General features: G+C 39.6%; 121 protein-coding genes and 1 riboswitch (2 of these 122 cut by a window edge). Of the genes, 18 read left to right on the top strand and 103 right to left on the bottom strand.

Annotation, left to right across the window (positions count from 1 at the left end):
• The 16 genes from argB to AC1DFT_RS08635 form a co-directional block, all read right to left on the bottom strand.
• A protein-coding gene (argB, locus tag AC1DFT_RS08710) for an acetylglutamate kinase (protein WP_477918795.1) crosses the window boundary here: on the bottom strand, nt 1-48 show its start. Its footprint begins 729 nt before the window's first position; only the first 48 of its 777 coding nucleotides appear in the window; its start codon is at nt 46-48; its stop codon lies off the left edge, out of view.
• Complete coding sequence (argJ, locus tag AC1DFT_RS08705) at nt 11-1,216, bottom strand: bifunctional glutamate N-acetyltransferase/amino-acid acetyltransferase ArgJ (RefSeq protein ID WP_477918900.1); 1,206 nt, start codon at nt 1,214-1,216, stop codon at nt 11-13. Before argJ ends, argB begins: the two co-directional genes overlap by 38 nt.
• A 161-nt stretch (nt 1,217-1,377) precedes the next feature.
• On the bottom strand, nt 1,378-2,412 hold the full coding sequence (gene argC, locus AC1DFT_RS08700) for an N-acetyl-gamma-glutamyl-phosphate reductase (RefSeq protein WP_477918794.1): 1,035 nt from the start codon (nt 2,410-2,412) through the stop codon (nt 1,378-1,380).
• Nucleotides 2,413-2,607: 195 nt separating this feature from the next.
• On the bottom strand, nt 2,608-3,582 hold the full coding sequence (locus tag AC1DFT_RS08695; RefSeq protein ID WP_477918793.1) for an anti-sigma factor domain-containing protein: 975 nt from the start codon (nt 3,580-3,582) through the stop codon (nt 2,608-2,610).
• Nucleotides 3,582-4,343 (bottom strand): RNA polymerase sigma-I factor, encoded by a 762-nt coding sequence (gene sigI, locus AC1DFT_RS08690; protein ID WP_477918792.1) that lies wholly within the window; start codon nt 4,341-4,343, stop codon nt 3,582-3,584. Before sigI ends, AC1DFT_RS08695 begins: the two co-directional genes overlap by 1 nt.
• A gap of 85 nt (nt 4,344-4,428) precedes the next feature.
• Complete coding sequence (locus AC1DFT_RS08685; RefSeq protein ID WP_477918791.1) at nt 4,429-5,097, bottom strand: hypothetical protein; 669 nt, start codon at nt 5,095-5,097, stop codon at nt 4,429-4,431.
• Between the two features lie 140 nt (nt 5,098-5,237).
• On the bottom strand, nt 5,238-5,432 hold the full coding sequence (locus AC1DFT_RS08680; protein ID WP_477918790.1) for a hypothetical protein: 195 nt from the start codon (nt 5,430-5,432) through the stop codon (nt 5,238-5,240).
• Between the two features lie 31 nt (nt 5,433-5,463).
• Complete coding sequence (locus AC1DFT_RS08675; protein ID WP_477918789.1) at nt 5,464-6,381, bottom strand: DMT family transporter; 918 nt, start codon at nt 6,379-6,381, stop codon at nt 5,464-5,466.
• 15 nt (nt 6,382-6,396) lie between these two features.
• Nucleotides 6,397-7,842, bottom strand: a complete 1,446-nt coding sequence (panF, locus tag AC1DFT_RS08670; RefSeq protein WP_477918788.1) for a sodium/pantothenate symporter — start codon at nt 7,840-7,842, stop codon at nt 6,397-6,399.
• Nucleotides 7,839-8,099, bottom strand: a complete 261-nt coding sequence (locus tag AC1DFT_RS08665; RefSeq protein ID WP_142537898.1) for a YhdT family protein — start codon at nt 8,097-8,099, stop codon at nt 7,839-7,841. The genes panF and AC1DFT_RS08665 overlap by 4 nt, the downstream gene beginning before the upstream one ends.
• Before the next feature lie 239 nt (nt 8,100-8,338).
• Entirely contained in the window at nt 8,339-9,586 is a 1,248-nt protein-coding gene (locus AC1DFT_RS08660; protein ID WP_477918787.1) for an efflux RND transporter periplasmic adaptor subunit, read from the bottom strand.
• Nucleotides 9,583-10,260 (bottom strand): hypothetical protein, encoded by a 678-nt coding sequence (locus AC1DFT_RS08655; protein WP_477918786.1) that lies wholly within the window; start codon nt 10,258-10,260, stop codon nt 9,583-9,585. The genes AC1DFT_RS08660 and AC1DFT_RS08655 overlap by 4 nt, the downstream gene beginning before the upstream one ends.
• 16 nt (nt 10,261-10,276) lie before the next feature.
• Nucleotides 10,277-11,662 carry a S41 family peptidase gene (locus AC1DFT_RS08650; protein ID WP_477918785.1) on the bottom strand — a complete coding sequence of 462 codons (1,386 nt, stop codon included), beginning with the start codon at nt 11,660-11,662 and terminating at the stop codon, nt 10,277-10,279.
• 240 nt (nt 11,663-11,902) lie between these two features.
• Nucleotides 11,903-12,715: a flagellin N-terminal helical domain-containing protein gene (locus tag AC1DFT_RS08645; RefSeq protein WP_477918784.1), complete on the bottom strand. Its 813-nt coding sequence runs from the start codon at nt 12,713-12,715 to the stop codon at nt 11,903-11,905.
• 440 nt (nt 12,716-13,155) lie between these two features.
• Nucleotides 13,156-13,617, bottom strand: coding sequence for a transcriptional regulator (locus tag AC1DFT_RS08640; RefSeq protein WP_477918783.1), 462 nt, complete (start codon nt 13,615-13,617; stop codon nt 13,156-13,158).
• 143 nt (nt 13,618-13,760) lie between these two features.
• Entirely contained in the window at nt 13,761-14,138 is a 378-nt protein-coding gene (locus AC1DFT_RS08635) for a hypothetical protein (protein WP_477918782.1), read from the bottom strand.
• A 167-nt stretch (nt 14,139-14,305) separates the two neighbouring features.
• Between AC1DFT_RS08635 and AC1DFT_RS08630 the strand changes: the two genes are divergently transcribed.
• From AC1DFT_RS08630 to AC1DFT_RS08620, 3 genes are all read left to right on the top strand, one after another.
• Entirely contained in the window at nt 14,306-14,704 is a 399-nt protein-coding gene (locus tag AC1DFT_RS08630; protein WP_477918781.1) for a helix-turn-helix domain-containing protein, read from the top strand.
• Nucleotides 14,705-14,802: 98 nt separating this feature from the next.
• Nucleotides 14,803-16,383, top strand: a complete 1,581-nt coding sequence (locus AC1DFT_RS08625) for a hypothetical protein (protein WP_477918780.1) — start codon at nt 14,803-14,805, stop codon at nt 16,381-16,383.
• Nucleotides 16,380-19,091 carry a DEAD/DEAH box helicase gene (locus tag AC1DFT_RS08620; protein WP_477918779.1) on the top strand — a complete coding sequence of 904 codons (2,712 nt, stop codon included), beginning with the start codon at nt 16,380-16,382 and terminating at the stop codon, nt 19,089-19,091. The genes AC1DFT_RS08625 and AC1DFT_RS08620 overlap by 4 nt, the downstream gene beginning before the upstream one ends.
• A gap of 83 nt (nt 19,092-19,174) precedes the next feature.
• Here AC1DFT_RS08620 and AC1DFT_RS08615 read toward each other — a convergent pair whose 3' ends face one another.
• Nucleotides 19,175-19,594 carry a single-stranded DNA-binding protein gene (locus AC1DFT_RS08615; protein WP_477918778.1) on the bottom strand — a complete coding sequence of 140 codons (420 nt, stop codon included), beginning with the start codon at nt 19,592-19,594 and terminating at the stop codon, nt 19,175-19,177.
• A 250-nt stretch (nt 19,595-19,844) separates the two neighbouring features.
• Between AC1DFT_RS08615 and AC1DFT_RS08610 the strand changes: the two genes are divergently transcribed.
• Entirely contained in the window at nt 19,845-20,426 is a 582-nt protein-coding gene (locus AC1DFT_RS08610; protein WP_477918777.1) for a YwpF family protein, read from the top strand.
• A 329-nt stretch (nt 20,427-20,755) separates the two neighbouring features.
• Here the strand turns inward: AC1DFT_RS08610 and fabZ are convergent, their stop codons facing one another.
• The 8 genes from fabZ to spoIID all read right to left on the bottom strand — a co-directional run bounded on the left by fabZ (nt 20,756) and on the right by spoIID (nt 27,394).
• The gene (gene fabZ / locus AC1DFT_RS08605; RefSeq protein ID WP_477918776.1) at nt 20,756-21,196 is read right to left on the bottom strand and encodes a 3-hydroxyacyl-ACP dehydratase FabZ; all 441 of its coding nucleotides are present in this window, start codon (nt 21,194-21,196) and stop codon (nt 20,756-20,758) included.
• Nucleotides 21,197-21,208: 12 nt separating this feature from the next.
• Entirely contained in the window at nt 21,209-21,475 is a 267-nt protein-coding gene (locus AC1DFT_RS08600) for a DNA-directed RNA polymerase subunit beta (RefSeq protein WP_477918775.1), read from the bottom strand.
• Between the two features lie 24 nt (nt 21,476-21,499).
• Nucleotides 21,500-22,339, bottom strand: coding sequence for a flagellar hook-basal body protein (locus tag AC1DFT_RS08595; protein WP_477918774.1), 840 nt, complete (start codon nt 22,337-22,339; stop codon nt 21,500-21,502).
• A gap of 142 nt (nt 22,340-22,481) precedes the next feature.
• Complete coding sequence (locus tag AC1DFT_RS08590) at nt 22,482-23,321, bottom strand: flagellar hook-basal body protein (protein WP_477918773.1); 840 nt, start codon at nt 23,319-23,321, stop codon at nt 22,482-22,484.
• Between the two features lie 30 nt (nt 23,322-23,351).
• Nucleotides 23,352-24,344, bottom strand: a complete 993-nt coding sequence (mreB, locus tag AC1DFT_RS08585) for a rod shape-determining protein MreB (RefSeq protein WP_477918772.1) — start codon at nt 24,342-24,344, stop codon at nt 23,352-23,354.
• 1,071 nt (nt 24,345-25,415) lie between these two features.
• Complete coding sequence (locus tag AC1DFT_RS08580; protein WP_477918771.1) at nt 25,416-25,691, bottom strand: sporulation transcriptional regulator SpoIIID; 276 nt, start codon at nt 25,689-25,691, stop codon at nt 25,416-25,418.
• Nucleotides 25,692-25,759: 68 nt separating this feature from the next.
• The gene (locus AC1DFT_RS08575; RefSeq protein ID WP_477918770.1) at nt 25,760-26,422 is read right to left on the bottom strand and encodes a peptidoglycan DD-metalloendopeptidase family protein; all 663 of its coding nucleotides are present in this window, start codon (nt 26,420-26,422) and stop codon (nt 25,760-25,762) included.
• Nucleotides 26,423-26,452: 30 nt separating this feature from the next.
• Complete coding sequence (gene spoIID, locus AC1DFT_RS08570) at nt 26,453-27,394, bottom strand: stage II sporulation protein D (RefSeq protein ID WP_477918769.1); 942 nt, start codon at nt 27,392-27,394, stop codon at nt 26,453-26,455.
• A 525-nt stretch (nt 27,395-27,919) separates the two neighbouring features.
• Between spoIID and AC1DFT_RS08565 the strand changes: the two genes are divergently transcribed.
• A complete protein-coding gene (locus AC1DFT_RS08565) occupies nt 27,920-28,867 on the top strand; it encodes a nuclease-related domain-containing protein (protein WP_477918768.1) in 948 nt (315 codons plus the stop codon).
• 599 nt (nt 28,868-29,466) lie between these two features.
• On the opposite strand, the gene murA is transcribed toward AC1DFT_RS08565, so the two are convergent.
• The 31 genes from murA to AC1DFT_RS08410 all read right to left on the bottom strand — a co-directional run bounded on the left by murA (nt 29,467) and on the right by AC1DFT_RS08410 (nt 56,247).
• Nucleotides 29,467-30,762, bottom strand: coding sequence for a UDP-N-acetylglucosamine 1-carboxyvinyltransferase (gene murA, locus AC1DFT_RS08560; protein WP_477918767.1), 1,296 nt, complete (start codon nt 30,760-30,762; stop codon nt 29,467-29,469).
• 325 nt (nt 30,763-31,087) lie between these two features.
• Nucleotides 31,088-31,324 (bottom strand): DUF1146 family protein, encoded by a 237-nt coding sequence (locus tag AC1DFT_RS08555; protein WP_477918766.1) that lies wholly within the window; start codon nt 31,322-31,324, stop codon nt 31,088-31,090.
• Nucleotides 31,325-31,404: 80 nt separating this feature from the next.
• Nucleotides 31,405-31,809 (bottom strand): F0F1 ATP synthase subunit epsilon, encoded by a 405-nt coding sequence (locus AC1DFT_RS08550; RefSeq protein WP_477918765.1) that lies wholly within the window; start codon nt 31,807-31,809, stop codon nt 31,405-31,407.
• Between the two features lie 24 nt (nt 31,810-31,833).
• Nucleotides 31,834-33,249, bottom strand: a complete 1,416-nt coding sequence (gene atpD / locus AC1DFT_RS08545) for a F0F1 ATP synthase subunit beta (RefSeq protein ID WP_477918764.1) — start codon at nt 33,247-33,249, stop codon at nt 31,834-31,836.
• A 35-nt stretch (nt 33,250-33,284) separates the two neighbouring features.
• On the bottom strand, nt 33,285-34,145 hold the full coding sequence (gene atpG / locus AC1DFT_RS08540) for an ATP synthase F1 subunit gamma (protein ID WP_402817308.1): 861 nt from the start codon (nt 34,143-34,145) through the stop codon (nt 33,285-33,287).
• Between the two features lie 45 nt (nt 34,146-34,190).
• On the bottom strand, nt 34,191-35,699 hold the full coding sequence (gene atpA / locus AC1DFT_RS08535) for a F0F1 ATP synthase subunit alpha (RefSeq protein WP_477918763.1): 1,509 nt from the start codon (nt 35,697-35,699) through the stop codon (nt 34,191-34,193).
• A 27-nt stretch (nt 35,700-35,726) separates the two neighbouring features.
• Nucleotides 35,727-36,263, bottom strand: a complete 537-nt coding sequence (locus tag AC1DFT_RS08530; RefSeq protein WP_477918762.1) for a F0F1 ATP synthase subunit delta — start codon at nt 36,261-36,263, stop codon at nt 35,727-35,729.
• Complete coding sequence (gene atpF, locus AC1DFT_RS08525) at nt 36,260-36,781, bottom strand: F0F1 ATP synthase subunit B (RefSeq protein ID WP_477918761.1); 522 nt, start codon at nt 36,779-36,781, stop codon at nt 36,260-36,262. Before atpF ends, AC1DFT_RS08530 begins: the two co-directional genes overlap by 4 nt.
• A gap of 129 nt (nt 36,782-36,910) precedes the next feature.
• A complete protein-coding gene (atpE, locus tag AC1DFT_RS08520) occupies nt 36,911-37,135 on the bottom strand; it encodes a F0F1 ATP synthase subunit C (RefSeq protein WP_053590520.1) in 225 nt (74 codons plus the stop codon).
• Between the two features lie 67 nt (nt 37,136-37,202).
• On the bottom strand, nt 37,203-37,913 hold the full coding sequence (gene atpB, locus AC1DFT_RS08515; RefSeq protein ID WP_477918760.1) for a F0F1 ATP synthase subunit A: 711 nt from the start codon (nt 37,911-37,913) through the stop codon (nt 37,203-37,205).
• 29 nt (nt 37,914-37,942) lie between these two features.
• Entirely contained in the window at nt 37,943-38,314 is a 372-nt protein-coding gene (locus AC1DFT_RS08510) for an ATP synthase subunit I (protein WP_477918759.1), read from the bottom strand.
• A gap of 6 nt (nt 38,315-38,320) precedes the next feature.
• Nucleotides 38,321-38,539: an AtpZ/AtpI family protein gene (locus tag AC1DFT_RS08505; protein WP_477918758.1), complete on the bottom strand. Its 219-nt coding sequence runs from the start codon at nt 38,537-38,539 to the stop codon at nt 38,321-38,323.
• 273 nt (nt 38,540-38,812) lie between these two features.
• Nucleotides 38,813-39,442 (bottom strand): uracil phosphoribosyltransferase, encoded by a 630-nt coding sequence (gene upp, locus AC1DFT_RS08500; RefSeq protein ID WP_477918757.1) that lies wholly within the window; start codon nt 39,440-39,442, stop codon nt 38,813-38,815.
• A 670-nt stretch (nt 39,443-40,112) separates the two neighbouring features.
• Nucleotides 40,113-41,348 (bottom strand): serine hydroxymethyltransferase, encoded by a 1,236-nt coding sequence (glyA, locus tag AC1DFT_RS08495; RefSeq protein ID WP_477918756.1) that lies wholly within the window; start codon nt 41,346-41,348, stop codon nt 40,113-40,115.
• A gap of 21 nt (nt 41,349-41,369) precedes the next feature.
• Nucleotides 41,370-41,915 (bottom strand): TIGR01440 family protein, encoded by a 546-nt coding sequence (locus AC1DFT_RS08490; protein ID WP_477918755.1) that lies wholly within the window; start codon nt 41,913-41,915, stop codon nt 41,370-41,372.
• A gap of 20 nt (nt 41,916-41,935) precedes the next feature.
• Nucleotides 41,936-42,373 (bottom strand): ribose 5-phosphate isomerase B, encoded by a 438-nt coding sequence (gene rpiB, locus AC1DFT_RS08485; protein WP_477918754.1) that lies wholly within the window; start codon nt 42,371-42,373, stop codon nt 41,936-41,938.
• A gap of 97 nt (nt 42,374-42,470) precedes the next feature.
• Nucleotides 42,471-43,778 (bottom strand): methyl-accepting chemotaxis protein, encoded by a 1,308-nt coding sequence (locus AC1DFT_RS08480; RefSeq protein WP_477918753.1) that lies wholly within the window; start codon nt 43,776-43,778, stop codon nt 42,471-42,473.
• 1 nt (nt 43,779) lies between these two features.
• Complete coding sequence (locus tag AC1DFT_RS08475; RefSeq protein ID WP_477918752.1) at nt 43,780-44,220, bottom strand: low molecular weight protein arginine phosphatase; 441 nt, start codon at nt 44,218-44,220, stop codon at nt 43,780-43,782.
• 58 nt (nt 44,221-44,278) lie between these two features.
• On the bottom strand, nt 44,279-44,782 hold the full coding sequence (locus AC1DFT_RS08470; protein ID WP_477918751.1) for a manganese efflux pump: 504 nt from the start codon (nt 44,780-44,782) through the stop codon (nt 44,279-44,281).
• A gap of 337 nt (nt 44,783-45,119) precedes the next feature.
• A complete protein-coding gene (locus tag AC1DFT_RS08465; protein WP_477918750.1) occupies nt 45,120-46,148 on the bottom strand; it encodes an L-threonylcarbamoyladenylate synthase in 1,029 nt (342 codons plus the stop codon).
• 68 nt (nt 46,149-46,216) lie between these two features.
• Nucleotides 46,217-46,750: a stage II sporulation protein R gene (locus AC1DFT_RS08460; RefSeq protein ID WP_477918749.1), complete on the bottom strand. Its 534-nt coding sequence runs from the start codon at nt 46,748-46,750 to the stop codon at nt 46,217-46,219.
• 45 nt (nt 46,751-46,795) lie between these two features.
• Complete coding sequence (gene prmC, locus AC1DFT_RS08455) at nt 46,796-47,653, bottom strand: peptide chain release factor N(5)-glutamine methyltransferase (protein WP_477918748.1); 858 nt, start codon at nt 47,651-47,653, stop codon at nt 46,796-46,798.
• On the bottom strand, nt 47,646-48,725 hold the full coding sequence (prfA, locus tag AC1DFT_RS08450) for a peptide chain release factor 1 (RefSeq protein WP_477918747.1): 1,080 nt from the start codon (nt 48,723-48,725) through the stop codon (nt 47,646-47,648). The genes prmC and prfA overlap by 8 nt, the downstream gene beginning before the upstream one ends.
• 174 nt (nt 48,726-48,899) lie before the next feature.
• Nucleotides 48,900-49,496 carry a thymidine kinase gene (locus AC1DFT_RS08445; RefSeq protein ID WP_477918746.1) on the bottom strand — a complete coding sequence of 199 codons (597 nt, stop codon included), beginning with the start codon at nt 49,494-49,496 and terminating at the stop codon, nt 48,900-48,902.
• Nucleotides 49,497-49,794: 298 nt separating this feature from the next.
• Nucleotides 49,795-50,010 carry a 50S ribosomal protein L31 gene (gene rpmE, locus AC1DFT_RS08440; protein ID WP_477918745.1) on the bottom strand — a complete coding sequence of 72 codons (216 nt, stop codon included), beginning with the start codon at nt 50,008-50,010 and terminating at the stop codon, nt 49,795-49,797.
• Nucleotides 50,011-50,262: 252 nt separating this feature from the next.
• Nucleotides 50,263-51,546 carry a transcription termination factor Rho gene (gene rho / locus AC1DFT_RS08435; protein ID WP_477918744.1) on the bottom strand — a complete coding sequence of 428 codons (1,284 nt, stop codon included), beginning with the start codon at nt 51,544-51,546 and terminating at the stop codon, nt 50,263-50,265.
• 268 nt (nt 51,547-51,814) lie between these two features.
• The gene (gene glpX / locus AC1DFT_RS08430; protein ID WP_477918743.1) at nt 51,815-52,777 is read right to left on the bottom strand and encodes a class II fructose-bisphosphatase; all 963 of its coding nucleotides are present in this window, start codon (nt 52,775-52,777) and stop codon (nt 51,815-51,817) included.
• Nucleotides 52,778-52,895: 118 nt separating this feature from the next.
• Nucleotides 52,896-54,173, bottom strand: a complete 1,278-nt coding sequence (locus tag AC1DFT_RS08425) for a UDP-N-acetylglucosamine 1-carboxyvinyltransferase (RefSeq protein ID WP_477918742.1) — start codon at nt 54,171-54,173, stop codon at nt 52,896-52,898.
• Between the two features lie 19 nt (nt 54,174-54,192).
• On the bottom strand, nt 54,193-54,840 hold the full coding sequence (gene fsa, locus AC1DFT_RS08420; RefSeq protein WP_477918741.1) for a fructose-6-phosphate aldolase: 648 nt from the start codon (nt 54,838-54,840) through the stop codon (nt 54,193-54,195).
• An 86-nt stretch (nt 54,841-54,926) separates the two neighbouring features.
• Nucleotides 54,927-55,784, bottom strand: a complete 858-nt coding sequence (locus AC1DFT_RS08415; RefSeq protein ID WP_477918740.1) for a class II fructose-bisphosphate aldolase — start codon at nt 55,782-55,784, stop codon at nt 54,927-54,929.
• A 106-nt stretch (nt 55,785-55,890) separates the two neighbouring features.
• A complete protein-coding gene (locus AC1DFT_RS08410) occupies nt 55,891-56,247 on the bottom strand; it encodes a response regulator (protein WP_477918739.1) in 357 nt (118 codons plus the stop codon).
• A 165-nt stretch (nt 56,248-56,412) separates the two neighbouring features.
• On the opposite strand from AC1DFT_RS08410, the gene AC1DFT_RS08405 reads away from it, so the two are divergent.
• Nucleotides 56,413-56,928, top strand: a complete 516-nt coding sequence (locus AC1DFT_RS08405; protein WP_477918738.1) for a DUF2529 family protein — start codon at nt 56,413-56,415, stop codon at nt 56,926-56,928.
• Nucleotides 56,929-57,098: 170 nt separating this feature from the next.
• Here AC1DFT_RS08405 and AC1DFT_RS08400 read toward each other — a convergent pair whose 3' ends face one another.
• From AC1DFT_RS08400 to speE, 28 genes are all read right to left on the bottom strand, one after another.
• Nucleotides 57,099-57,248, bottom strand: a complete 150-nt coding sequence (locus AC1DFT_RS08400; protein WP_477918737.1) for a hypothetical protein — start codon at nt 57,246-57,248, stop codon at nt 57,099-57,101.
• 266 nt (nt 57,249-57,514) lie between these two features.
• Nucleotides 57,515-59,110 carry a CTP synthase gene (locus AC1DFT_RS08395; protein ID WP_477918736.1) on the bottom strand — a complete coding sequence of 532 codons (1,596 nt, stop codon included), beginning with the start codon at nt 59,108-59,110 and terminating at the stop codon, nt 57,515-57,517.
• Between the two features lie 153 nt (nt 59,111-59,263).
• A complete protein-coding gene (rpoE, locus tag AC1DFT_RS08390) occupies nt 59,264-59,803 on the bottom strand; it encodes a DNA-directed RNA polymerase subunit delta (RefSeq protein WP_477918735.1) in 540 nt (179 codons plus the stop codon).
• A 314-nt stretch (nt 59,804-60,117) separates the two neighbouring features.
• Nucleotides 60,118-63,375 (bottom strand): fused isobutyryl-CoA mutase/GTPase IcmF, encoded by a 3,258-nt coding sequence (icmF, locus tag AC1DFT_RS08385; protein ID WP_477918734.1) that lies wholly within the window; start codon nt 63,373-63,375, stop codon nt 60,118-60,120.
• A 27-nt stretch (nt 63,376-63,402) separates the two neighbouring features.
• On the bottom strand, nt 63,403-64,023 hold the full coding sequence (locus AC1DFT_RS08380) for a TetR/AcrR family transcriptional regulator (RefSeq protein WP_477918899.1): 621 nt from the start codon (nt 64,021-64,023) through the stop codon (nt 63,403-63,405).
• A gap of 9 nt (nt 64,024-64,032) precedes the next feature.
• Nucleotides 64,033-65,172: an acyl-CoA dehydrogenase gene (locus tag AC1DFT_RS08375; RefSeq protein ID WP_477918733.1), complete on the bottom strand. Its 1,140-nt coding sequence runs from the start codon at nt 65,170-65,172 to the stop codon at nt 64,033-64,035.
• Between the two features lie 153 nt (nt 65,173-65,325).
• Entirely contained in the window at nt 65,326-66,462 is a 1,137-nt protein-coding gene (locus AC1DFT_RS08370) for an acyl-CoA dehydrogenase (protein ID WP_477918732.1), read from the bottom strand.
• A 15-nt stretch (nt 66,463-66,477) separates the two neighbouring features.
• Nucleotides 66,478-67,329, bottom strand: a complete 852-nt coding sequence (locus tag AC1DFT_RS08365) for a 3-hydroxybutyryl-CoA dehydrogenase (protein ID WP_477918731.1) — start codon at nt 67,327-67,329, stop codon at nt 66,478-66,480.
• Nucleotides 67,326-68,534, bottom strand: coding sequence for an acetyl-CoA C-acetyltransferase (locus tag AC1DFT_RS08360; RefSeq protein WP_477918730.1), 1,209 nt, complete (start codon nt 68,532-68,534; stop codon nt 67,326-67,328). The genes AC1DFT_RS08365 and AC1DFT_RS08360 overlap by 4 nt, the downstream gene beginning before the upstream one ends.
• Before the next feature lie 169 nt (nt 68,535-68,703).
• Entirely contained in the window at nt 68,704-70,872 is a 2,169-nt protein-coding gene (locus AC1DFT_RS08355; protein WP_477918729.1) for a heterodisulfide reductase-related iron-sulfur binding cluster, read from the bottom strand.
• A gap of 316 nt (nt 70,873-71,188) precedes the next feature.
• Nucleotides 71,189-71,851, bottom strand: a complete 663-nt coding sequence (locus AC1DFT_RS08350; RefSeq protein WP_477918728.1) for a hypothetical protein — start codon at nt 71,849-71,851, stop codon at nt 71,189-71,191.
• Nucleotides 71,844-72,326: an ECF transporter S component gene (locus tag AC1DFT_RS08345; protein WP_477918727.1), complete on the bottom strand. Its 483-nt coding sequence runs from the start codon at nt 72,324-72,326 to the stop codon at nt 71,844-71,846. The genes AC1DFT_RS08350 and AC1DFT_RS08345 overlap by 8 nt, the downstream gene beginning before the upstream one ends.
• 5 nt (nt 72,327-72,331) lie before the next feature.
• A complete protein-coding gene (locus AC1DFT_RS08340) occupies nt 72,332-72,922 on the bottom strand; it encodes a cob(I)yrinic acid a,c-diamide adenosyltransferase (RefSeq protein ID WP_477918726.1) in 591 nt (196 codons plus the stop codon).
• Nucleotides 72,919-73,308: a bifunctional adenosylcobinamide kinase/adenosylcobinamide-phosphate guanylyltransferase gene (locus AC1DFT_RS08335; RefSeq protein ID WP_477918725.1), complete on the bottom strand. Its 390-nt coding sequence runs from the start codon at nt 73,306-73,308 to the stop codon at nt 72,919-72,921. Before AC1DFT_RS08335 ends, AC1DFT_RS08340 begins: the two co-directional genes overlap by 4 nt.
• Complete coding sequence (locus AC1DFT_RS08330) at nt 73,260-73,859, bottom strand: histidine phosphatase family protein (protein ID WP_477918724.1); 600 nt, start codon at nt 73,857-73,859, stop codon at nt 73,260-73,262. The genes AC1DFT_RS08335 and AC1DFT_RS08330 overlap by 49 nt, the downstream gene beginning before the upstream one ends.
• Nucleotides 73,829-74,578 (bottom strand): adenosylcobinamide-GDP ribazoletransferase, encoded by a 750-nt coding sequence (gene cobS, locus AC1DFT_RS08325; protein ID WP_477918723.1) that lies wholly within the window; start codon nt 74,576-74,578, stop codon nt 73,829-73,831. Before cobS ends, AC1DFT_RS08330 begins: the two co-directional genes overlap by 31 nt.
• Nucleotides 74,575-75,399, bottom strand: coding sequence for a cobyric acid synthase (locus tag AC1DFT_RS08320; RefSeq protein ID WP_477918722.1), 825 nt, complete (start codon nt 75,397-75,399; stop codon nt 74,575-74,577). Before AC1DFT_RS08320 ends, cobS begins: the two co-directional genes overlap by 4 nt.
• 9 nt (nt 75,400-75,408) lie before the next feature.
• On the bottom strand, nt 75,409-75,939 hold the full coding sequence (locus AC1DFT_RS08315) for a bifunctional adenosylcobinamide kinase/adenosylcobinamide-phosphate guanylyltransferase (protein ID WP_477918721.1): 531 nt from the start codon (nt 75,937-75,939) through the stop codon (nt 75,409-75,411).
• Nucleotides 75,912-76,988 (bottom strand): pyridoxal phosphate-dependent aminotransferase, encoded by a 1,077-nt coding sequence (locus AC1DFT_RS08310; protein WP_477918720.1) that lies wholly within the window; start codon nt 76,986-76,988, stop codon nt 75,912-75,914. Before AC1DFT_RS08310 ends, AC1DFT_RS08315 begins: the two co-directional genes overlap by 28 nt.
• On the bottom strand, nt 76,975-77,934 hold the full coding sequence (gene cbiB, locus AC1DFT_RS08305; RefSeq protein WP_477918719.1) for an adenosylcobinamide-phosphate synthase CbiB: 960 nt from the start codon (nt 77,932-77,934) through the stop codon (nt 76,975-76,977). Before cbiB ends, AC1DFT_RS08310 begins: the two co-directional genes overlap by 14 nt.
• Before the next feature lie 2 nt (nt 77,935-77,936).
• Nucleotides 77,937-79,406, bottom strand: a complete 1,470-nt coding sequence (locus AC1DFT_RS08300) for an adenosylcobinamide amidohydrolase (protein ID WP_477918718.1) — start codon at nt 79,404-79,406, stop codon at nt 77,937-77,939.
• A gap of 1 nt (nt 79,407) precedes the next feature.
• Nucleotides 79,408-80,391 carry a FecCD family ABC transporter permease gene (locus AC1DFT_RS08295; protein ID WP_477918898.1) on the bottom strand — a complete coding sequence of 328 codons (984 nt, stop codon included), beginning with the start codon at nt 80,389-80,391 and terminating at the stop codon, nt 79,408-79,410.
• 4 nt (nt 80,392-80,395) lie between these two features.
• The gene (locus tag AC1DFT_RS08290; RefSeq protein WP_477918717.1) at nt 80,396-81,370 is read right to left on the bottom strand and encodes an ABC transporter substrate-binding protein; all 975 of its coding nucleotides are present in this window, start codon (nt 81,368-81,370) and stop codon (nt 80,396-80,398) included.
• Between the two features lie 235 nt (nt 81,371-81,605).
• Nucleotides 81,606-81,745, bottom strand: a riboswitch (cobalamin riboswitch).
• A gap of 558 nt (nt 81,746-82,303) precedes the next feature.
• On the bottom strand, nt 82,304-83,335 hold the full coding sequence (locus AC1DFT_RS08285) for an Era-like GTP-binding protein (RefSeq protein ID WP_477918716.1): 1,032 nt from the start codon (nt 83,333-83,335) through the stop codon (nt 82,304-82,306).
• Nucleotides 83,336-83,950: 615 nt separating this feature from the next.
• Nucleotides 83,951-85,618: an arginine--tRNA ligase gene (argS, locus tag AC1DFT_RS08280; protein ID WP_477918715.1), complete on the bottom strand. Its 1,668-nt coding sequence runs from the start codon at nt 85,616-85,618 to the stop codon at nt 83,951-83,953.
• Complete coding sequence (locus AC1DFT_RS08275) at nt 85,619-86,038, bottom strand: YwiB family protein (protein WP_477918714.1); 420 nt, start codon at nt 86,036-86,038, stop codon at nt 85,619-85,621.
• Nucleotides 86,039-86,165: 127 nt separating this feature from the next.
• Entirely contained in the window at nt 86,166-87,038 is an 873-nt protein-coding gene (gene speB / locus AC1DFT_RS08270) for an agmatinase (RefSeq protein WP_477918713.1), read from the bottom strand.
• A 4-nt stretch (nt 87,039-87,042) separates the two neighbouring features.
• The gene (speE, locus tag AC1DFT_RS08265; protein ID WP_477918712.1) at nt 87,043-87,876 is read right to left on the bottom strand and encodes a spermidine synthase; all 834 of its coding nucleotides are present in this window, start codon (nt 87,874-87,876) and stop codon (nt 87,043-87,045) included.
• A 170-nt stretch (nt 87,877-88,046) separates the two neighbouring features.
• Here speE and AC1DFT_RS08260 point away from each other — a divergent pair, with 170 nt between their 5' ends.
• Nucleotides 88,047-90,119, top strand: coding sequence for a transglycosylase domain-containing protein (locus AC1DFT_RS08260; RefSeq protein ID WP_477918711.1), 2,073 nt, complete (start codon nt 88,047-88,049; stop codon nt 90,117-90,119).
• A gap of 552 nt (nt 90,120-90,671) precedes the next feature.
• Here AC1DFT_RS08260 and AC1DFT_RS08255 read toward each other — a convergent pair.
• From AC1DFT_RS08255 to AC1DFT_RS08230, 6 genes are all read right to left on the bottom strand, one after another.
• A complete protein-coding gene (locus AC1DFT_RS08255) occupies nt 90,672-91,196 on the bottom strand; it encodes a YwhD family protein (protein WP_477918710.1) in 525 nt (174 codons plus the stop codon).
• Nucleotides 91,197-91,600: 404 nt separating this feature from the next.
• Nucleotides 91,601-92,104, bottom strand: a complete 504-nt coding sequence (locus AC1DFT_RS08250; protein WP_477918709.1) for a hypothetical protein — start codon at nt 92,102-92,104, stop codon at nt 91,601-91,603.
• Between the two features lie 156 nt (nt 92,105-92,260).
• On the bottom strand, nt 92,261-92,539 hold the full coding sequence (locus AC1DFT_RS08245; RefSeq protein WP_477918708.1) for a YciI family protein: 279 nt from the start codon (nt 92,537-92,539) through the stop codon (nt 92,261-92,263).
• 66 nt (nt 92,540-92,605) lie between these two features.
• The gene (locus AC1DFT_RS08240; RefSeq protein WP_477918707.1) at nt 92,606-93,166 is read right to left on the bottom strand and encodes a FumA C-terminus/TtdB family hydratase beta subunit; all 561 of its coding nucleotides are present in this window, start codon (nt 93,164-93,166) and stop codon (nt 92,606-92,608) included.
• 24 nt (nt 93,167-93,190) lie between these two features.
• Nucleotides 93,191-94,069 (bottom strand): fumarate hydratase, encoded by an 879-nt coding sequence (locus AC1DFT_RS08235; RefSeq protein WP_477918706.1) that lies wholly within the window; start codon nt 94,067-94,069, stop codon nt 93,191-93,193.
• 788 nt (nt 94,070-94,857) lie between these two features.
• Nucleotides 94,858-96,759 carry a sigma 54-interacting transcriptional regulator gene (locus AC1DFT_RS08230; protein WP_477918705.1) on the bottom strand — a complete coding sequence of 634 codons (1,902 nt, stop codon included), beginning with the start codon at nt 96,757-96,759 and terminating at the stop codon, nt 94,858-94,860.
• 373 nt (nt 96,760-97,132) lie between these two features.
• Here AC1DFT_RS08230 and AC1DFT_RS08225 point away from each other — a divergent pair, with 373 nt between their 5' ends.
• Entirely contained in the window at nt 97,133-97,318 is a 186-nt protein-coding gene (locus tag AC1DFT_RS08225) for a 2-hydroxymuconate tautomerase (RefSeq protein WP_093267743.1), read from the top strand.
• A gap of 231 nt (nt 97,319-97,549) precedes the next feature.
• Here AC1DFT_RS08225 and AC1DFT_RS08220 read toward each other — a convergent pair whose 3' ends face one another.
• The 3 genes from AC1DFT_RS08220 to AC1DFT_RS08210 all read right to left on the bottom strand — a co-directional run bounded on the left by AC1DFT_RS08220 (nt 97,550) and on the right by AC1DFT_RS08210 (nt 99,824).
• On the bottom strand, nt 97,550-98,065 hold the full coding sequence (locus tag AC1DFT_RS08220) for a YwgA family protein (RefSeq protein WP_477918704.1): 516 nt from the start codon (nt 98,063-98,065) through the stop codon (nt 97,550-97,552).
• Between the two features lie 142 nt (nt 98,066-98,207).
• Nucleotides 98,208-99,503 (bottom strand): HD domain-containing protein, encoded by a 1,296-nt coding sequence (locus AC1DFT_RS08215; protein WP_477918703.1) that lies wholly within the window; start codon nt 99,501-99,503, stop codon nt 98,208-98,210.
• Between the two features lie 93 nt (nt 99,504-99,596).
• Nucleotides 99,597-99,824, bottom strand: coding sequence for a YuzB family protein (locus tag AC1DFT_RS08210; RefSeq protein WP_093267736.1), 228 nt, complete (start codon nt 99,822-99,824; stop codon nt 99,597-99,599).
• 157 nt (nt 99,825-99,981) lie between these two features.
• On the opposite strand from AC1DFT_RS08210, the gene AC1DFT_RS08205 reads away from it, so the two are divergent.
• Nucleotides 99,982-100,605: an RsfA family transcriptional regulator gene (locus tag AC1DFT_RS08205; protein ID WP_477918702.1), complete on the top strand. Its 624-nt coding sequence runs from the start codon at nt 99,982-99,984 to the stop codon at nt 100,603-100,605.
• 14 nt (nt 100,606-100,619) lie between these two features.
• On the opposite strand, the gene lipL is transcribed toward AC1DFT_RS08205, so the two are convergent.
• A complete protein-coding gene (gene lipL, locus AC1DFT_RS08200) occupies nt 100,620-101,453 on the bottom strand; it encodes an octanoyl-[GcvH]:protein N-octanoyltransferase (protein ID WP_477918897.1) in 834 nt (277 codons plus the stop codon).
• Between the two features lie 176 nt (nt 101,454-101,629).
• Between lipL and hemQ the strand changes: the two genes are divergently transcribed.
• From hemQ to gerQ, 3 genes are all read left to right on the top strand, one after another.
• Nucleotides 101,630-102,379 (top strand): hydrogen peroxide-dependent heme synthase, encoded by a 750-nt coding sequence (gene hemQ / locus AC1DFT_RS08195; RefSeq protein WP_477918701.1) that lies wholly within the window; start codon nt 101,630-101,632, stop codon nt 102,377-102,379.
• Nucleotides 102,380-102,632: 253 nt separating this feature from the next.
• On the top strand, nt 102,633-103,001 hold the full coding sequence (locus AC1DFT_RS08190; RefSeq protein WP_477918896.1) for a cell wall hydrolase: 369 nt from the start codon (nt 102,633-102,635) through the stop codon (nt 102,999-103,001).
• A gap of 25 nt (nt 103,002-103,026) precedes the next feature.
• Complete coding sequence (gerQ, locus tag AC1DFT_RS08185) at nt 103,027-103,347, top strand: spore coat protein GerQ (protein WP_477918700.1); 321 nt, start codon at nt 103,027-103,029, stop codon at nt 103,345-103,347.
• 49 nt (nt 103,348-103,396) lie between these two features.
• Here gerQ and AC1DFT_RS08180 read toward each other — a convergent pair whose 3' ends face one another.
• The 4 genes from AC1DFT_RS08180 to AC1DFT_RS08165 all read right to left on the bottom strand — a co-directional run bounded on the left by AC1DFT_RS08180 (nt 103,397) and on the right by AC1DFT_RS08165 (nt 105,676).
• Nucleotides 103,397-103,777 (bottom strand): DUF423 domain-containing protein, encoded by a 381-nt coding sequence (locus AC1DFT_RS08180; protein ID WP_477918699.1) that lies wholly within the window; start codon nt 103,775-103,777, stop codon nt 103,397-103,399.
• Between the two features lie 27 nt (nt 103,778-103,804).
• Nucleotides 103,805-104,053 (bottom strand): YwdI family protein, encoded by a 249-nt coding sequence (locus AC1DFT_RS08175; RefSeq protein WP_477918698.1) that lies wholly within the window; start codon nt 104,051-104,053, stop codon nt 103,805-103,807.
• A gap of 213 nt (nt 104,054-104,266) precedes the next feature.
• On the bottom strand, nt 104,267-104,920 hold the full coding sequence (locus AC1DFT_RS08170; RefSeq protein WP_477918697.1) for a uracil-DNA glycosylase: 654 nt from the start codon (nt 104,918-104,920) through the stop codon (nt 104,267-104,269).
• Between the two features lie 6 nt (nt 104,921-104,926).
• Nucleotides 104,927-105,676 (bottom strand): DUF4230 domain-containing protein, encoded by a 750-nt coding sequence (locus tag AC1DFT_RS08165; RefSeq protein ID WP_477918696.1) that lies wholly within the window; start codon nt 105,674-105,676, stop codon nt 104,927-104,929.
• A gap of 104 nt (nt 105,677-105,780) precedes the next feature.
• Between AC1DFT_RS08165 and AC1DFT_RS08160 the strand changes: the two genes are divergently transcribed.
• From AC1DFT_RS08160 to AC1DFT_RS08140, 5 genes are all read left to right on the top strand, one after another.
• Complete coding sequence (locus AC1DFT_RS08160) at nt 105,781-106,038, top strand: hypothetical protein (protein WP_477918695.1); 258 nt, start codon at nt 105,781-105,783, stop codon at nt 106,036-106,038.
• Nucleotides 106,039-106,106: 68 nt separating this feature from the next.
• Nucleotides 106,107-106,940: a bifunctional hydroxymethylpyrimidine kinase/phosphomethylpyrimidine kinase gene (gene thiD / locus AC1DFT_RS08155; protein ID WP_477918694.1), complete on the top strand. Its 834-nt coding sequence runs from the start codon at nt 106,107-106,109 to the stop codon at nt 106,938-106,940.
• Between the two features lie 413 nt (nt 106,941-107,353).
• Entirely contained in the window at nt 107,354-107,704 is a 351-nt protein-coding gene (locus tag AC1DFT_RS08150; RefSeq protein ID WP_477918693.1) for a YojF family protein, read from the top strand.
• Nucleotides 107,705-107,717: 13 nt separating this feature from the next.
• Nucleotides 107,718-108,404: a bacillithiol biosynthesis deacetylase BshB2 gene (gene bshB2 / locus AC1DFT_RS08145; RefSeq protein WP_477918692.1), complete on the top strand. Its 687-nt coding sequence runs from the start codon at nt 107,718-107,720 to the stop codon at nt 108,402-108,404.
• 107 nt (nt 108,405-108,511) lie between these two features.
• Nucleotides 108,512-109,852, top strand: a complete 1,341-nt coding sequence (locus AC1DFT_RS08140; protein ID WP_477918691.1) for a YjiH family protein — start codon at nt 108,512-108,514, stop codon at nt 109,850-109,852.
• 25 nt (nt 109,853-109,877) lie between these two features.
• On the opposite strand, the gene AC1DFT_RS08135 is transcribed toward AC1DFT_RS08140, so the two are convergent.
• Entirely contained in the window at nt 109,878-110,837 is a 960-nt protein-coding gene (locus AC1DFT_RS08135) for an L-threonine 3-dehydrogenase (RefSeq protein WP_477918690.1), read from the bottom strand.
• Nucleotides 110,838-111,013: 176 nt separating this feature from the next.
• Between AC1DFT_RS08135 and AC1DFT_RS08130 the strand changes: the two genes are divergently transcribed.
• Complete coding sequence (locus AC1DFT_RS08130; protein ID WP_477918689.1) at nt 111,014-111,649, top strand: hypothetical protein; 636 nt, start codon at nt 111,014-111,016, stop codon at nt 111,647-111,649.
• Between the two features lie 60 nt (nt 111,650-111,709).
• Here AC1DFT_RS08130 and AC1DFT_RS08125 read toward each other — a convergent pair whose 3' ends face one another.
• The 4 genes from AC1DFT_RS08125 to AC1DFT_RS08110 all read right to left on the bottom strand — a co-directional run.
• A complete protein-coding gene (locus AC1DFT_RS08125; RefSeq protein WP_477918688.1) occupies nt 111,710-112,171 on the bottom strand; it encodes a DinB family protein in 462 nt (153 codons plus the stop codon).
• A gap of 185 nt (nt 112,172-112,356) precedes the next feature.
• Entirely contained in the window at nt 112,357-113,553 is a 1,197-nt protein-coding gene (locus tag AC1DFT_RS08120) for a glycine C-acetyltransferase (RefSeq protein ID WP_477918687.1), read from the bottom strand.
• Between the two features lie 86 nt (nt 113,554-113,639).
• A complete protein-coding gene (locus AC1DFT_RS08115) occupies nt 113,640-114,701 on the bottom strand; it encodes a hypothetical protein (protein WP_477918686.1) in 1,062 nt (353 codons plus the stop codon).
• Between the two features lie 79 nt (nt 114,702-114,780).
• Nucleotides 114,781-115,343: the 3' portion of a YczE/YyaS/YitT family protein gene (locus AC1DFT_RS08110; protein ID WP_477918685.1), read on the bottom strand. The gene runs 85 nt beyond the window's last position; the window shows 563 of its 648 coding nt (coding positions 86-648); its start codon lies off the right edge, out of view — the gene reads right to left on this strand; it ends in the stop codon at nt 114,781-114,783.

Raw genomic sequence — 115,343 nt, 5'->3', positions numbered from 1 at the left:
GACGATACGTTTAGGAGCGGTAGGTTGCGTTGATTTGGACATAGTCATATGTTAAATCGCACCCCCACGCTATTCCTTGGCCGTTGCCATTGTTTAATTCGACTGAGATTTTCACTTCATGTTGCTTTAAATAATTAAATAAATCGTCCTCTGAGAAAGGAACTGGTTCGCCGTTATTGACTACGTCAGCTTCTCCGATTTTGATCTTAATCGCGTTTGGGTTTATTTGAGCACCGCTACGACCTACAGCAGCGATGATTCTTCCCCAGTTTGCGTCGCTTCCAAAAATAGCCGTTTTGACAAGTGGTGAGCCAACTACAGTTTTCGCAACTTTACGCGCTTCTTCGTCTGTTGCTGCTCCTTGCACTTCCACTTCGATTAGTTTTGTCGCGCCCTCCCCGTCTTTTGCAATCATTTTCGCTAAATCTTGTGACACTGCATGAAGTGTATGGACAAAATTTTCCCACTCTGGATGTTGCGGAGTAAGCGTGTTGTTTTCCGCTAAACCATTGGCCATCACGACAACCATGTCATTTGTCGACGTGTCGCCGTCCACTGTGATGGAGTTGAATGTAACGTCGGTGATCGATTTCAGTGCGGCTTGAAGATGGTCAGATTCGATGTTGGCATCGGTTGTGATAAATCCTAGCATGGTCGCCATATTCGGCTCGATCATTCCGGAGCCTTTTGCAGTACCTGCAAAGATTACTTCTTTTCCGTTGATTGTTGTTTTATATGATGTATTTTTTGTTACAGTGTCAGTTGTCATAATTGCTTGAGCGAATCCCATCGCTCCTTCTAGTTCGTCGATTGGGTGGAGTTTTTGAATGCCTTCAAGCAGTGGCTCCATTTTCATGATTTCCCCAATTACTCCAGTGGAAGCGACGCCTACTAAGTTTGGGTTGATGCCTAGTTTTTCTGCTGTTTTTGCTTGCATTGTATAGGCGTCGATCATTCCTTGTTTGCCGGTGCATGCATTTGCATTTCCTGAGTTGACGATGATTGCTTGCATTTTGCCAGTGTTTTGCACGACTTCTTTTGTTACGAGTAGTGGTGCTGCTTGGAATACGTTGGTTGTGAATACGCCGGCAACACTTGCAGGAACTTCACTGACTAGTAGTGCCAGGTCTTTTTTCTTGTGCTTGAGCCCGCAGTGGATGCCGGTTGCTTTGAAGCCTTTTGGTGATGCTATATTTTTATATGAAATTGATTTCATTGTAGTTACTGTTGTCAAATGAATTCCTCCTAGTTTTATCAAATTCGCCTTGGCGTATTTGCGTCGAGATTTTGCATCGAGCTCGTTTGATGAACTCCTTACAAAATCTGTGACATCCGCCGGAGGCTTTCATTTAATTCAGCCAGTCTTTTCGGGCTGAATTAAATGAAAAGTGGGACTTGCTGGAGGCCTGTCGTTTGATCCAAACCGAACTGGACGTTCATGTTTTGAATCGCTTGCCCGGCTGCTCCTTTTACTAAGTTATCGATAACCGAAACGATAGTCGCTCGGTTCGTTCTGGGGTCTAGTCTCACGTGTACATCACAGAAGTTCGAGCCGTACACTTGGTTCGTACCGAATTTGTTCGTTTCTTTGATGATTCGGACAAACGGGTGGTTGGCGTATGTTTCTTCTAGTGCCTTTGTGAGCTGTTGTTCTGTTACCCCTGACGTTACCGGTGCATAACTAGTTGTAATAATCCCTCTTGTCATTGGTACTAGATGGGTCGTGAATGTGACCGGTGCTGTTTTGCCTGCAAAGTTAGTGATTGCCTGCTCTATTTCCGGTATATGTTGGTGTTCATGAATTTTGTAAATAGCTGTGTTTTCATTCGTTTCACTGTAATGCGTCATTTGGTTTGGTTTGTTGCCTGCTCCAGAAATTCCACTTTTGGCATCGATTACGAGTTGCGTTGAGTCTATTAAGTTTTCTTTGATGAGCGGCAAGATAGAAAGTAGGACTGCCGTCGGGTAACAACCAGGGTTTGCGATTAGTTGGGCTTGTTGGATTGCTTCTGCGTTCCATTCGGTTAGACCGTATACACTTTGTGCGATTGCTTCTGGTGGTGCTGGTGTTTTTTTATACCACTGTTCGTATTGGGTGGCATCTTTAAGACGGAAGTCACCTGACAGATCGATGAGTTTTGGTCCTGAACCGATTAATGGAGGTAAAAGTTCTGTAGAAACTCCTGATGGCGTGCTTGTGAAGATGACATCGTAGTTTGCCAGTTTATCATTTTCAATTTTTAGTAATTGCTGATCGTGAATATTCAATAAATGTGTATATTTATGCGAAAACTGTATTCCCTCTTCCGAAGAAGTGAACAAATCAATGTTTTCAACCTCTTGGTGGGTGTGCAGAAGTCGAATGAGCTCTAGTCCTCCATAACCTGTTGCACCAATAATACCAATCTTCATCTCGTTCACCTCTTCGTTTATGTTAAAAATAATTATAGTACTGCATAAATATAAAGTCAATTGTATTTTTATATATTTCGAGATTCGTAGTTTTGGATGTTACAGGAATGTTACTGGTGCCTGGCACCAGTAACATTCCTGTAACAAAAAAAGAGGGCGATTCATTGGGGAGTCGCTCTCTTTTTTCGAGTTTCATTACTTATTGTTGTTATTATTTCCTTCTTTGTTTTTATTTCCTTGATTGCTGTTATTCTTATTTCCTTGGTTAATATGGTTGTTTTTATTTCCTTGATTATTGTTATTTCCTTGATTATGGCTGTTTTTCTTCTCTATTTTTTGTTCTACTTTTTCGGTTTTCTTTTGTAATTTTTCTTGTTGCTTCTCTTGCTTAATCTCTTGTTTTATTTCTTGTTTTTCTACTTTAGGCTGTTGATTTTCCTTAGGTGGTGCCTGCTTCTCTTGGTTCTCTTGGTTCTTTTGCTTATTTTCATGAACAGGTGGTTTAACTGGCGCTAGATTTTGTTCTTTCTTTCTTGTTGGTTTTGGTTCTGTTTTCCTTAGTTCTTTGATTGTTTGGTTGTTTTGGATGGCTTTTGTTCGTTCTTCTTCTGTGCTTTCTGATACTTGCCAGGATCGATCCTTGTGTTCCTTTTGGACTGTGTGGACTGCTTCTTCGACGATTTTCTTCGTTTCTGCTTGTTCTTCATCTTCGTAGACCATGATGATTTCTAGTTTTTCTACTTTTGGATTCATTTGGCTTACGGCTTTATCCAGAACAATCGCTAGAGGAAGTCCTTGCCATTCATCTATATTTTCAGTCGGCCTTTCATTTAAAGACTTTAGGGAAATGACGGTGCCTTCCTGATTAACTCCTAGTTCTAGTGCCGTTTCTCCTTCCAACTGCACGTAGGCTGCTAAGGCGCTACTCGTTTGGGGAATTAATGATGCCACTAAAAATACAAGTAACACCGCCGCGACAAGTGCCGGTCCGACGAAAAAAGGTTTCATTCGCTTTTGAAGAAGGGTTGCTGTAGCTAAATGAAATTCCGCTTCCTCCCCAATTTCTGGATTCGGAATGATGGGAATGCCGCGAAGAAACTTGCCTTCTGTCGTTAGGAAAACCGAGTATTTACTTTTTTTCTCGCAAACAATGCCCTTGTATGTGCGCATCATATGATTTCTCCTTTTACATACTCTTTTATATAAACGAAGTCACTGTTTAATAGTAAAACGACGGCAATTATATATTTGCGATGCCGTTCCAATGTTTTTCGAGATACCTCGACGATTGCTTCGATTTCTTTCAATGGTAGTTGTTTGGTTTTCAATAAATGATCATAGAATTCTTCGGTTTCAGCAATAATTTGTGCCGTTTGAAAGGCAGTTTTTCTTGCATCTGCATGCTTTGGTGCTACTTTTGTAAGTTCTTCGAATGAAAGATTATATGCCGCTAGTAATTCACTGTAACGGGCAAGTTCTTCTCTTCTGGTAGCGGTTCTCTGTTCTTCTACGTATGTATTGATAGATTGTTTATCTAATAGAAAATGTTGTTCTGATGTAGCTACTTCTTCTTCTGAAGCTTGCATTAGGAGTACTTTTTCGTTTCGAATAGCTTCTTTTCGAATGAAATCGACTATGCGTCTTTTGATGATTAGATGGGCAAACGTTTGGATAGAGGCATTTTGAGTGGAATCAAATGCCATTACCGCTTCATGAAACGCATTCATCGCCACACTAAATTCTTCATCTCGTCCATCGATTGGTCTTTTGCAAATAAAAGATGCCGTTTTTTTAATGAATGGAGTAAAGGCGAAAAGGAGGTCATTGAGAACCTCCTCGTCACCAGCTTTTGCCTTTTGAGCAAGCTCATTAATTGTTTGTTTTGTTTTTGTTTTTGTTTTGAATAATCCCTGAATAATGGACAAAAGCATACATACCCTCCGTTCTCACTTTAACCGGTGCCCTTTATTGTAATAGGCTAATCGGTAAATGAAAAGCGGTTATTTTGCAAAATGATTAATCTTCGTTCTTATCTTCGTCTTTTTTATTCTTTTTGTTTTCTTGTTTTTTATCTTTGTGTTCTGCTTGTAATGCTTTGCGTTCCGCTTTATGTTCTTCCTTTAGTGCTTTTTCCTCTGCTTTTTGTTCTTCATGAAGTGCTTTACGTATTTCTTTTTCTACTTTTTTAGCTGGTTCTTCTTTAGCAGGTTTTTCCTTAATAGGCTGTTCTGCTTTTGGTTGTTCTGTTTTCGGAGCTTCCACTACTGGTTTCTCAGTTTTTGGTTGTTCTACTTTTGGCTCTTCGCTTTTAGTAGCTTCTGTTTCCACTTTTTGTGATGCTTCGAATTTTGCGATTGCACGTTCTGCATTTTGTTTAATTGCCGCTTTAGCAGTTTCGTTTCCGGCATTGTCATATGCTTTTGAGAGTGCTTCTAGGTTGCCAGCTGGGTAATCCTCGGGAATTTGAATATCAATTCCTATAGTATCTCCTGTTGTCACTTCACTGTTTACTTTATCACTTTTTGGATTTTCGGTTGTTTTCGTTGTCTGTTCACTTGTTTTTATTACCTTGCTCAAATCAACTGTATCGAACAAATTTTCATTCGCCCACGCATAACCGCTACCTGTTATTGTTAGCGTTGCAACTAATAGAGCTGCTCCAGTTTTCTTCCACTTCATCTGCATTTTACAATCACCTCGAATAGAATTTTGTCCGTGTTTCTTGTGCGGACACTCTATTATTCGTAAGCGTATTTCCGTTTAAGGGGGTCAGGCAGAAAATAAAAATATTACAAAAATGTTACGGGTGCCTGGCACCCGTAACATTATAGGTAATTATAGAAAGTTCCTTTTAATAGGAGGGTGATGTCGCCTATTACTCCTATACAGAAAAAGATAAAGTAATAGGTTGCTTTGGACACTTCTTTATTGAAAAGCTCTTTAATGGCTTGGATGAAAAGTTGTTCAAATTTAAACCAGCTTAATATCCAAGCGATTAGTAGAAAGCAAACGATTGTCATGTTTGGTTTACCTCCATCCTCTGACTTATCATTATTCCATTGCTCTTTTTTGTTTATGTTTTTTCCACATGTCTTCAGCTGCTCCGGATCCGAGCATTACTCCTATGATGATTAGGAAGAGTCCGATAAAATGGCGGCCTGTTAATATTTCGCCTAGGAAAATGGCAGATAGAATGAGTGAGAATAGTGGATTTAGGTTCATGAATATGGCTGATTTTGTTGCTCCTGCTTTACCTACTGCGTAGTTGTACATCATATGCCCTACTGCTGTGCAGATGAGTGCTGATGTTAGAAATATTGCCCAAAATGTTCCGGTTGTTTCGGTAAATGCGATAATGCCGCCTGGTTCTTGTATAAAGCTGATGATGATGAGTACGACTGCACCGATTACCATCATATAAGCCGTGAGTAATCTTGGGTCAAGTGTTGCTGCTGCTTTACTTACGATCATATAACTAAGTACTTGCGCTAAAATTGCTAGGAATACATAGAAGTCTCCGATGTTTGCTCCGTTTGATTGGCCACCTCCAACTAAAATGGAAACGCTCACTCCGGCAAGCCCAAATACTAGACCAAGCCACTGAATTTTCGTAGGAAAGTATTTTAATATTAATGCTGCAGAAATGGCCGTTAGCATTGGACCGGTTCCTAATATCAGTCCCCCGTGTGTTCCACTTGTGATGGATAAACCGATATTTAGAAAATAGTGATGTAGGACGACATTGGTGAGTGAACCTAGGAGTATATATTTCCATTCTTGTTTGGTCGGTTTACGAAGAAGTTTCATTTTCCATAAAATGATAAACACTGCTAAACTAGCACATAGTATTCGAAAAGCTGTTAAAGTGACAGGTGGCACTACTGTTACTAAGTATTTTAGTATAGGAAGGTTGGCTCCCCAACTGAACATGACGAACACGAGCATAGCGTAAATTTTCCATTCTTTCACTTGAGGGCCTCCTTGTTAGAACTCATATTTTGTTTTCTTGATGGATAGGCTAAATGCGATATAGGCAATTAGCGATAAAATGACAGGCAGCACAACTGTGTGCATACCTAATAGATTGCCGTATGCTTCGTTATAAAAGTGTAACGCAATATAGGAAATAATTCCAGTCAACATGGATGCAATTGCCCCGTATTTATTGCCATAAGACCAGTAAAGACCAAGCACGACTGGCCAAATAAATGCAGCTTCCAGTCCTCCAAATGCAAATAAATTCAAGAAAATAAGCAAGTCCGGCGGGTTGAGTGCCAATAAAAAGACGATGGACCCTAAAAGAGTCGTTACGCCAAAGCTTAGCCGTTTTACTGATTTCTCGCTCGCCTCTGGTTTTATGTAGTTAATATATACATCTTTTACAATAGAAGAACTTACTAAAATCAGCAGTGAATCGACCGTCGACATGATTGCTGCCAGTGGTGCTGCGAGCACAATCCCGGCAAGCCACGCAGGTAGCACTTTCAATGCGACGAGTGGTATGACCGTATCGGGTACTTCCACACCCGGTAAAATCGGTCTAGTGAATATACCGATTAAATGCATGTTGAGCATGATAAAACCAGTGACAATTGTTCCAATCACAAGTGCACGGTGCATGGAGCGCGTGTTTTTATAGGACATTGCGCGCACGGCCATTTGCGGAAGCCCGACGACCCCTACACCTACTAGTATCCAAAAGGAAGATACGTAGGCAGCGGATAAATTTCCTTCATTGCCGTATGGCGTCAAAAGTCTTGGGTTTTCCGCAAGTAAATCTTGCATAATATTCGGCACTCCGCCACCAGCAATAATGACGGCGATCAATAAAACCAGCGTCCCAACGACCATCACGCCACCTTGCACCGCGTCCGTCACCGCAACAGCGCGGAAACCACCGATTACGACATAGACGAGCACAGATACAGCGAAAATAAATAAAGCCGTCGTATATTGCATACCTGTTAACGATTCGATCAAGCGACCACCGCCGACCCACTGTGCGGTCATGGCGGAGAATAAAAAGATGATCATACTAATTGCCGCGAGCAACACGACCGCTGTACTGTTATAGCGCACTTTTAGAAAATCAATTAATGTGATTGCATTGTATTTACGAGCTAAAATGGCAAACTTCTTTCCTAGCACGAGTAGCACAAAATAGCCGGTCACGACTTGTGTCATAGAAAGGAGAACCCATCCGAAGCCCATTGTATAGGCTGTTCCAGGTCCCCCAAGAAAACTAGATGCACTTCCATACGTCGCAACCATGGTCATCGCGAGCACAAACCCACCTAGCTCTCGCCCACCTAAAAAGTATTCCTGCAAAAATCCGCCAGTGGAAGCTTCCATTTTTTTGCTAGACCAAAAACCTATGAAAAATATAATACCTAGAAAAATAATAAGCGGAATAATCACCCCGAAATTCATGACTCATCCCCCTCTTCCTCAAACGAAACATCTTTCAAAATATACTTGGCGAGAATAATGACGGTTATGGAGATGAGGATGAATCCCACGATACAACTATAAAAAAACCAATCTGGGAAACCAAGAATATATGTATACTCCTCAACTGGTCGTGAGCCAAGCCCATATGCAAAACCGAACCACCATATAAAATGAACAACCGCGAGTCCCACGCCAATCCATGCTTCACGGTGTGCAATTTTAAATCTAGGATCCATCTATATCCACCTCTTGCTTTTATATTATTACATTAGTATAGCGAAGTTATTTTCAGTTGTTAAGGATAGATTTTGTTTAGGGTGTGGGATTGAGCGAATGCGTGCCGGGATCGAACGATAGTTTGTTTGTTACAGGTATGTTACTGGTGCCTGGCACCAGTAACATACCTGTAACAAATCCTAACTTCAAGTCCCTAATAAAAAAACCAGCTGTTGCGGGTGGCAACAGCTGGTTTCGGTTATTTATAGGTTAAATATCGAGCGTAGTCTTTCCATCCGATTGCTTTGATGCTGTTCCAGGATGGGAGGTCACGTGGAAATGGGAGGAAAGCTGGTGCCTCGTCGTTTTTTGGGTCTGCGTTTAGTACCATACTTTCGTTGTGCAAGCCATCTGATAAAATGGCATATTGTTTTAAGTCAAATGGTACCGTTACAGGTGTCCGGATGATTTTTCCATCGTCAGATAGTGTGTATACTTCGGCTGTTTCTTCTGAGCGATTCAGAAGCCAGTCTGCTTTTACACGAATCGCATTTTCGACTTCATTTGTGATAATGACGGAGTTAATGTTGGCGGAAAACGGCAATGTTTCTAGTTGTTCCTCTAGTTGGATTTTCACTTCGTATACCGGTTCTTTTGTATTTTCGCCAAATTGTTCATATGCTTTTAGCCATTTGGATTCGTTGGCTGGCACTTGTGTTTTCACTAATACGCTTCCTTCTACTAGGCCGGCTCGGTGGGCCGAGTAGTTATTCACGCGCTGCCCTTCGTTTATCTGGTGCCACTCTGCTTCTTTTGCGTATGTGATAACTGATTTTTCATTGGCATAAATGGTTATAAAATACGTTCCAGACCGTTCCTCGATTGCGGCGATATTCCCTTCTAATGGGCTTAATAGAGCCGTTTCTCCCGATTCTTGACTTAGCTGGGTGTTGATTATTTGTAGCTTGCGATCTATTTCGGCAATTTTTTGTTCGGTTTCTGCAATTGCTTGGGCGTAGTTTCCTTCTGGTGAAACGTTCACGTCAACTTGCACATTCACGCTTGTGTCCTCGTCTCCTGCAGAATGGTTGCTAGTCGTGTTTGAATCCGCTCCGTAGCGCTCCGATTCGAGATTTTCTAGGATGTCGTATAGTCTTGATTGTTCTTCCATATACGCCTCTTGCTCAGTTTCCCAGGTCGCTTTTTGTATATCAGCAGACTGAGTATTCAATAATGCAAGTTCCGTTCCTTCTTGCACAAGGTCTCCTTCTAACACAGCCATGTCGCTAACAGCATCGACATCTATTGTGACAGTCACTTCATTTGCCGGCACGACGACTGATTCTTTTTCCAGTTCTTTGGCATATGTACTTTCTTGAACGCGGTCATATTCATGTACATAATACGATCTTGCTATTTCGCTTTTATTGGAAAATAAAAGAATCGCATTTGTTGCAATGAATGTAGACACGACGATGGCGATACCGATTGTTAACGTTTTGTTCATGCGGCTTGCCCCCCTTCGAACCAGGCTTCTAGTGGAAGTACTTGAATTCCCGCTACAAATAAAGCAAGAACGAGCTGGATCACTATTAAGCTAATTAATAGATTGCGAGCGGACATTTCGGTAAATGCACGTAAAAAATGAAATTGGATCGCAATGATTAGTGCAGTGAATAACGTTAACCCATTAAAAAAATAAGTAAAAAATTCATTGTCTAAAAATGTTGCTGCAAGTGGTCCGAATGATAAAATCGAAAAGTCTGTTGTATAGCCAACGACTGCATATAACAAAAAGACAAATGCTTTTTCCATTAATAGTAGCGCTACGACGAATAACTGTATAACCGCCACTTTCGATAGTTCCATATTCGTTATCTTATGTATTAGAAAAGCGATTCCGAAAAAATGAAAGGCCATATATACGATGGACCAAATGATGGCTCCTACTAATGAAGTCGCTCTTGCAATGACAAATGTATCTTCAAAGCCACCTACAAATAGGGAGGTAAGCTCCTCTGTGTGCATGCCCCATATATCGCGAAGGGCAAACAGGATGACTCCAAGTATTGCGACTAGCCAGACACGCTTTTCAAAACCTTGCATCTTTGTATCTTTTAGTGACCCAATTAACTCGTTTTGGTTAAAAAGGTATTTCCAAAATCGAAAATCAAAAAACATTCTATTGTTCCCCCTCTTATGGCTGAACAGTTACTTCCGCATACGCACCGGTCTTCATCATTTCTCCCGTTTTCGCTTGGAATGTTGGATGAATGAGTAGTAAGTAGGCTGCTCCTTTTTCAAGTGATGCTGTTGGTGTTAATAGGAATTGGTTATGCGATTTTTGCTTGATGTTGACTGGCACATTGTTCGCAGTTCCCAGTTTTATTAGTTCCATTTTTTGCTGTTTGTTAGGTACTACAGTATTGGAAAATGTAATAGTAAATTCTTTCGTTATCGGCACGTTTTGAAGTGTCGACATTTTTTTGTATGTTTTATTTGCTTGAACAATCGTATCTAAATGTGCTTTTTCTAATTCTTTCCCAACTGCTGTCGTAATTTCTGGCTTGACGCCAGTTTTGTGGATCAGTGTTCCATCTGGTCCTGTGAAGTTTGCGACCGTTAGTTTTAAGTAGGAACCATCAGACAAATTGTAAAACGATTGCATGGAGCCTTTGCCATATGTTGTTTGGCCATAAAGTGTGGCAGATTTTTGATCAAGTAGCGCTCCCGCAACCATTTCAGAAGCACTTGCGCTATACCCATTTACCAGTACTTTTGTGTTTGCTGGAAAGAAAGATGACTGTTGCACAGATTTCACTAGTCCATCTTGATCTCTTGTGTGGAGTGCATATGCATAAGGACTTTTTGGAAATAAACCAACTAACTCCTCTGCCGTATGTACAAAACCGCCACCATTATTCCGTAAATCTACTATAAATGAAGTTGCTCCTTGCTTTTGCAGGGCCTCTTTTGCCTGCTGTACGAGTGTTGCACCATCATCTGAAAATGTAGTAAGTGCAATATATCCGACGTTTCCATATAAAAGGTTCTTTGTCACAGCGGGAATCGTGAATATGTTTCGAGTTAGCTTATACGTTTTTGTTAGATTCGGAGTTTTAAGCACTTCTAGTTGCACCGTCGTTCCTGCTTTACCAGTGATTAGTGAAGATGCCTGTTGAATCGACATGCCTGTCGTTTTCGCGCCGTCAATCGATATAATAATATCGCCGGGCTCTAACCCAGTTAGCTCCGCAGCTGCTCCTTCAAAGGTACTCACTATTTGAATTCCTTTTTCATGCTCTTCAATTATGACTCCAATACCAGTTGTCGTATTGTTGATAGAGCCAGTGTATGCCTCAAATTCGTCTTTCGTAAAATAAGTAGAATACGGATCCAGTTGGCCTACGATGTCCTCTATCGAAGTCATACTTTGTAAATTGAAAGGAATTTCTCCTATATAATGCTCACTGACCAGCTTCTTTACTTCATCAATCGGCGCTGCCATTGCAGAAATAGGAGCCAACACTAAACTAATTGTAATCATTATTGCCATTGTCGCAATTGTGGAAATCCTCTTCATACCAATTCCCCCCTTTCGAACTCTCTAAACCTATATTACCCCAAAACCTACCATATTGACAGAAGTGTTACAGAGTGTCTGAAATGTTTTGTTCACCAGTTGTTACAGGAGTGTTACTGGTGCCAGGCACCCGTAACACTCCTGTAACAATCCTTAGTATCCCTAGGAAGAATAAGATCGGGTTAACGTAAAACAATCGCGAACAGTTGCGTTCACGATTGTTTTTGGAATTATAAGGATTTATTTTAGCAATTGCAGAATGGATTGTGCTTGTTGCATATGCATGCTTAGTACGTTTTGTCCAGCCTGCATTAGTATATTCGCTTTTGTCATTGCCATTATCTCTTTTGCAATATCTGCGTCTCTAATTCGAGATTCTGCTGCAGTTAAGTTTTCTTCCATATTCACCGCGTTATTGTATGCATGTTCTAAACGATTGGTATAGGCACCTATTCGTGATCGCTCACTGGATACTTTATTTATCGCTTTGTCTAGTTCACCGATTGCATTATTAGCCGCATCTCTTGTAGAAATGGAAAGCGTATCGACCCCGATTGCCGATGCGCCCATATTCCCTATTGTCAGTTCTATATGTTGTCCTGCATTTGCACCCGCTTGAATTTTTAAGGAGGTTTGAGATCCATCAAGTAGTGTTTTTGTATTAAATTCCGTATCGGTCGATATTCGTGAAATTTCTTTTTTTAATTCATCAAATTCAATTGCCAGTTGGCTTCGATCATTATCCGTTAAGGTGTCATTTGCAGATTGCACGCTTAGTTCTCTCATGCGCTGCAGGATGGAGTGTGTTTCGTTGAGTGCGCCTTCCGCTGTTTGAAGAAAAGAAATGCCATCTTGAATATTTCGTGCTGCTTGACCAAGCCCACGAATTTGTGCACGCATTTTTTCTGAAATGGCCAACCCTGCTGGATCATCTGCAGCTCGATTTATTCGGTAACCAGTTGAAATTCGTTCCATCGAATTATTGGCAATTGCCCACTGTGTATTCATATTCCTTATAATCGACAAACCTGTCGCATTCCATTTACCTAGCATCTCTTCAACACCTCCACTCCTGCCTTTCTTTTTATATCGACTTATTTCCCAAATACTTGAGAATAAAGAAAACCGCATAGACTGTTACAGGATTGTTACTGGTGCCAGGCACCAGTAACAATCCTGTAACATTACCACTGCAATACTACACCTGTAATGCGTTCGTATAATTTGTTGGGTTATAGGGGATAGTAGGCGTAACTTTTAAGTTGGTTTTTCGACTTATACATTAAATCGAGATATTTCCCGGGAAATTTACGTAGAAAGGAGTCGAAGGTTATGAAAATCGACAAATGGACCGGATTCAGTTGGGGGGATCTTTTGTTTGGCTTGATTGGATCAAGTGGGTTCGTTTTATTTTTTCATTTTTTTACATCGTTTTAAAAAACCAAGAAAACACCTATCGATTTATTTTCGTTAGGTGTTTTTATGTGTTCATTTTATTCAATTGGGAAACCTCCGTTTTGTTCCTTATATTGTAGTAGCTTGTTGAATAGGCTAGCATCTTTTTCCAGTAGTGCATAGTCAATCATGCGTTCATAGTTTTGTTGTTCCAGTTCTTGTATCACTTCAGCGGCGTTTTCTAAAGAGGAAGAACTCAAATTCATATGCACATTTGTTTCAATGATCACTTGTAGATGCATATGAATATCTGAAACGAGTAATAGTTGATAGAGTGGTAATCGGATAAATCGATTTCCTTTTTGGAATACAAATATTTCGGATAGATTTTCCACTTGCAATGTTTCTGCATGTACAATAATTTCTTTCCCTTCCACCGGTATGAAATGGAACAATTCGTCATCTTTCCGGATGGAGAAGTATTGGTATGCAAAAACTAACTTTATTCGATTGCCTTCTAACTTTGTGTAAAATGGCTTCATCAATTGTACGAGTAGCATGTCATTCCCTCCTTATGTTAGAATTTTCTGATTACTATTAGTTTATCATATTTTTCATTTTTCGTGTAGTGCATCCTGCTGTTTTCGGATAATTACTGCGTCAAAAAGCAAATGCACCGCACATTTGCTTTTTTGGTCATAGATTATTTTACTAGTAAATTAGTTGGTTCGTTTCTACCATTCGCATAATGGAAAAACCCAACTTTTCTAGTTCCATATCGAACGGCAAATGTTTGGAATACTTGTTGTAATATTTCTGGTTCGGTTCGTTGACCATTGCTTTCAAAGTAGAACGAAAAAGTTTCTGCTTCAAAATCTAACTCCAAATCATAGACAGTAAAATCTTCCGCTACAATTTGTTTTATACGTGTTTCTGACTGATGGGGATGACTTATCAAATACTTTAAATTGCTTGTTTTTGCACCAACTAATTTGATTTCTTCTTGTTCTGTCTTTAGTTGCTGATTTGGAGCACCTAATAAATTTGGTATTTGAAGCTGCACCTTCTTGATTTTACACACTCCCTTTCTATCATTTTACTTCCTAATTTTCACATCATCATAGTAGTATACTAATACCTATATACTACAGAAGTACATTCGATGTATTAAAATCTCCATTTTAGCGATTTTTACTGATCTTCCCTCTTATTTCGATATTCTTGTTTCATTGTATAGGAGGGAATAGTATGGCCTTTTATGAGCGCATTCGCGAATATCGGGAACAGCTTGAAATTACACAAATCGAAGCCTCTAGAAGATTAGGTATTGATCATTCTGTCTTGTCGAAATATGAGCGGGGCGATCTTTCCATTCCAATCGAGTTATTACATACATTTATCATCGAGTATGGTATTCCAGAAAAAGAGTTTTTGGAAATGCTAATAGGTATAAGATCCAAAAGGAAGAATCCTGGACTGGAAGCTCGAGAAAGTAGAGAACGTTATCTGGAGTCCTTTCAGGATGAATACGTGTCGCAGCTTATTCCGCTGAAAGAATTTCGAGAATTGGTGATGGATGTCGTAACCGTTTCAACAGATGAAAAAGAACGGAGACGTCTCCTTCAAAATAAACGAAAAAATCAATAATGCTTTTTTCTTTTCCGAAAAATAGAAGGTGCGGCTTTTATTCTGTTACGATTGAACGTATAATGGAAGGAAAGCCTTTTTTCTTAGGAGAGATTCCCTTGAGCCTTACTTCTTACCAAAAACTTGCCGCGCATTATAAAAAGTATATAAACCAATCGATGGTTACGATTGAAAAGAAACTACATCCTGCTATTTTAGAGGATGAGGAACTTGTTCGTCGTGCCGCTTTTTTTGTGCGTAACGGTACGGTTTCCATTTCTAATTATTATCCTCAAGAACACAAAATTGATTTCACGATTCGTGATGTGAGCAATATTGAAGTGTCTTATAACCTTTTACAAGATCGTTTTAACTGCCCTTGCCCTATGCAAAAACCTTGCCGGCATATCGTGGCAGCAGTTTTTTATTTGTATCAACAGAATGATTCATTGTCGACATGGATTTCGGATTGGCGCTCTAATGATGATTTGACTCAGCTAACTTTATTAAAAGATGAACGTAGTCCTAGAAACTGGGAGCTTATTGTGGAAAACTTTTTCCGAAAGTTCATTTCTCAATATCCGCCTACTAGTTTTTACTTGTTAGAGTTTGCCGTACATGATTTGAAAGCGCAAATTCGAAAGTCTCGTCCTTTTGAGCGCGAATGGCAACCGATTTATGATGTATATGTAAATCTTTCCATACTCCTTAAAATTTGGCCTTATTTAGAGCCCTTTGCAGATTCGAATATGCGCAATCGTGTTTTTCATTTTCTACATGAGTACGTGGAAGAACTGGATGATTATTTAGCACAACTTGCTTCCAAACCTAGAATGTTTGCTGCAGATCCTTTTTACGATGATATGATGACAAATGTTCGCACATTTTATTTTGAAACGGAATCCCTTTTTCGTTTTCGAAAACATGTGTATTTAGCATTTTGGGATGCCCTAGTGACGGACAAAGCGATGCGAATCGAAGAAGTGAAATATTTAGAGCAACTAGATAAAACCGATGAGGATATCCCTTTGAATATCGTGTTGCCGTATTTTTATCTCACCTTATCGATGACCGATGAATTGCTTGCAGCAGCTGAAAAGATGGAAACAGAGCAACTTCTAGAATGGTTGGAAGTATGCGAAAAAGCACTTCATCTGAACAATAAAGATATGGTGAATAATCTTGCAAGAAAGTTGTTGCCACATATTTCCCACTATTTAAATGAAGTAGTTACAAATCCATCTCGAGTCATGCTTATTCGCCGGTTAGAATTATTATTTGCTTCGATTCAGTTAGAAGCAGAAGAATTTGAAAAGCTATATCAATCATTCGGGCTGTATGGTATACAGTCTTATTCGACTTTGTTGTTAAAAGAAAAACGCTATCGTGATTGGATGGCGCTGCATCAGTCGGCCAATTCATCACTTGAATATGCGGAGGCTTGCGGGCTATCTATAGTTAAAGAAGAAGCTCCCGAAGTATTACTTCCGCTCTACCATCATTATGCCATGCGTTTTATCCAGGAAAAAAATCGCTATAGCTACAAACAAGCGGTTCGAATTTGGAAAAAAATGAAACAAGTCGCAAAGAAATCGAATGAACCAGATTACTGGAATGCATATGTAGAGAACGTACGCGAAAAATACAAACGACTTCGTGCATTACAACAAGAAATAGAGAAAGGAAACTTGCCATTATGACCCAACCTTTATCTATTACAAAAGACTTTTCACTGAGAGTTAACGCTACTGAAAACGGGTATTTCCATTTATCGTCTTTAAGTGCTCCAGTCGAACAATGGGTTCCTTACTTTTATATAGACCACCGGGAAAGTTTTTTTGGGCTAACCGCGCAATTGGAAGATAATACGCTTATTGCATCGCCTGTTGAATTGGTTGAACTTTTTTCCGGTAAACCCCATCCTTTCGTTACTTTTTCAGGTATAAATGAGGATTCTAACAATTGGATAGAAACGTTTAAAGAAGCGGCAGGCGTTTGGGCTAGTCCCGATTTATGGGACCAGCTACAACTGAAAGATAATATTTTTGAAGTAAAAACGCCAATTGATGAAAAAGCGAAAGCACTTATATCGAATGCCGTTACACAGAAGCTTTATCAAGCGGGCCTTGCCATGGAAGATATACCTGCCCTTATCCCATTTTTCCAGCAAGGTGGATGGCCGATCAAATCGCAAACTACACACCCCAATATACTCGTCGCATTACGATTATCTGAGCCGGAAGCACTCGATGATACTTGGTTGCTTGAAACTGTTGTGCGCGGGAAGAAAAGCAGCGTGTACTGGACACCTGCATTCCGTAAAAAGACACTACCGATCAAAGACGCATTACCCGATAAATGGAACGAGTACAGCGGTTTTATAGAAGAAATACAAGCGAAAATGTTTGCACTCATTTCTTCCATTGATCATTTAAATCCAGATATATTCTTCTCTTCTACATTAACCGATGAAGAAGTGCGCGTATTTCTTCGGGATGATTTAGTAAAATTACAAGCACTTGGATTTGAAATAGTCCTTCCTGCATGGCTAAAGGCAGTAAAAGAGACGAAAATGCGTGTCAAAACGATTGCGAAAACGGCCAATACCTATAAAACTACTGCTGGGCTCAATGAAATTTTACAATTTAACTGGAGCTTCTCATTAAATGGTCAAGAAGTTTCTGCGGAAGATTTTCAGCAGCTTGTCAATGAAAACCGTTCGTATATACAAGCGGGAAATGAATGGTTCCGCATAGATGCTGCCTGGATGCATGAAATTCGCGAGCTAATGAAGAAATCAGAAGATGAAAATTGGACCGTGAAAGAGCTATTATTCCGAGAGATTCCAGAAGAAATGGCATTGATGCTAGACGATGACGAAGAGTCTAATGAGGATCCATTATTCCAATTTGAAATGCAAAATTCCCTAAAAACACTGATGGAACAGCTTTCAGAGAAAAAAGGATTTCCTGCAGTCGACGTATCTGCTAATTTATTGACTACACTTCGCCCTTATCAGCAACTTGGTCTAGAATGGCTTGTATTCATGCGAAACGAACAATTTGGCGCTTGTTTAGCGGATGATATGGGACTTGGGAAAACCGTTCAATTGATTTCCTATTTATTGCATGTGCATGAAAATGAAAATCGAGCAACACCTTCGCTTATCATTTGTCCGACTTCCGTTTTAGGAAACTGGCAAAAGGAGCTAGCGAAGTTTGCACCTTCTTTGAAAGTTCAAACCCACTACGGATCTGCTCGCACGAAAGAAATAGATATGACCGCAGATGTGGTAATTACAACATTTGGTACTGCCATGCAAGATATCGAGTCACTTGAAGAAATTGTTTGGTCTAGTATTACACTAGATGAGGCGCAAAACATTAAAAATATGCATACCAAGCAATCGCGTGCTATTCGAAAACTGACTGGCGCGCATCATATTGCATTAACAGGTACACCTGTGGAAAACAGATTATCAGAGTTATGGTCCATTTTTGATTTTATCCATAAAGGTTATTTGGGTTCGTTCCGTAAATTCCAGGAAAACTATATCGTGCCGATTGAACGCGATAATTCCGATACTACCAAGCATAAGTTGCGTGTCAAGATTCAGCCGTTCTTATTAAGAAGAACGAAACAAGATCCGGAACTTCTTCTGAACTTACCAGAAAAACTAGAACAACGGGAATATTGTGCCTTGACTACGGAGCAAGCTGCGCTATATGAATCGCTTATCCAAGAAACGGTTAGCAAGCTTGATACACTTTCTGGTTTTGAGAAAAAAGGACTTATTTTGAAAATGCTTAGTAAATTAAAGCAGCTTTGCAATCATCCTGCGCTCTATTTGAAAGAACCGTTTGATGATGCGGAAGACATGCTCGAACGTTCTGAAAAGCTGGCACAAATCGTGACACTTGCAGGGGAAATTGCGGCTCGTGGCGAACAATGTCTCATTTTCACCCAATATATCGGCATGGGACATCTATTACAGCATTGCTTAACAGAATTATACGAAGTTGATGCACCATTTTTAACCGGCAGTATGCCAAAAAACCAGCGTGACCATTTAGTAGAAGCTTTCCAAGCCAAGGAATTCCCTGTTTTCCTTCTATCATTAAAAGCTGGCGGAACTGGTTTAAATTTAACTGCCGCAAGTCATGTGTTGCATGCCGACAGATGGTGGAATCCCGCTGTTGAAAATCAGGCAACAGACCGTGCATATCGTATTGGTCAGACAAATTTTGTACATGTGCATAAATTTATTACAATTGGAACGATTGAAGAAAAAATTGATAAATTGCTAGTCGAAAAACAGGCTTTATCCGAAGAGCTGATCCATTCTAGTCAGTGGATTACGGAGATGTCTGATGCAGATATAAAGGATTTGTTAACCTTGTCTATTTGATGTTGACTTAGATAAACCTGACCGTGCTTCTTTCGGTCAGGTTTTCCTCTCTTGTTTAAGCAAAGCTTTGCGGTCTTTACTTTTTATACTGGAAGTTGATTGGATGGTGTCGATGGAAATTCAAAATCGGTTTCATCATTCTTTGGTTGTTCGTGTGCAGCATTTGCCTGCGTGTGAGTTTGTTCTTCTTCTCGTTTTTTAGTCACTAAAAATCGGATGTCCTCCACAACTACTTCTGTTACAAATACTCTTGTCCCATCCCCTTTTTCATATGATCTTGTATTTAGCCTACCTGATATCCMAACAAGCGAGGCTTTCCCACAATACTTGACCGTTGTTTCTGCGAGCTTTCCCCAAATCGTGCATAGCACAAAGTCCGCATCATCGCTTTTATATCCTTTATTGACAGCAAGAACAAAACTTGTTTGCAATCTTCCTTCCGATAAATGTTTGAGCTGTGGAGCTTTTGTCATTCGCCCGATTATCGAAACTGTGTTCACCATGTCACCTCCTTTTGTCTCATTGCCATCATCATACTGGCATATGAAATTGTTAGCAAAAGTCGACAATTTCATTTTCATCTGTTTTGATTGATGTAAATGTTATTTTGTTTTTATCGATTCCATTCAAAGCAAATAAAACCTGCAATAGGAAAAATCCAAAATGCAATTTTGGCATTTTCACAATTATTTTTTACAGATAGTTTGCTATGCTATAATGGAAAGTAATTAGTCCTGTAAAGGTGGATTGCACATGAAAACATTCAAAATGATTTCCGTTGATCTCATTCGTGATAGTCAAGAAATGCCGATTACATTAGAGGATGGCATTGTCATCAACCAAGAAAATACAAGTCGAGCGTGGATTTTAGAATTATTTATTGATCAAAAGTATGAGGATTTTTTTAATGAATTAAAAACTTCTGGTGAGTTATTCCATGCAAAGGTTGTTATTTCCTATCCAGAGAATGAACCTGCACATTTTGAAGTAGTCACTTATTCGGTGAAGCAAATAGGAGATCATTTATCTGTTTTACTACGTGGTACATTGAAACGTGCGCGAAGAAAATATGCGGAGTCGCTACTTTCGGATTTGATCGAGGAAGGGTTAACCGGTGAAGCGCTGTTAACTAAATTTGAACATGATATGAAAACAAGGCCGACTTTAAAAAGAGATCAAAACAATTTGTCTTCTTCAACCGTGTTATTAGGTTGTGGAATGGTTTCATTAGCATTAGGTGTGTTGTCATTTGGTACGACGCCATTATTCACGTTGGGATTTACTTCATTTACCCCATTGTTTACACCGTCATTAATACCATTATTATTGTCGTAAAGACCTTTTTCATTCGTTGGTGATGGCGTATTCACACCTGGTTCTGGAACAACATGGTTCACATCGTCTCGAACCTCTTCCATTGGAGTTTCATTATTATTCGGAACAGTTTTGTTCATATTACAACCAACTAACAAAACAGAACACATAGCCACTACCGGCACGACCTTTTTTAGCATAAAAAAATTCCTCCTTTCTGGATTATGTTCATCACAATATTGTGACTTACGATAGGTTGTCCAGGAAAAGAAGGAACTATGCCATGGTAAAGTTGCCTGTTTTTACATGTAAATGCCCTGTATTTTTGGGTAAATAAAGGAATACTAAGATTAAGCGTTTTCTACTACTGGACCTAATGCAAAGAGGATGTCTGCTTCACAAACTAGCTCACCGTCTACTGTTGCGATGCCATGTCCTTTGCCCATTGTACCGCGTAGTTTAGTCAGTTCTACTTCTAATTTCAACTGATCTCCTGGCTTCACTTGACGTTTGAAGCGACAATTATCAATTCCTGTAAAGAAAGCGAGCCTTCCTCTGTTTTCAGGAATTTGTAACACTGCGACTGCTCCTACTTGAGCCAATGCTTCTACGATTAGTACACCTGGCATTACTGGATATCCAGGGAAATGTCCATTAAAAAAATCCTCATTGATCGTTACATTTTTCAATCCTACCGCACGTTTTCCTTCTTCTAATTCCAAAATACGGTCAATCATTAAAAATGGATAACGATGAGGTAAAAGTGCTTGTACTTGCTCTGTTGTTAACATAGAAACGTCCTCCTATTTCCCATCTTTTATATCTAAAATATGTTGGTATGTTTCCCATTTAAGCGCATCTGTTGGCGTACCGTCACCTAAAACACCGTATCCTACCATCAGTCCCGCTGCGGCAGCTCCAATGAAAAGTACGATACATAATAGTATACGCAACCAAATAGGGAACATACGAATTTGTACCCAATAGGTTGCTTTGGGCTCTGTCGTCTGTTCTTGTTCTTTTTCTAATCGTCGTTGTCGTCTGCCAGAGATTTTTACTTCTTCTGTCATAAGCTTAACTCCTTACGGAAATGATTATCTTATTCCATTGATAAGACCCATCATTTGGTCTGCAATCGTAATGGAACGCGCATTGAATTGATATGATCGTTGCGCCGTCATTAAATCAGTCATTTCCTTTGATATATCTACATTGGACATTTCAAGCATTTGGTTCGCTATTGCAATTTCGCCTCGATCTGCACCTTGTAGATCCGTCATCACGTCTTCTTCGTTAACGCCTAGTTCAGCTAAATTAGTAGGCATCCCAATATATGTCGAAGAAATTTGTTCCATTAGCTGTGGTTTTTGTAAAACAGATACCGCTAGTTCACGTTGAACAGTTGCACCATCTGGATATGTTGCAGTTAGGATACCTTTTTCATTAATGGAAAATCGTTCAACATTTTCCGGGATCGTAATTGCTTGACCATCACTATCTGCAACTGGATAGCCGTCGCCATTTACGAGCATTAACTGTCCATTTTCAAGCGGCGATACATAAAATGCTCCTTGACGAGTGTATGCTGTCTGTTGTCCATTTTCACCGTCTGGCATAAGGACATTAAAGTATTGCTTCGGCACCTGAAAAGCAAAATCTAGGTCACGGCCAGTAGATTGCAAGCTTCCTTGTTTCCAATTCATCTGTGTTTGTGCAAGCGAAGCACCTACTCCATAACGAATTCCAGCAGGAGATTGTCTTTCGGCTTTGTCTAATTTATCGTTATTATATTGTTGATAAAGTAGCTCTTGGAACTTTACATCTTTTGTTTTGTAGCCATGTGTGCCAGAGTTGGAAAGGTTGTTTCCGATAATATCTAGCTGGCTTTGTAGCTGCGACATCGTGTTTGTTGCGGTAATCATTGTACGTAACATGTATGTGGACCTCCTTCCTAATATGCTTAGCTGCGCCTTTTCGCCAATTGCCTGTCGGAGGCCTGCACGAAGCAGGTCATACAGTCGTTGCGACACGATGTCTCGAACTTAGACTGTATTCCTCTAACATAGGGATTTCCGCTTAGTTTACGCGTCCTACTTCGTTTACTGCTTTTTGCATGCTTTGGTCATATGCTTGCAGTACTTTTTGGTTTGCTTCAAATGCGCGGTATGCGGTTAACAGATCCGTCATTGTTCTTGCAGAATCAACATTGGAACGTTCAATATACCCTTGTTGCATGGAGAAGCTCACATTTGCTGCATCATATGCGGATGGTAAGTTTGTACCGTCCGCAGTTTGAAAGAGGCCATTATCTTGTTTGATTAAGGTATCTGGTTGTGCTGCAAATGAAACACCGATTTGTGCTACGGCAGCATCATTCACAAAAATCTGCCCATCTTCTGCTAATCGAAAATCGTCATTTTGCAGTTGAATCCGCTCTCCGTTATTATCAAGCACATATAAACCTTGTGCATTCGTTAAAAAACCATCTGGATCTAGCGTAAAATTACCATTTCGAGTGTAAGTTTCCCCTGCTACTGGATGTTGCAAACGATAAAAAACAGCGCCCGTTTGACCGGTTTCCGCGTCTACTGGAAGTGCCCCATCGATCAAGGCAATATCGGTATTTAACTCGGTTTGTTGCAATTGACCTTGTGTTAATAGTGCAATCGTTTCTTGCATATATACGCCTGTTCCTAGACCGCCAATTTCCGCTGTATATTTTCCATGTATAGCATTTTCCGTTGGTATTTTAGTAGGTCCTAGTCGAGACATGAGCATGTCTGGAAAAGAACGAATCGTCGATTGATCGGCTTTGTATCCTGGTGTATTAGCATTTGCCATATTATTTGTCAGCAACTCTGTTCTACGCTGTTGGGCAATCATTCCTGATGCGACTGTATGAAATCCACGAAACATGAGAAAGCCTCCACTCTAATTTGTATAATTCTAATGCCTAGTAAGTTTGTCTATATTGTCTAACATAATTCCCGTGCCAATTGCGACACAATCCATTGGAGCTTCTGCAATAAGTACTGGTACTTTCAATTCTTCCATCAGTAAATGATCCATCCCATGTAAAAGCGCTCCACCACCAGTTATAATGACACCACGGTCGATAATATCAGCGGATAATTCAGGCGGTGTTTTTTCAAGCACATTTTTGGCAGCTTGTACAATAACAGAAACGGATTCACGTAATGCTCTTTCGATTTCTTCTGAGTGAATCGTAATCGTTCTTGGAAGTCCTGTGACCATATCACGTCCACGAATATCCATTTCTTCTTTACGGCTATCCGGGAAAACTGTTCCAATCGTTATTTTAATATTTTCAGCTGTACGTTCACCGATTAATAGTTTGTATTCTTTTTTAATGTATTGAAGAATATCGTTATCAAAAATATCCCCAGCAATCTTAATCGATTCGGAAGTTACAATATCCCCCATCGATAGCACGGCAACATCTGTCGTACCGCCTCCGATATCTACAACCATATTCCCACTCGGTTGGAATATATCCATGCCCGCTCCGATTGCGGCTACTTTTGGTTCTTCTTCTAAGTATATCTTTTTACCGCCAGATTTCTCTGCAGCTTCGCGGATTGCTTTTTGTTCTACACTTGTAATGTTTGTTGGACAACAAATTAAAATGCGTGGCTTGGACAAAAATCCTTTTACGTTCAATGAATTGATAAAATACTTAAGCATGGCCTCTGTTATATCAAAATCGGCAATTACACCGTCTTTAAGGGGTCTAATCGCTACGATGTTACCTGGTGTTCTCCCAACCATTTGACGGGCTTCCTCGCCCACTGCAAGCACTCTTTTGGTGTTTCTATCTATTGCAACAACGGAAGGTTCGTTTAATACAATCCCTTTTCCTTTTACATGAATTAATACGTTCGCAGTACCTAAATCTATTCCAATATCCTTGGCAAACATTAACGGTGTTTCTCCTTCCCTGTTAGAACCTTTTATATGTATTTTTTCGATATGTCTCTAACATATAATTTTATCATAGTTTTGTCAGAATTACACTTTTTTTAGAAACGTATTATACAGAATTTATGGGGGGATGGAATCCATTTAGGGGAGAACGACTAAATTAGTGGAAGCTCTTTTACTACCCCGGAGGAACTGATTTGAGGTGTTGTTTGTTTGTAATTTATGGTTAAGGGCAATCAAATTGGATTGAGAGCAATCAATTAAGCTTTGAGAGCAACTAGATTTCCGAGGAGAGCAATCAAATCTGGCGGGTGAGCAACCAGTTTGTATCTTAAAGTAGCCAACCTAGCCGAAGCTCTTTACTACCCGAGAGAATCAATTTGAGTGGTGATTTATTTGTAATTTATGGCGTAGGGCAACCAAATCAGATTGAGAGCAATCAATTAGGCTCTGGGAGCAACTAGATTTCGGGGGAGAGCAATCAAATCTGGCGGGAGAGCAACCAGTTTGTATCTGAAAGCAACCAACCTAGCCGAAGCTCTTTACTAACCCGAGAGAATCGATTGGAGTGGGGATTTATTTGTAATTTATGGAAGAGGGCAATCAAATCGGATTGAGAGCAATCAATTAAGCTTTGGGAGCAACTAGATTTCGAGGGAGAGCAATCAAATCTGGCGGGAGAGCAACCAGTTTGTATCTGAAAGCAACCAACTTAGCCGTAGCTCTTTACTAACGTGGGAAAACTGATTGGAGTGGTGATTTATTTGAAATTTATGGCATAGGGCAATCAAATCAGATTGAGAGCAATCAATTATGCTCTGAAAGCAACTAGATTTCAGAGGAGAGCAATCAAATCTGGCGAGAGAGCAACCAGTTTGTATCTGAAAGCAACCAACTTAGCGGAACCTCTTTACTAACCCGAGAGAATCGATTTAAGTGGCGACTTATTTGAAATTTATGGCAGAGGGCAACCAGTCCGCATTCGAAAGCAACCAAATCTGGACGGCTCCCTTCTTTTTGCGGCAAGATTTAACTTGTATTTCCAATCCATTAGAAAAAGCCGTGATTTTACAAATCACGACCTTTCCTATCTTCCTTTTTGGTCTTCCATTTTCTTTTCGTAGCTTCTCCACCTCGCAAATGCCTGACCGATTTATGATACGCAAKAATTTCTTTCACTTCTTTTGCTAGCTGCGGATCTACTAAATGAAGTCTTTCCGTTAAGTCCTTATGAACGGTACTTTTGGAATGACCGGTTGTGCTCGCGATGGCACGGACAGTTTTTTTCGTTTCAATGACCATTTCACCTAAACGTATACATCTATGACGAATCGTTTCGTGCACCAACTCTTCCTTTCGTTAGTAAAGGAACACTTTTCATCACTTTATGCATACGTATAAGTTATTATGAATTAGAAAGCTAGTAATAATTCCGGGTTAATCAGTTCTCCGTTGTCGAGTACTTCAAATTGCAAATGGTTACCTGCTGTTGGATTCCATTCATTTTCCGTTGTAGTTGCAAGCGCTTGACCTTGCTCTACTTCGTCTCCAACTTTTACTAGAATACCAGTGACTGAACGATATTTCGTTTGCATTCCATTTGCATGCGATAAGACAATTTCATCGCCTTCAAATGGATCTAAATTTACTTCTTCTACTTTTCCACTCATTGCAGCTACTACCTCGAAAGGTTCGCTATTCATAGATAGGGAGACGCCTGTGCTTGTTCTGTAAGTTTGATTGAATACAAGCAAAGATTTTTCACGTGTCGTTTCATCCGCTTCCATGTCGTAATAATGTTGTACAACTTCGACTTTATCAAATAGTGCTTCTTCAAAAGGATATTTCATGTTTTCTGCTTGAGCGTTCGTTTCGATTGTTACTTTATCGGGCTCACTACCAGTTTTTGCCCATTCAGCGTCTTCTGCCGAATCATTGCTCACATAGACATTGTACCCCCAAATCATTCCTACAAATGCTACCGAAAAACCTGTGTACACTAGTGGCCAAAACCACGGCTTCTTCGGATTGTTTTTCTTCTTCTGAGAAGTCTTGTTTGATTGTTCTTCTCTCATTTTCATCACCTCAATTGCATTGTTGGCAAATCAAGGAGATTTTAAACATGCCGAAAAACTTTTTATTTCTGTTCCTTTGTAATAGTGTAATAAAATATCATGAGCGCTTGCGTGATCGTTGGCAAGCACCTCCGCCCCGTACTGGCTCATCCCTACTCCATGCCCATATCCAACGGTATTTACTACCACTTTGTCATTCTGGAAAGTTACCGTGAAATCGGTAGAAGGTAGCCCTAGTAATGCGCGGACTTCTCTGCCTGTCCAAGTTTTTCCGCTCATTTGAATAGACTCTATTCGATTTGTATCCGTCTTCGTAACTTGAAAACTAGTTGCTATGTTAGAAGACCACTTTATACCAAAAGCATCTGCCCATTGTTTATTGGTGAACTCGAATTGCTTTTTCACATTGGGAGCATATTGTTCTTCTGCCCCGCTCGGCACTGAAACTAAATAGGGAATCGCATATCCGCTGTAATTTTCCGCGCTTTCCGTTTGTCCATTGCTCGAAGAAAAGAACATCGCCGTGATTAGTTGGTCTTTGTAAACGATAATTTCTCCTTTTGTCGCGGCGACGACTTTTTCAAGCTTGTCCTCATATGACTCAAAGGAGGCCCCCCATTTTTTCTTGCGTTCTTCTTCCGTTGCGTACACTTGTTTTTGCACCGTTTTGCCGATCGACTTTTTCCCATAGTTTGTTTCTCTCAATACATACGTCCTCGCCGCAATCGATTGCGCCTTTAACGCTTCTTCATGGAAGGAAACAGGCATTTCTGCAGCTACAACGCCTAAGACGTACGTTTCAAGAGGAATTTTCTCCTTGACCCCTTCCACCTCTATTAGTATTGGGCAGTCTACATCTTGTACTTTTTCGACTTCAGGTGCAGGTTTTGCGTCATGCTTTTCTTTGATTAATAAAAAGGGTAATAACAAAAGTCCGATGCAAAGGATGAGTAATAGGATATTTTGTTTCATGGGACAACTATATGCTGGGAAAGGATTGTTCATGAATGATGTCTGAAAGCGTAGCATTGGTGTGGAATTATTATCCACTATTTAACGAAATATAGCTAAGGGAAACTAATTAATTCATGAGAGCAACAGTTTGGATCGTGAAAGCAATCAATTCCATAGCAAGAGCAACTATTTTTTGAGTGAAAGCAATCAACGTAAGAAAATTGACCACGAAACTTACACAGAAGAATAGCGGTGTGGAATTATTATCCATCATTTTACGAAATATAGCTAAGGGAAACCAATTGATTCATGAGAGCAACAGTTTGGAGGGTGAAAGCAATCAATTACGTAGCAAGAGCAACTATTTTTTGAGTGAAAGCAACCAACGTAAAAAAAATTGTAGCAAAATTGATTTTTGGTGCTTTATTTTACGCGAAAATGGAGTTTTCGCTTAATTTCCTTGTAAAAACCACTACTGAAACGCGATTTCTGCCATTTCTAATTTTCATATAGATTATGCTAAGCTATCTGCGAGGTGATATGATGATAGCCAAAAAATATTCGGCTTCGCTGTATTTGGAAGCATTGCATGCGCTGTACAAAAGAATACCTAAAAACCATTTGAATTTTTCTACAATACAAGAAGAGTATTATCAAACAGTAGCTGGCGATATCGGAGAAGAAGCTGTGATGAAAGTTATTGAGCAATTAGATTTGCCCTATAAATTCTACACTTTCCATAATGTTTCATTGTACTCCGAAACCCTTTTTCAAATGGATATACTTATCATTACCCCGTACTATGCTTTAATTTTAGAAATAAAAAACATTAAAGGTGAGATTACATTCACAGACCAGCAAATAATTAGAACCTTGGCGACAGGGGAAACACGTTCTTTTGACAATCCATTTCTTCAATTAGAAGAATATGAATCCCAATTGAAACGATTATTTCAAGTAAATCATATTTCTTTACCTATCTTTAGTGCCGTCGCTTTCGCCTTTTCTTCCAGCATTATTAAAGATCCCCCAAAAAATAAAACTATATTATTCAGAAGAGGGATCAAACCTTATATTCGAAATATCCCAGCTAACGCTCGCATTCTATCAGACGCACAGTTAGAAAGCCTAAAGTATTTTATTCTAAAAGAAAATACTGACTATCAGCCATTTCCACTGTGCAATCATTTTGGCATCGACCCCAACTCTATCCGATTAGGAGTCGAATGTGTGCAATGTGGATTAATTGGAATGAAAAAAGTGATCCGAAATTGGTATTGCCCAAGATGTAAATCCTCACATCGTAATGCACATGTTTCCACACTAAGAGATTATTTACTACTTTATAACAGCACAATTTCCAATCAGGAATGTCAACAATTTCTACAGCTGAACAATAAATATGAAGCAACCAAAATATTAAATAATCCCACGCTAATCAAAACTGGACAATCCCGTAGTCGAAAATATAGTATGAAGTTTGATCAATAATGTGTGCCTGTGGAAACCAAGTGGCATTAAGTGATGCAACCCGTCTTTACCTTCGAAATCAGGGCTCCAGTTTACCAATAAGTGGCGATGGGAAACCATTTCCCCCACGGGAGCAACTAATTCATGGGCAAGAGCAACTATTTCCTATATGAAAGCAACCAGTTTCTTGGTAAAAGCAATCAATTCCTTGCTGAGAGCAACCAACGCCAAATGACGATTACTATTCAGCTTTGCCTTCGAAATCAGGGCTCTTGTTTCCAATAAGTGGCGATGGGAAACCATTTCCCCCACGGGAGCAACCAATTCATGGGCGAGAGCAACGATTTCCTATACGGAAGCAACCAGTTTCTTAGCGAAAGCAATCAATTCCCCACCGAGAGCAACCAACTCCAAATGACGATTACAATTCAGCCTTGCCCTCGAAATCAGGCTAGCATTTACCAATAAGTGGCGATGGGAAACCAATTCCCCCACGAGAGCAACTAATTCCTATACCAAAGCAACCAGTTTCTCGCTGAAAGCAATCAATTCTCTGCCGAGAGCAACAAAACACAAAAAGCACTATACACGAATACATGCATAGTGCTTTACATATTATATTATACGAGTTGAATTGCTTTTTCTTCGCTTTCAGTTCCGATGCGCTCGATGTCTGCACCAAGGGCTGCGAGCTTTTTGTCGAAGTCCACGTAACCGCGATCTAAATGATATAGTTCGGTAACGCGTGTGATGCCTTCTGCAACTAAGCCGGCGATGATTAATGCAGCTGCTGCGCGTAAGTCTGTGGCACCGACTTCTGCACCTTGTAGGTTAGATGGTGACTCCATTATTACGGAGCGTCCTTCGATTTTCATATTGCCATTCATGCGTCGGAATTCTTCGACGTGCATGAAACGATTTTCAAAAACAGTTTCTGTAATGATGCCAGTACCATGGGCTGTCATCATTAATGCCATCATTTGTGATTGCATATCTGTAGGGAAACCAGGATGTGGCATTGTTTTAATATCGACAGATTTTAAATTGCCATTTGCTCTCACACGAAGACCTTGTTCCTCTTCTGTGATTTCGACACCCATTTCTTGCATTTTGGAAATAAGAGCTGTCATATGTTCAGGTACGGCATTTTCGATTATTACATCACCTTTTGTAATCGCTGCAGCAACCATGAATGTTCCTGCTTCAATGCGATCTGGGATGATATGATGTTCTGTGCCGTGAAGCTCTGTTACACCTTCGATACGAATTGTGTCTGTACCAGCACCTTTTACTTTTCCACCCATTTCGTTGATGAAGTTAGCTAAATCAACAATTTCCGGTTCTTTTGCTGCGTTCTCGATTACTGTAATACCTTCTGCAAGCGCAGCGGCTGTCATAATGTTTTCTGTTGCACCAACACTTGGTACATCCAGATAAATTTTCGCACCTTGTAAACGGCCATTTGTTTTTGCTTCAACAAAACCGTTGCCGAAAGAAATTTCAGCACCCATTGCTTCAAAACCTTTTAAATGTTGGTCAATTGGACGTGAGCCAATTGCACAACCACCAGGTAATGCAACACGAGCAAAACCATTGCGCGCTAAAATAGGACCCATGACAAGTATAGAAGCACGCATTTTACGCACATACTCAAATTGAGCTTCACTTGAAAGTCTTTTTTGTGAATCAATAATCACTTCATTTTTTTCAGGACTATATACTACTTCTGTATTTAAACTTTTTAAAACCTCGTTTATTGTCAAAACATCTGCAAGTGTAGGTACATCTTTAATAACGTTTTTCCCGTTTGTCGCGAGTAATGCTGCTGCAAGTACTGGTAGGACTGCATTCTTAGCACCTTCCACTCGAACTTTCCCGTTTAACGTTTGGCCACCTTTAACAACGATTTTATCCACTTCGTTCCCTCCGCGTTCTTATCCTCATTTGCTTTATATAAAAGAAATATGTATGATGTCATATTTAGGTATTCAAAACAATATTCATCATACAACGTAATTCGACTATATACAAGCATCAAAAACACTATTTTCAATGTCTATTTCAGTATATTTTCTTGTTCTATTATACGTAATACCCAGGCTTTTCGTGTAGATAATTTTTAAGTACCCTGCGACACTTTACATGAAACCTATTCGACATAATATTTCCCAGGAAATACGAGCAGATTCTACATGCTCATACAAACTTATCCATTATTTGCATGAGCATATAGGATCTGTTTTAATTAAATAAAAATTGTAGTTGATCCGACCAGGCAGTGAGGTTCAAGAAAAAATTTGCGACTGTTGACCCAATTGTAATGCTAGCTAAAATGAATAAAAGCTGTGCTTGAAACACATGATTCTTTTTAATTATTCTGTCCAGCATGAGTGCCTGTAATGCATAAAAAGAAATTCCGATAAAAAAAATATTTGCTAAAATCGCTATTACTGCTTGTTCGCCATTTAATAAATCCATTTTCATCGTCCTCCATTTTTATCTACTCAAGAAAAAAACGGGCAGAACTTGATCTGCCCGTCCTTAAAAATAAATTATAGTTAAATGTTACCCTCATAAACGTTGATACGATTCATCGCACGTTTCAAAGAGAGTTCAGCACGACTAAAGTCGATTGCATCTGCTTTTCCTTGAAGACGTTCTTCTGCACGTTTCATCGCTTCTTTAGCACGAGCTACATCGATATCAGAAGCAATTTCAGCTGATTGTGTTAGTATCGAAACCTTTTCAGGACGAACTTCTACAAAGCCACCGTTTACTGCTACGTACTCGGATTTCCCATCTTTTTTCAGTTTAACGGCACCAATAACTAGTGGTGCTACTGTTGGAATATGCCCAGGTAAAATACCGATTTCACCGGATGCTGTTTTAGCGATGATCATGTCGACTTGAGAATCGTATACCGGGCCGTCGGGAGTGACAATATTGACTGTAAGTGTCTTCATATTTTTACCTCCTGGTCCGATTTATTATACTTCTACGCCCATGCTTTTCGCTTTTTCAACTACTTCTTCAATGCGTCCAACTAGACGAAAAGCATCTTCTGGAAGGTGGTCATATTGTCCTTCAAGAATTTGTTTAAATCCTTGAACAGTTTCTTTAACTGGAACGTATGAACCTTTTTGACCAGTAAATTGTTCCGCAACGTGGAAGTTTTGAGATAGGTAGAACTGAATACGACGCGCACGGTTAACCGTTAATTTGTCATCGTCCCCTAATTCATCCATACCTAAGATTGCAATAATATCTTGAAGCTCTCTGTAGCGTTGTAAAGTATATTGCACTTGACGTGCTACTTCATAATGCTCTTGTCCTACGATTTCTGGTGAAAGCGCACGAGAAGAAGAAGCTAAAGGATCCACCGCTGGGTAAATACCCATCTCAGATAATTTACGCTCTAGGTTTGTTGTTGCATCTAAGTGAGCAAATGTTGTTGCTGGAGCTGGATCCGTATAGTCATCGGCTGGTACATAGATCGCTTGGATAGATGTAACCGAACCAGTATTAGTAGACGTGATACGCTCTTGTAATTGACCCATTTCCGTTGCAAGTGTCGGTTGGTAACCAGCAGCAGAAGGCATACGACCTAATAGTGCAGATACTTCCGAACCAGCTTGTGTAAAACGGAAAATGTTGTCGATGAATAATAGTACGTCTGCACCTTGTTCATCACGGAAATATTCAGCCATTGTAAGACCAGTTAAGGCAACACGCATTCGTGCACCAGGTGGCTCATTCATTTGACCAAATACCATTGCTGTTTTCTTAATAACGCCAGAATCGCTCATCTCATGGAATAAGTCGTTTCCTTCACGTGTACGCTCACCAACACCAGCGAATACCGAAATACCACCGTGTTCTTGTGCGATGTTGTTGATCAATTCTTGGATAAGAACTGTTTTCCCTACTCCGGCACCACCGAATAGACCGATTTTACCACCTTTAATATAAGGAGCTAGTAAGTCAACTACTTTAATACCTGTTTCAAGAATTTCAACTTCTGTTGAAAGATTTTCAAATGTTGGAGCTGAGCGGTGAATTGGATCACGACGATCATTCACTGAAATTTCTTCTCCTAAGTCGATAACTTCACCTAATACGTTGAATACACGTCCTAGTGTTACATCACCAACAGGAACAGAAATCGCTGCACCACCGTCAATTACTTCTGTACCGCGCTTAAGACCGTCAGTAGATGCCATCGCAATAGTACGAACTGCGTCATCTCCTAAGTGTAAAGCTACTTCTAACGTTAACGTAGTAGGCGCTTCGTTTGGACGTTCAATTGCTACAGTTAAAGCGTTATAAATAGCTGGTAATTGTCCGTTGTCAAACTTAACGTCAACAACTGGACCCATTACTTGTAGTACTTGTCCTTTGTTCACTACTGTTCCCTCCTGTCTTACTTTTCTTTCATTGACTATTCAAGAGCCGCTGCACCGCCGACAATTTCCGTAATTTCTTGCGTAATTGCTGCTTGGCGTGCTCGGTTATAAACTAATGTTAAGTTACCAATTAAGTCTGCTGCGTTGTCTGTTGCAGATTTCATCGCGGACATACGCATAGCATGTTCACTTGCTTTACCATCGAGTAATGCACCAAAAATTAGGCTTTCCGCATATTGTGGAAGTAACACTTCTAGAATCGCTTCAGCTGAAGGATCGAATTCATAAGAAGCTGTTGTGCCTGTTTCTACTGCAAGATCCGTAAGTGGCAGTACCTTTTTCTCTGTAACTTCACTAGAGATGGCACTGACAAAGTGGTTATAGTACATATAAAGTTCATCATATGTACCATCCGTGAACATACCAACAGCTCTGCGCGCTATTTCTTTAATATCAGAAAAAGCAGGTTGATCTGGTAAACCTATTACATCTCCGATTACATTCGAACCACGTTTCACGAAGAAGTCACGTCCCATACGACCAATTGCGAAGATTACATACTCATCTTTAGAGGAATGTCGCTCCGCTATTGCATTAGATGCTGCACGAATAATATTACTATTATACGCACCAGCTAAGCCACGATCCGCCGTAATAACAAGATATGCAGTCTTTTTCACAGGACGAGAAGTTAACATTGGATGCGCTCCGTCGCTTGTTCCTGTTGCAATTGCACCTACTACTTCTTGAATTTTCGTCATGTAAGGAACATATGCTTTCGCATTTTCCTCCGCACGATTCAATTTAGAAGCTGAAACCATTTGCATAGCTTTGGTAATCTGACTTGTTTTCTTTGTTGACGTAATTTTACCTTTAATATCGCGTAATGATGCCACTGGTATTTCACCACCTTATCGTTTTTTTTCACTTAGACTTTAGAATTACTCAGATTTAGCGAAAGTCTTTTTAAATGCATTGATTGCATTTGACATATCTTCATCTGAAGGAAGGTCTTTAGTCGTACGAATATGATCTAAAACGTTTGTGTGGTTTGAATCTAACCAGCTATTAAGTTCCGCTTCAAAACGAGTAACGTCTTTTACTGGAATATCATCTAAATGGCCACGAGTTAGAGCGTATAAAATCATAACTTGTTTTTCCACTTTAATCGGGTTATTCAAGTCTTGTTTTAATACTTCTACTGTACGCATACCACGGTTAAGTTTTGCTTGAGTTGCAGCGTCAAGATCTGATCCAAATTGAGAGAATGCTTCTAGTTCACGGTATGCAGCTAAGTCTAGACGTAGTGTACCCGCAACTTTTTTCATTGCCTTAATTTGAGCTGAACCACCTACACGAGATACGGATAAACCAGCGTTGATAGCTGGACGTACGCCCGAGAAGAATAGGTCAGATTGTAAGAAGATTTGACCATCTGTAATCGAAATAACGTTTGTTGGAATATAAGCAGAGATATCTCCCGCTTGTGTTTCAACGAACGGTAATGCAGTGATCGAACCTGCACCAAGTGTTTCATTTAACTTCGCAGCACGCTCAAGTAGACGGCTGTGTAAGTAGAATACATCCCCTGGATATGCTTCACGACCTGGAGGACGACGAAGAAGTAATGAAAGTTCACGGTAAGCAGCAGCTTGTTTAGATAAATCATCATAAACGATTAGAACGTGCTTGCCTTCGAACATAAACTCTTCTGCCATAGTTACACCAGCATAAGGTGCTAAGTATAATAATGGAGCCGGTTGTGATGCAGAAGCAGTAACTACGATTGTGTATTCTAGTGCACCTTTTTTACGAAGTGTTTCTACTACGTTACGTACAGTCGATTCTTTTTTACCAATTGCAACGTAAACACAGATCATGTTTTGGTCTGCTTGGTTAAGAATTGTATCGATTGCTACAGTTGTTTTACCCGTTTGACGGTCACCGATGATTAACTCACGTTGACCACGGCCGATTGGAACAAGCGCATCAATCGCTTTAATACCTGTTTGTAGTGGTTCATGAACAGATTTACGTGCCATAACCCCTTGTGCAGGACTTTCGATTGGACGAGTTCTTGTAGTTGCGATAGGACCTAGTCCATCTACTGGTTGGCCAAGTGGATTTACAACACGACCAATCAATTCTTTCCCAACAGGAACTTCCATAATACGGCCAGTTCGACGTACTTCATCGCCTTCTTTGATGTCAGTGTATGGTCCAAGGATAACGATACCAACGTTGTTCGCTTCCAAGTTTTGTGCCATACCTAATACACCAGTTGAGAATTCTAAAAGTTCTCCAGCCATGACGTTGTCGAGGCCATGAGCAAGGGCGATACCGTCACCAATTTTGATAACTGTACCTACATCGCTAACTTTCATCTCAGATTCATAGTTCTCAATCTGCTGTTTAATCAAGACACTGATTTCTTCAGCTTTGATGCTCATGTATGTCACCTCTCAAAATTCATAATATTAACCGATCAAATTACGTTTTAAACGATCTAGCTTCGTGCTAAGACTGCTATCGTAAATGCGGTTTCCGATTTGAACACGCATTCCACCAATGATAGATGGATCTACAATGTTTTGAATACGTAAAGAATGTTTTCCAACATTTTTCGCGAACACACTTGAAACGTTTACACGTTCTTCTTCTGTTAACTCACGAGTTGTATATACTTTCGCGTCTGCAATACCTTGTGCTGCATTCGAAAGTGCCATAAATTCAGTAATAATGTCTGATACTTCGCCTAATCTTTTCTTATCAATTAGCACTAGAAGCGTGTTGATGACGATTGGATTAGCATCTTTGAAAATGTCACGTATTAACGATTTTTTCTTATCTAGTGACAGCTTCGGGGAAGTGAATAATGTCTTCACATCTTTGTTGCCGTTCCAAACAAGTTTCAGTTCACGTAAATCATTTTCTACAGATGGAAGTTCGTTTTTTTGTTGTGCTAGTTCGAATAAAGCGATTGCGTATCTTTTCGCAGCAGTTGAATTACTCAATTAGCTTCGCCTGCCTTCGCAATCGTTGCCTCGATTAGCGCACGATTATCTTCTTCCGAAACTTCTTTTTCAAGAACTTTCGACGCTGCAAGTACAGAAAGTGAAACTACTTCTTGTCGTACTGCTGCAATCGMTCTTTCTTTTTCTGTATCGATTTCACGGATAGCAGATTCTTTCAAACGCGCAGCTTCAGAACGAGCAGTCGTAATAATTTCTTCACGAGATGCTTCTCCTTGTTTCTTCGCATTTTCGACAATCGCTAATGCTTCCGTACGTGCTTCCTTAAGTAAGTCACGTTGTTCTTCGAGTAGACGCTGTGATTCCCCGCGGCTATTTTCAGCTGCTTCGATTTCACTTGCGATCAACTCTTCACGTTGAGTCATAATCCCCATAAGTGGACCCCATGCTACTTTCTTCAAAAGAGCCATAAGTAATAAGAAGAAGAATAGTGTAGCGATGATATCCCAAATGTTTAACCCGGCACCACCAGCACCAAGGATAAGGTAATCAAAAGACACGATTGTTTCACTCCTTTCAAACGCTATTAAGAGATCTTGCTTTTATAATGTAAATATTTCATCATTGTTTTCTAATTCATAAAGAGAATGGCGGATAAGTTTCCGCCATTATATACTTGTCTATGTTTATTATTTGTTTAATACGATGAATGCGATAACTGCTGCGATAATTGGAATCGCCTCAACTAATGCTACCCCGATGAACATAACTGTTTGTAAAGCTCCACGTGCTTCTGGTTGACGAGCGATACCTTCTACTGTTTTTGAAACGATTAATCCGTTACCAATACCTGCACCAAGTGCACCTAAACCGATTGCTATAGCTGCTGCTAAAAGACCAACTGAACCTACCATTGTTTAATTTCCTCCTTGGAATGTTGTTTTGTTTTAAATAATTTCTGCTTAAATTTAAGCAGTTATATTAATGGTCTGTCGACACTTTGTGCGACATATAAACCATCGTTAACATAACGAAAATGAACGCTTGGATTCCACCGATAAATAGGGAGAAACCTTGCCATGCCATTGCTGGAATAATTGCTCCAACAAAGCCGAAAATACCAGTTGTTGCTAAACCTGCAAGTAGTCCTAATAGAACTTCTCCTGCATAGATGTTTCCGTAAAGACGAAGACCGAGTGTCAACGTATTTGCGAATTCTTCAATAATTTTTAAAGGTAATAGGAATGGAAGCGGTTTTAAGAAGTCTTTTCCGTATTCCGATAATCCCTTCATTTTAATACCATAGTAGTGCGTTAATAGAAGAATCATTACTGCAAGTGTCATTGTTACTGTTGGATCTGCTGTTGGAGATTTCCACCAAAGTACTCCGTCATACGAAATAGAAAACGGAAGTCCTAGTACGTTCGCTACAGCGATAAACATGATTAATGTAATTCCAAGAATATGGAATCGTCCACCAGTTTGCCAGTCGAAGTTACTTTTGATAATGCCTTTGACGAAGTCCATAATCCACTCCATGAAGTTTTGCATACCAGTTGGCTTCAGTTTCAAGTTTCTTGTCGCAATGTATGCGATCAAAAATACGATGAGTGTAGTAACTGCTAGCATTAAAATGTTGGACCAGTTACCGTGCATCCCTAGAAACACAAATTCTGGATTTTTATGTTCCACGATTCATTCACCTCTCTTTCACATACTCATTACTGATTTCTTGCATGAAACATAATACGTTCTACAAGAAGTAGAACATAGGGAATCATTAAACCAATCACAGTGCTAATAAGATGAATATACTCTGGAAGGGCAAGTGCAATTGCAACGGCTGCAATACCAGATGCAAAGCGGAATACAGTACCTAAACCTGCTCGTCCTTTTTCACCAGATAACACACGATCAAATTTCTCCATTCTACGTACTAGAATCCAGAAATTATACAGACCAAATAATGAACCTAGTGCTAAGCCTGCAAATATTGTCGAATATGGGGTGAGTCCCCAACCTAGCGCATATACTGCGAGCAAAAAAAATATGTATTTCTTCTGCTTCGTAAAAATACGTTGCATTTCTAGCATTGTTCTTTAGTCTCCTGAATCATATTTTCGAATGGTAGTAATAAGCGCTAATATACCAGTCATAAGACCGAGTAGTAAGCAAATTACTAAAAAAACTGGAGTGGTTCCATATGTTTTATCTATCCACATTCCTGTGAATATTCCTATTAATATAGAACCTACAAGCTGTGAGAGAATCGCAGAATATAATGCTATCCCTTGTAACGGACGTCTTGTCTGACGCATAAAAAGAATCCCCACGTTTTTCTTGATAAAGTAAAAACTGTGAATCTAGTAGAAAGTTGATACGACAGGCGTTCCGAGCATGAAACCCCTATCATTGTTACCCTTTGTAAGCATACAATAGGGGCAAATTGATGTCAATTGCTAAATGTGAGAAACTTCACAATTAGATTTACTTCGACATGGTATTGTCAAATTTAAGAAAAATGAGTCTATTATTTGCTTGCCAAATGTTTATTTTTGTGTCTATGGTTCCCCTTAAGGAAGGGAAGGTTATTACTTCGTACCAAATAAACGGTCACCCGCGTCACCTAGCCCTGGAACGATATAACCATGATCGTTTAATTTTTCATCAAGTGCAGCGATATAAATATCCACATCCGGATGAGCATTTTGCAACGCTTCTACTCCTTCTGGAGCTGCAATTAAACACATAAACTTAATGCTAGTTGCACCACGGGTTTTAAGGGAGTTAACTGCCTCTATTGCAGATCCACCAGTTGCAAGCATAGGATCTACTAAAATGAAATCGCGTTCTGCCACATCTGCTGGAAGCTTCACGTAATATTCTACGGGTTGTAGTGTTTTTGGATCTCTGTATAGTCCAACATGTCCAACTTTTGCAGCAGGAATTAATTTTAAAATACCGTCAACCATTCCAATTCCAGCACGTAGTATTGGAACGATTCCAATTTTCTTACCAGCTAACACTTTTGATTTTGTTTTTTGTACCGGTGTTTCCACTTCTGTTTCTTCTAATGGAAGATCACGTGTGATTTCAAAGGCCATTAGTGTAGCCACTTCATCCACAAGTTCACGGAATTCTTTTGTTCCCGTTTCAATGTTGCGGATATATGTGAGTTTGTGTTGAATAAGTGGATGATCAAATACGAATACTTTCGGCATATTTTTGTCTCCTTCGTGGTTTTATTTGAAATTCTATTAATTATAACAAATAATGCAGGTAACATACTACTAATAGCATGTTTTAATATTGCGTCTATTTCAGGGGCGCCATGGGTTTGTAAAAATATGATTTTTGACCGATGAACGGAGATTGCATAGCTCGATTAGGGTCCGCTGGGATTTCTGCACTCTGTTGGGAAATTCAATGGTAATTGCTTGTTTCTCCGAGCGGACCCGCCGGGAAATGGATATTTTAACCATTTTTTAATTGCGCGTACCCAGTAAATGGCTTAGGGCAACCAACCGATCATTGAAAGCAACCAATTCTAGTCCGAAAGCAATCAAAACAGCATGAAAGCAACCAAATTGCCGGTGAAAGCAACCATTTTCTCATAATAGCAAGTTGACTCGTGATGAAACGACCTTGACTGTGACCATTTTTTTATAAACATTGCGCAATTAGACCATAATGTAGCGCGCACCACTTAATATGTTGCACAAAAATAAATTGACATCCTTCCCCATCCCTATATCACATTCAATATAAAGAATGCCGCATTTTTTCACTTGAAAAAGGTTATCCTTATATTTTGAATTTTATAGTTTACCAATACACAAAAAATAAGCTACCTCTCTATTATAAAAGGTAGCTTATTTTCAAATTTTCATATTAATTATACAAAGGAAGTTTATTAGTTAATGCTGCAACGCGTTCTTTTGCTTCTTGAATGACATCCGCGTCTTCGTGATTTTTCAAAAGTTTTGCGATGATAGAAGCAATTTCTTTCATTTCTTCTTCTTTAAATCCACGAGAAGTTACCGCTGGTGTTCCTAGTCGAACGCCTGAAGTGATAAATGGACTTAGTGTTTCGTATGGAATTGTATTTTTATTCACTGTAATTCCAACTTCGTCTAACACATGTTCTGCCACTTTACCTGTTAGGTCAATTGCTGATACGTCTACAAGCATTACATGGTTGTCTGTACCACCAGATACGATACGAAGACCTTCTGCTACTAAACTATCAGCTAGGACTTTCGCATTTGCAATCACTTGCGCTTGGTAATCTTTGAATTCTGGTTGTTGTGCTTCACCAAATGCAACTGCTTTTGCAGCAATAACATGCATTAATGGACCGCCTTGGATTCCAGGGAAAATTGTTTTATCAATTTTCTTTGCAAATTCTTCTGTTGTAAGGATTAATCCACCACGTGGTCCACGTAATGTTTTATGTGTCGTTGATGTAACGAAATGTGCATGTGGTACTGGATTTGGATGAAGTCCCGCAGCAACTAAACCTGCAATATGTGCCATATCCACAAATAGGTAAGCTCCAATTTCGTCTGCGATTTCACGGAATTTAGCGAAGTCGATAACGCGTGAGTATGCACTAGCTCCAGCAACAATCATTTTCGGTTTATGTTCTAATGCAATGGCACGAACTTCTTCATAGTCGATCAGTTCTGTTTCTTTACTCACACCGTACTCAATAAAATTATATTGGATTCCACTAAAGTTTACAGGGGAACCATGCGTTAAATGCCCACCATGTGATAAGTTCATCCCTAAAATTGTGTCACCTGGTTGTAAAGCCGTCATGTAAACTGCCATATTCGCTTGTGATCCAGAGTGGGGTTGTACGTTTGCATGTTCTGCTCCGAAAATTTCTTTCAGACGGTCACGAGCAATATTTTCTACAACATCTACATGCTCACAACCACCATAGTAGCGTTTGCCTGGGTAGCCTTCTGCATATTTATTGGTAAGCACTGAACCTTGTGCTTCCATTACTGCTTCGGATACAAAGTTTTCAGATGCGATTAACTCGATATTTGCTTGTTGACGCTTTTTCTCTGCCAGCATAGCCTCGTATACTGCTGAATCTTGTGCTAAAATTTTCTCCACTTCTCATTTCCTCCTCTGATATCATCCGTAAAATGCACGTTCTCCACCAATTAGTTTCGGACGTGTTTTGGCAATCGTCACGACTGCTCCCCCAATTTGTTTTGTGGACACGCGAATTGGAACAGCTACAGGTTGTAACTGCATACCAATAAGGGTTTGTCCTATATCAATGCCGGCATGCGCCTTCACATGCTCGACTACGACTGGGTCTTGGAATTGTGTGTACGCATAGGCTGACATGGAGCCACCTGCGCGAACAACTGGAATAACCGAAACTTCCGGGTATCGATACAGCTTTTGCGTTTTTCTTTCCATCGTAAGCGCGCGGTTAATATGCTCGCATCCTTGAAAAGCTAAATGCACTTTGTTGCGCATAGCAAATGCTTTTAGTGGACCAAATAAAACCCCTGCCACTTCTAAACCGCCTGCAGTACCAATTTTTTCATTTATAATTTCTGAGGTTGAACAGCCGATGACAAAAAGATCGTCTTCGTGTAAGTCGATTTGCTGCTCCACTTCCAGGAGAAGCTGTTCGATTTGTTCTTTCCACAAATGTTGTGCTTCCATCTGAAAATCCCCTTTTACGCTCAATTTTCTAATGCAGAAATTTTTTCGATACGGCGCGTGTGGCGACCGCCTTCGAAATCTTGTGCAAGCCATGTTACAACGATTTCTCTTGCAAGACCTGGACCTATTACTCGTTCTCCCATTGCAAGGACGTTCGAGTCATTATGGCATCTAGTTGCTTTTGCCGAAAATACATCATGCACTAATGCACATCTAATCCCTTTTACTTTGTTTGCCGCAATCGACATACCAATGCCTGTACCGCAAATTAAAATACCACGATCAAACTTCCCACTTACAACACCTTCTGTTACTGGCATTGCATAGTCAGGATAGTCAACAGAATCGTCACTCGTAGGACCAAAATCTTCATAAGAAAGTCCGAGCTCTTCTAATTGTTGTATAATTTCCTTGCGAAGATTATTTCCGCCGTGATCAGAAGAAATTGCAATTTTCAATTTGTTCCCTCTTTTCTGTTTTAGTACTCCCATTCATCATACCATTTATCCGCAAAAAAAAATACAATTCACTTGAAGTGAATTGTATTTATAAGATCTATTTTGACGAATTTCTGTCAAACTGCGAAATAACTTTAAATAACTCTTCCGATTGTTGCTTTAATCCGAACGATAAGCGATCAATTTGTTCAATTGATCGTGCTTGTTCATCTGTTGCACTTCTCACTTCTTCTGCTCCTGCAGACGTTTCTTCCGCAATCGCAGCTACTTCTTGTGATTGACGTGCAGTGTTCTCGATATTGGTTAATTGATTTTCCACCAATGAAGAAATTTCTATAACAGATTCCGCCATCTCATGGATTTTATGGGACATTCCTTCTACAGCCTCATTCGTTTCGGAAACACGTTTTGCTTCTCCTACTGCGAAATTTACTTGGTTGGTCATTTGATGGACAACCGTTTGGACATCTGTTTGAATAGCGATGATTAGTTCAGAAATTCCTTGCACCGCTTTGCCACTTTCATCTGCTAGTTTACGCACTTCTTCCGCTACGACTGCAAAACCTTTTCCGTGTTCCCCAGCACGAGCAGCTTCTATGGATGCATTTAATGCGAGTAAATTCGTTTGGGCTGCGATATCGCCTACTAATTGAATAATATTTTCCACTTTCCCTGCGTTTACTTCTAGCTGTTTTACATTCACTAAAGCCGCTTCACTTCCAGAAGCAACTTGTTGTATACCATTTACAAGCGATTGAATGACTTTGGTAGTTTGCGCTAAACCACGGATCATTTCTCCAGATTGTACGTTTGATTTTTCGGCGCGCATATTTACTTGGGAAGCTAGTACTCGAACATCTTCCACAGATTCCACCGTTTCTTGAACTGCAACTGCAGAATGTTCAGCCCCTTCAGAAATTTGGGCAATCGTTTGGGCAATCGCTTCTGCCTGCTCAGAAGCATCAGAAGATTGTTGTGATAATTGTTGCACCGTATTATTTGTTTTTTCAAAGTTATCTTCAATGCTTTGAACCATTTCTCTTAAATTGACAAGCATCGATTGAAAAGCGATCGAAACAGACTGTATTTCATCTTTTGATTGAGGGACTTCCACATCTACACCGATTTTACCTTCCGAGGCAAGGGTCGCTACTTTTTCCAAATTAAATAATGGCTTAATAATGAGTCCACTGAAAAAGTATGCAAGTATCCCGGACCAGATAACGCCTAGTGCATACATGCCGATTTCGAAGCTAAGCGATTTTGTTGCATCTTCAACTATTAGCGGTTGTATAAAATTGATGAACACCGCACTTGTTGTATAAGTTACAACTGCTAAAATCGTAACAAATAAAACAATCTTTTTTTGAATTCCAAATGAGTACCGCTTCTTTTCTGTTGTCATCCTAATCCCCCTGGAGTTTTTTCACTAGTTCATCTGTAAGTGTATGTAGTTCATGGAACGTGCGCTCATATGTATGTAAATCGCCTCCATAGGGATCAGATACATCTTGTACATGTTCAGGTGTCACAAATTCTTTATACATATATACTTTGGATATAGCTTGTGGAAACGCAAAAATAATTGCTTGTTTATGTGATGCTGTCATGGTAAGCACGAGATCTGCCCAGTCGATCAATAATTCATTCATCGCAGCTGATTTATGAGTAAAGGATATATTTTCTTTATCTAAGATCATTTGCCCATTACGCGACATTTCTCCTCCATCCATCGCATAAATACCTGCGGAACGGACGTTTAGATTTTCTACATTTCGGGCCTTTAATATCGCCTCTGCCATTGGACTTCTACAAGTATTTCCCGTACAAACAAACAAAATATTCATCGTTATATTTCCTCATCTCTAGTATATATTATTTAGCTACAAACATTTTTATAAATTGTTAAATATTTCGTAAAATTATAATTCCTAATACTAAAATAGCTACTCCTGCCAACTTCATAATAAGCCCTCGATTTAAAAAAGTATGTTTAAAAATGACTTTCTGTGCAATAAATACAGCCAAATAAGAAAATATACCTGAACTTAATATGAATAGAAACTTTTCTGCTTTAAGCATACCAAATGAAATACTTACTGAAAAGGTATCGATGCTCGCCACAATAGCTAGTAGATAAGGTGATAGCAATGGCACCTGTTTAGGGGACCTTGCTAAAACCATTTGTAATCCAACAAGCATCAGCAAAAATCCAGATAAATAAGGGCTTGCATATTGCAAATAGTTTTGTACTATCGTTCCCGCATAATAACCGATTAACGGAAATAGCATATGTAAAGAAGCTACCCACGCTGCTAATGTGAAAATTTGCTTTCGGTATAGAACGAGCGAAAACAAAATGAGTACATCTACTGACATAAGTGCACCTGCCATTATTTCACGCCACAAAAAAATCTCCCCCGTCCGTTTGCATAATTAAATGTATGCAAAAGAATGGAAGAGAATACACTCTGCTAACAAAAGAGCAAGCACTCTCTAACAACAAAATCTGCTTCGTATCTTTTTCGGAGGTCTTGGACAGACTTATTGCTATACCATTACCGTTTGATTTTTTGGAGAGCGACGGACGAATGATCACCACACGATTACCGAAAAAGATGTGTAGGGATGCGACTTTGTCGCATCCCTACACATCAAGAAATCCCGGTAATGGTGTAGAACTCGTTCCTTTCAAAGCTCTCCAAAAGCACCTATACATAAAGTACCTAGTACGTTATTACAGTAGTTAACTTTCAAACCATTTCCCATTAGATGCTTTCTCAAGTCTATTCATAATAGCTGTTCCGACACCTTGCTTTGAAAATATAGGGACTAATATTATGTTTGCGTCTGTTTCATCACAGCTTCTAAGTGCTTGATAAAGTAAGTGGGCAGCGTCTTCTAGTTGGTGTTCTTGTCCTAATGAAAAATAGTAGTCCGCTTTTGTTAGCTGAAAACTATCTGTGGCGATTAGCGCTACTTTCTTCTGATCATTATGTATTTGTTCAATAGCTTGCTCGACTTTCCCGGTAGATGCTTCGATTAAATAGACAGGAGCATCAGGTGCATAATGGGCGTATTTCATACCTGGTGCGCGGGGTGCTTCTACTGCATCTGTAAGTTGAGACACGTTTACTTGTCCGATTACTTTTTCGAGCATTTCTTTCGTTACTCCACCTGGGCGTAATATCGTTGGCACTTCTGCCGTAAAATCTAAAACGGTTGACTCTAATCCAATTCCTGTTGCTCCGCCATCTAAGATTAGGGGGATTTTCCCGTTTAAGTCGTGATACACATGCATCGCTTTTGTCGGACTTGGTTTTCCGCTTTTATTGGCACTTGGAGCGGCAACCGGTTGTTTTAACCGTCTTAATAATTCAAGTGCTACGGGATGATCCGGCATACGAACGCCGACTGTATTTAAACCAGCTGTTACATTTTTAGCAAGCGAATTAGTTTTAATCGGTAATACAAGTGTAAGTGCTCCCGGCCAAAAAATGTCCATACATGTTTTAGCTAAATTCGGAACATTTTGTGTAAATGCATCTAACTCTTCTTTTGATCCAATATGCACAATGAGTGGGTTATCTTGCGGTCTGCCTTTTGCTGCGAAGATTTTAGAAACAGCAGATTCACTTGTTGCAATTGCACCTAATCCGTATACCGTTTCAGTCGGAAAAGCAACCGTTTCTCCTGATTTTAATAAATCCACAGCCTGTGTATAACTAAATTCTTTTTTCAACAAGTTATCCACACTCGCAATTTCTGTTTTCATGTCGTATTTTCTCCTTTCTTCCTAAGTTGTCCACATATTGTTGATAACTTTCTGAATTTTGTGGATAGTTATGTGGAAAATTTCTTTTTTAGCCATTCCCACACCCAGAACTTAGGCTTTTCTTCTTTTTCTACATCTTCTTTGTAACAAACCTTAGGAAATAGTGAGCACCACCAGTTATCTCCACGTCCTTGCCCAATCGAGATGACAATCGATTCGACATTTGTTTGGGAAGTTATCCCGTTATTCCATACTTTCGGCGGAAATAGTGCCATGCCTGTGGATATATGAATCTCTTCGTTTAACTTTTCTGATAACTTATCCACAACTTGTTCTAATTCGCTATATGTTTGTTGCTGGTTTTGTGTATAGTTCATTAAAATTGGTTCAATTGCACTTTTTACTTCTTCTTTTATGTGTTGATCTTGAACTGTATTACTATTGGCGATTAATCGAAAACGCATACCTTCCGCTTCTTCTCCTGGTTGGAAAAGAAAAAACAAACAAAATTGGATGAGTAACAACATCCATATAAAGAAAATAACTGCATCTATTTGCCCGCTAAGTCGCGGTGCTTTTTTTATCTCGTAATCTGGTAACATGTAACATTCCTCCCTTAGGAACATTGTTACCAGTAGATTCATAACTTATACATCGATTGTGCAAAAAACAAATCTATTTTTTTGATTAATATCTTTTATAATTTCTACTCGCGCTTCCGGAAATGCGGTTTGAAGCATTTTTTGAACCGCAGGACCTTGAGCATATCCTATCTCAAAACCTATGAAACTGGGAATATTCATTAGTTGCGGAAGCTGTTCCGTCATTTTTCGGTACAATTGCAAGCCATTTTCTTCGGCAAATAAAGCAAGATGTGGTTCATAATTTAGTACTGTATCGGACATGACTTCCGCTTCTTCATTTGCTATATAAGGTGGATTCGATAAGATGATATCCCATTTTTCATTTGCAATAGGGGCAAGTAAGTCCCCTTGTTTGAATATAATATTTGCTTCTAACCTTTGTGCATTTTGCGTGGCTACTTCCAATGCTTGGGGCGAAATATCCGTTGCAGTAACTTTTGCATCTGGCATTTCTTTTTTGATCGTGATAGCAATTGCGCCGCTACCAGTTCCAATATCCGCTACTTTCGGTGCAAATTGTGCACCAAATAGTTTTTTCATTCGTTTTATTACTTCTTCTATTAGCTCTTCTGTTTCAGGTCGAGGTATTAATACATGTTCGTTTACTAAAAAGTTTCGATCATAAAACGTTTCTTGCCCGATAATATATTGAAATGGTTGCCCTTTTGCACTTTCTTCCACGTATGCCCAAAATGTGTGAAAATCTTCTGTGGATATGTTTTCATATAAGTCTTGCATTAACTGTGAATAACTTTTTCCTAGGACATGTTGCAATAAAAAACGAGCGACTCCTTGTTCCCGGTTATTTGCTTCTAAAAAAGAAGAAGCCCGGGTGAGGGCCTCATAATTTGTGTTACACATTCGTATCATTCATTCTTTCTAATTTTTCCGCTTGGTCTTCTACGATTAACGCATTAACAATTTCGTCCATTTTACCTTCTAAAATTTGGTCTAGTTTTTGAATTGTTAATCCAATACGATGATCCGTCACACGGTTTTGCGGATAATTGTATGTGCGAATGCGTTCCGATCTGTCACCAGTACCTACCGCTGATTTTCGAACCGCATCATATTCTGCTTGCGCTTCTTGTAAAAATTTATCTGCAACGCGTGCACGAAGTATTTTCATCGCTTTTTCTCTGTTTTTGATTTGCGATTTTTCATCTTGCATTGATACCGTGATTCCAGTTGGTAAATGGGTCATACGAACAGCAGACATCGTTGTATTAACCGATTGTCCACCGGCACCAGATGATGCAAATGTATCAACACGGATATCTTTTTCATGGATATCCACGTCTACTTCCTCTACTTCCGGAAGTACAGCGACTGTTGCTGTGGACGTGTGAATACGACCGCCAGATTCTGTTTCTGGGACACGTTGAACACGATGCGCTCCATTTTCGTATTTCATCTTCGAATAGGCATTGTTTCCATTTATCATGAAAATAATTTCTTTAAAACCGCCAAGTCCCGTTGGAGAAGAATCCATGACATCGATTTTCCAGTGTTGGGATTCGGCATAACGACTGTACATACGGAATAAGTTTCCTGCGAATAACGCAGCCTCGTCTCCACCTGCAGCTCCACGAATTTCCATAATAACGTTTTTGTCATCATTTGGATCTTTCGGGATCAATAAAACACGGAGTCGCTCTTCTAGTTCTTCGATTTGTGATTCTAGCTCATTCATTTCTTCTTTTACCATTTCTTTCATATCCGCATCTAGCTTATCTTCTAGCATAAGCTTCGCATCTCGAAGCTGGCTTTTTACTTCTTTGTATTCTCGATATGCATCAACTGTATCTTGAAGATCAGACTGTTCCTTCGAATATTGTCTCAACTTACTCGTGTCATTGACAACATCCGGGTCACTGAGTAATTCATTTAATTTATCATAACGATCTTCCACCGATTGTAATCGATCAAACATCGACCTCACCTCGTTCGTTTAAGTCTATATCATTCCTATTATAAAGAAAAAACATCATTCCCGCTACTTTTTCTATCATAGATTTATTACAGTTTTGTTACTGGTGCCCCAGGCACCAGTACAAAACTGTAATAAAAAAAGAGCAGCTTTAGCGTTAGCTACTCTTTTGGAATGTTATTGCTGTAAAGTTGTGGTTCCTACAGGTACTTCATGGTGGTGACGGCATCTAGGTTCGTATGCTTCAGATGCTCCAACTAAAATGATCGGATCATCAGCACCAGCAGGTTGTCCATTAATAAGCCTTTGAGTTCTACTTGCCTCAGAACCACAAACTGCACAAACTGCGTGGAGTTTCGTTACTTGCTCGGCCATACACAGGATGGCAGGAATAGGTCCAAATGGCTTGCCACGAAAATCTTGATCAAGACCTGCTACAATTACACGATAGCCGTGATCTGCAAGTTTTGAGACAACATCCACTATTCCTTCATCGAAAAATTGCGTTTCATCTACCGCTATTACGTCGATTTCTTCTGTAATATGTTCCCATATTTCCACCGCTTGTTGAATCGGTATGGCAATTGTCGACGTTCCATCATGGCTCACGACCGCCTCTTCACTGTACCTATTATCAATCATCGGCTTAAACACAACAATTTTCTGTTTTGCAAATTGTACACGTCTAATACGACGAATTAGCTCTTCTGATTTACCAGAAAACATACTGCCACATATTACTTCTATCCAGCCCATTTGGGATGTAATAAACATTTAAATACTCCCTTTCAAACAGTCTTTACTCATCATACCGAAAAACAAATTAAAAATCTTGTCTTTTATTTATTATGAAAATGTGCTTAAGGAAAATCTATTTCCAAACACTTCGAATTCACTATAGATGGTCTATGGTTTTTTCCCTATCTATTTATAACATACGCTACCGTACATCCAGATTTAAAAAAATATTTTCATTTTTCACTTCCGCGTTATACTAGAAAATAGTCATATGAGGATATGTATCACACAAAAATACCCGCAAAACACATTGTGTTTTGCAGGTATTTGGTACTTAGTTTTGAACTTCTTCTTTGATACCGTATTTTTTGTTGAAGCGATCAACACGGCCATCCGCTGCTGCGAATTTTTGACGTCCAGTATAGAATGGGTGACATTCGTTACAGAACTCGACTTTAATGTCTGATTTTACAGAACCTGTTGTGAATGTGTTACCACATGAACATGATACTGTTGCTTCTTTGTAATCTGGATGAATTCCTGCTTTCATCTCTATCTCTCCTCTCGCCCTGAACCATCTGGAACAGAGTTGGTTATGAAACTGATACCTTACACGATCCGATTGATGTCAATCGCATATGTAGCAGAAATATGTGATGTTACGTTAAATATAGTATCATCTTTCTCATTCACTTGCAACTATTTTATTTTATCCAGTTAAACTGTGCTAATGATTTCCCTTGCAGGCGGACGCTTTCCACTACAATCAAAAATCACAAATAAAACATAATGAGAAAATATTTTAAAGCGTTACTTTGCCGCTTCGATGTGCTTTCATCTCTTCTGTGAGTTGTTCGAAAAATGCTTCGTTTGTTTTGGTTTGACGTAGCTTTTTCAAGAAACGTTCTGCAAAATCAGATGAATCGGAAAATGTTTTGCGGATTGCCCAAAGTTTGTCCAGTTGATCTTTTGGAATAAGTAGCTCCTCTTTTCTTGTTCCAGATCTACGAATATCGATAGCTGGGAAAATTCGGCGTTCTGCAAGGCTTCTATCTAAGTGAAGTTCTAAGTTACCTGTACCTTTAAATTCCTCATAGATTACTTCATCCATACGTGAACCTGTATCAACTAAAGCTGTCGCAAGAATCGTTAAGCTGCCGCCTTCTTCAATATTACGCGCTGCTCCAAAAAATCGTTTTGGACGGTGGAATGCTGCAGGGTCAATACCACCAGATAATGTGCGTCCACTTGGTGGGATGACTAAGTTATATGCACGAGCAAGTCTTGTAATCGAATCCATTAAAATGATTACATCACGCTTATGTTCGACTAAGCGCATCGCTCTTTCTAACACTAGCTCTGCCACTTTTACGTGGTTTTCTGGCACTTCATCAAATGTAGAACTCACAACATCTGCTTTTACGGAGCGCTCGATATCTGTTACTTCCTCTGGACGCTCATCTATTAATAGCACAATAAGTTCTGCATTTGGGTGATTCGTCGTGATGGCATTAGCAATTTCTTTAATTAATAATGTTTTACCTGCTTTTGGAGGAGCAACGATTAATCCACGTTGACCATATCCAACTGGCGCTACTAAATCCATTATTCTAGTTGATAATTTATCTGGTCCTGTTTCCAGCTTAATATGACGGTCTGGATATAATGCAGTAAGTCCCGGGAAATGCACACGTTCTTTTGCAATTTCTGGATCTTCTCCATTTACAAGTTCAACATGTAGAAGCCCGTAGTAACGCTCGCTTTCTTTTGGAGGTCGTACTTTTCCGGTTACTTTATCTCCGTTTCGTAAATCAAATCTTCTAATTTGAGAAGCTGAAATATAAATATCCTCAGAACTAGGAGAATAGTTAATCGGACGTAAGAATCCAAAACCTTCTTGCTGAATAATTTCTAAAACGCCTTCCATAAAGAAGAAGCCTTCTTGTTCAGCACGAGACTTTAATATAGCAAAAATCAGTTCTTTTTTTGTTAGTTTACTATAAGCAGCAATTTTGTATTTACGCGCAAGTGTATAGAGTTCCTTTAGCGTCATGTTTTCTAATTCATTTATCGTCGTTTGTGTCATCGGCAACGCACCACTCTTTATAATATTTTATTGTGAAGTCTTTTTTCGGATTTAATAGGTATGAAGTTTTTCCCGGTTTAACACGCTGTAATTCCCCCTTTTCAACTTTTGTAAGAGAAAGTCAAGGAGGAGGAGACAGCCTGTAAATCCCCGATTGGTTCAACTAACCATTAGTGGGGGGTAAAGAAAACCCCCACTAATGGAAGTTTCACTTTATTATGAGGATACCCGGTGCAAATTGACCGGGTATACTAAAGAGAAGTTTCACTTATAGAACTAAATTCGGTTTTTTGTTTAAGCTATGGCGTCCTTCTACAAAACGAATGGTACCTGATTTTGCACGCATTACGATTGAATGTGTCGAACCAAAAGCTCCTTTAAATTGTACACCACGAAGAAGTTCTCCATCTGTTACTCCTGTTGCTGCAAAAATTGCATCGTCGCCTTTTACTAAGTCTTCCATACGTAATATTTTGTTTACGTCAAGACCCATTTTAATACAACGTTCAAGTTCTGCTTCATCTTGCGGTATAAGTTTCCCTTGAATTTCCCCGCCTAAACATTTTAATCCAACAGCAGAGATTACACCCTCTGGAGCTCCACCCATGCCGAATAAAATATCAACACCTGTGTCATCAAATGCTGTATTAATAGCTCCTGCTACATCACCATCTGTGATCAACTTAATGCGTGCACCGGCAGCTCTAATTTCATCGATAATTTTTTGATGACGTGGACGACCTAAAATCGTAGCCACTACATCTTGGATATCTTTGTTTTTTGCACGTGCTACTGCTCTTAAGTTATCAATTACTGGTGCATTAATATCTACTTGGCCTACAGCTTCTGGACCTACAGCTAGTTTGTCCATATACATATCTGGAGCATGAAGTAGATTTCCGCGATCTGCAATTGCAAGTACTGCTAGTGCATTCCAGCCACCAGAAGCTACAATATTCGTGCCTTCTAAAGGATCTACTGCTACGTCTACTTGAGGACCTCCAGTTCCAAGACCAAGCTTTTCTCCGATATATAACATCGGTGCTTCGTCCATTTCCCCTTCCCCAATTACCACGACACCTTCCATTGGGATTGTGTCAAATACTGTGCGCATTGCAGTAGTTGCTGCGTCGTCTGCTTCATTTTTTAGTCCTCGTCCCATCCAGCGTGCTGATGCGATTGCGGCTGCTTCAGTTACACGGACTAGTTCCATCGATAAACTACGTTCCATCTATTATATGCCTCCCGTTTTACGGTAAATAAAATTCGACCTTAAGTTTCTTCCTGTCTCATTGTAGCATATTTTATAAGAAAAACGGAAGCACCTATGTTCTAGCTTAGAGGCAGGTTCACTCGTTGTTTATTTCCACTTCTTTAATTGTTACTCGGCGAATGTCTGCACCGAGCCCTTGCAGTTTTTCGATAATACAGCTATATCCGCGTTCAATATGGAAAATATCTTGAATTTCTGTTTCTCCCTCTGCTAAGAGTCCTGCAATAACAAGTGCCGCACCAGCTCGCAAATCACTAGCACGTACCATAGCCGCTTCAAGCTTCACAGGTCCCGTTATAATGGCCGTTCTACCATCAACACGACCAATTGCATTCATCCGGCGAAGTTCATCGATTTGTTTAAAACGTGCCGAATAAATACTGTCCGTTATAACTGATGTGCCAGTAGCTTGTGTCATTAATACGGAAAACGGTTGTTGTAAATCGGTTGGAAAACCAGGATAAACAAGTGTTTTCACATCCACAGCCTGTAAGTTGGCCGGTCTGGGAATGTAAATCTTCTCCTCGTATTCCTCTACTTTTATACCCATTTCTCGAAGTTTAGCCGTTAATGCTTCTACGTGGAATGGGATGACATTATCGATCGTAACGCCGTCACCTGCAACTGCTGCCATAATCATAAATGTCCCTGCTTCAATACGGTCTGGAATAATTGTATGCTTCGTACCATGCAATTCCTTCACTCCATCAATACGGATAACATTCGTACCGGCACCTTTAATGTTTGCTCCCATATTTGACAGTAAAGTTGCTACATCAATGATTTCAGGTTCTTTTGCCGCATTTTCAATAATCGTTCTTCCTTTTGCAAGTACTGCAGCAAGCATAATATTAATCGTTGCTCCAACACTTACAACGTCTAAATAGATTTTAGAGCCTACTAATTCTTCTGTACGTAAGTAAATAGCTCCGTGTTCATTGGAAACAGTCGCCCCTAAAGCTTCAAAACCTTTAATATGCTGATCAATTGGGCGCGGGCCAAGATGGCATCCACCTGGCAGTCCAATTGCTGCTTTTTTAAATTTCCCAAGTAGTACTCCCATTAAATAATAAGAAGCACGCAATTTTTTAATATTGCCATTTGGGAGCGGAATATCGACCACATTCCTCGGATCGATCGTCATTGTGCCGTTTTCAAACGTAACGATTGCTCCTAGTTCTTCTAATATTTCCTTCAATGTCCAAACGTCTAAAATTTCTGGTAAGCCTTCAATAGTAACTGGTGAATTCGCAAGTAAAGAAGCAGGAATTAATGCGACTGCACTATTTTTTGCTCCATTTACTTTAATCGTACCTTTTAGGCGATTTCCGCCTTTTATTTTATAAACTTCCATACGTTTCTCCTTCGACTTGTTACTCGCTTTTACGATTGTTCCAATCCGCTAGAAACCCTTCAATCCCTTTATCTGTTAAAGGATGGTTAAATAATTGCTTTAATACTTTAATTGGAGTAGTAGAAATATGTGCGCCATTTAACGCAGCATCTGTAATATGCTGAGGATGTCTAATAGAAGCAGCGATAATTTCTGTATCAATTTGATGGATTTCGAAGATTTGTGCAATTTTCGCGATTAACTCCATTCCGTCATGTCCAATATCATCTAAACGCCCTAAAAAAGGAGATACATATGTTGCACCAGCACGGGCCGCAAGCAATGCTTGGTTGGCACTAAAAATAAGTGTTACATTTGTTTTGATATTTTCTTTTGTAAATACTGCACAGGCTTTTAATCCTTCTGGTGTCATCGGTAGCTTTACTGTAATATTCGGTGCAATTGCAGCAAGTTCTCTACCTTCTTTGATCATTCCTTCTGCATCTAGTGCAATTACTTCTGCACTAACCGAACCATCTACAAGAGCGGTGATTTCACGAAGTCGATCATGAAAAGAAATGTTTTCTTTTGCAACTAGTGATGGGTTCGTTGTAACGCCGGATAAAATACCCCAAGCGTGCGCTTCTTTTATTTCGTCAAAGTTTGCTGTATCGATAAAAAATTTCATATTAATATTTCCTCCTCATGATGGACAAATAGGAGAAGGTCCTTTAGATGAACGCTTCTCCCTTATAGTTGTTTATGTTGACTTACTTACGCTTTGTTTGAACTTCCAAATTCGCGCATTTTGCCGATTACGGTTGTTTTAATCGCGTCGCGTCCTGGTGTCAAATATTTACGTGGATCATATTGGCTTTCATTTTCCGCTAAATACGCACGAATTGCTTTTGTAGCAGCAATTTGGTTTTCCGTATTCACATTAATCTTCGCAGTCCCTAGTGAGATAGCGCGTTCAATGTCATGTGTTGGAATTCCTGTTCCACCGTGCAATACTAATGGAAGTTCTGCAAGTTGTGAGATTTCTTCCATTTCTTTAAACCCTAAGTTAGGTTCACCTTTGTATGGTCCGTGAACAGAACCTAATGCTGGTGCTAAACAGTCAATTGCCGTACGTTTTACAAGCTCTGCACATTCCGCAGGGTCCGCATAAATAACGCCATCTGCTACTACGTCATCTTCTTGACCTCCAACTGTGCCAAGCTCTGCTTCTACAGAAACCTTATGTGCATGAGCGTACTCTACCACTTTAGACGTAATTTCTACGTTCTCTTCAAAAGGGTGATGAGATGCATCTATCATAACGGATGTAAATCCTGCGTCAATAGCCGCTTTACATTTTTCAAAGCTCGAACCATGGTCTAAATGAATTGCCACTGGTACGGTTGTTTGATAATCTTCCATCAATCCTTTTACCATATGCACAACTGTTGTGAAACCACCCATATATTTCGCTGCACCTTCGGAAACGCCTAAAATAACCGGAGACTTTTCTTCTTCAGCAGCTTGTAAAATAGCTTGTGTAAATTCTAAATTGTTAATATTGAATTGTCCTACTGCGTAGCCTTCTTTTTTCCCTTTTTCAAGCATTTCTTTCATCGATACTAAAGCCATTTAAATGGGCCTCCTCTATTTGCTTTTCATACTTTGTTTTTACCCTATATCTTTTTCATCATATCAAAAAAAGGCGATGTTTTCCACTGCCTATGTGACAAGCTTTTTATTTCAATAAATTCGTTACAGCATTGCGTACTTCGAATATATCAAATGGCTTTGTAAAATAGAGAGAGGCACCTAAATCCATTGCTTCTTGTATTAAATTTAACTCCCCGTAAGCAGTCATCATCATTACAGGTAAATCCGGCAATTTTTCTTTCAGTCTCTTTAAGATTTGAATACCATCCATCCCCGGAATCTTCATATCTAATAAGACAGCGTCAATATTCCTGGCATCCGCAATTTCTAGTGCTTCAAAACCGTTAGCAGCTAGACTTACATCGTAGTCTACTTGTGAAAAAACTTCTTTTAAGAGCATTCGTATACCTAGTTGATCGTCTACAATTAAAATGTGTTTCATGATGAACAAACCCCTTTTTTGAATTTCCCACTTTTATACTACTATTCGATACTTTCCTTATTATCCCTCCTTTATTCCTAATTTTTTTTTGGTCTCTTCATTTTCTGTGCATAAAGGCGACGTTTTATTGCTTTTTAGATATAATAATAGGGAGGTGAATAAAGGATGAAAATGTTAACAACACAACTAACTGGACTTCTTCAGCGTATTGCAACTGCAGAGGAAGAAAACATAGAAGAAACTGCTCGACTATTAGCGCAAGCTGCTGCAAGAGAAGGACGCATCTATTTTGCTACGTTTGGAGAAATGACAAGCATTGCCGTCAATGCGCAATTAGCTGCCGAGCCTTTTCCAAGTTTGGAAATTTGGACACCTTCCGTTCATCTGACGAGTGCGGACCGCGTTTGGATGATTGTTCGATCTGCCGAAAACGAGGAAGCGATTGCGCTTGCCGAACAATTAAGTGAAGCATTTATCCCATTTGGCGTGCTTGCTGCCGAGCCTGCAGGCGAAGATAATAAATTAGCGAATCTTGCCTATACATATGTTTCCTTGAAGTTAGCGAAGGGTTTGCTTCCTGCAGAGGATGGTTCCCGCATTGTGTTGCCGTATGCGATGGGGGCAATGTTCGTGTACGAAGCGGTGAAGATGAAGCTGGATGAGATACTTTTAGGAGAATGATTAACGCCCAAGAGATTTCTTTGGGCGTTTTTTTGTTTGGTTGCTTTGGCGTTCCAACTGGTTGCTTTGTCCGTGGATTTGGTTGCTCTTCGGTTCCAACTGGTTGCTTTCCTCGTGGATTTGGTTGCTTACCTAGCTGATTTGATTGCCCTTAGCCATTTATCGCCACTTTAGTCTTCCTTTTCGATATCCAACCAGGGCATTGTTGGTTCCACCGGGCTTGGTTGCTCTCCCTCTCCATTTGGTTGCTTTCGCTGTGGATTTGGGTGCTCTTCGGTTCCAACTGGTTGCTCTGCCCATGGATTTGGTTGCTTACCCACTTGACTTGATTGCCCTTAGCCATTTATCTCCATTTCACTCACCATTTTCGAAATCCAACCAGTGCATTGTTGGTTCTACCGGGTTTAGTTGCTCTCCCTCTCCATTTGGTTGCTTTCGATGTAGATTTAGTTGCTCTTCGGTTCCAACTGGTTGCTTTCACCACAGAATTGGTTGCTCTCCCACCTGATTTGATTGCTCTTAGCCAATTCTTTCCTTAATCCACGCAAAAAAGCAGCCCGACATGATGTCGAACTGCTCTTCCATATTATTCTCCTACAGATGCTTTGATGAATTCACGGAATAATGGTTGTGGACGTCGTGGACGAGACACAAATTCCGGATGGAACTGAGAAGCTACGAAGAATGGGTGATCCGGAAGCTCGATGATTTCGATTAGACGACCATCTGGGCTTGTACCAGAGAACACAAATCCTGCTGCTTCAAATTGTTCACGATATTCGTTGTTGAATTCGTAACGGTGACGGTGGCGTTCGTATACTAGCTCTTCACCGTAAGCTTGGTGTGCTTTTGAACCCGGTGTAAGTTTACATGGGAATAATCCAAGACGAAGTGTTCCACCCAAGTCTTCCACATCTTTTTGTTCTGGCAATAAATCGATAATTGGATGCGAAGTAGTTGGATCTAACTCAGACGAATGCGCGCCTTGCAATTCTAAAATAGAACGAGCAAATTCAACTGTTGCTAATTGCATTCCTAAACAAATACCTAGGAAAGGCACATTGTTTTCACGAGCAAATTTAGTCGCCGAGATTTTACCTTCTACACCACGGTCTCCAAATCCACCTGGCACAAGGATGCCGTCCACGTCTGATAGAACTTCCGCAACGTTTGCATCGTTTAGTTCTTCTGCATTCACCCATTTTACTTCGATATCTGCATCGAATTTGTATCCTGCATGTTTCATCGCTTCTACAACAGAAATGTATGCATCTTGAAGTTCAACATATTTACCAACTAGACCAATACGCACTTTTTTCGACAAAGATTTCACTTCATCTACTAATGCTCTCCAGTCAGTCATATCTGCTTCTTTCGTAGTAAGTTGGAAATGATCCACAACGATTTGGTCTAAATTTTGCGCTTGTAGCATCAACGGAATTTCGTATAAAGAATCTGCATCGATACATTCGATTACTTCTTCTGGTTTAATGTCACAAAACAGTCCAATTTTATCTTTCATTTCTTGAGGAACTGGCATTTCTGAACGAAGTACAATTACATTTGGTTGGATACCTAGGCTGCGCAATTCTTTTACACTATGTTGTGTTGGTTTTGTTTTTATTTCTCCTGCTGCTTTAATGTATGGTACTAACGTACAGTGAACATACATAACGTTATTGCTACCTACGTCACGTTTCATTTGACGGATTGTTTCTAGGAATGGAAGAGATTCGATGTCTCCTACTGTTCCACCGATTTCTGTAATTACGATATCCGCGTGTGTTTCTTTTGCAGCTAAAAATAGACGTTGTTTAATCTCATTTGTAATATGTGGGATTACTTGAACTGTTGCACCGTTGTAATCGCCGCGACGTTCTTTTCTTAATACAGAGGAATATACTTTCCCTGTTGTAATATTGGAATACTTATTTAAGTTAATATCCATAAAACGCTCGTAATGACCTAGGTCTAAATCTGTTTCGGCGCCATCATCTGTAACGAAAACTTCCCCATGTTGATATGGGCTCATCGTCCCTGGGTCTAAGTTAATATATGGATCGAATTTTTGAACCGTTACATTCAATCCTCTGTTTTTCAATAAACGACCAAGTGATGCTGCCGTGATTCCTTTACCTAATGAAGATACAACCCCACCAGTCACAAAGATAAATTTAGTCAAAATTTGTTCCTCCTCGAGTAATAATTAGTTCTACAATAACAAAAAAGCGCCCCGCCTGCTAATTTTGGCAGGGGAGCGCATATGCACATGAGTAATGTCTCTTTAAAAAGAGCCCAATAGAATCTTATAGCGATTAGCAGAAGAAGTCAAGAATTATTCTTCGTCTTCCTCTTCTTCATCCAATTCTTCGTCATCGATAATGTCGAATTCTTCTTCGTCTTCATCGATTAGATCCTCTTCAATTTCTTCGATGTCTTCTTCAAAGTCAACTACTACTTCTTCCTCATCTTCGTCCTCATCTTCATCTTCAATGAACTCGTCGAATTCTTCTTCGAAAATGATTTCATCTTCGTCTAGATCTTCTAAGTCGTCATCTTCTACTGTTTTTGTTTTCTTTTTACGTACTTTAACAGTAGGAGCAGTTTCTTCTTCGATTTGTTCAACCGGGTACCATTCTCTTAGACCCCATTGGTTTTCGGCAATTGCTAAAAAGCGACCGTCAATATTCATATCTGTGTAGAATTGTGGTTTACGAGCAGCCATTTCTTCATCTGTAAATCCATTTAGTTTTTGGATTTCATCAAATAGATCTGTTAATGTTAATGCATTTTTCTTATCTTCTAAAATCGCAAATCCTATATCTATTAGCGATTCTTCTTGTAGTTGTGCTGTTGTCATTTCACGAAAATTCAAATCGTGCACGTCCTTTCTATGTCCGTTTGCATACTTCCCATTATATACAAACCATTATGTTATATGCTACCGTCATTTATTCTTTTTGAAAAGGGAAAACTTTGCGCCTGCCAATAAAAATAAATAAAAAGAGAGCAGGAGCAATGGAATAGATGCCAGTCTTCTATTATACAGAAAAATGGTGAGTAGTAGGAATATAATAATCATCATTATATGAATCGGTTTTTTCACGCCTATTCTCCTCTACTCGATAATCAATCTTACTTCATTATACAAAAAAGTGTCCCGATAATACATCGAGACACTAATTCTTTTTACATATTTCTTCTGTACTGCCCACCAACTTCATATAGGGCATTAGTAATTTGTMCAAGACTTGCTTTTTGAACTGTGAACATGAGCTCCTCGAAGATGTTTCCACCTGTTACAGCAACTTGTTTCAGTTGTGCAAGAGCCAGACTTGCTTCTGTCGCATGTTTGTCTTGGAAGTTACGAAGATTTGTAATTTGTGATTCTTTTTCTTCAGTTGTTGCACGAGCAATTTCCATATTATCAATGTCCTCTGCTGTTGCAGGATTTGGATTCAAATAGGTGTTCACACCGATAATAGGTAGTTCGCCAGTATGTTTTTTCATCTCGTAGTACATGGATTCTTCTTGGATTTTACCACGTTGGTATTGTGTTTCCATTGCGCCAAGTACGCCGCCGCGATCGTTAATACGGTCAAACTCTGAAAGGACAGCTTCTTCCACTAAGTCGGTCATTTCTTCGATGATAAAAGCACCTTGCAGTGGGTTTTCGTTTTTGGATAGGCCATGTTCTTTAGTAATAATCATTTGAATGGCCATCGCACGTCGAACCGATTCCTCTGTTGGCGTTGTAATTGCTTCATCATACGCATTTGTATGAAGTGAATTACAGTTATCTTGTAGTGCCATCAACGCCTGAAGTGTTGTACGAATATCATTAAAATCGATCTCTTGTGCATGCAAGCTTCGACCGGATGTTTGGACATGGTACTTCAGTTTTTGACTTCGTTCATTTGCACCGTATTTGTCTCGCATCACCACTGCCCAAATACGACGAGCAACTCGACCAATTACGGTATATTCAGGATCCAGACCGTTCGAGAAAAAGAACGATAAGTTTGGTGCAAAATCATCTATATGCATCCCGCGACTTAAATAGTACTCCACGTACGTAAAGCCATTGGATAACGTAAACGCGAGCTGTGAAATCGGGTTAGCACCTGCTTCGGCAATATGATATCCCGAAATAGATACCGAATAATAATTACGAACCTTTTGGTCAATAAAAAATTGTTGAATATCGCCCATCATTCGAAGCGCAAATTCTGTAGAGAAGATGCAAGTGTTCTGCCCTTGGTCTTCTTTTAAAATGTCTGCTTGCACCGTTCCACGAACTACTTGCAAAGTATTGGTTTTTACTTGTGTGAATTCTTCCAACGTTAATGTGCGACCGAGTTCTTCTTCTCGAATACGCACTTGCTGGTCGATTGCCGTGTTCATGAACATCGCTAAAATGATTGGTGCAGGTCCATTAATCGTCATCGATACAGATGTCGACGGTGCGCATAGATCAAAGCCATCATATAGCTTTTTCATATCGTCTAGCGTACAAACACTTACACCTGATTCTCCTACTTTTCCGAAAATATCTGGACGATGATCTGGATCTTCCCCGTATAAAGTTACAGAGTCAAATGCTGTAGATAGACGTTTGGCATCATCATCTTTTGACAAATAATGAAAACGACGATTCGTTCGATCTGGTGTACCCTCTCCTGCAAATTGACGTTTAGGATCTTCTCCTTCTCGTTTGAACGGGAAAACACCTGCTGTATAAGGGAATGATCCTGGTACATTTTCTTTATATACCCATCTTAAAATCTCTCCGTAATCGACGAATTTTGGTAGCACTACTTTAGGTATTTTAAGACCGGATAAGCTTTCTGTCCGAAGTATTGTTCGAATTTCTTTATCGCGCACTTTGGTGATGAATTCGTCTCCAGCGTATGCTTCTTTTAACGTAGCCCAGTTTTCTAGTATACGTTTGGATTCTGCTGTTAATTCATCACGAACGCCTTTAGCTAGTGATTCTAGCGACTCTACAAGTACATCGTCCGCTGCTTTTTCTTTCACCGCAAGGGTGGCACCTTCTAATTGGAACAGTCTTCGGGCAAAAGCCACTTGCTCTTCTGACTTTTTATGGTAGCCACGCACTGTATCCGTAATTTCACGAAGATAGTAGCGACGTTCATTTGGAATGATAACGTTTTGTTTTTGCGTTTTTGCAAATTGTTCGTAGGATGTTTCCCAATCAGTACCTACTTTTTCATTTAATACACCGATTAATGCTGCAAATAAAGAATTCGTTCCTTTATCATTAAATTGGCTGGCGATTGTGCCGTAAACAGGCATTGTGTCTAAATCATCATGCCATAATTCGCGGCTTCGTTGATATTGCTTTTGCACTTGGCGAAGCGCATCTTCCGATCCTTTTCGTTCGAATTTATTGATGACGATTAAATCTGCATAGTCAATCATATCGATTTTTTCCAGTTGGGTTGGTGCACCGAACTCGCTTGTCATCACGTACATCGAAACATCCGATACATTTGTAATTTCAGCGTCCCCTTGTCCGATACCACTCGTTTCAACAATGATTAAATCGAATCCTGCCACTTTCACAACATCTAGTACATCATTAAGTGCTCCCGATAATTCTGTGCGCGATCCCCGTGTTGCTAAGCTTCGCATGAATACGCGTTTATTGAAAATGGCATTCATACGAATACGGTCACCAAGTAGTGCGCCACCTGTTTTTTGTTTGGTCGGATCGATCGAAAGCACCGCAATTTTTTTGTCAGGTAGATCGTGCAGGAATCTGCGAATTAATTCATCCGTTAGTGAACTCTTCCCAGCTCCGCCAGTCCCTGTAATACCAAGTACTGGTGTGCCCTTTGAAATACTTTTGGCATGTTCAATCATTGCTTTTGCTTCAGCATCTCCTGATTGGTGGGCTTCCTCTGCAATCGTGATTAAATGTGCCAGCAATTCTGGTTTTTCCGTTGAAACAGCTTCCACTTCTTCAATTGCACCCGTTGCTTTCGCAGGCACATCACATGATTGAAGTATTTGATTGATCATTCCTTGTAGACCAAGTTTTCGACCATCTTCCGGTGAGAAAATACCGGATATTCCGTATTCCTGCAGTTCTTTTATTTCTTTTGGAATGATTACTCCTCCGCCGCCACCAAATATCTGAATATGAGGTGCACCGCGTTCCACGAGTAAATCCTTCATATATTTAAAATATTCAACATGTCCCCCTTGGTAGGAAGAAATCGCAATCCCTTGTACATCTTCTTGAATCGCCGCATTTACGACTTCTTCTACGGAACGATTATGACCTAAGTGAATAACTTCCGCTCCGCTCCCCTGTAAAATACGGCGCATAATATTAATCGATGCGTCATGCCCGTCAAAAAGACTAGAAGCTGTGACAAAACGAACGTGATTTTTTGGACGATATACTTCCGAAGTTGACATGCTGCTCCCCCTTTGTTTAGTAACCATTTACTGTCCCATCCCCTTTAATACAAATTGTATTTGCAATTCAGTAAATTGTTCAAGCGAATATTCTTTGCCGAGTGCCCATCTTCTAAATGCCCACATTTGCCCTTGAACGACAAGTGTATGGGCATACAGATTGATTTGTTCTTCTGTTAGCTCAAGTTCCCCAGCTTGATGGCAATCAACAAGAATCTTTTTGAAAATCTCGACCATTTCTAATTCCTTTACAAGCACGTATTGCAAGGCACTTTTTGGTAAAGATTTTGTTTCTTGATACATGACAACAAATTCATCTTGCATATCGTCAATAACCCTATAATAGTGACGGATAGCAGTTTTTAAGCCTTGCGTCGTACCTTTTTGAAGTGAAGCTTGCGATAATTGGTTATGCACTTCATCGTAAATACTATCGCAGACTAAATACAGTACGTCTTCCTTTATCCGGATATATTCATATAAAGTTCCGATGCTAAAGCCAGCTTCTTTTGCAATTTCTCTCGTTGTTGTACGGTGAAAGCCTTTTTGTTTAAATAATGTAACGCCTGCACGAATCATTTGATGACGCCTTTTTTCAATTAGACTTTCATCTTTTATAGATGTCAGGACTTCATGTTTTTTTTCCATAGGCATTTATTACTTCGTTAACATACGAGAAATAACAAGGCGTTGAATTTCCTGTGTTCCCTCGTATATTTGTGTGATTTTCGCATCGCGCATATAGCGTTCCACTGGATAATCTTTCGTATAGCCGTATCCTCCGAAAACTTGCACTGCTTCTGTTGTTACTTTCATCGCTGTGTCTCCAGCCATTAGTTTTGCCATCGCGGATTCTTTCCCGTAAGGAAGCCCGTTAGACTCTAACCATGCTGCTTGATACGTAAGTAGTCGTGATGCTTCAGTCGCTGTCGCCATATCTGCTAACTTGAATGATACCCCTTGGTTTGCAACGATTGGTTTACCAAATTGTACGCGCTCTTTTGCGTATCCTACTGCTGCATCTAGTGCACCTTGTGCGATTCCTACTGCTTGTGCGGCAATGCCGTTGCGACCACCATCCAATGTTTTCATCGCGATGATGAAGCCTTCTCCTTCTTCCCCAAGAAGATTTTCTTTTGGTACGCGGCAATTATCAAAAATAATTTCTGTTGTCGGCGAAGAACGAATGCCTAGTTTCTTTTCTTTCTTCCCTACAGAGAAACCAGGAAAACCTGCTTCTACAATAAAAGCACTCGTCCCTTTATGCTTGGATTCTGGATCTGTTACAGCGAAAACTACATATGTGTCTGCAATCCCACCGTTTGTAATGAAAATTTTAGATCCATTCAATACATAGTCATCGCCATCTAATTTAGCTGTCGTTTTCATGCCACCAGCATCAGAACCAGAGCTAGCTTCTGTTAAACCGTACCCACCGATTTGAGAGCCTTCTGCCATTGGACGAAGGTATTTTTGTTTTTGTTCTTCATTGCCATATTTGAAGATCGGCCATCCAGCCAGTGAAGTATGTGCAGAAATTGCTACACCAACAGATGCATCGACACGCGATAGTTCCTCTACTGCGATACAGTAAGCAAGGTAATCGGAACCAATTCCGCCGTATTCTTCTGGCCAAGGGATTCCCGTTAATCCAAGCTCTGCCATTTTGTCGAAGATTTCGCGGTCAAAGCGTTCTTCTTCATCGCGCTCTGCTGCAGTTGGTGCTACTTCGTTTTCTGCAAAGTCACGTACCATTTTACGAATCATTTCATGCTCTTCTGAAAGTTGAAAGTTCATTGTCTATCCCGCCTTTTTTTGGTAGTTTTGCTGATTTGGTTGCTCTTCTATATGATTTAGTTGCTTTCAATGCTTAATTGGTTGCACTTAGATGTGAATTGATTGCTTTCACTGTTGGCATGGTTGCCCATAGCCATTTCTAGGAAATTCCCTTCAATTCGTTAGATGCTTACTAATAACGATTCGTTGGATTTCGCTTGTGCCCTCGTAGATTTCCGTGACTTTTGCGTCTCGGAAATAGCGTTCTACTGGATAGTCTTCTGTATAACCATATCCTCCGAACACTTGCACCGCTTCGATTGCGGTATCTACTGCCGTTTTCGTAGCAAATAGTTTTGCCATCGACGCTTCTTTTCCGCAAGGAAGTCCCAGGTCGCGAAGACTCGCCGCTCGGTAGACAAGAAGTCTAGCCGCTTCTACTGCCGTTCCCATATCGGCTAGTTTAAAGCCTACACCTTGGTTGGCAGCAATTGGTTTACCGAATTGCACACGCTCTTTTGCGTACCCTACTGCTGCTTCAAATGCAGCTTCGGCTATACCAAGTGCTTGTGTTGCAATTCCGATTCGACCTGTATTTAAGTTCGCCATGGCGATTTTAAATCCTTCCCCTTCTTCGCCAAGTCGATTTGCTAGAGGAATTTTCATATCTTCGAATGTTATCTGCACCGTTCTAGATCCATGCAAGCCCATTTTCTTTTCATCTTTTCCGACGATAAAACCTGGCGTATCTTTTTCTACGATAAATGCCGTAATTCCTTTTGATCCTTGCGAGGGATCTGTCGAAGCAAAAACGATATTCACATCTGCTTCTCCCCCATTTGTGATAAATACTTTGGAACCATTGAGTACATAGTGGTCATCTTTTTTCACCGCTTTTGTTTTCAAAGCTCCCGCATCAGATCCAGCAGATGGTTCTGTTAAACAAAATGCTCCTAAATATTGGCCACTCGCTAGCTTGGGAATGTATTTGTTTTTTTGTTCTTCATTACCGAAATAAAGAATTGGATTTGTTCCAACCGAAGTGTGAACAGAAAGAATTACTCCAACTACCGCACTTATTTTTGAAAGCTCATTAACCGCGATAACATAGCTTGTAAAATCCATTCCTGAGCCGCCGTATTCCTCTGGAACGGTAATACCCATCAATCCAAGTTCGCCCATTTTTCGTACTATTTCACGCGGAAACTCCCCTTGTTCCATGCGTTCGATAAAAGGTTCAATTTCTGTTTTAGCAAAATCCCTGACCATGTTGCGCATCATAAGTTGTTCTTCAGTAAACTTTAGCTCCATCTAAATTTCCCCTTTTTAATCGTAAATGTAGAAACCTCTGCCAGATTTCTTCCCTAACCAACCAGCTTTTACGTATTTTCTAAGTAATGGACATGGGCGATATTTACTATCTCCAAATCCTTCGTGTAAAATTTCCATAATGTATAAACATGTATCTAAGCCGATAAAGTCCGCCAATTGAAGAGGACCCATTGGATGATTCATCCCGAGTTTCATCACATCGTCGATTGCTTCTTTTGATGCAACACCTTCGTATAGTGTATAAATTGCTTCGTTGATCATTGGCATTAAAATACGGTTCGAGACGAAGCCTGGGAAATCATTTACTTCGACTGGTACTTTGCTTAGTTTTTTGGTCATTTCTTCAATAGCTGTGTATACCTCATCCGTTGTTGCAAGCCCACGAATAATTTCAACAAGCTTCATCACTGGAACTGGGTTCATAAAATGCATGCCAATTACTTGCTCTGGACGATTCGTCACAGCGGCAATTTCGGTAATTGGTAAGGACGAAGTATTTGTTGCTAAAATGGTATGCTTTGGCGTAATTTCATCTAGCTGTTTGAAAATAGATTGCTTGATCTCCATATTTTCTACTGCTGCTTCTATCACGATATCTACGTCTTTTGCGTCTTCGATGGAAAGCGACATAGTAATGTTGTTTAGTACCCCTTGCATTTCATCTTCAGTCATGCGACCTTTTTCCACATTGCGGGATAGATTTTTTGTAATTGTTTGAAGCCCACGTTGGTAGTATTGCTCTTCTCGATCATTTAGCTTTACTTCGAATCCAGCTTGCGCACAAACTTGCGCGATCCCAGCGCCCATTTGTCCTGCTCCGATTACCATTACTTTTTGAATCGTCATGCCTTACTTCCCCCTGTTTTTGGAACTTCGATCATAATTGCGTCACCTTGCCCACCACCTGAACAAATGGCTGCAACACCAATTCCACCGCCACGGCGTTTTAACTCGTAAGCAAGTGTTAAAATGATACGTGCTCCAGATGCTCCAATTGGATGACCTAGTGCAACTGCACCACCATTTACATTCACTTTTTCTTCGTCTAGTCCTGCAATTTGGCTACTAACTAGTGCTACCGCTGCGAATGCTTCATTTATTTCAAATAGATCAATATCCGCTATGTTTTTTCCTGTTTTATCTAATAATTTATTGATCACGATCCCTGGTGTTTGTGGGAATTTCTCAGGCTCAATGGCAATTTCTGCGTGGCCGATTACATATGCCAGTGGCTCTTTTCCAAGCTCTTTTGCTTTTTCTTCATTTGTTAAAACGATTGCGCATGCCCCGTCATTGACTCCTGGTGCGTTTCCAGCTGTGATTGTCCCTTCACTACCAAATGCTGGTTTCAATTTAGTAAGCGATTCGATGGACGTGTCTCGTCGTGGTGCTTCGTCTTCTTTTACGATGACTGGTTCTCCTTTTCGCTGAGCTATTTCAACTGCAACGATTTCCTTCGCTAAAATCCCATTATCGATTGCTTTTAAAGCAAGATCATGACTTCTAAATGACCATTCATCTTGCTTCTCACGGGATAATTCAAAGCTTTGACCAGTGGAGTTTCCGTATGTTCCCATATGCACTTTTTTCGGATGGAATGAACATGAAAGGCCGTCATAGATCATGCCGTCTACCATTTGGGAATCTCCCATACGTAGGCCAAATCGTCCTTTTGGTAAATAATAAGGCGCATTGGACATCGATTCCATTCCACCTGCAACGATTATTTCTTCATCTCCAAGGCGAATTAATTGATCCGCTAATGTCACGCTTCTCATACCAGAAGCACAAACTTTATTAATCGTTTCGGTTTTTACTGACCAAGGAATTCCTGCTTTTGTTGCCGCTTGTCTTGACGGTATTTGTCCTTGCCCTGCTTGTAAAACAGTCCCCATAATTACTTCATCCACATTTGCTGCATTGACACCTGCACGAGCAAGTGCCTCTTTTATCGCAATTCCCCCAAGATCTGAAGCTGTTAAACTACTTAGACCACCACCGAACTTACCAAAAGCTGTGCGTGCACCATCCAAAATAACTGTTTTCGTCAACATAGCCACCCCTTTTTGTATGCGCTTTCATCATCTTTAAAATATATAACAAGCTGACTGAACGCTCGCTCAATTTGACTTGTTAGAAAAAGGGAGTATTTACTACTCCCTTTACTGTTACTTCTAGTTTACGAAACTGTTAAACTATTTGCAATATAAATATGTCTATTTATTGAACAACTGCTTCCATTTCTTCTTCCTCTTCGCTCGTTGATGTGAATTCACCAAAAATAGATTTCTCTAGCAATTCAGCAATATCATATGTGCCAACGTTTTCTTCTACTTCTTTTGCTTTGGTACCATCGGAAAGCATTGTTAAACAGTATGGACAACCAGATGAAATAATGGTTGGATTTACTTCTAGCGCTTGTTCTGTTCGAGCAACGTTAATGCGATTTCCTACATGCTCTTCCATCCACATTAGTCCGCCACCTGCTCCACAACACATACCAGTTTCACGGTTACGATCCATTTCCACTAATTTCACCCCAGGAATTGCTTTCAATACTTCTCGTGGTGCGTCATATACATCGTTGTATCGACCTAAATAACAAGAATCATGGAATGTGATCGTTTCTTCCACTGCATACTGTGGCTTCAAGCGACCCGATTGGACTAAGTCATATAGCATTTCTGTATGATGTAGCACTTCTCCGCTCCAACCAAAATCACTATATTCATTTTTAAAGATATTATATGCATGCGGATCGATTGTGACGATTTTTGTGACGCCAGCTTTTTCAAATTCGGAAATATTGGCTGTTGCTAACTCTTGGAATAAAAACTCATTTCCTAATCGACGTGGTGTGTCTCCAGAGTTCTTTTCTTTATTGCCAAGAATGGCAAATTTCACTCCAGCCTCGTTCATCAAATGCGCAAATGCTAATGCAATTTTTTGCGAGCGATTATCGAATGAACCCATCGAACCTACCCAGAATAAGTATTCAAATTCTTCTCCAGCTTTCGAAACTTCTTTCACTGTTGGAATATGAACTTCTGGACGAGCATCTCTCCAGTTTTCTTTTTCTTTTCGGTTTAAGCCCCATGGATTTCCTTGGCGCTCAATATTGGTCATTGCGCGTTGTGCATCTGGATCCATTTTTCCTTCTGTCATTACTAAGTAACGGCGAAGGTCGATAATCTTATCAACATGCTCATTCATAACAGGACATTGATCTTCACAGTTACGGCAAGTTGTACAAGCCCAAATTTCTTCTTCTGTAATAACGTCACCAATTAATGACGGGCTATAAATGTCTTCAATGATTGCCCCTTCTGCTCCAGCAGCCATTGCAAGTTGGTTCCCTTTTGTCCCTTGGAAAGCAAGTGCCGGTACCCAAGGTTTTGCCTTTGTTTCAACAGCTCCAGTGAACGTTAGGTGATCACGAAGCTTGGTGATTAAGTCCATCGGAGACAGCATTTTACCTGTTCCGGTTGCAGGACACATATTTGTACAACGACCACATTCTACACATGCGTAGAAGTCGATCATTTGTGCTTGCGTAAATTCATGAATATTTCCTACTCCGAACGAAGGCATTGCTTCCTCGTCTGCTTCCTCGTCCGCTTCTTCGTCTTCTTCCTCTTCAAAATTGATCGGACGTAGTTTCCCTACATTGTCTAAACGATGGAAATAAACATTGGCAGGACCAGTAATTAAATGGAAATGCTTCGATTGTGGAACGTATACTAAGAATGTTAGTAAGAATAATAGATGCGCCCACCACATGATATAGAAAACCGTTGTCGCAGCAGCGGTTGGCAATATTCCAAAAATTGTTGCTACAGTAGATGCAATCGGTTCTGACCAAGTTGCCGCGTGGTCGTGCCAAATCATGCCCATACCATTACCAACTAAAACGGAAACCATCAATCCACCGATGAAAATGAGCACTAGTCCACTTTTCCATCCTCTTTTTAAACGAACTAATTTTTCAATATAGCGTCGGTAGAATGCCCACACAACTGCTATTAAAATAACAAATGTCACGATTTCTTGGAAAAACGTAAAGGCTGGATACAGTGGACCTAATGGTAAATGCGATCCTGGCGCTAAACCTTTCCAAATGAAATCAATTGCTCCAAATTGAACAAGTAAAAACCCGTAGAAGAACATAACATGGATTGCTCCACTTTTCTTATCCTTTAACAGCTTCTTTTGTCCAAACACATACACCCAAATTTTCCGAAGTCGTTCTTTCACATTATCTTCAAACTCTACTTTTTTTCCAAGTTTGATATAGGCATACCTTGTTTTTAACAAATATGCGAACAACCCGATTGCATACAAAGTAACTGCTATGAACAGCACCCAGTTAGCGATTAACAATAGATTCATCTTATTCTCCCCCTTAAAGACGTAAAATGATGTTATGCATAGAATACCATTAGACTAATAGATTAATAAAGTAGTAATTTAATATTAAAACTGAATGAGCATTCAGTCAATGATTATTTATTTTAATTATTAGAAAGTTTAGTGGAATTATTTTCTTTTATTAGTTAAAATGCGGCAAAGGGAAACCAACTTGATCATGAAAGCAACCTTTTTCTCCCTATCAGCAACTAAATGTGTGTGAAAGCAACCAATTTCACAACAAGAGCAACTAAGCTCATAAAAAGGGGCTATCTCTACGCGAGATAGCCCTCTTCGATCAATTTATTTCTTCAAAATACTTCCCGAAGTGCAATTTTGCTTCTTCTATGCGGTTATTAGCTATTCCAAGTAGCACAGAAGTTGCTGGACCCGCTGATTTCCCAGTGTCCCAATCTTTCAAGTCACAGTTTAACCCGAGTCGAATGCATTCCTCCGCTATGCCAGCCGAACCAACTGGCCAAATTCGTTGAACGAATTCGCTATTTATACCGTTCAAAATCTTCTTCATGTCTGCAATTTTTTCGGTTTCTGTCATTACTTCTTCCCCAACACATGGCATGCCGTATATAAACCATGTATAATATACGGGTTTTGCCATTTGCTGTTGGCCAATCATCGTTACAGCCATTGCAGATTGCAGCGTATCCATATTGGATTCTGTGCTGCCGGTAATGACCGGACAAGGCTGATCTATTTCTCCAAACAATTTCTCTATACCTGCTATATACTTTTCCCAGCTTTTATTGCCAGAAAAATTATGCAATACAATCGAAACGGGATATGCTCCAGCTGCCCATTGCTCCAGCAGTGCAACCCGACCTGCAAAATAAGCGACGACTTCGTCTGGCACTTGAACAAAATCCGCCTCTTTCTCACCGATTGCTGCTGAGTTATCGGTTGTTAATACGAGTCCATTGGGCAATAAAACGGCGTTACGCATGTGTTTTCACTCTTTCCATTACTCGCTCAACAACTGGAGAGACAAGGATCGCGATTCCAGCATTCAAAACAGTCGCGATTGTAATTCCAGGTAATGCAGTTGCAAAAAATGCTGGCGATATAATCCAATAAAACGGAAGCGTTGCAAGCACACTATTGGCAAAGATAAAAAACACCCATTTCAATACATTTCGTCCTGCTTGATGCAGCTTCGTAAACACGAATAAAATCAAAAACATTTCCGCAGCAATGAGAATATGCAATGGTCCAAAAGGAAATCCCGCATATAAAGAGGAAGATAAATGGCCGATTAGTGATGCTGCACCTGCATAAACAGGTGGCAAAAATGTTGCTGACACAAGTGCAGGAACTGTATCGAGTGCCGCACTCCCTATCCCGACTGGAATTTTAACAAATGCCCCTATCGCCGATAAAGCTGCAAACATTGCTGCTAGTGTAAGTAGACGTAGCTTCACCTTCCTTACTCCCCCTCTTTTTTCTCACTTCCTACGTTCTTGAATACTTTTGCGCTACGCACATACTCCACATCTGATACATTCATTCGCGCATTAACCGCACGTGCTGCTGCAAATAAATAATCGGATAGGCGGTTTAAATAGCGTTGCACAACCGCAGGAACATCCTCTTCCGTTTTTGTTAATGTCACCACTTGACGCTCTGCACGTCTTGTAATGGTACGCGCGATATGAAGCGTTGCAGCAGCTGGCGTTCCACCAGGTAAGATGAAACGTTCTAACACTGGACCTTCTTCCACTAGCACATCAATTCGTTTTTCCATTGCTTCAATTGGTTGGTCTGTCATTTTATAGACGCGGCGATTGGATACATTTGCCAGATCTCCACCACAATCGAATAGCTCATGTTGAATCGTTTCTAAGTCTTCTAAAATATCCGCAAAAATAGCAGGGTCTAGTTCTGTTACAGCTTTTCCGATGAATGAATTTAACTCGTCAATTGTACCGTATGCTTCCACCCGTACATTATCTTTGTCCGTTCTTCCACCGATTAATCCTGTTTGACCTTTATCGCCTGTTTTTGTATAAATTTTCATCTCCACACATCTCCCTTTATTGTTTGTGCAATACCGTACCAAATTCGTGTAACACTTTCCGCCTTTGTAAAAAGTTGTTGATAAAATCGACCGACGTCATCTCTTAACTTGCGCATGCTTGCTTCCATCGGCACGATTCCACGACCAATTTCCGTTGCTATGACAATAACTTCAACTTCCTCATTCCATCGTTCCAAATGTTCGAACCATTGTTCCAGCTTTTCTTCTAACAAATTTTCTACGCCAAAAACAACGATTACTTCTGTATTAGACAATAATACTGGAATATCCTCCTGGGCATTTAACCATTGCACGTTTTGTCCCTGAATTCTTTCCTCTACGTACGCTCGTTTTCCATTAAATGCTCCACCGAAAATGACCTGCATCGATTTCCCTCCAGTACGTCTTGTTTATCCATCCATAGCAACTCGTAGCTACAGCCATGCGGTACTTCCCAATCCCAAAAACTTTTTTCGACATTGGCGAACTTTGTCAATAAAAAACGAATGGGACCTCCATGCGTGATAATTACTGGCTGCTCTACTGTTCCCACTGCTTCATAAAAGGCTTGCAACACCCGTGCTTCCATTTGTTCTAGTGACTCTCCGTTTGGAGGAGCAACTTCCCGAGGATTGTCGAGCCATTTTCTATATAAAGTATCTTCTTTTAATTCATTATATGTTTTTTGTTCCCAATCACCGAAGGAGCATTCCCTAAAATTTGCATTTGCCCTATAAGGAATTCCACTAAAAATCTTAGCCGCTGTTTGTTTGCAACGCATTAAATCGCTGCCGAGTACTTGTTTGATTGGCCCAGATTGTAGTTTCGTCTTGATGCCACTGATAATTGGTTCATCTGTCCAGCCAATATACCTTTTTTCTACATTGCCCTGCGTTGGTAAATGCCTTAGGAGAGTAATAGTAAAAGGGTTAGCCATAACACCACCTCCGAAACTTCCACACTTGCTCCAAGCAAATCACCCGTAACTCCGCCGAAATTCCGCAATACCCAACCTCGAAATAAACACATAAACCCAAAGAGCACAACCGCAAAAGTAAGGACAATAAGCCAATCCGTCAGCCAACCTACTATAGCAAGACCGATAAAAAAGTGACAGGCAGCCATAATCAGCACTACATTTCCATTCATTTTTTGCTTAAAAAAATAGGCAAGTCCACTTGTTTTCGCACTGTTTGACCAAGCAAACAAGGTTATGAGAGTACTTCTCGAAAAATAAGGAATAAGCAAAATAAAAATCCAATGAAATGATTCCGCAGCAAGCACTTCAGACACAATAATTATTTTCCCAACGACTAATAAAACAACCGCCATTACGCCGAACGCACCAACGCGAGGATCATCTAATATTTCAAATCGCTTTAATCGATCTTTATATGAAAAAAACGCATCGGACGTATCGATGAACCCGTCCATATGCAGGCCACCAGAGAGCATTATGCCGAGCAGTACGATACTAAAGGCTGTCATTAGTGGACTCCATTCAAAAAAGAGCATTAAATAAGCAATGGCTCCAATAACAGTACCAATCCAAGGAAAAACACTATACATTCCAGTAATCGTACGTCTTTCCATCGGCAAGTTTTTATTAACCGGGATAATCGTGAAAAATTGAAGTGCCAATAATAAGCTCTTCACTTCCTCACCCCATTTAAAATGGAGATGATTTTATCCCATTGGACATAATTTTTAAAATGGTTGGCCCAATCATCTATTTGTTCATCTGATGCGGAATACCCGGTTTTAGTTTCGCCGTCTTCTTCCTCTAATTCATTGGCAAAGTAAGGAACAACCCCTATTACATCTATTCCTGTATACGATTCGATGAAGTCTATCCCTTCCTGAAATAAAGATATGTCTCCCCGGAACTTATTAATAATAATTCCTTGTACTCGAGTTCTTTGCTCTTCTGGTAATAGTGCAAGCGTGCCAACAATGGATGCAAAAACCCCACCGTATTCGATATTTGCAACCAAAATAACTGGTACATCCGCCAAATCTGCAACTCGCATATTCACTAATTCTCTGTCTCGTAAATTCACTTCTACAGGGCTGCCGGCACCTTCTAAAATTAAGTACTCGTAAGATTCAGCTAGGGTCCTTAAACTGTTTGTAATCAGCTTTTGGCCTTCCTCAAAAAACTGTTCCCGGTAATGCATTCCATTCATTTTACTTAGCTTTTTTCCGAGAATAATAATGTCTGATTCCATATTCCCTACTGGTTTTAGTAATATCGGATTCATTTCTGCTTTGTACGGTGTTCTAGCAGCTCTTGCTTGCAAGACCTGCGAAACACTTATTTCTAAACCATTTTCTGTATGTACGCTTAAAGAAGACATATTTTGGGATTTGAAAGGTGCTACTTGCTTCCCTTCATTTGCAAGTAGTCTGCAAATAGCTGTACAAACTAAACTTTTCCCGACGCTAGAAGCGGTACCTTGCACCATTAAGCCTTTCATCTACATCCCTCACTTCCACTGATGACTTATACCGTATTCCATTTCGAAGGCATGATTTGCTTTTGCTACAAGCTTTTGGTGGAGCCGCCCAATCCACTGTTGGTATAGCTTTGTATATTCATATTTGGATAAGGGTTCATCCAGTACTTCATTGGAAACAATGACAAGCACTTTGGCCTTCTCTAATAACTGATCAATTGCCATGAATAGTTGCCTTTCAACTTCTTCCATTTGACCTTCGTACAACTCATTTGCAAGCCAAGTCGTGACACAATCCCAAAGGATGGCGTCTCCTGAATCTATTTGTGGAACGATCTTTTCAAAGTGCCGTGGCTGCTCAAATGTCACCCATTCTACTGGATAATTTTCACGATCGTCACGATGTCTGCTAATGCGTTCCTTCATTTCCTCGTCCACTGCAATACCGGAAGCGACATACACATTTCGTCTTGCTTGCTCATTCATCACATAGGTTTCTGCAAAGCTGCTTTTTCCGCTTCTCACACCACCAGTTATGAAGACAAGTTTTCCTCGAACCATGCGGTCATCTCCTTTTGCAAATATGCCATTTGAGCCTTTTCTTTCATGCCAATACGAAACCATTTTCCGTCAAGACCTTTGAAGTTTTCTGTATGACGAAGAACGCATCCTTTTGCTAATAAATACTCGAAAAATGCTTTGGATTGAGCAGCATCCGGCAGTTGAAAACAAATAAAGTTCGTGGAAGAAGGTAGTACAATGCAGTTCCACCTTGCAAGAATCTTGCTAAAGCCCTCCCGCATTTCCCTTGCATAAGCAATTGCTTGCAAACGATATTGTTCTTCCTTCAAACAATCAGCGCCAATGGTCACAGCAAGTGCATTGCTATTCCAGTGAGGCATTCGGGAGCGAATATCCATTATGAACGGCTCGCTTCCAACTGCATAGCCAAGACGCAAACCTGGAATTGCATACATTTTCGTCATCGAACGGACGACAATAACGTTTGGAAAATCTTTTAAATATGGGATAAACGATTCTTTTTCATCGATAAAATCGAGAAATGCTTCGTCTAAAATCACTTCACATTTATATCTTTTGGCGTAATCTGCAATTTGGATAATTTCTTCTAATGGTATCAAATAGCCAGTCGGATTATTTGGTCTACAAATATAAATTACTTCTGCAAACTCCAGGGCATCGAATATTTCGTCTAAAGGCAATGCTTGCACTGCAATAATCTCATTTATCCTTACATTGTAAGGAGCTAGTGTCGAAGCATATTCCGAAAAAGTAGGATGAATGAGCACTGCGCGTTTATTCTCATATCGTTTGGCCAAGACAGCAAATAGTTCTGCCGCTCCGTTTCCAATAATGACCTTATTTACTGGTACATGATGATAATTTGCAGCGGCCGATCGAAAAGGCTCTCCATTAGGATCTGGATATTTGGTGATTAACTCGGCATAGGTCGACCATCTTTCATTTACAAATGCTGGTGGACCTAGCGGGTTAACATTTTCACTAAAATCAATTACCATTTCCGGCATATTAATCCCGAGTCGCTCATAAACGTGATGGGCATTCGCCCCGTGATTAGGTAATGCCATATAAAATCCCTCCAATAACCATCATCCAAAGCCAAAATAGAAAGACTGCTGTATGCAAATGTGAGATGGTACTTAAAATATGGTTTGCTGCCAATGGAACCTCTCCAATTCCCATGCGCGCTCGGTCCGAAACAATTCCTTTGTATGTATTGATGCCTCCGAGTTGTATGCCTAGCTGATAAGCAGTCGCCGCTTCTAAGTAACCACTGTTCGGACTTGGATGTTTCTTTGCATCTCGCCACCAGCCCTTTAGACGTTTGTTAAATGGTACAGTACTTTCTTTTTTACCCCAAAGCATAATAATATAGCCCGTTAAACGACTTGGTATATAGTTTGCAATATCGTCAAGCTTGGCAGAAGCATATCCAAAATCTTCGTACTGCTCATTTTTATATCCAACCATTGAGTCGAGTGTATTGATCGCTTTATACACCCAAAGACCAGGTGCACCAGCAAACAAAAACGCATAAAAAAGCGGAGCCGTAATACCATCGCTAATATTTTCCGATACCGTTTCGACGACGCCACGTGTAATTTCCTGTTCATCCAACTTGTCCGTATCTCTTCCGACAATCCACGACAGCTTTTGTCTAGCAGTAGGTAAATCATTTGCCATTAACGGTTTATACACATCCATTGCCGCTTCCTTTAAACTTTTTTGCGCAAGCCCCGAGGCTATTAAAAGACTTTCCACTATAATCCCAACCCACATATGGATGGAATATGCACTTACTAAAAGTGCAATCGTGACGGAGAAAGTGAGCCCTACAACTATGAAAAGGAGTAGAAACCCTTTCGCTTTGCGAGCACTTCCTTTATTCAACCAAGTTGTCAGCTTAGAAATGAGCGTTCCAATAAAACGAACCGGATGTGGCCAGTTTGGCGGGTCACCGATTATTCGGTCCAAGATGAGCCCTATCGCTATAGCAATTATATGTGGACCCATTATTAGTCCCAGCCTTTTGCTTTTTTATAAATTTGGATTGCTTCGACTGTGCATTCGTACACACCAAGTCCGATTTTTTTCCCGATTTCCGTAATTGGACCTGCATATGGAATATGTTTTCCTTGTTGCGTTGCTGCAATTAATACACTATCCGTTGATGTGCCAGTTGCGATTGTACCGGTACGAGGATCCTTAACTTGCTCATATGCTAGCGCTTTGGTTTTTGCTTCCGTTGCGGTAATAACTGCTTGAATAAAGGCTTCTTCCGCCAGTTCACCATTCACAATAATCCATGTATTAATCGTGCCGATTGCCGGGAATGCCTCTACTTCATGAGCTTTGGACACATCTACTGCATTTCCAACACCCGCTGTCACCATAATGACGACGGAACCAAAATCAGCTTCATACTCTTTGATGATCGCATCTTTTGTATAAACGGCTGTCATCATTCCAACCGTTTCCGTTTCGGAATAGCCGCGACTTGCAAGGTATTGCTGCATTTCTGTTTGTGCGTTGTCGATATTATAGCGGGCATCTACTCTTCTATTTACAAACGTTCTGTACCAGCCAGACCCCGCATTTATTACTGCGGATGACCATGTTTTTAATTGATTTTCCGCTTGGAATACAACTAACTCATCCGTTACTTGAAAGTTTTCTATTGTAATAAGCCGCTCGTCACGCTTCTCTTTTACATCCGGAAGTATTGTAATTTGTGGCTTTGGACGCTCTGGATGCGGATTTGTGCTTATGCGCGCTTTATATACGGTTTCGATTTGTTCTTTCATTACGACTTCATGCGGTGCACCGATCATGTTTACTTGGCCTTGATCCATTAGTAAGAGCCTATCACAGTAAAGTGATGCGAGATTTATATCGTGAAATATACTGATGATCGTTATGCCGTTTTCATTTGCTTGCCTTTTAATCGTGTCGAGTAATTGTTTCTGATGTGCGATATCTAAGTGGTTGGTCGGTTCGTCGAGAAGCAGTATTGGTGCTGCCTGTGCGAGTGCTTGGGCTACAAATACACGCTGTTGCTCCCCGCCCGACAGGAGATCCAGCATTTGATGCTCGTATCTTTCTATTCCCATTTGTTTCATTGCCAATACTACAGCCGCTTCATCTTCGTCCGACCACGATGAAAATAAGCCACTTTGGTGTGGATACCGACCGAGTGCAATGGTATCTCTTACCGTATGGGAAAAGGCATGACTATGTAGTTGTGGGAGAACTGCCATTTTTTTCGCTAGCTCTTTCGATGAATAGGCTGTTAATGATTTTCCATCAATGAGCACATCTCCAGATTCTTTAGGCAGGATGCCACTAATCACTTTCAACAAAGTGGATTTTCCACTACCATTTGGTCCAAGAATTCCAAGCATTTGGCCTTTTTCAACTTGAAAGGAGACATTTTTGACGATTAGTCGGCGATCATATCCACCAGAAATGTTTTCCACTTTTAACATATTAAATGCCTCCTTTTTTTCGTTGTCTAAAGAAAATAAATGCAAAAACAGGAGCCCCGATAAATGCTGTAATAACCCCAATCGGTAGTTCCGTCGGCGCAATAATCGTACGAGATACTAAATCACAGATGATTAATAAGGCCGCCCCGTTAATAAAGCTAAGCGGCAATACATGGCGATTGTCCGAGCCAAATAAAAGCCTGGTCATATGCGGAACGACAAGTCCTACAAACCCGATTGTCCCCGAAACTGCAACCGCTGTACCAGTAAGCATAGAGCCGCCGATTAAAATCATCATTTTTCGTTTCTTAACATTGACACCTAAATGCTGTGCTCGTTCTTCTCCAAATAGCATGGCATTTAGCTCTCTTCTGTTTAACCATAGTAACAGCGTACCAATAAGCACAAAAGGGAACGCCATTTGTACGAAACTCCAACCGCGCATCGACACACTGCCGAGAAGCCAGCTAATAATTTGACGCAGCTCTTCCCCAGTGAGTGCAATCATTAGGGAAATAACAGAGCCTAAAAAAGAGCTAAAAATAATTCCGGTTAAAATAATTGTTTCCATTTTCATGGCACGATCGACTAGTTTTGCAAAAGTAATGACCAGAAACATGGTCACTAAAGCACCAATCATACTGAAAACTGGCAAGGTGAATATTCCTAAAAATGGTACCGAAATACCGAAAAAGAGCGTAGTCACGGCGCCTACTGAGGCACCGGACGACACTCCTAACGTATAAGGATCGGCAAGCGGATTTTTTAACAACCCTTGAAACGCAGCACCTGCGATGGCTAGTGATGCACCAACTAACCCTGCAAGCACAACACGTGGCATGCGAATTTTCCAAACGATATTGGACGCAATTGCATCTGCTCCCGTATCCCATAATGTGCTGATCGGTACCTTTACGGATCCGACCGATACACCAAGCCAAATTGCAATTAGTAAGGCAGCAATTGACAAGATGTAGCCGATCAAGGCTTTACTCACTAAATACCTCAGGGTATATTGCCTTCGCTATTTCTTCTAATCCTTCTGCAAGACGAGGGCCTGTTCGACTCGTTAAGTTTTCATCCACTTGTACAACTGCATCATTTTGCACAGCAGTAATAGTGTCGAAACCATCACGTGCTTTTACGCTCTCTACAATCCCATCTACATAGCTATACATGATAATGATTACGTCTGGGTTACGGCTAACGATTTCTTCCGGCGAGATCATAAACCAATTCTCTTGATCTGCAGCAATATTTTCTGCATTCACCATATCTAAAATTTCTTGCATGAAGGTACCTTTACCAGGTGTATAAATCTCCGGTACATCTGAAGTTTCGACAAATACTGTTTTCTTCGTTTCTACTTTTGCTACTTTTTCTTTCACATCTTCTACTTTTGCTTTCATATCTTCTACAATTGCTTGTGCTTCTTCTAATTTACCTGTAGCACGACCAATTTGTTCGATCGTTGTATACGTTTGATTGAAGTCACCTGCATTTTTCACAACGAATACTTTTACCCCAGCATCGCGGATTTGTTGCAAACCAGCTTCGCCCATTCCTAACATAGAATCGTGTGCAAATACGATGTCTGGATTCATCGATACGATTTTCTCCACGTTGAATTCCTGTCCACCAATTTTCTCTTTTTCAAGCGCTTCTGCTGGATAGTTATCATAGTCATTTACACCAACGATTTCTTCATTTAACCCAAGTGCAAATAAAATTTCTGTATTACTTGGAATCATGGAAACGATTGTTTTTGGAGCTTCTTCTAAGGTTATTTCATTGCCAACCGCATCTGTCATTGTTATCGGGAATGCCGCTTCTTCTACCTCAGCTTGTTGTTCTTGTTGCGCATTATCCTTAGTTTCGACAGGTGTTTCTTCTGTTTGTCCGCATCCGACTAAGAGTAATACTGCTAAAGCGGATGTCATCCATAATTGCCATAATTTCTTCATGTTCTTTTCCCCCATTTTCTGTTTAAATCCATTAAGCCTCGGCGTAATTGCGTCCAGATTTTGAATCGAGCAAACTCGATTCAAAATCTGGACATCCGCCGGAGGCTTTATCTTCATTCACTGAATGAAGATAAAAAAAACTCTCGTCCAATGAACGAGAGATAGAATAGGTATAAATCTGCTAGGTTACCATTTGCCAAGCTGACTTACACGAAACCTATCCTCGTAGGTGTTAATGTGTATATCCATAAAGGCAGGTTTTCTGACTCATGATAGCGGACTATCACACACAGTGGCGGGACCGTGCTGGATTTGAACCAGCTTCCCTTTTAACTTGCTAGTTTCATAGCAAGCACCTTTATGTTCAAAATATTTTGTATGCATCGACTTTATTATACATGAAATCACATGGTTGTCGACAGGGATTTTTGGGGTACAAAATAAGGAGAAAAGTGTGGTTTTACAACTAAACGATACTCCCATCAAAAAACACTTCGACCGAGTATGAAATAGATACATTGTCGATAGTTTTTTTGGTGAATGGGGTGTTTGTCAAATTGTCCCCAGCTTCTCTTTTTCGGTAATCATGTGGCGGATTTTTGTCCGTCGCCCTCCTAAAATGTTCAGAGACATAGAGATTTAGATTTGGATAATGAGTGAAATAATCCTTTCCTACTCATAAGGGGCATCCGAAGATACAATTTCGTATGCTTTTCGCTTCTCTATGTGACGAATGCTATCTACTTTTCTCGAGTTTCACTGGATAAAATGAGATACAAAAGAAAGGTGATACCATACTGCAAGTCACTTTTAGAAAATCGGACATATGGATTCTTGCCGTCTTCATTAATCCTAAGCAAAAAACCATATTATCTCTTAAGAAAATCTCAAGAGCTCAATGAGCAACCCAGATCCTTTTTTTGCTATAAACATTTAATTCACTGTAACACTTTCACTAATACTTTCATTTCTCTCTTTCTTCAAAAACATCTTATAGATTGGTGCCAATGCTTCTGAAGTAAGATTAATATCATTTTCATGTGCATATTTCACTGCATAACCCAAAGCAATCGTCATCGCACCAGCAACACTTGCTCCCGCAACCATGCCTGCCCCAGGTACTAACTTTACAATCTGACGAAAAATCGTTTTTCCTACGTTTCCGGTAATAGTTGCGATAATTAATTCTTTCGCATTGTCTTTTGAAATCGGTTTACCATATAGCGTTGATAAGCGTAGCATAAGCCCAATTTGCAGAGCTGTTAGCGGAACAAAATCTGCACCTGGAATTGGTACTGCTCCAATTGCTGCCGCAGAGCCACCCGCTGCCAAAATCCATTTATTCGCAACGGAAGATTTATCTGCTATATTCGCCGCCATCAATATATCCTTTTTTTTAACCTCTAATAATTTCAATACTTCATTTTGCAACAGACCAATATTTTCTCCTGTCCGCGATGAAATCGGCGTAACTGGATATTCATTATCCGTATGATTCTGAACATACTTAACTAGACTAGCAATATCATCAGCTGCATCAATCTTATTCAAAACAAGAATGATGTCTTTGTTAATTTTACTAATCTTATTCAATGAAGCTAATTCGGTTTCAGATAGTACTGTACCCGCTGCATTTAAGAAAAAAAGTACCAAATCTGCCTTTTTATAAAACTTCATCGTTTCTTCCGAATGCTCACTTTGAATATCGTCCAATCCCGGCGTATCGACGAATACAATTTTATCCTTATAGATGTACTTCTTAATTTCCTGCGTTTCACCCGGTTTCGCTCCAACTTGGGCAACTTCCGCCCCCATCAACCGATTGATTGTAGACGACTTCCCTGCGTTAACGTCGCCAATCATCGCAATAAGAACCTCTCGCTGCAATTGCTCATTAATTTCTTCCGTTTCCTCATCAAAAATGCGGTCAAACTCCTCATCAGAAAAAGTGTGATTATGCTTCATTTTTATGCTACCTCCCTATTATAAATATCATGTTTTTGTTAGATTGATATTGTGATTGTTAGTGTATCATCATTTTTTAATACCACTTTGCTTTACTATTTCTGATGCAGACTGTCCTGTTAAACATGCATTTAGTGCTCCCATTTTAAATTCCATCAACTCTGCTACACTTTATTATCTGTTAATTATAGCAGAAGTATTATATTTCACTAGTTTCGCATAATTAATTACCAAGAATTCACCCTGTTTTTATTAGTGAAGAGTATCAGGTTCCGACACAATTAGTCACTTATCCTAGTTAGAATTCAATGAAAAGTTAGTACCATAATTTAAAAAAGTGCTAACATGCAATTGTACATAATATGGAGATAGTAAAGAGCGGTCGAAATAATATTCTTAAACCGACCTATATATAATTGGTATTTTCCCTTTCATTTACCAAATTCAACCTGAGCAAGGTTTATTTGAGAACATTGGTCAGATGTCATCACATGATTACCCAGAAGAAAAAAACGTTGGAAGTGAGGAATCATCTCTATAGTCTGTCTGATTCTCACACAAGTACCCTATTCCGCCCATCAAAAAACACTCCGACCAAGGTCGAAGTGTTCCATTTTACATTTTTTCCGGAGCGGCAACTCCGATTAATCGAAGTGCGTTGGCAATTGTTTGACGAGCAGATGTTACTAATGCTAGACGAGCACCTGTTAGAGCGACGTTGTCTGAATCGAGTACTTTATCTGCATTATAGAAACTGTGGAATGTTGCTGCTAGCTCTTGGATATAAGTAGCTACACGGTGTGGCGCACGAAGTTTTGCAGCGTCTGCTACTACTTGTGGGAAGTCACCGATTTTTTTCAATAAATCTAATTCTTTTTCGCTTTGCAATAATTCCAGTGAATCTGTTGATGCTTTTAGCTCTTGTGTTTCAGCAGAGCGTAAAATCGAGCAAATACGTGCATGCGCATATTGTGCATAATACACTGGGTTTTCATTTGACTGAGAAACGGCTAAGTCCAAGTCGAAGTCCATATGGGAATCGCCTGAACGCATACCGAAGAAATAACGAACTGCGTCTAGTCCTACTTCTTCTACTAGCTCACGCATCGTAACTGCTTTACCAGTACGTTTACTCATTTTCATTTTTTCGCCGTCTTTATACAGTTGCACCATTTGAATAACAGATACTTCTAGTTTTTCACGCTCGTATCCAAGTGCTTCAATTGCAGCTTTCATACGTGGGATATAACCGTGGTGGTCTGCTCCCCAAATATTGATTAGTTGGTCGAAACCACGTACTAATTTATCTTCATGGTAAGCGATGTCTGGTAATAAATAGGTGAAAGAGCCGTCACCTTTAATCAACACACGGTCTTTGTCATCTCCAAAAGTTGTAGAGCGGAACCAAGTTGCTCCTTCTTCTTCGAAAATATGACCATTCGCTTTTAATTTATCTAGTGCTACTTCGATTTTTCCGTCTTCGTATAAAGAAGTTTCAGAGAACCAATTATCAAAGCCTACACGGAAGTCCGCTAAGTCTTTTTGTAATTTCGCAAGTTCTACTTTTAAACCATGTGAACGGAATGCTTTATAGCGTTCTTCGTCAGACATTTGAACAAATTTATCGCCATGCTCTTTTACTAGATCCGCTGCGATATCGATAATATCTTGTCCACGGTATCCGTCTTCCGGCATTTCTTTTTCTAAGCCTAATGCTTCAAAATAGCGAACCTCAATAGACACCGCTAAGTTGTGGATTTGATTACCAGCATCATTAATATAATATTCACGAGAAACATCGTATCCTGCAAAATCCAGAACATTACTTAGTGAATCTCCTACAGATGCACCTCGAGCATGCCCTAAATGCAAGTCACCAGTTGGGTTGGCAGATACAAACTCGACTTGAACCTTTTCGCCAGCTCCTGATTTTGTGCGACCATAATCTGTTGTTTCCGCAAGTACTGCTTTAATTACTTCTTGTAAATAATCTTTACGGACCGTAATATTCATAAATCCTGGACCAGCAATATCGATTTTGTCCATCATCGTACCGGACATGTCTAAGTTTTCCACAATAGCATCCGCAATTTGACGTGGATTTTTTTTCGCTAGCTTTGTTAATTGCATCGCGATATTCGTTGCGTAATCTCCATTTGCTTTATCTTTCGGTGTTTCTAAATGGATTGCTGGAATTTGGTCTTCCGCTACTAATTCCGCTTTTACAATCGCTTGTTGCAAAGCAGTTTTAATCGATTGTTGTACTTTTTCTACTGCGTTCATTTAATTCGCCTCCGTGTATATTAGTTCTAACGTATATGTACCTGCAATTTCTTCATTTATTAAGAGTTCATATTCTACTCGAAATTGTCCATCTTCAAAATGTAGTTGTTTCGTATTTGTTGTAATCATCATAGTGCCGTAGCCTGAATCATAGCTTCCTGTTTGAAGCTCTCCTAATACGAATGGCAGTCTCATTTTCACTCCACCGCTACGGAGAATTAAAGCAGAATCACCATTTAGTTTCGCCGTAGTTTTGACTGTTTTTTCATTTTGCATTTCTTCGTAAACTAAATAAGGTTGGTCCCCTTTTATCGTTAGCTCGCCTTTTGTTTGTATGTCGAAAGTTTCCGCTGCAGTATCAGGATGTTTAATCGTTGATAACAAGCGGACATTTACTGACTTTTTTATTGGTTGAGACATTGCTTTCATCCTAACGCATTTTTAATATAACCTTTTTATTATAAAGCTAAAAGTACAATAATGACAACTAAACATAAGCGAAACACGAAAAAACGTGATGCCCAAAAAAGGACAACACGTTTCCAAATTATTTTACCCAACCTAAAATCATTTCACGTACTAACTTCGAGGCAGTGTTTGCAGTTTGCTCCGATGAATCATATATCGGCGCAACTTCTACAAGATCAAAACCAACTACGTTCACACCTGAGTTTGCAATAGCATGGATAGAAGCAAGTAACTCGCGGCTTGTAATTCCACCGCAATCTACTGTGCCCGTGCCCGGTGCATGTGCAGGGTCTAGTACGTCTATGTCAATCGTGACATAAACCGGACGACCTTCAAGCGTTGGTAATACTTCTTTTAATGGCTCTAATACTTCAAATTTCGAAATATGCATGCCATTTTCTTTTGCCCAATCAAACTCTTCTTTCATACCAGAACGGATTCCAAATGAATAAACGTTCTCCGGACCGATATATTCGGCAATTTTACGAATTGGTGTCGAGTGAGAAAGTGGTTCTCCCTCATATTCCTCGCGTAAATCCGTATGCGCATCCATATGAATAATCGCCAAGTCTTTATGGTTGTCCGCCACTGTTTTCATAACCGGCCATGATACTAAATGCTCGCCACCCATACCGACTGGAATTTTCCCATCTTGCATTAACTGGCGAATAAAACCTGCGATTAGATCTAAACTTTTTGATGCATTACCAAAAGGAAGCGGAATGTCTCCTGCATCAAAATAATTTACATCATCTAGTTCACGGTCTAAGTATGGACTATACTCCTCTAGACCAATAGAAACTTCACGAATACGTTGCGGGCCAAATCGTGAACCTGGACGGTAGCTTACTGTCCAGTCCATTGGCATTCCGTAAATAACCGCTTGCGCTTCATCGTAATTTTGCTTGCTCTTAATAAATACATTTCCTGAATAAGCTTCGTCAAATCGCATCGGCTTACTCTCCTGCTAAGTCTTTCACAAATTTCGGCAATACGAATGCTGCTTTGTGAAGCTCTTTTGTGTAATATTTTGTGTCGATTTCATGGAACTGCTCGTCCGGAACTTGAAGTGGATCGTATTTTTTCGAACCAATTGTAAAGCACCATAATCCACTTGGGTACGTAGGAATATTGGCTAAGTACATATTTGTAATTGGGAAAATTTCTTTTACGTCCTTTTGTACTTGGCGGATTAAGTCCGCTTTGAACCATGGGTTGTCCGACTGTGCAACGAATAATCCGTCTTCTTTTAATGCTTTTGAAATTCCAGCATAGAAACCTTTTGTAAATAGGTTTACTGCAGGACCTACTGGCTCAGTAGAATCTACCATGATTACATCGTATTCGTTTTCCGATTCTGCAATATGCATGAAGCCGTCGCCTACTTGAACGTCTACACGTGGATTTTCTAATTCACATGCAATTTCCGGTAAATATTTCTTCGAATACTCAATAACTTTTCCATCTATATCAACAAGCGTTGCTTTTTTTACTTTTGGATGCTTCATAATTTCACGAATTACGCCGCCGTCTCCTCCACCAACAACTAATACGTTTTCTGGGTTTGGATGGGTAAATAATGGAACATGCGCCACCATCTCGTGGTATACGAACTCATCTCTTTCTGATGTCATAACCATGCCGTCTAAAAAGAGCATGTTGCCCCACTCTTCTGTTTCTGCCATTTCTAATAATTGAAAATCTGTTTGCTCCGTATGAAGTGTACGTTTTACCTTCATCGTAATTCCAAAATTCTCGGTTTGTTTTTCAGTAAACCAAAATTCGCTCATCTATTTATCTCCTTTGTGAATACGTTTGTATATAGTGTATCAAAAAAATAATACAAAGAAAGTATAGAGCTTTTTTACAAAAGTGCAATACTTTTTTCTTTTTTTCGTTTAATTTGAATCTATTGTTCTCATACTAATAAAAACATCCAACAAGAGACGGGGGAGATTTTATGGGGCGTGTACAATATAGAAAAAAAGCCACACGATCTAAACGCATGAAAAGAGTTTTTTTATTAAGCATCGTGGCGAGCTTTGCTTTAATTGGCGCACTTGTTACCCTCCGAGTTTATGCCCAAATCGTCGGTGCCCCTATTATTCAAGTCCCTATTTCTTCTGTCTTTCTAGATGACCAAGGAAATGTCATTGGAGATCGTTTCGAAGATCAGCGGCGCTACTGGGTTTCACTAGAGGAAATGTCACCATTCATTCCTCAAGCTATTATTGCAGTAGAAGACCAGGAATTTTATAAACATCACGGATTTGATTATACACGAATTGCTTCTGCACTTTTGAAGGATATTAAAGCGATGCGAAAAGTAGAAGGTGCAAGTACGATAACGCAACAGTATGCCAGAAATCTATTTTTGACGCACGAAAAGTCATGGACACGGAAGATTAATGAAGCATTGTATGCTTACCGATTAGAAGTTTTTTATGAAAAAGATGAATTGCTTGAAGGATTTTTAAATACCGTTTATTTCGGCCATGGCATGTACGGTGTAGAAGCGGCAAGCCGTTATTATTTCGGGAAAAGTGCAAAAGATTTATCGCTTGCAGAATCGGCTTTATTGATGGGTGTACCAAAAGGACCTACCTATTACTCCCCTTTAGCCGATGAAGAAAAAGCGGTAAACCGACAACAACTTATTTTGAAATTAATGGAGAACCAACAATTTATCACGGCTGATCAGCGAGAACGAGCTGTGGATGAAAAATATGTCTTGAAAACAGAAGATTCGCTTGTGAAGAAAAAAACAGCCCCTTACTTTTTAGAAGAGGTTTGGAAAGAAGCAACTGATATTCTGCAGAAAAAGGGACGGCGAGTTGAAGAAGGTGGATGGACCATCGAGACGACTTTAAACAGAAATCACCAACAAACAGCAGAAGAAGTCATCGACAAGTGGATGCCAGAAGGTGAGTTACAAATTGGCTTTGTCAGCATTGAACCAAAAACAGGCTATGTTACAGCAATGGTCGGCGGGCGTAATTTTAGTGAAAGTCCATTTAACCGCGTTACGCAAGCAAAAAGACAACCAGGTTCGACTATAAAGCCTCTCCTTTTTGCATCGGCATTGGAGAATGGATTCACCCCCCTGACGTATATGAAAAGTGAACGCACTATTTTCACGTATGATAATGGACGGCAAGAATATGAACCAAAAAATGTCAATGATAAGTTCGCGGAACATCCTATATCAATGGCACAAGCACTTGCTATTTCAGATAATATTTACGCTGTAAAAACGCTTGAACAAATTGGATATAAGCCTTTTGAACAACTGATTGAGCGATTCAATGTGCATATGGATGTCGATGAAACGCCAGCAACTGCGCTTGGTACTTCAGAAGCTTCTTTATTGGACATGACTAAAGCATATAACGCAATTTCCGCAAAGGGAATCTTAAGAGAACCAACTTATATTACAAAAATTACCGATAATAAGGGCAAGGTGCTTTATGATTTAGAGAAGGATAAAAGAAAAGATAAAAAAGTGTTGCTGGAACAAGATGCATTCATGTTATCTCATTTACTAACCGGTATGTTCGATCCTATTTTTAATGATTACTCTCCTGCAACTGGCTTAAGTATTCGTGCAAAACAAACAAGACCGTATGCAGCAAAATCTGGGACGACGATTTCCGATCAATATTTAATCGGCTTCTCCCCTCAATTGACTGCAGGTGTTTGGAATGGCTATGACCAAGGTAGACAGGTGAGTGAAGCGGAGGCAAGACAAGTAACGAAGCAAGTGTGGATAGAATTTATGGAAAAAGCACATCAAGGTTTGCCATCGGAACCATTTATCGCTCCTGCCGGAGTTCGCGGAGTTATTGTGGATATTGAGACAGGAGGAATTGCGACTTCCGCTTGTGAAAAACAACGGCTTGTTTATTTAAAAGAGGAAGATATTCCAACTAAATTATGCACAGACCCAACTTTGAAACAGCAAACATTTGAAGCATCCGATAGTGAAGATACAACCCCATGGTCCATTTTCCCCTTTTCATTTTTTGGAGAGTAAGTGGGGATTTATGGATGATGGCAATCAATTGGGAGTGAAAGCAACCAGCTCTCATTGAAAAGAGTTAACTTGGCTTGAGAAATACGCAGAATTGGAAATAAACGGTTTAGGGCAACCAATCGGGGATGAAAGCAACCAGTTCCGTGGCGAAAGCAATCAATTTACCAGGGAAAGCAACTAGTTCTCAACGAGAGCAACCAGTTTGCCAATGAAAGCAACCAGCTCTCATTGAAAAGAGTTAACTTGGCTTGAGAAATATGCAGAATTGGAAATTAACGGTTTAGGGCAATCAATTTCCTTACGAAAGCAACCAAAACAAAAATAAAAAGCTTTCTATTACCTAAAAAAGGTAGTAGAAAGCTTTTTCTTAGTGTTGCGTTCTGCCAAAATCATGCACGCACAGGATTGGGTTTCACAATGATTGCATTTTTCTAGCTTACTTACGACTCCTAAGTGTCCTAGCATTACTGTGAAGTAAGCTTTAAGTAAATTGTACTGTCTTTTCGATGTGAATTCAACCTCATAACGCAAATATACCAAATTATTGACTTATTATTTGGAAGTTACAAGCAAGTCATTATGTAACTGCTCCTCGCTGTGGTCCCACATTTCACGATTATGCGTTTGTAAAAAATCACGCAAAATATTTTTGGAACGATCATCCATAAAATCTACCATAATGTGGCGTTTCATCGATTTGTCCATTCGATTTACATGGTCTGCAAGTAATTTGTAACCACGGCGTTTTTCACGATTGACCACCATTTCACATGCTGTAACCCCCGCGTAATACGGTCCTTCTGCTTTATAATCGATTGTCACCCAAATTAGCCAATACGGTTTTCCACCTTCTGAATCTTCACGGTTCGTTGTAAACTTGATGCCTCTTTCTGTGTCACTTCTCGCATGCATCGCACCAATTTCAATTCTTGCAATGTCTTCTTCAACGTCAATAATAACTGGTGACACGTTTTCTAGAGATAGCGAACCAATCCCAAATCCTTTGTGTCCATCAGTTGGATCATTTTTTATAATGGTGAAGCCTATTTTTTGTTTTGGTTTTTCTTCATTTGCCATTCGAAAGTTCCCTCCGTTCTGTTATGATACTAGTATTTTCACTTTGCATGATGTGATCCTACATCTTTCAAAACCTCTATATATCAAGCATTGAAGCTTTGTTAAATTTTATCATAAACAGAGGTTAAAGCATAGAAAAGCAGGCTTTGGGTTCTAAAATTGAGGGCTAATAATAACTTTAAACGGTGGCGTATATACTGGAATGTGTAAGTTCAATTAAAGGGAAAAGGTACTGACTTGAGAACCTTTTGAAATTCAAAGGGAGGTTTTACATTTTTACTGTTCATACATTTATAGGCTATATTAAAGATAAAAGCTGATTAAAAAATGAGCTAAGAAGCGTAACTCCGAGCTCATTGTTTTGATGACTTTTTATCTATAGACCCTCATAATTAAACCACATCTTATCCACTATGAATTTCAAAGCAAAAATATCCAAATGGCAAATGTTCTTCTTTTAATTCCATTTCTGATTTTGCTATTTTCATCATCCTGAGTAGAATCTCTCTTAAAGAGTTTTTATATTCTTCAAGTGCCTTTTGATATGAAACAATATCATTATTTTCACATAATGGATATAGTATGGAACCTAGTTTCAGATCATCAAGTGCTCTAGGGGTATCTACTGGATTTAGACAATCTAGGATGTGCAACTCTTGGATTTTTTCATCAAACCAATCTCTGCATTCTAAATAAAACATGTATTCTTCAAATTCGATTTGGTAATTCAACTCTTCATTGACATAGAATGGAGTAATTCTAATGTAATCGGTGGTTGAATCACAACTTATAATTTCTTCTAATATCCCCTTTAATTCTGTAATGGTAGGATAATGTCTATATTTTCCGTTATAATGAGCGGTATTATTGTATACTATTTCGCTAATCCGTTTTCTTTTTTTCTGCAACAAGATTTACCACCTACCTTTTTATCCGTGCTAACGCTGTATATTTTATAATTGCTTCTGCCACTTCGCTTCATCTATTTTCTATCCTACTTTTCATCATCGGCAAACCTATCCAATACACTTATAGCAACACTTCCTTCATGTACACTTTTCGCGTTAACGGAGTAATACTGAGTTACTGTCCATTTTCCATTCGTGGATTTCACACCCTCTCGCTCCTTGAATCACATAAGGGTCTTGTTTTGCGATTTGTTCCACTTCTTCTATTGAGTCAACTCGGTAAATGACTAATCCACCAGTACCGTCAGCAAATGGGCCATTAGCAATTATTTTGCCTTCACTGCGCTTTTGATCTAAATACTGAAGATGCTGTGCGCGGTATTCTGAGCTCTTCTCCTGATTTAACATTGGTAAAAAAACAGCGAAGTATCTCATTTATAATCATCCTCTCTTTCATAGGCGTCTCTTTTCAAGCGCATGAAGGAAAAATTAAATGTCCTTTTATTGCGCTATTGTTCGATACTTAGCAATTTCCTGTTCATAAAGGTCTTTTCCATGTACATCATAGACTACTAACACTGGGAAATCTTTTACAACAAGTTCACGCACCGCCTCCGGGCCCAAATCGTCATAGGCGACTACCTTTGCTGCTTGTACCTTATCACTTAGAAGGGCAGATAAACCGCCAATGGCAGAAAAACAAATAGCTTTATCATCTTTGCATGCATCTTTAACAGTTTGACTGCGAGGTCCTTTACCAATCACACCTTTAACCCCGTATTCAAACATAGCTGGCGTATAGGGATCCATACGAGAAGCTGTCGTAGGGGCGATAGATCCAATAACCTGCCCTGGTTTAGGTGGTGTTGGGCCAGCATAAAAGATGATCTGGTTTCGTAAATCAATCGGCAGTGGATGATTATTTTCAAGCTGCTCCAGAAAACGCTTATGTGCAGCATCCCTCGCCACATAAATAACTCCATTTAAAAAAACTTCATCTCCTGCGTGTAAATTTGAGACATCTTCATTAGTAAGTGGTGTTTCTATATAGACTTTAGCCATTAATGAGCACCTTCTTTTCCGAATTTATATTACACAAGATTTTTTTCGTGCTGCATGACATTGAATATTTACCGCCACTGGTAGAGCTGTAATATGACATCCGTATATTTCGACAGCTGTCCATAAGGATGTAGTTGTGCCGCCCAGCCCCTGTGGACCAATACCCGTCTTGTTAATTTCTTCAAGTAGTTCCTTTTCTAGTTGAGCAATATGTGGTTCAGAATGGTAGTGGCCGATATCCCGCAGGACCGCCTTCTTAGCTATTTCTGTTACTTTGTCAAAGCTTCCACCGATACCAACACCAACTACAATTGGCGGACATGCTCTTCCACCTGCTGCCACAATCGTGTCCAGCACAAACTTCTTCACTCCTTCTACTCCCTCTCCCGGAAGCAGAAATTTCATGGCACTCATATTTTCACTTCCACCGCCTTTTGGCAAAACCGTTAGTTTAATTTGATCCCCAGCAACGAGCTTGGTGTGTATCACACCCGGCGTATTATCATTTGTATTTTTCCGAAGTAAGGGATCTCCAACGATGGAGTTGCGCAAGTAGCCTTCTTTATAGCCTTTGCGAATTCCTTCGTGAATAGCATCTTCAAAATTTCCTCCATCAATGTACACATCTTGCCCCACTTCAGCAAAAACAACCGTCAGTCCAGTATCATGACAGTACGGACGATCTTCTGTTGCAGCCAGTTGAGCATTTTCAATGAGCTGTTCAATAATGGATCTTCCTAACGGCGACTGCTCGGATTCCCTCGCTTTATGAAATCCTTCTACAATGTCATCTGGCAAGTTGTAGCAAGCCTCCCAGCAAAGTGTTGCTATTGTGTCACGAATTTGGTCAACGGAAATTTTTCTCATTGTATTGCGGATTTGGTCAACTGAAACTTCACTCATACTTTCTCCACCTTTATATTTTTTATCTTTCATTTTCTTAAGATGCAATTTCCATGCCAACATTCCCTCTACCTAAAAAAGTTCCAAAAAACATCCACATCCTGTTGTTTACAGCGTTTTGTTCAGAACGGCTTTTTTTTAAAAGAAATAAATACTCTTTTAATCACCATTTTCATTTTTTCATATTTGAAAAATGCATTTAAATTTTGAAACACAAAAAAAAGAGAAGATCAATTTCCTAACGGGTTCCGTTTCCTATCGCAAGCTTTAAAAATGTAACGCAAAATAGACCTTCAAATTGCATGGTAATTTGAAGGTCTAAAGGGATTTTGATAATTATTTTGGTAGATTTTGTAGTGCAATTTGTCTATTAAAATGTGGGGGTACACTAGCAAAATAAACTACCTTTTTACTTACAAATTGATATACAAAAAAATAGATGGTCAGTCTAAGGTAAACTTTCTATTGATTTCTCTGTGTATGAAAAATAGACGGATAAATTCCGGCTAAATTGGGAAATACCCATATTTCCTTAAAAATAAGGGGAGTTTTTCCGCTTATATTAACCAAACCCTTGGATTTTTTCTTATTTTGAGTAGTTAGTCGGAATTTCTCCGCTTATATTCGCTACTTAGACTTCCTCTATATACATTAGCAGGAAATTCTCCGCCTATGAATTCTCCTACTAGCCTTACAAAATATCCTACATTTTGGTTTGCATTTTCCAATGCAAATTGACGTTTTGCGATAGATAACAGAACCCATTATCAAGCTCGCCTTCTCTTTTTTTACTCTCCTATTAGTTCATTATTATCGATTTGTAATTTTCTCCATAAAGTCGTTTTGCTAATATTGTAAACCTGGCATAAGCGCTCTTTGTTTCCGCCATATTCGTTCAACAGCTTTCTCCAAATGTCTGTTTCCATTTTTCTAAAATCTGTTGAAATCTCTACTTCGAGTTTGGACTTTGTTTTTTGCTTTTTTTTCATCGATTGAATAATTTGTGAAACAAAATCTTGTGTAATAGCTCCTTCTGACTTGAGAATAACTAAACGATGAATCGTATTTTGAAGTTCTCTTGCATTTCCAAGCCACTGATGATCAACTAAAGGAAGAAAAACGTCTGTATTTTCCCAAACCAACACTCGATTTTCTCGCTCCATTTCTGCTTTTATAAATGAAACAGCTAAAGGAAGGATATCCTCTTTCCGATCACGAAGCGGAATTAAATTCAGCTCCAATACGCTAATTCTGTAATATAAATCTTCCCGGAACAATCCTTCTCGCGTTAAATGGAGTAACGACTTATTCGTTGCACAAATTACGCGAACATCAATTGGAATAATTCGATCTGCTCCAATCCTTCTTACTTCTTTTTCCTGTAACACACGCAGTAATTTGGCTTGAAAAGATAGGGATATTTCTCCGATTTCATCTAAAAAAATCGACCCGCCGTGCGCTAATTCAAACAAGCCGGACCTGCCACCTTTAATCGCACCGGTAAATGCCCCTTCCATATAGCCAAACAATTCACTTTCCAATAAATTCTCGCTTAGTGCAGCACAATTAACCGAAACGAACGGTCCTTTGTTTCTTTTGCTAGCATTATGAATACTTTGTGCAAATAATTCTTTTCCCGTTCCCGTTTCCCCATGGACCAATATTGTCGCTTCAGACTGGGCGTATAATCTTGCATCGTTGACTAACTGCTTCATTTCAGTATTAGTGGTGACAAAGTCTTCAAAGGTATTTTTCGCCGTTAACCCTCGATCATTCAGTCGTGTCCTTATGTTCAGTTCCATGTTTTGGATTTTGCTTATTTCCTGATAGATCCCTACTGATCCCTGAAAAACAGAATCAATGTAAATAGGAAGGTGATGAATGACGATCTTTTTCCCATTCGCTAACGTATGAAGCATTTGACGCTCTTCTTTTTTCTCCTCAATAATGTTTAGCAAAAAGGGGTCAGAAAAACACTCCGAGTATTTTTGTCCGGCAATATCTCGAGTTAACCCGAATATTCTTCTAGTTGCATCATTGTATACTTTAACGATACCGTCTGGATCAATTGTAAGTACCGCCTCTTGGATAACATTCAGAATCGACTGCATTTCTTTTGTTTTCGTACGTTCATGTGTCTGCGCCCGGAGTACATTCATGGCCATCTCCAATGCCGCCAGCAAAGATTCTTCACTGGACTTCAGTAATTGACCATGAAGGTGATGCTGAATTGCAATCTGCGTGGAAACTCTATCTCCGATTATAGCCTCCACTCTTTCATCCTGAATTAGTCTTTTCACAACGTCTTCCATACTACCATCCACATCTGTAGCAAATATTAATTGTAATTGACCGGATAATTCCATCGTGCGGCTTGTTTCGGACAGAATATTCACTGGGGTAATAATCGCAATTTTTTTGTACCCGGCACGAGCAACCGCACTAATCGATTGCAGAATATCAGTCGGTGTAACTGGTACATCAATTACCGGTAAATCCTGCGTTTGCCTAAGAGACGTAGCCGTCCCTCCCCTTGAAATTATCACGCGCGTCAATGGATTGATTTGTTGATGGTCGAGAATGGCGGAGTCACCTGCTATAAGCGAGAATTTAATATCTGTTTTTTCACGAAGTTTTACCGCATCCTCTGTAAATTCCGGATACGGGGCAATAATTAAAATTTCCTCCAATCTCATCATCTCCTTTCCAATGTTCAATATCTATTCATACTTAATAGAATTACAAAAACGGGTCAAATAGATAATTGGCGTCACAATATTATTTCTTTTCTAAAAATTATGTATTCCTTACACTGTTAGATTAAACCAAGTCTATCAGATCTCCAAGCTTTGTTTTGAAGAGTGAGTTATAGAAGAAAGAGTGAGTTCAAGCGGTTTCATTMATGTTTTTCACTAAGACTTTCATAAGTAAAGGGAATCCGTCGTAGTTCAAAAGCAAGTGATTAAAAAAAGAAGATAGGAGCGTTGATATATCTGATTTATTTTACAAATCACTATGTTATGATACTACTATACAGAAAATTTCACTAAAGGAGGAAATGAAATGCCATATGTAACAGTAAAAATGCTAGAAGGTCGTACGGAAGAACAAAAAAGAGCTTTAGTAGAAAAAGTAACAGCTGCAGTATCGGAAACAGTGAATGCACCAGTTGAAAATGTTGTCGTGTTTATCGAGGACATGCCAAAAAATCATTACGGCGTTGCCGGGAAATTATTTAGTGATAAATAAAATTAACAAGACGACACTTTGCCTCGGCAAAGTGTTTTTTTAGGTTTTGTCGTGTTGGGTGATTGGTTTGTCGCGTTCGCGGCGGGGATTGTCTCGTTCAGGAATATCCTAGAAAAATTCTGTCCTTGAATGACTATTCGCACAGAGCTTCCTTTTGGCTATATTTTTCGCTTTCACAAAGAGCTTCTTTTTAGTTTTAGTCGAGTGGCTTTCTAAAAAAAAGAACCATCCCTAGTGGATAGTTCTCATGTTCATTAAATTCATAACGAATTCATATGCTTCGGTTATTTCTTCTTCCGTGAAATTTAACTTTCCTTTGACGGCATGAAGCTTTTCGATTTGTTCTTCTTTTGGAAGATGGTCGAAAAATAATAAAGTCGAAACTAGTTCCAGAAAGCGGGAACTTTTATCTTTCATTTGCGAAATGCATCCGACTAGCGCTGGAGTTGCTTCGTCCACTTGCGCCATTTGAGTAAAATGCTCGCCTGCATCCGTCATTTGATATTTGTACTGCACGTATGATCCTTTGTCTTGTCGCTCTTCTTGTAAAAACCCCATATTGCAAAGCTCTTCCACGCGTAATGTAAGCTCATGTGAATACGGTCCATATACATGAAACTCGTATTTTTCTTTATATGGATATTCTAACTTTTTAGCGATGTATACCATTTTTTGCAGCTTTTTTCTGCCAGTTATTCCGTCCGCTGCTCCGATAAATTGTATAATTTTTGCATGTTCTTCTAGCAATTCTAGCCCACCTTATTTAATCAAATTCGCCTTGGCGTATTTGAGTCCAGATTTCGCACCTGGCTTGCCAGGTGAACTCCTTACGAAAGCTGCGACATCCGCCGGAGGCATTGAAATAATTCAGCAACGATTTCCTGCTGAATTATTTCAACAGATCTAATATTTGTTTTTTTAATACTTTTTTCTTTCCGTCTTCTGTTAAAAAGTCTTCCGGAAAATATAATTTATGATCAGTACGACGTTTTCCTGAAATAGCTTCTACCACTTCTGATTCACGGGAAAGTTCTCGAATTTCACCAGATGGCATTTGTAAATGGATAGGAATACGTTCTCCTTCTTCTCCAGGTCGATAAAAATCGTACGGTAAATCCGATGACGAATCAAACACTAAATAGTATTCTGGATCTATACCCGCTTTTTTAAATAATAACTCCAACTCTTTCATCTTCGTATAATCTTTTGCTAGATCAAACTCAATATATTGAAATAGCTTACGATTGACAAAACGATAACTTAAGTCTGCTAAAATAGGATCTTTCTCCGTCACCCAAAGCTGGAAATACGTCAATAAAACCCCTTCGTCTAAAGCCAAATACTCATTCAACGAAAACGTACCATCAAAAAAACCTTGGAAATGAGTTGGTTGCTGAGCAAAATCATATCCCTTTTCACTTAAAGCCTTGGCACGATGTAGGATTTTTGTTAAAACTACTTCGGCACTTCTTGAAACAGGATGAAAATACACTTGCCAATACATTTGATATCGGCTCATAATATAGTCTTCTACTGCATGCATGCCGCTCGATTTGATCACTATTTGATCTTCGCGTGGACGCATTACGCGCAAGATTCGTTCCATATCAAAATGCCCGTAGCTTACACCTGTAAAATACGCGTCACGTTGCAAATAATCCATGCGGTCTGCATCGATTTGACTCGATATTAAACTAACGACTTGTTTGTTTACATATGTTTTTGCAATAACATCTGCTACTTTTTGCGGGAAATCTTCGCTTACTCTTTTTAATATTTCATTTACCTCGGTATCCCCAAGTAATATTTTTCTCGTAAATTCCTCATGATCTAGATTAAATACATTTTCAAAAGCATGAGAAAACGGTCCATGCCCCAAATCATGTAAAAGTGCTGCACATAAAACTAATAGTCTTTCGGAAGCATCCCACTCTGGTCTGCCGTCAAAACTATCATCCACAATGCGACGAACAATTTCATAAACTCCAAGAGAGTGACTAAAACGGCTATGTTCTGCACCGTGAAATACTAGATATGTAGTTCCAAGCTGTTTGATGCGGCGTAGCCGTTGAAATTCCTTCGAGCCGATGACATCCCAAATTACTTGATCTCGAACATGGATGTAGCGGTGAACCGGGTCTTTGAACACTTTCTCTTCTGCTAATTTCTGCGTTGCATAGCTCATTTGCCCACCTCCGTGTCTTAGATGTTATTTACCCTTCATTATAAAGAAAAAAACCGCTCATTGTAAGGCGGCAAAAGTTTTGTTTGTAGATGTCTAGTCTTCTATCTTGGCGCGTACTTTTTCCATTAATTCGTCTTCTGTTAAAGCAGCAACTGGACGATTATTGACAAATGCGAATGTCTTTTTACGTCCTGGTCCGCAGTAAGATTGACATTCTTTAATTTCAATTTCTGCTTCTGGATCTATTGTTTTTAACTTTGGAATTAATGTTTTTAAATTGACGGCCTGACACTCATCGCAAACTCGAAAATGGTTTGCCATTTGTCCACAACCCTTTCTCTTTATGATAATAGTCTACAGGCCATTGTATCTTAAAACATATATTGCTATCAAGTGTATTTTACGTGAATAAAAGAGCGCTATGTTGTCCATGATGTTAATAGAGTAACGAAACTATGAACATGGTAGGAGGACCAATATGGTAAAAATAAGACAAGACGCATGGATGACAGAGAACGATGAATTACTAGCAGAGATGGTATTACGACACGTCCGTGAAGGAAGTACACAACTCAATGCATTTGAAGAAGCAGGTGACGAATTAAACCGAACTGCCGCAGCATGTGGATTTCGCTGGAACGCAGTTGTTCGCCATCAATACGAAACAGAGTTAAAAGAAGCAAAAAAAGAACGAAAAGAAAAATTACGTATATTAGGAAAAGATTATCGCCGAAGAGGGAATGGTATTTATTTAGCAAAACCTCAAGAAGAGGGCGAACGCACAGCATCGGTTCCAGTTTCTGCTTTATCGATTGATATTATTATTGCATATCTTGTGAGATTGCAGCATAGCGATTCGGATATATCCAGATATCGCCATTTAGCTTCTATATCAAACGAGAAAATTCGTAAACTAGAAAGTGAACTTGCAAAACTCGAAAAAGAAAATGCGGCGATCAAACAAGATTACGAGCAATTTGTACAAATTATGAACCGCGCAAGACGACTCGTTACATTGAATGACGAAGAATTACCTGCAGTACCTGTTTTCCAAATGGAGAAGAACGGAAACCTTGTTTCAAAAGAACCGCCAACTATGTAAGTTGGTGGTTTTTCTTATTCTTTTGTAAGCATCTTTTGATTGCGATCAACAACGCGTTGTAAATAAAACTGGTATAGCTCCATCTCTTCTTGCGTGACCGATTGCGAGGCTATTTTTGTAGATAGTTGCTGCAATACTTGTTGGATGCGAATTACAATATCCTGAACAGTAAAAGATGCATTTAGCAATTCATTTAACGAAGCCATTACTTCTGGTTTAATAAGGGGATAACTGAATTTTGTTTCTTCTCCTTGCACACCGGTTTCATAAAACTCGCGTATCAAGTCTGCACGTTCACTTCCACTACCCTCTATACACAAATACACTTGCACTGCGATTCCTTGACGAAGCCTACGCTGTGAAATGCCCGCAAATTTCTTCCCATCAATACTTAAATCATATGAACCTGGACAATAGGAGCCGACAATTTCATAAGCTTCTATTTTCCCTTCCGCTTCTGGAAATAGGAGTTGGATAAAAGCAAGCATCACTTCGTATCCTGTGTCAATATCAACCGGCTGTTCTTTTTCAGATAATACGATTGAAATATTTAGCACTCCTTCATCCAATACAACGGCGAGGCCTCCTGAATTACGAACAATCGGTGTATATCCTTGTGTACGTAGAAAATCTTGGGCATCTTCTACGAATGGTAATCGGTGGTCTTGAATGCCTAATACGACGGTCTGGTCATGTACCCATGTTCGAATAGTTGCTGGCGACAATCCTTGTCCAACTAAATGGCAAAGAAGATCGTCCGCTGCAAAGGATTCTAATGCGGAGCGACTTTTTCCACTTAATGATTGATCCCAAAATCGCCAGGCTTTTTGCTGTAATAATGTTTCTATTTGTGACATGCTGCTTACTCCTTAATCTCACGCTAGCGTTACTGTTTTCATTAGTTCAAGCATACACGACTTTGTCACATATTGTCATGTAATATCGAAGTCATTACGAGATAAGAATCTTTTCTTGTGATAAACTAAAGATGTAAATTTCTTATATAAAAGGAGTGTCTGATAAAATGAATGAAGCAGCAATTACACTAGACGGTTGGTACGTTCTACATGATTTTCGTCAAATGGACTGGGCGTCATGGAAACAAGTGGACCCAGAACTTCGCAAAGAAGCGACAGACGAATTTGTAGCATTTTTAGACGAACTTCAACAAGCAGATGACGCAAAAACAGGCGCACATGCTTTTTACACTATTGTCGGCCAAAAAGCAGACTTCATGCTAATGACTTTACGACCAACAATAGATGAACTTCAAGAAATCGAAGCGAAATTCAATAAATTAACGATTGCAGATTTTACGATTCCTGCATATTCCTATGTTTCTGTAGTAGAATTGTCTAACTACTTAGCTGGTGAATCGACAGAAGATCCATATCAAAACCCACATGTACGTGCTCGTTTGTATCCAGAACTTCAACGTTCCCAATACATTTGCTTCTATCCAATGGACAAGCGTCGTAACGGCGAGGACAACTGGTATATGCTATCGATGGAAGACCGCAAAGCACTTATGGCAAGCCACGGAAGAATCGGTCGAGGTTATGCTGGTAAAGTAAAACAAATTATTTCAGGTTCTGTCGGATTTGACGATTTCGAATGGGGCGTAACATTATTCGCAGATGACGTGCTTCAATTTAAAAAGTTAGTATACGAAATGCGTTTTGACGAAGTAAGCGCACGCTATGCAGAATTCGGTTCCTTCTTCATCGGTACAATTCTTGCAAGCGAAAAACGCGGAGAATTTTTCCATATCTAATTTGTATCAAATGATCGCCAGTCAAATAAGAACATTCAAGTAGAGGGTGGAAACTATCAACGTTTCCCCTCTACTTTTTTATTGTTACAGGATTGTTACTGGTGCCAGGCACCAGTAACAATCCTGTAACAATTCATCTATCAAATATCGATATGTATCATTTCTCGATTTCAAACATAGTGTATATATAGGAGGTGATGCATTGGCAGTAGTTCAATCCAATTCAAAACAGCTAGATTTACTTGCGAGACTAATGCGTGCTGAGGCAGAGGGTGATGGACAGCTTGGCATGTTATTGGTTGGAAATGTTGGAGTGAACCGAGTGCTTGCCGATTGCTTAGATTTTCGTAATATACGTAATTTGGAAGAGATGGTTTTTCAAAGACCAGGTGGCTTTGAGGCAACAACCAAACCGTATTTTTATCAAAGAGCTCGTGAGCAGGATCGAAATTTAGCAAGACGCGTTATTAATGGGGAACGTTTTAGTCCCGGTGAACGCTCCTTATGGTTTTTTGATCCAGGTGGCGATTGTCCTCCTCAGTGGTATAACCAATGGAACACAGGACGTTTTAAATCACATTGTTTTTATTCTCCAACCGTTGCCGATTGCCCAAGCGTGTAATTCCATTTCCAGAAAGGATGTATGAATGGTTCAATATTACTGGTATCCTGGAGCTTATCCACAACAGCAACAACCAATGACACCTCCTGCTCAACCACCAAGCCCAGGCCGACAAGAAGAATCTTATATCGAGAATATTTTAAGAATGAACAGAGGAAAGCTTGGTACATTCTATTTTACATTTGAGAATAACAAAGAATGGAATGCAAAAGTGATTAAAGGCTATGTAGAAGCAGCTGGTCGCGATCATGTCATCATTAGTGATCCAAATGGCAAAAGATACTTAATGTTAATGATTTATCTAGATTATGTAACATTTGATGAAGAAATTAACTATAACTTATAAACAAAGAGACTTATCCGAAATTAAAGGATAAGTCTCTTTGTTATACTATTTAGCTTGCAAACTTCGCCGCGGCAACAATAATCATAATCCATCCAACTAAAAACGCTACGCCGCCAATCGGGGTTATGGCTCCCAAAATACCGATACCTGTCAAACTCAATACATACAAAGACCCTGAGAATAAAATAATCCCAGCTAGCATTAAATATCCAGCCGTATTCAATGAAGAGACAGAACCTAATAACTTGCTACTCATCAAAATACCGATTGCGATTAATGCAAGCGCATGGAACATTTGATATTGAACAGCCGTTTCCCAAATCGCTAAATACTTTTCAGACAGCCTCTCTTTTAAAGCATGTGCCCCAAAAGCTCCAAAGGCTACTGCTAAAAACCCGTTAATAGCCCCTGCAATGATAAATAATTTCACAATCATTCCTACTTTCTATCTGTCTATTTAGAAATCAAATAATGATTCTCCGTTTGCATCGTTTTCCTTTAATGCTACTGGCTGTTGTATCGTTGGCGATACGGATACTGCTTGGACAATCGGTGGAACTTGCGATGTTGATACTGATTCTAAAGCTAAATCGCATAATGCCCGTATGGCAGCGAGCGCTTCTCTTTTTGATTGTTCATTGCCAGTTACTTTTGCTTGTTGCAGTTGTTTATCTATTTGCATAATAATATGTTCATTGGAAATCATCCTCTTTGCCCCTCTTCTTGCTTTCGTTCAAATTTCAAGCAGTCCATGCCAGAGGTACGTTTTACTAATACCGATGGGAGCTCTTTCGTTTTAAATCCGTAAGCTTTGCATCCTCGAGGATGACGGGCATCCCATGTAGTAAAAAAATGGCGGCATTTAAAACAGTTTACAGCCACTGGACTCACCCTCTTTCCATTCCATATAATAGCATAGCTATAGGCAAAAATCGATTGGCGTCTCTCCCCAGACTTCGAGCTGTGCATTTACTTTGGAATATGGTTTGCTGCCGAAAAATCCTCGATGTGCACTTAATGGACTTGGATGTGGTGCTTCTAAAATCGTATGTTTCTTCGTATCGATTAGTTTTTTCTTCATTTGAGCAGGCCTACCCCACAGCACAAAAATAACGGGCTTTTCTCTTCCAGATAACCGCCTGATCACTTCATCCGTAAACCTTTCCCAGCCCATTCCTTTATGCGAATTCGCCGCTCCTGCACGGACAGTTAAAACCGTATTAAGCAATAAAACCCCTTGCTCTGCCCATTTCAATAAATAACCGTTCACAGGAACCGGACAACCTAAATCATCAGCAAGCTCTTTTAACATATTTCGTAAACTTGGAGGTACCCGAACACCTGGCTTCACTGAAAAACTCATTCCATGGGCTTGTCCTTCTCCGTGATAAGGGTCTTGTCCCAAAATGACTATCTTCACTTCGTCAAAAGGCGTTTCAAGAAAAGCACTCCCTATATCGGGTCTTGCAGGGTAAATCGTCTGCTCGGCATATTCTTTATCTAAAAATGCCTGTAACTCTAAAAAATAGGGCTTTTCTCGCTCTTCTTTTAATACTTCTTTCCAGCTCGGCAATGCATGTCACTCCTTAAACTCCACTTGTACGTCGTAATCTACTAATTGGAACATTTCTTTCACCGATTTTGCCGCATTTTCTTCCGCTAACTGTAAAATACCTTGTCCCGTTGCTTCCTCGACCATCATTTTTTTTGCAGTTTCTGCTAACTCATATGCTTCTGTAATATCCGCTTTTTCCCGAAATAATCCTTCATATGAAAATACTTCTACTTGATCGAAGAATATTTCCGGTCCACCTAGAAATTGTGGCATTGGTAGTGTAAGTGTAGCCATCTTGTTCTCGTCATCTACTTTTATATCCGCTTCCGTCACTTGTGAAAAATCTATTCCAGCTCGAACAGCACCGGGTACTACAACAAGAAGCTGTCTTTTTGTCCCTGGTAAATCTATGCCGATTTCTTTGCCGAATAGTTGATTATCTTGTCTTTCGATAATTACTTTTGTATAAGCTTCAGCGGTCGACAATTCGTTCAAGGCCTGCACTCGTTCGACGATTGATCCTTTGCTTTCCGTAAATGTGCTACCTTGAATTGCCCAATAGGCTGCAAATGGTAAGGCAGCTATTAATAGAACAAGAATAATTCCGATTCCAAGAAGGACTTTTGCTTTCAGTCCAAAAAAAGGGCGTGTTAGCTTCCGAAAACTAAATCCTCTTCTCGAAGGATATTCTGCAATTGTTGCGGCTGTTTCATCTTGTGCTTTCAATTCTTCCAGTATTTTTTCCATTTCACGAATTTTGTCGTCTTTTCGCATTTCATGCCTCTTTTCCTCTTAATCTACTACGTTAACAGTACAAAAAAATTGCCCATTTCACAACTATTCTATATCTGTTAAGCTAAAAAAAAGGGGATATGTCTATGGCAGATTTACATTATCGGGAGAAACTAAGAAAAATTGAAAAAGCTGCAAGTACCAATGAAGTTTCCAATTCGGCTAAAAACTTTGGACTCGGCTGTTTCACATTGGGAATGATTCTATTCATCGGCTTTCTACTATTTTTGGCAATCTCTTTATTTATACATAACATTATATTCGGTTCAGTTGTCACTTTTATCGTCACAGCAGTTTTCATTTTCATTCTGGTTAAATTATTTACCGCACCTAAACTTCCTTAATTTAAGTTTCGACTATTGTCTGATATAATAAATAAAATTAACTTTTACTCAAAAGGGGAAACGCTAAAATGTCTATAAAAAAAACACTAACAATCGCAGGCTCTGACACTTCAGGCGGAGCTGGTATACAAGCAGATTTAAAAACATTCCAAGAACACGGTACTTATGGCATGAACGTTCTAACGGTTGTCGCTACAATGGATCCTGATAACGGTTGGAGCCATGGTGTCTTCTCTTTACCAGTAGACGAGATTAAACGACAAGCAAAAACTGCTCTGTCGACAAATGTCGATGCAATTAAAACAGGTATGTTAAGTACCGAAGAAATTATCGAAACAGCTGGAAATATAATTGAAGAGGCAGGAGTTAAAAGTGTAGTAATCGACCCTGTTATGGTTTGTAAAGGCGAAGATGAAGTATTAAATCCGGGTACAGTAGATGCAATGATTACTTACTTACTTCCACGCGCTTTAGTTGTTACTCCGAACCTTTTTGAAGCTGGACAACTATCAGGTTTAGGTGCATTAAAAACGATTGAAGATATGAAAGCAGCTGCTGAAAAGATTCATGCACTTGGTGCGAAAAACGTAGTCATCAAAGGCGGTAAACAATTAGCGCATGAAAAAGCAGTAGACCTTTTCTACGATGGCCAAACACATACGCTACTAGAAACAGAAAAAACAGATACTACTTATAATCACGGGGCTGGCTGTACATTCGCAGCAGCCATTACTGCTAACTTAGCAAACGGATTAACGGTTGCAGAGTCCGTACTCGAAGCGAAAGAATTCGTTTCAGCTGCAATTGCACATGGTTGGAAGCTTAACCAGTACGTGGGACCAGTTCTTCATGGAGCAAAAGGTAAATATGGTGCACCGGAAGTTACGAAAACTACTGTATAAAACAAGAATGAGTGTCAATTTTTATATGAAAATTGACACTCATTTTTTTATTGTGTAGCCAGTGATATTTAAAATAAGCGGAAGTTTTCCTGTTATTCCGCAAAATAGAGCTCGTTCGTGGAAAATAAGCGGAGATTTTCCGATTCAACAAAGCAAAATTAGCTATTTTCACATTTCTCGTGTCAATAGGCGGAATTCCTCCGTCTATTTAAGCAATTTTCAGCGCTATTTCCTAACTAAGAGGAATTTCTCCGCTTATTTATCAAACCAGGAGAATTCCTTATCTGAGTCCGCTCTTTTCTTCTACTCGTAAAGTCATACTGACTTTACGAGTTTTTTCATCTCAATCATTCGCTTCCAAAACTAATTTTCATTATACTTATAAAAGACAGTATGTTAGGAGGCTACAATAAATGGAACTTGTTAATGTGGAACAATTACAATCACTTTTGAATAAATTTGCAAACGAAGATGTATACATACATTTAGAAACAACGAATGGTGCATACGCTTCCCATTTTGATGAAAAAGTTTTCAATGCGGGAGCTTTTATCCGCAATGTTATGCTTCGCTATGAGCTTGGAAAAGTAGCGGGTGAATCACCACATCGTGTCGGACTGAAATTACCCCATGGATGGGTATACGCACAAGGGATTACCCATTTCGAATTAGATGAACATGACCGTTTACTAATGGCAGGACACGACCAAAGCGGAAAACTTGCAGTAGCATTACAAATTAGTAAAACACCATTCACTTATTAAGGAGGACAAACAAATGACTTTACCAATGGAACGACATGTACTTGTTGTATTTCCTCACCCAGATGACGAAGCTTTCGGCGTTTCCGGTACAATCGCAACGTACGTAAAACAAGGAATTCCAGTTACATATGCATGCCTAACTTTAGGCGAAATGGGAAGAAACCTAGGAAACCCTCCTTTTGCAACACGCGAAACACTTCCACAAATTCGGAAAGAAGAATTGCTCGCTTCTGCCAAAGCAATGGGCGTTACAGATCTTCGAATGATGGGACTTCGTGATAAAACGGTGGAATTCGAAGATGATGAAAAGATGGTAGAAATGATGGAAAACTTAATCGAGGACACAAATCCATCCCTTGTCATAACGTTCTATCCGAACTACGCTGTACATCCTGATCACGATGCGACTGGACGCGCAATGATTCGTGCGATTCGTCGTATGCCAGAAGCGTCCAGACCGACTATCTATGCACTTGCTTTCTCCAACGATTCTAAATCGGTTCTTGGAGAGCCGGATGTGGTGCATAATATTAAGGAATCTAAAGATGAAAAAATGGGTGCAATGCGCGCGCATATTTCGCAAACTGCTTGGATGCTAGAAGAAATGGATAAACGTTTAGCAGATGGTGAGCCGGAAGCGGAAAACTGGCTACATTACGAACGTTTCTACACCTACGATTTCAACAAAGATTTCGAATAATAGAACATGTCTTGTATATATAGACTTCTCTATGCAAATGAATTACTATGTATAAATGATTTGATACAACGTATAATTATTCATCCATAGAAAGTTGGTTTATAAACTTGAAAAAGTTCTCGTTATCTACATGGCTTTTATTCCTGCTTCCATCGATTGCAGGAGTTATATTATTTATGATTCCCCTTCCTACTTCGGAAGGTTTTAAAATTCCTATTGCGTTATTCGGCAGTATACTCTCTGGCGTACTAGAACCAATCGTACACTGGGTTGCTCTTGCAACCATGTTTATTGCTGCATTAGGTTCGGTTGTGTTTCTATTCATCCCGCAAAAAAACACGTTTATAAACAATTTATTTAAAGTATCGATATTTTGGACAGTCACTCGAGTTGTTGGTGCTATTTTTGCGGTATTAATCATTTTCCAACTTGGACCCGAAGCAATTTGGAGTGAAAATACAGGTGGACTATTACTAAGCCCGGATGGATTAGTGTCGTTCTTATTTACGATTTTCTTATTTGCAGGTTTATTATTACCACTGCTATTGAACTTTGGATTACTTGAATTTTTTGGAACAATGATGGTAAAAGTTATGCGTCCTTTATTCAAACTTCCTGGACGTTCTGCAGTAGATGCGCTAACTTCTTGGGTTGGCGATGGAACTATCGGAGTTTTACTTACAGCTAGACAATACGAGGATGGCTACTATACGAAAAAAGAAGCGGCGATTATTGGTTCTACTTTTTCCGTTGTTTCTATTACTTTTTGTATCGTAGTAATTGAAGAAGTTGGGCTTGCTAATTACTTTATCCCCTATTATTTAACTGTACTGCTATGTGGAATCGTTTTAGCATTTATTATGCCAAGAATTTATCCACTAGCGGGTAAGGAAGAAAAACATATCGACGGTCGTCCGTTAAACTTGGAAGCTGAAAAATTCCCAGAAAACTATAATGCACTTACGCATGGTCTTGAAAAAGCATTAATAACAGCAGATAGAAACCGCTCGATTGGTAAGTTTTTCTCAGACGGTTTAAAAAATGTAATTGATATGTACATTGGTGTAGCGCCGGTTGTACTTGCATTCGGAACAATCGCTCTAATGCTTGCAGAGTATACGTCTATATTTGCTATACTCGGAAAACCATTTGAACCATTATTAATGCTTTTTGGAATTCCAGAGGCGGCAGCTGCGGCTCAAACAATGGTTGTTGGATTTGCCGATATGTTCCTGCCTTCAATTTTAGGCGGATCGATTGATTCTGAAATGACTCGATTCTTTATCGCTACTATATCTGTAACTCAGCTTATTTATATGTCTGAGGTTGGTGGACTGCTACTAGGTTCGAAAATTCCAGTTAACTTTAAAGATCTAATTGTCATTTTCTTACTACGGACACTGATCTCATTCCCAATCATTGCGGCAGTGTCACATTTATTATTCTAATAAAATGAAAAACAGCGAACCCCTTTTACAAGGAGTCCGCTGTTTTTTTAGTTGCTAACTTTTCGAGCATATCTTTCGTCATTGCATGTAGATCGTATTTATAGGTAAAGCCCCACTCATTTTTTGCTGCAGTTGCATCTATTGCATCTGGCCAACTATCTGCTATCGCTTGGCGAACAGGATCCACATCGTAATCCATTGTAAATGTCGGAATTACTTTTTTAATAGAAGCAGCAATTTGCCCTGGTTCAAAACTCATGGCCGTTACATTGAATGCATTACGGTGAATTAATTTCGTAGCATCTGCTTCCATTAAGTCCACGATCGCTTGCAAGGCATCGGGCATATACATCATATCCATATACGTTCCTTCCGCAATATACGATGTGTACTTCCCTTCCTCTAACGCTTTATAATAGATATCCACCGCATAATCGGTCGTTCCCCCACCCGGTAATGTTTCAGTAGAAATTAAACCCGGAAAACGCACACCACGAGTATCTAAACCAAATTTATGGAAATAATAATCGCAAAGTAGCTCGCCTGCTACTTTGTTGACACCATACATCGTAGTCGGGCGTTGAAGTGTGTCTTGAGGTGTATTTTGTTTAGGAGTAGAAGGTCCAAATGCCCCGATTGAGCTTGGTGTGAAAAATTGCATATTTAAATCACGAGCAGTTTCTAAGGCGTTCATAAGTCCACCCATGTTTAAGTTCCATGCAAATAACGGTTTAGCTTCTGCAGTTGCCGATAAAAGTGCAGCCATATGCATTATTGTGTCTGCTCCAAAACTTTTAGCAATTTCATGCATTTTCTCTCCGTCTGTTACATCGAGAATTTGGAAAGGTCCGCCTTTTGTTACTTCCGAAGACACTTCCCTTATATCTGTTGCAAGTACATTTTCTGCACCGTATTCTTTGCGTAGTTTTGTAATTAGTTCAGAACCAATTTGGCCTAAAGCCCCGGTGACCATAATTTTCTTCATGCTGTCTACTCCCTCTCGAAAACAATTGTATTTTTGGAAAGAACACTTTATATTCAATAACGTTGTTTTAATAGCGTTTATTTTTTTCTATTATATGCTGTTCTTTTAGGAAATACAATAAAATATTTATATAGGGATTTGATATAATAGAAATAAAAGAATTAAAAGAGGTTAACATGAAAATTTTTCCTTATGTTTTGATTATTTTACTAGGTTTGGTATTAACAGTTGTGATGAGCTTTTTAGAAATATCCTTCTGGATCATTTACTTGAGTATCGTCATTTCGTATATTCTTTTATTAGTTGTTCCCCAAATGTATATTGTGTATAAATCGAATAACCTAGCACGGATTGAGCGCTATTTAGATGAAAATAAAAAGAAGCCGCTTTTTGCTTATGCACTTGCGGTAAAAGCTGGCGATCGTGATTCCATTATTCAAGTGACTCATGAAATCTTGAAGAAATACAAACAACCATACATGCAACAAGTATACAAAGCCAATTTGGCGCTATATGAAAATGATGTTGCTACATTCGATACCTTTGCTAGGCAAATTTGTAAGGAGCCACTACGTACATATTACATTGCATATGCTGAAGCGTTAAAAGGTAACTTTGTGGAAGCTCAGGCATTGAAAGCGAGTTTAACTACTACTTGGATGCAACATGCAATTGAAGCGATTATTGCGAAAGAAATTGGAGATTTAGAGACGTTTCGGGATGAAGCGAAGGCTAGTGTTGAAAGTGCGAGGGGTGTTCAGAAATTTAATCTTGTATATTCGTTTCAGCATATAGAAAGCGATTTTTCATAAAGAAAAGCAGCCGATAATGGCTGCTTTTTGAGTCGAAATAAGAAACTGATCTTATAATTATTATTTACTTATATGCGAATTAATTTGTTCCCTATGTTTCAAGTCATGATCTATCATTCCCACAAAATACTCACTTAGTGTTGTATTATCTCTCCCTCGAAGAGGTTGATAGAACTTTTCTTCAGGAATTATATCAATGAGGTTCAGCAATTCTTCACGCACAGAAATAAACTCATTTATAAGATCATCTTTAGATATTCCTGATCTTGCATATTTGGATGCCTCTTTATTAATAAACTCTACATCTACAGTAAAGTTCGGGAAACATTCATCTCTCATTAAATATGACATCCTATTATTAATAATAAATTTGTCCCACGAAATAAAATGAGAAATTACATCTGCTATACCCCATGCCCCTTCTCGAAATGGTTTCAGCCATAAGTCATTTGAGATATTCTTTAAGGAAAGAACCCAATGTACTAAATTCCTTTTTTCTTGGATTATACCTTCTTTGTCCAAGTGCTTCCCACCTCTTTTATTTATCCAATTTCCGCTATTACTCTTTCGATAAAACCAAATATTATCTTTCTTATTAAGTTCATTAAAATTGAAAAGTACTAATATTAATTAAAATACGGGACCCCTCACTATTAGCAGAGATATTAAAAAGAGCGCACCGTAAGAGTGGCTCTTCTCAATTTAAATCATTTAATTACCCCAAGCTCCCTACCAACTCTCTCATAAATCACAAGCGCCTCATCCAGCATCTCTTTCGTATGCGCTGCTGTTGGCATATTGCGGACGCGGCCTGTGCCTTTTGGTACGGTTGGAAAGACGATTGATTTGGCATAAACGCCTTCTTCAAATAGTCGTTTGGAGAATGTTTGTGTTAGTTTTTCGTCTCCGATGATGCATGGAGTGATTGGTGTTTCAGATGCCCCTATATCGAAACCAAGTTTGGATAGACCTGCTTTCAAATAATCGCCATTTTCCCATAGCTTGTCATGTAGCTCTGTTGAGTCGATGATCATTTGAACAGCTGCAGTAATTGCTGCTACGTCACCTGGTGGTAATGCTGTTGAGAATAAGAATGGACGTGAGCGTACTTTTAGCCAGTCGATTAAGTTCTTTTTACCGGCAACGTATCCACCTACGACACCGATTGCTTTCGATAAAGTTCCGATTTGGAAGTCGATTTCTTTTTCTAGACCGAAGTGTTTTACTGTTCCTTTTCCTTTACCAGTAACGCCTGAACCATGTGCGTCGTCAACATAGGTAATCAGGTCAAATTCTTTTGCGATTTCTACGATTTCTGGTAGTTTGGCAATATCGCCATCCATGGAGAATACGCCGTCTGTGATAACCATTACTTTATTGTATTGACCAGATTCTGTTGCTTGTTTTGCTTTCGCGCGTAAATCTTCCATGTCGGAGTGATTGAATGGAATGATTTTTGCTTTGGAAAGTCGGCAACCATCGATAATGGAAGCATGGTTTAATTGGTCCGATAATATGGCATCGTTTTTGTCCATTACCGCTGAGATTGCTGCCATGTTACAGTTGAAACCTGACTGATAAGAAATGGCCGCTTCTGTTCCTTTGAATTCTGCTAGTTTTTGCTCTAGTTTTACGTGAAGGTCTAGCGTTCCGTTAATCGTACGGACTGCTCCTGCTCCAACCCCATACTTTTCCACTGCGTCTTTTGCGATTTGTTTGAGCGCTGGGTTGGTTGCAAGCCCTAAATAGTTATTAGAAGATAAGTTAATAAGTTCAGAACCTCGAACATTTATCTTGGCACTGTTTGGACCCTCTACTGGATCGATTTCATTGTATAGGCCTTGGTTTTTTAGTGCATCTAAGTTTTCTGTTAAAAAGTTGTTTAGTACGTTTGACAAGGTCATCTTCCTTTCAAGCGAAATAGTCCTCTCTAGTTTAACATGTTCCCTGAAAAATACGAAAAAAAAATAAGCAGGATAAAATCCCCTGCTCATTCGATGGTTGCAATCATTTCATTTTGGAAAGTTGTCCATTTCTCTTCATCTATTGTAGAATCATAGAGCATTCTAATCGTTCTGGATTCGCCTGCGTAGGTAGAAATATAGTCTTGGGCAAGTTCCATTTCGTTAGAATATCGTTGTCTCACTTCTACAATTTTTTTCTCCTCTAATAATTCTTGATTAATATGTGGTAAGAAATCGACAATCTCGTCACCTTCACGTTCTGGGTCATATATATGGGGACTTGTCGCGTCTACCATGCATAGTTGCAGTTCAGGGATGACAATTCCATCTACACTATTTGCATCTAACCCGCACCAGATGAATCGAATATCTAATCCTTGTAGTCTAGCTGCTTCACCGAACTTTTTCATAAAAGAAGATTTTCCGCTTCCTGGTAATCCTTTTATATATAATCTAGACTTTAAGTTTTTGGAGATAGACTTCAACGTATCTTGTGCACCTGTTGGAGTAAGCGACCCCATTAATCGATGCGTCACTTCTGGATTCTTTTGAAGCTGCACATTGCCAATGCATTTCTTTTTGATCGTTTCCAGTAGTGTATTTATGCCATCCCAATCGATTGCTGGTTGGATCAGTTGCTCCCATTCATCATGAATTACTTTCGCTCTTGATAATGTTTGTAGCCCCTTTGTCAACCAAACTTCATTGGCAATTTGTTTATCGCGTATTAAAGGAGCTAAATCATGAAGTTTTCGATCGTCATATGATTCATAATATGGAACCCATATATGCCCAGCTCCAAAATAGATTGGATCAACGGCATCGGTGTTTAAATAAAGCGTTTTCGAATCGGTAATATATACTGCTTCTAAAATTTCTTCGTGTAATGGATCATAAAACCATTCCATATTTTTACCTCTACGAATAGCAGCATATCCTATTTCTTTTAAGGTTTCTGTTAGCCGATAAGAAGTCGGTCCTTTAAAGAAATATACTTTTTTCGCTTCATGAATTAGTTCTTTATAAAAGTTTTTCACACCTTGGCCTGTATATGATTTCCCCATATAATGTGTAACTGTCCCGCCCAAATTATCACCCTTTCAATCTCTTCGTTCAATGGATACTATATGCGAAAGAAGAGGAAAAGATGAAAAAAAGCACCGAAAATCATTCCTGATCTTCCGCACTTTTTGTATAGACAAGCGAATAACCGCTTATATTGAATAACAGTTTCTGAAATAATGGCAATGTATATTGAATGAGAGGACCAGTAAATAGAGCAAGTGCAACCGTACCTATTCCGACTGGACCACCGAGTAACCAACCAGCGAATGCAACAAATACCTCAATACCTGTCCGAACTGTTCGAATACTCCATCCTGCCCTTTTTATAATAAGTAACATAAGAGAATCACGTGGCCCAGCTCCTACATTCGGTGAAACATAGACACCAACCCCAATTGCTATAACAAGTAGTCCCCCCAAAAAAATAATAATCTGACCGACGAAGCTCGTAGTATCTGGGAGAAGCCAGTTGAATAAATCGATACATGAACCAATGACGAGTATATTCAGCCATGTTCCTATTTGCGGCCAACTTTTTGTACCGATCATTGTCGCAATAACTATTATTATTCCCATTAATATAGACCATGTTCCAATCGACAATCCTAAATGCTTATAAAGACCAACATGTAATACATCCCATGGACTTATCCCAAATCGTTGCC

Source organism: Psychrobacillus sp. 05T411 (assembly GCF_056396485.1).
The sequence above is the reverse complement of the archived record's forward strand: the minus strand, read 5'-3'. Positions and strand labels throughout refer to the sequence as shown.

Excerpts from the sequence above, each read along its gene's own strand:
- argJ (WP_477918900.1), bottom strand. The coding sequence starts at position 1,216 with ATGAAATCAATTTCATATAAAAATATAGCATCACCAAAAGGCTTCAAA.
- argC (WP_477918794.1), bottom strand. The coding sequence starts at position 2,412 with ATGAAGATTGGTATTATTGGTGCAACAGGTTATGGAGGACTAGAGCTC.
- AC1DFT_RS08695 (WP_477918793.1), bottom strand. The coding sequence starts at position 3,582 with ATGCGCACATACAAGGGCATTGTTTGCGAGAAAAAAAGTAAATACTCG.
- sigI (WP_477918792.1), bottom strand. The coding sequence starts at position 4,343 with ATGCTTTTGTCCATTATTCAGGGATTATTCAAAACAAAAACAAAAACA.
- AC1DFT_RS08685 (WP_477918791.1), bottom strand. The coding sequence starts at position 5,097 with ATGCAGATGAAGTGGAAGAAAACTGGAGCAGCTCTATTAGTTGCAACG.
- AC1DFT_RS08680 (WP_477918790.1), bottom strand. The coding sequence starts at position 5,432 with ATGACAATCGTTTGCTTTCTACTAATCGCTTGGATATTAAGCTGGTTT.
- panF (WP_477918788.1), bottom strand. The coding sequence starts at position 7,842 with ATGAATTTCGGGGTGATTATTCCGCTTATTATTTTTCTAGGTATTATA.
- AC1DFT_RS08665 (WP_142537898.1), bottom strand. The coding sequence starts at position 8,099 with ATGGATCCTAGATTTAAAATTGCACACCGTGAAGCATGGATTGGCGTG.
- AC1DFT_RS08660 (WP_477918787.1), bottom strand. The coding sequence starts at position 9,586 with ATGAACAAAACGTTAACAATCGGTATCGCCATCGTCGTGTCTACATTC.
- AC1DFT_RS08655 (WP_477918786.1), bottom strand. The coding sequence starts at position 10,260 with ATGTTTTTTGATTTTCGATTTTGGAAATACCTTTTTAACCAAAACGAG.
- AC1DFT_RS08650 (WP_477918785.1), bottom strand. The coding sequence starts at position 11,662 with ATGAAGAGGATTTCCACAATTGCGACAATGGCAATAATGATTACAATT.
- AC1DFT_RS08645 (WP_477918784.1), bottom strand. The coding sequence starts at position 12,715 with ATGCTAGGTAAATGGAATGCGACAGGTTTGTCGATTATAAGGAATATG.
- AC1DFT_RS08640 (WP_477918783.1), bottom strand. The coding sequence starts at position 13,617 with ATGCTACTCGTACAATTGATGAAGCCATTTTACACAAAGTTAGAAGGC.
- AC1DFT_RS08630 (WP_477918781.1), top strand. The coding sequence starts at position 14,306 with ATGGCCTTTTATGAGCGCATTCGCGAATATCGGGAACAGCTTGAAATT.
- AC1DFT_RS08620 (WP_477918779.1), top strand. The coding sequence starts at position 16,380 with ATGACCCAACCTTTATCTATTACAAAAGACTTTTCACTGAGAGTTAAC.
- AC1DFT_RS08610 (WP_477918777.1), top strand. The coding sequence starts at position 19,845 with ATGAAAACATTCAAAATGATTTCCGTTGATCTCATTCGTGATAGTCAA.
- fabZ (WP_477918776.1), bottom strand. The coding sequence starts at position 21,196 with ATGTTAACAACAGAGCAAGTACAAGCACTTTTACCTCATCGTTATCCA.
- AC1DFT_RS08600 (WP_477918775.1), bottom strand. The coding sequence starts at position 21,475 with ATGACAGAAGAAGTAAAAATCTCTGGCAGACGACAACGACGATTAGAA.
- AC1DFT_RS08595 (WP_477918774.1), bottom strand. The coding sequence starts at position 22,339 with ATGTTACGTACAATGATTACCGCAACAAACACGATGTCGCAGCTACAA.
- AC1DFT_RS08590 (WP_477918773.1), bottom strand. The coding sequence starts at position 23,321 with ATGTTTCGTGGATTTCATACAGTCGCATCAGGAATGATTGCCCAACAG.
- mreB (WP_477918772.1), bottom strand. The coding sequence starts at position 24,344 with ATGTTTGCCAAGGATATTGGAATAGATTTAGGTACTGCGAACGTATTA.
- AC1DFT_RS08575 (WP_477918770.1), bottom strand. The coding sequence starts at position 26,422 with ATGAGAGAAGAACAATCAAACAAGACTTCTCAGAAGAAGAAAAACAAT.
- spoIID (WP_477918769.1), bottom strand. The coding sequence starts at position 27,394 with ATGAAACAAAATATCCTATTACTCATCCTTTGCATCGGACTTTTGTTA.
- AC1DFT_RS08565 (WP_477918768.1), top strand. The coding sequence starts at position 27,920 with ATGATAGCCAAAAAATATTCGGCTTCGCTGTATTTGGAAGCATTGCAT.
- AC1DFT_RS08555 (WP_477918766.1), bottom strand. The coding sequence starts at position 31,324 with ATGGATTTATTAAATGGCGAACAAGCAGTAATAGCGATTTTAGCAAAT.
- AC1DFT_RS08550 (WP_477918765.1), bottom strand. The coding sequence starts at position 31,809 with ATGAAGACACTTACAGTCAATATTGTCACTCCCGACGGCCCGGTATAC.
- atpA (WP_477918763.1), bottom strand. The coding sequence starts at position 35,699 with ATGAGCATCAAAGCTGAAGAAATCAGTGTCTTGATTAAACAGCAGATT.
- atpE (WP_053590520.1), bottom strand. The coding sequence starts at position 37,135 with ATGGTAGGTTCAGTTGGTCTTTTAGCAGCAGCTATAGCAATCGGTTTA.
- AC1DFT_RS08510 (WP_477918759.1), bottom strand. The coding sequence starts at position 38,314 with ATGCTAGAAATGCAACGTATTTTTACGAAGCAGAAGAAATACATATTT.
- AC1DFT_RS08505 (WP_477918758.1), bottom strand. The coding sequence starts at position 38,539 with ATGCGTCAGACAAGACGTCCGTTACAAGGGATAGCATTATATTCTGCG.
- upp (WP_477918757.1), bottom strand. The coding sequence starts at position 39,442 with ATGCCGAAAGTATTCGTATTTGATCATCCACTTATTCAACACAAACTC.
- AC1DFT_RS08490 (WP_477918755.1), bottom strand. The coding sequence starts at position 41,915 with ATGGAAGCACAACATTTGTGGAAAGAACAAATCGAACAGCTTCTCCTG.
- AC1DFT_RS08480 (WP_477918753.1), bottom strand. The coding sequence starts at position 43,778 with ATGACAACAGAAAAGAAGCGGTACTCATTTGGAATTCAAAAAAAGATT.
- AC1DFT_RS08475 (WP_477918752.1), bottom strand. The coding sequence starts at position 44,220 with ATGAATATTTTGTTTGTTTGTACGGGAAATACTTGTAGAAGTCCAATG.
- AC1DFT_RS08465 (WP_477918750.1), bottom strand. The coding sequence starts at position 46,148 with ATGAAAACAGAAATTGCGAGTGTGGATAACTTGTTGAAAAAAGAATTT.
- AC1DFT_RS08460 (WP_477918749.1), bottom strand. The coding sequence starts at position 46,750 with ATGTTACCAGATTACGAGATAAAAAAAGCACCGCGACTTAGCGGGCAA.
- prmC (WP_477918748.1), bottom strand. The coding sequence starts at position 47,653 with ATGTGTAACACAAATTATGAGGCCCTCACCCGGGCTTCTTCTTTTTTA.
- prfA (WP_477918747.1), bottom strand. The coding sequence starts at position 48,725 with ATGTTTGATCGATTACAATCGGTGGAAGATCGTTATGATAAATTAAAT.
- AC1DFT_RS08445 (WP_477918746.1), bottom strand. The coding sequence starts at position 49,496 with ATGTTTATTACATCCCAAATGGGCTGGATAGAAGTAATATGTGGCAGT.
- rpmE (WP_477918745.1), bottom strand. The coding sequence starts at position 50,010 with ATGAAAGCAGGAATTCATCCAGATTACAAAGAAGCAACAGTATCATGT.
- rho (WP_477918744.1), bottom strand. The coding sequence starts at position 51,546 with ATGACACAAACGACGATAAATGAATTAGAAAACATGACGCTAAAGGAA.
- glpX (WP_477918743.1), bottom strand. The coding sequence starts at position 52,777 with ATGGAACGTAGTTTATCGATGGAACTAGTCCGTGTAACTGAAGCAGCC.
- AC1DFT_RS08425 (WP_477918742.1), bottom strand. The coding sequence starts at position 54,173 with ATGGAAGTTTATAAAATAAAAGGCGGAAATCGCCTAAAAGGTACGATT.
- fsa (WP_477918741.1), bottom strand. The coding sequence starts at position 54,840 with ATGAAATTTTTTATCGATACAGCAAACTTTGACGAAATAAAAGAAGCG.
- AC1DFT_RS08415 (WP_477918740.1), bottom strand. The coding sequence starts at position 55,784 with ATGGCTTTAGTATCGATGAAAGAAATGCTTGAAAAAGGGAAAAAAGAA.
- AC1DFT_RS08410 (WP_477918739.1), bottom strand. The coding sequence starts at position 56,247 with ATGAAACACATTTTAATTGTAGACGATCAACTAGGTATACGAATGCTC.
- AC1DFT_RS08405 (WP_477918738.1), top strand. The coding sequence starts at position 56,413 with ATGAAAATGTTAACAACACAACTAACTGGACTTCTTCAGCGTATTGCA.
- AC1DFT_RS08380 (WP_477918899.1), bottom strand. The coding sequence starts at position 64,023 with ATGGAAAAAAAACATGAAGTCCTGACATCTATAAAAGATGAAAGTCTA.
- AC1DFT_RS08375 (WP_477918733.1), bottom strand. The coding sequence starts at position 65,172 with ATGAACTTTCAACTTTCAGAAGAGCATGAAATGATTCGTAAAATGGTA.
- AC1DFT_RS08370 (WP_477918732.1), bottom strand. The coding sequence starts at position 66,462 with ATGGAGCTAAAGTTTACTGAAGAACAACTTATGATGCGCAACATGGTC.
- AC1DFT_RS08365 (WP_477918731.1), bottom strand. The coding sequence starts at position 67,329 with ATGACGATTCAAAAAGTAATGGTAATCGGAGCAGGACAAATGGGCGCT.
- AC1DFT_RS08355 (WP_477918729.1), bottom strand. The coding sequence starts at position 70,872 with ATGAATCTATTGTTAATCGCTAACTGGGTGCTGTTCATAGCAGTTACT.
- AC1DFT_RS08350 (WP_477918728.1), bottom strand. The coding sequence starts at position 71,851 with ATGCGTAACGCCGTTTTATTGCCCAATGGACTCGTATTAACAACCGAT.
- AC1DFT_RS08340 (WP_477918726.1), bottom strand. The coding sequence starts at position 72,922 with ATGAAAATTTATACAAAAACAGGCGATAAAGGTCAAACAGGATTAATC.
- AC1DFT_RS08335 (WP_477918725.1), bottom strand. The coding sequence starts at position 73,308 with ATGCAGGTCATTTTCGGTGGAGCATTTAATGGAAAACGAGCGTACGTA.
- AC1DFT_RS08330 (WP_477918724.1), bottom strand. The coding sequence starts at position 73,859 with ATGGCTAACCCTTTTACTATTACTCTCCTAAGGCATTTACCAACGCAG.
- AC1DFT_RS08320 (WP_477918722.1), bottom strand. The coding sequence starts at position 75,399 with ATGAAAGGCTTAATGGTGCAAGGTACCGCTTCTAGCGTCGGGAAAAGT.
- AC1DFT_RS08315 (WP_477918721.1), bottom strand. The coding sequence starts at position 75,939 with ATGGTTCGAGGAAAACTTGTCTTCATAACTGGTGGTGTGAGAAGCGGA.
- AC1DFT_RS08310 (WP_477918720.1), bottom strand. The coding sequence starts at position 76,988 with ATGGCATTACCTAATCACGGGGCGAATGCCCATCACGTTTATGAGCGA.
- cbiB (WP_477918719.1), bottom strand. The coding sequence starts at position 77,934 with ATGGGTCCACATATAATTGCTATAGCGATAGGGCTCATCTTGGACCGA.
- AC1DFT_RS08300 (WP_477918718.1), bottom strand. The coding sequence starts at position 79,406 with ATGTTAAAAGTGGAAAACATTTCTGGTGGATATGATCGCCGACTAATC.
- AC1DFT_RS08290 (WP_477918717.1), bottom strand. The coding sequence starts at position 81,370 with ATGAAGAAATTATGGCAATTATGGATGACATCCGCTTTAGCAGTATTA.
- AC1DFT_RS08285 (WP_477918716.1), bottom strand. The coding sequence starts at position 83,335 with ATGAAGCATAATCACACTTTTTCTGATGAGGAGTTTGACCGCATTTTT.
- argS (WP_477918715.1), bottom strand. The coding sequence starts at position 85,618 with ATGAACGCAGTAGAAAAAGTACAACAATCGATTAAAACTGCTTTGCAA.
- AC1DFT_RS08275 (WP_477918714.1), bottom strand. The coding sequence starts at position 86,038 with ATGTCTCAACCAATAAAAAAGTCAGTAAATGTCCGCTTGTTATCAACG.
- speB (WP_477918713.1), bottom strand. The coding sequence starts at position 87,038 with ATGCGATTTGACGAAGCTTATTCAGGAAATGTATTTATTAAGAGCAAG.
- speE (WP_477918712.1), bottom strand. The coding sequence starts at position 87,876 with ATGAGCGAATTTTGGTTTACTGAAAAACAAACCGAGAATTTTGGAATT.
- AC1DFT_RS08260 (WP_477918711.1), top strand. The coding sequence starts at position 88,047 with ATGGGGCGTGTACAATATAGAAAAAAAGCCACACGATCTAAACGCATG.
- AC1DFT_RS08255 (WP_477918710.1), bottom strand. The coding sequence starts at position 91,196 with ATGGCAAATGAAGAAAAACCAAAACAAAAAATAGGCTTCACCATTATA.
- AC1DFT_RS08245 (WP_477918708.1), bottom strand. The coding sequence starts at position 92,539 with ATGAGATACTTCGCTGTTTTTTTACCAATGTTAAATCAGGAGAAGAGC.
- AC1DFT_RS08240 (WP_477918707.1), bottom strand. The coding sequence starts at position 93,166 with ATGGCTAAAGTCTATATAGAAACACCACTTACTAATGAAGATGTCTCA.
- AC1DFT_RS08235 (WP_477918706.1), bottom strand. The coding sequence starts at position 94,069 with ATGAGTGAAGTTTCAGTTGACCAAATCCGCAATACAATGAGAAAAATT.
- AC1DFT_RS08225 (WP_093267743.1), top strand. The coding sequence starts at position 97,133 with ATGCCATATGTAACAGTAAAAATGCTAGAAGGTCGTACGGAAGAACAA.
- AC1DFT_RS08215 (WP_477918703.1), bottom strand. The coding sequence starts at position 99,503 with ATGAGCTATGCAACGCAGAAATTAGCAGAAGAGAAAGTGTTCAAAGAC.
- AC1DFT_RS08210 (WP_093267736.1), bottom strand. The coding sequence starts at position 99,824 with ATGGCAAACCATTTTCGAGTTTGCGATGAGTGTCAGGCCGTCAATTTA.
- AC1DFT_RS08205 (WP_477918702.1), top strand. The coding sequence starts at position 99,982 with ATGGTAAAAATAAGACAAGACGCATGGATGACAGAGAACGATGAATTA.
- hemQ (WP_477918701.1), top strand. The coding sequence starts at position 101,630 with ATGAATGAAGCAGCAATTACACTAGACGGTTGGTACGTTCTACATGAT.
- AC1DFT_RS08190 (WP_477918896.1), top strand. The coding sequence starts at position 102,633 with ATGCGTGCTGAGGCAGAGGGTGATGGACAGCTTGGCATGTTATTGGTT.
- gerQ (WP_477918700.1), top strand. The coding sequence starts at position 103,027 with ATGGTTCAATATTACTGGTATCCTGGAGCTTATCCACAACAGCAACAA.
- AC1DFT_RS08175 (WP_477918698.1), bottom strand. The coding sequence starts at position 104,053 with ATGATTTCCAATGAACATATTATTATGCAAATAGATAAACAACTGCAA.
- AC1DFT_RS08165 (WP_477918696.1), bottom strand. The coding sequence starts at position 105,676 with ATGCGAAAAGACGACAAAATTCGTGAAATGGAAAAAATACTGGAAGAA.
- AC1DFT_RS08160 (WP_477918695.1), top strand. The coding sequence starts at position 105,781 with ATGGCAGATTTACATTATCGGGAGAAACTAAGAAAAATTGAAAAAGCT.
- thiD (WP_477918694.1), top strand. The coding sequence starts at position 106,107 with ATGTCTATAAAAAAAACACTAACAATCGCAGGCTCTGACACTTCAGGC.
- AC1DFT_RS08150 (WP_477918693.1), top strand. The coding sequence starts at position 107,354 with ATGGAACTTGTTAATGTGGAACAATTACAATCACTTTTGAATAAATTT.
- bshB2 (WP_477918692.1), top strand. The coding sequence starts at position 107,718 with ATGACTTTACCAATGGAACGACATGTACTTGTTGTATTTCCTCACCCA.
- AC1DFT_RS08135 (WP_477918690.1), bottom strand. The coding sequence starts at position 110,837 with ATGAAGAAAATTATGGTCACCGGGGCTTTAGGCCAAATTGGTTCTGAA.
- AC1DFT_RS08130 (WP_477918689.1), top strand. The coding sequence starts at position 111,014 with ATGAAAATTTTTCCTTATGTTTTGATTATTTTACTAGGTTTGGTATTA.
- AC1DFT_RS08120 (WP_477918687.1), bottom strand. The coding sequence starts at position 113,553 with ATGACCTTGTCAAACGTACTAAACAACTTTTTAACAGAAAACTTAGAT.